This window comes from Corynebacterium flavescens (assembly GCF_008693105.1).
Taxonomy (GTDB): Bacteria; Actinomycetota; Actinomycetes; order Mycobacteriales; family Mycobacteriaceae; genus Corynebacterium; species Corynebacterium flavescens.
Window position 1 is genome coordinate 1 of sequence record NZ_VXKK01000032.1, and the last position, 115343, is coordinate 115343.

The following is a 115343-nucleotide window of genomic DNA, read 5'->3' on the forward strand; positions in this document are numbered from 1 at the left end:
ACTGCGCTACATCCGCATTCGAAACCAGGCCCGGTTTCTAGGACAAAGTCCTTGTGCGCAATACTGGGATTGAACCAGTGACCTCTTCCGTGTCAGGGAAGCGCTCTCCCACTGAGCTAATCGCGCTCACATGCCCTGACGCGAGCGTCGGAGCATGAAGATTGAGGTGGAAACGGGAATCGAACCCGTGTGCACGGTTTTGCAGACCGTTGCCTCACCACTCGGCCATTCCACCGTGGCAATACCGCCTCACACACAAATGTGCTAGAGCGGATGACGAGATTCGAACTCGCGACCCTCACCTTGGCAAGGTGATGCGCTACCAACTGCGCTACATCCGCATTCGAAACCAGGCCCGGTTTCTAGGACAAAGTCCTTGTGCGCAATACTGGGATTGAACCAGTGACCTCTTCCGTGTCAGGGAAGCGCTCTCCCACTGAGCTAATCGCGCTGGGAAATCAAGTTCCACGAGGGAACTTGGAGCGGATGACGAGATTCGAACTCGCGACCCTCACCTTGGCAAGGTGATGCGCTACCAACTGCGCTACATCCGCACTGCAAACAACTACTCAAAGCATGACACTCTAATCGTTGCGGTGCGAGTAGAAACATTATCGTGCGCAGGCGAAGTTTCCAAATCCCCCGCTCAACTAGCCTAACGCTGGCCGCGATACCTATGGCTCGGCAGGCATATCGAACTACAGCGATGTAGTTCTGGGCTTAGTCACGGCACTGTCCTGAGTCCGATAGCCCCTCGCGGCTATCAGCGCAGTAACTAGCCCCGATTAGGAGAGTGAGACTGGCACGGTGTAGATTCTTTTCTCGTTGAGGTCCTATAGCTCAGTGGGAGAGCGTTCCGTTCACACCGGAAAGGTCACTGGTTCAATCCCAGTTAGGACCACCACCTAGCACCCTCGTTAGAGTTCATGTTGTGAATTTCTGGCGAGGGTGCTTCTGCATGCCAGGGCACTTTTAAAGGCTAGGGTGGGCTCATGCTTGACATCTCCGAACTCCTTGGCCCAGACCAACCCGGCATTCGCCTCATTGAGGCCACCTCCCTAGTGGGCTCGGCCACGACTCATGGAACCTCAGGACAGCTGGGCAATGCCACCGACTCTGCGCTTTTTGCGGCAATGCGGGAATGGGCGGATGTCATCGTGGTGGCGGCGGGGACGGTTGAGGCGGAGGATTATGGCGGCGTCGCCAAGCCGAGTACTGCACGGATTGCGGCAGTGACGCGCTCGCTCTCCCTGAGCGCGGACTCGAAGTTCTTTCGTGTCACTACCCCGCCGCTGGTGCTGTGCCCTGATGTCGCTCTGGACTCACCCAAGGCCCAGGTGCTGCGGGAGGCGGGCGCCGAGCTCGTAGGCGTGGGTGACGGTGGCGTGGAAGAGATTGTGGCGGCGCTGCACGCCCGCGGGTTTCGCCGCCTCGTGGTGGAGGGTGGGCCGCACCTCTACGCCGGATTCATCGCGGCGGGGCTGGTGGACAAGTTTTACCTCACCGTGGATCCCCACCTGAGTCCGAGCGTGGAGACCCCGCTGGTCAATCCCGCCTTTCTAGACTCCGGTGCAGACTCCATAGTGCCCATGGAACTGGAGAATGTGCAGGCAGACGGCGATGGTACGGTGTTTCTGCGCTATAGACGCCGCCCCACCGCTTAGACTTATTCCCCGTGAACAACCAAGCCTTGCTCCGCGCCGCCGCTTGGCCGGCCGCCGTCATCGTGGTCTTTCAGCGCGTCTTCATCCTGGCCCTTAATGGCACGCTTACCGACGATTTCACCACGGTGCATTCCGCGATCCGCCGCTTCATCGACGGCCAAGAGGTCTACGAGCAGGCTTATACGCACGTCGACCCCCTCTATCTTTACTCGCCGGGGGCAACGCTTATCCTGAGTCCTTTGGGCCTGGGCAGTTTTGAGGCGGTACGTGCCATATTCATCGTGTGCAATGCCGCAGCCATCATCGCTGCCCTGGCGTTGTTAACTCGGCTGGTGGGACACAGCCTGCGTGGCGCACTTTTCCCCAGCGCCATTGCTCTGGCCTTCTTGAGCGAGTCGGTGACCAACACCCTCGCCTTCACCAATATCAACGGCCTCCTCTTCTTGGCCTTGGTGGGCTTTCTCTGGGGAGTTATTCGCGGGGACGAGACCAACACGAGCCTCAGCGCGCCTGCGCGGCGGCGGTGGCGTTGGGTGGCGGGTGTGTGCATCGGCCTGGCCATCCTCATCAAACCGCAGTTTGCCCCGCTGCTCTTCCTGCCGCTGGTGCGCAAGGACTGGCGCAGCATCCTTGTGGGACTGGCCATTCCCGTGCTGTCCAACCTCATAGCTTGGCCCCTGGTGGCGGATTCCTCCGCCTACTTGAGCAAGCTAGTCCCCTACCTCGGGACCACCCGAGACTTTGCCAACTCCTCCTGGGAGGGGGTGCGCGCATACTTCGATGTGGGTCCGTGGCTCTACTATCCTCTGTGGCTCGCCTTCGCAGCACTCGTGGCCGCAGCCATTGTAATGCTCTTGCGTTGGCGCGACCGCGATAACACGTTGTGGGTGATGAGCACCGCTGGGATCATCTTGCTCGGGGTATTCTTCTTGTCTTCTCTGGGCCAGCAGTACTACTCGATGTGGCTGTTCCCGCTACTGTTTACGGCGTTTCTGCCGCGCTCCATATTCCACACCTGGGGCGCCTGGCTGGCGGCATTTTTATTCCTCGCCCCCTTGGACTGGAGCTCCAACGTCGCCCCGGACCTCGGGCGCTGGGCAAACTTCTTTGCAGGCACCGTGGGATGGGGGCTTTTGATAGTGGTCAGCGCCGCGACTGTATTCGGCTGGTGGCAGCGCGATAAGCGCCAAGGCTAGACTCTGGCTCATGACCGATTTCAAGCTCATGGCCGATACCGAATGGCGCAAGCGCCTTAGCCCGGAAGAATACTATGTGCTGCGTCAGGCGGGCACCGAGCCACCGCACGTTGGGGAATACACCAACACCACTACTGAGGGCGTCTACACCTGCAAGGCCTGCGGCGCAGAACTATTCCGTTCCACGGAGAAGTTTGACTCGCACTGCGGCTGGCCCTCCTTCTTTTCCCCGCTGGCAGGTGACAAGGTAATAGAGCGCGAAGATAACTCGCTCGGCATGCCGCGCACGGAGGTCCTGTGCGCCAACTGCCACTCGCACCTGGGACACGTCTTCGCCGGCGAGGGTTATCACACCCCCACCGACTTGCGTTATTGCATCAATTCCATCTGCCTCAACCTCGAGGAAAAGCCCGTCGAGGACTCTTCACACTAAGGCAGAATCTCCATCAGTTCGCCCACGTCCGCCACGCGGCGGCCGGTGTGGAAGGGAATCTCTTCGCGCACATAGTGCCGCGCCTCGGTGTAGCGCATGAGGTACATCAAGTCCACGATGCGGTGCAGCTCAGGCGCCTCGAAGGCCAGAATCCACTCATAGTCCCCGAGCGCGAAGGCCGGGACCGTATTGGCGCGAACATCTGCAAAATCCCGAGCCTGCATTCCGTGCTCAGCAAGAATGCGGCGACGCTTTTCCTCATCCATGGTGTACCAGTCATAGGAACGCACGAAGGGATAGACGCTGATCCACTCGCCGGGCTCCTCCCCCATGACGAAGGAAGGCAGGTGGGACTTATTGAACTCAGCGGGACGGTGCAGGGCGTTGCCCACCCAGGTCACCTCGGAGACCTGGCCGAGTGTGGTCTCGCGGCGGAAAGCTGCAAAGGCCTTTTGGATCTCCGTGAACTCTGCGGCGTGCCACCAGATCATGAAATCCGCGGACTCGCGCATTCCGGAAAGATCGTAGATGCCGCGCACCGTGACAACGCCCTGCTCCGCCAGGTTGGCAAAAAAGGCCCGCGCTTGGGCGATGGCATCTGCCCGGTCCGTTCCCAATGCTCCCGGGATGACCTGAAATACCGCATGCTGCGAGTATTGCTGGATCTCGTTGAGTTCCTTGAAGTTGACCTTCGCCATGAATTTCTCTCCTTCAACTTAAGACAATGGTGTCAATCATATCCATCATAAGTTGGATACGGCACCGATGCCATTCGCTCACCCCACGGCGCGCCTCCCCCAGCAAAGCGAAGGGACTCTATAGCTTGATCGATGTGAGTAATTCCGACCTAACTCCGCGCCCCCCGGCAGGCAGCCCCTCCCAGCTGAACGCCGCAGCCGCAGATTCCTCCTCTCCCTCCTCTCCAGGACAGGATTCGACGCCGCAGATCTTTAAAGACGCCGTCGACTCCATGCACGCTGCTCGTTTGCGCCCAGAGCTAAGCCTCGGGCCCATTCGCCCTCCGCAGCGCTTAGCTCCCTTTAGCCACGCAGTGGGCCTCGAAGTTGGCTCCGCAGAGGACGCCGATATCGTGCCGACTGACACCGAGGGCGATGCCTTCGGTCGCCTCATTCTGCTCCACGATCCCGGCGCCGAGGAAGCCTGGGAGGGCGCGTTTCGCCTAGTGGCCTACATCCAGGCCGACATGGACGATGCGGTGGCTGGGGATCCCCTGCTTCCCGACGTCGCCTGGGATTGGCTCAACGAGGCCCTCGCCGAGCGCGGGGCAGAACACACCAACCTCGGCGGTACGGTCACCTCGACCGCCTCGGTGCGCTTCGGCGAAATCGGCGGCCCTCCCCGGGCCCACCAGCTAGAGATGCGGGCCTCCTGGACCGCAGCTGGGCTCGATCTCACCGCGCACGTCGAGGCCTTCGCGCAGGTGCTGGCTAATGTAGCCGGGTTGCCGCCAGAAGGCATCACGCAGCTCGGCCACTGAGACAACTAAGACAACTAAGATGAGTCACTATCTGAGCGCCCCGCGCGAGGGCATCCCGGATCTGCTTGATACCCCGGCCCAATTCGAAGAGGCCGCACGCGAGCTCGCCTCCGGTGCGGGCCCCTTTGCCATCGACACCGAGCGCGCCTCCGCTTATCGCTACGATGACCGCGCCTTCCTCATCCAGGTGCGCCGGGCCGGGGCTGGCACCTTCATCTTCGATCCCGAGGGACATCGCAGCGCACTCACCGCTGCCCTTGCCCCCGTGCTCAATGACAGCCCCTGGGTCATTCACTCCGCCCCTTCGGACCTGCCTTCCTTGGCTTGGCTCAACCTCCATCCTGGCGCGCTTTTTGACACGGAGCTGGCCTCGCGGCTCGCCGGGTTCGACCACCCCAATCTCGGCTCCATGGTCGAGGAGCTCTTAGGCGTGGAGCTGGAGAAGGGCTACGGAAATTCTGACTGGTCCACGCGCCCCTTGCCGAGCGAATGGATGGCTTATGCGGCACTAGACGTGGAGCTCCTCAACGAGTTAGCCGCGAATTTACGCGACATTCTCGCGGAGAAAGAACGCATGGACTGGGCCGAGCAAGAGTTTGCCGCCATCCTCAGAGAGCACGCGGGCGATGGAGCCGGCGCTGGGGTCGGTGATAAGGCTGGCGACGCTACTTCTCCCTCCAGTTCGTGGCAGGATCTCAAAGGCCTTTCGACCCTGCATAGTGCTGAGAAGCTCGCGGTAGCTCGCGCACTATGGACTAAACGCGACGAGCAGGCACGGCGCGATGACATAGCACCTGGGCGGATTCTATCCAACAAGCTCATCATCGACATTGCCCACCGCCTACCGGAATCACCGGGCGCGCTGGGCAAGATCAAGGGCTTTCCGCGCCGCAAACGAGGTGCGCAGAGCTATTGGTTCCAGGTCATCGAACGCACGCGCCGACTCGACCCCTCTCAGTGGCCGAGCCCCCATCCCACGGCCTCGCCCGTCCCCTCGAAGTCCCTGTGGATGCGCGAGTACCCAGAGCAGTGGGAGGCATACCAGAAGGTGCGAGATGAACTGGCGGATCACGCTGAGGATCTTGAGATCGCTCCTGAGCTTTTGTTGCGGCCTGCACTGGTGCGCGAGGTGGTCTGGGCGGCAACCGGGCCGGTGCTGAAACGTTACCCGGAATCGGTCGCCGGAGCCATCAGCTCCGCAGGAGACATAATTCCTTACCTTCGCACCACGCCTGCGCGCCAGTGGCAGATCGAGCAGGCGGCCCCGGCTCTGCAGGCCGGGCTGTTTTCCGCCCGCCGGCTATAGCTCAGGCGCGGAGAACGGGCCCTTAGAATTGGCCTTCGGTTTCTTCCTCGACGAGCATCTCGACCCACTGGTTGATCTGCTCGGCGATGGCCGTTGGCTCTAGGCCATTATCCGCGAGGACCTCGCCACGCGATGCATGCTCCGGAAAGTAGTTCGCAATGGCAATGTGGCGCACTGGTGTGTCTACCTCCGCTGCCTCAAGGGCTTCTGAGATGAGCGAGCCAATACCGCCGCGCATAATGCCATCCTCGATGACGACGACGAGATCATGATCCGCGCCCAGTGCCACGATAGACTGGGCTACTGGGCAAACCCACCGCGGATCGATGACCGTGACATTGATGCCGGACTCCTCCAATATGGTGGTCGCCCGCATCGAACGCGTTGACATCGCGCCCACTGCGACGATGAGTACGCTCGGGATCTCTTCGCCTTCTGCAGTCTCAGCAGCAGTATCAGTATCGCTGTCGACATCGACGTCACTGTAATGGAGAATATCCACGCCGTCGGCAAGCGTGTCCACAGCCTCGATGTCATCGAGGAGGTTTCCTTTGGGAAAGCGCACCACGGTGGGGCCAGTCTCGACGGCGATGGCCTCGTTGAAGAGCTCACGCAGGCGTGCCCCGTCGCGCGGGGCGGCGATGCGCATGCCCGGGACGATGCTCATCAAAGCCATGTCCCAGACGCCGTTGTGCGAGGGACCGTCGGAGCCAGTGACTCCGGCGCGATCCAAGACAATGGTCACGGGCATCTTCAGCAGTGCAATGTCCATGATGACCTGGTCAACCGCGCGGTTGAGGAAGGTGGAATAAACCGCTACGACCGGATGCATGCCGGCTAAAGCGAGGCCAGAGGCCGAGGCCATGGCGTGTTGCTCGGCGATTCCAACGTCAAAAAAGCGCTCGGGGAACTTCTCCTCGAAGGGGGCAAGACCAGTGGGACCGGCCATCGCCGCGGTGATGGCGACGATATCATCGCGCTGCGCGGCGGCCGCCAGCAATTCTTCTGAAAAGGCTGCCGTCCACCCCGGCTGCTTCTTTCCCTTGGCCACGCCCGTTACTGGGTCAATAGCCCCAGTCGAGTGCATCTGGTCCTTGGGCTCATTGACTGCCGGGGCGAAGCCGTGCCCCTTTTCGGTGACCACGTGCACGATGATCGGCCCCTCATAATCGCGCGCATAAGATAGCGCATGTAACAGGGCACCTACGTTGTGGCCGTTGATGGGGCCAACGTACTTGATCCCCAGCTCGGGGAACATCTCGGTGGGAAGGACGGTGGACTTGACCCCCTCCTTGACCGCATGGAGGGCATCGAAGGCGCGCTCGCCTACCCAGCCCATGGACTTCAGGCGCTTCTTGCCCTCCTGCATGAGCTGGTCATAGCCGTGTTGGGAGCGAATGCGCCCTAGATTCTCAGAAAGTCCCCCGATGGTCGGCGAATAGCTACGACCGTTGTCATTGACCACGATAACCGCGTTGCGGTCGTGTCCAGCAGAGATGTTATTAAGGGCCTCCCAGCACATTCCGCCGGTCAGCGCGCCATCACCCACGACGGCCACTGCGTTGCGGTGATCCTCGCCCTTGATCTTGAAGGCCTTGGACATGCCGTCGATGATCGATAGCGCAGCCGAGGCATGGGAGGACTCAGTCCAATCGTGTTCGGACTCGCCGCGGTCCGTGTAGCCGGAGAGCCCACCTTTCTGGCGCAGCGTGGCGAAGTCTTTGGAGCGACCCGTGAGCATCTTGTGCACATAGGACTGGTGCGAGGTATCGAAGACAATGGGCTCGCGCGGCGAATCAAAGACGCGGTGAAGCGCGATGGTCAGCTCTACGACGCCTAGGTTTGGCCCCAAATGCCCACCGGTCACGGAGACGGTTTCGATGAGGTGATGGCGGATCTCTACGGCGAGATCATCTAACTTGTCCACCGGCAGGGCCTTGAGGTCCTGCGGAGACTCGATGTTTTCCAATAGCGACATGAAGCGGCCTTTAACTCTCTTCCAAGCTCACGTTCTTAATTCATCCACCGTACCTTTAACGCACGGTCGAATACATTCTTTGCACCTAATTCGGCGTGGCTACACCACGGCAAACCTTAGAAAAAGGGCCCCGCGAAAGAACTAGTGTGCAGACAATAGCGCGATGGTCTCGAAATGGTGCGTTCCGGGGAAGGCGTTGAGCAGCGCCAACCGCTTGACCAGGTAACCATGCTCGGCCCAGTCAGCAACATCGCGAGAGAATGTCGCCGGATCGCAGCCGATATGAATGATGGCCCGCGGGCCAGCGGCCGCGACGGCAGAAACCACCTCAGGACCTGCCCCAGTACGAGGAGGATCGAGGACCACGGCCGAGGGCTTGGGCAGCTGTGGGGCGACCTTTTCCACTCGGGCGGATTCGACCTTGACATCGTACTGCTCTAGGTCCGGCTGCTGGGAGGCCGTCGCCGCCGGGGAATAGTCCACGGAGATAACTGGCTCTCCCGTGACCTGCGCCAGGGAGGGAACGAAAAGCCCTACCCCGCCATAAAGGTCCCAGGCCACCAGCCGGTCCTTCGCATCCGTAGATCCCGCTACGTCTGCTGTGGCAGCGGATGCTCCAGCAGCGGTGTCAGCAGTGTCAAGAGGCTCAATTGCCGGCATGAGCGCCGCACTTAACCACCTGCGTACCAGCGCGGTATAGGCCTCAGGCGCAGCGGTATGCGCCTGCCAGAAGGCGGTCGCCGGGAAGCGGAAGGTGTGCCCATCGGACACCTGGGACACTTCCCCGCTGCCCTCGATGACCTCGCGAATGGTCTCAACGCGGCGCCCACGCGGGGCCTTGCGCGTCTCCATGACGTGGCGCTCGCCAGTGCTATCGAGCACAACGACTACCTCAGCACCGGGGCTAAAGCGCCGCGCATCAGGGCCCACGATGTCTTCTACCAGGCCTGGTGCCAACTGCGTGCAGGCAACGGAAGTAACGAGATCATTTGAACCGCGCTTGCGGGTGCCCGCCCTGCCCTGGCTGTCTACGCCGAGGCGCACGCGGGTACGCCATCCGCGCTGCGGGCGAAGATCGTGGATCTCTATATCGCTCGCATTCCAGTCCTGCTTTGCCACGCGGTGAAGTTGATCAGTCAGGACGCTGGCTTTCAACTCCGCCTCACGAGCTGGATCTAGCTCCGCGAAGTCGCAACAACCTGCGCCGAGTGCTGCGGCGGGACAGTTGCCCTCAACCCGCAGTGGGCCTGGCGCCACTACCTCAACCAGCTCGGCCCTGATGAAAGCCTTCTTGACCTTGTGGGCACGCGCACGCACCTCATCCCCAGGAAATGCGCCGTGTACGAATACCACGCGGCCGTCTGGGGCAAAACCGATGCCCTCCCCGCCGTGTGCCATGCGCTCGATAGTCACATCTAAGACATCGCCCCGGGCAATGTCTGCCTGGGTGGACTCGGAGTTAGTGTTGGTGCTCATTGTTTTCCTGTTCTGTCTCCTGTGGGGAGAATTGCTCGATGGCAGCGTTGGCACGTTTTACCATCCACACGGTCAATATCAACACCAGCCCTGTCAAGGGCCAGCCCATGATAATCCGGGTTACCCCCAGAGCCGTGGTGTGGTCTGCATTGTAAATAGCGTTTTGAATAACGAAGCGGGCGAGGAAGACGACGGCCCAGCCTCCGGTGGCGATGGCAAAGGCACGCCGCGCTGCAGGCACTTGCCGCCAGGCCATGTCCTCGCCGTTGATTCCCTTCCAGATAACTCCCACGGCTGGCCAGCGGAAGAGTATCGAAGCCACTGCGAGGACGCACAGAATCAAGGACATCCAGATGCCATAGAGGAAGTAGCCCTTGGCGGAGCCGCTAAACCAGGCGATTGCCGCGCACAGCGCCACGCCCAATAGCCCTGATATTGCCGGCTGCAGTGTTTCCTTACGCAGAATGCGCCAAGCTGTGATGGCCACCGCGACGCCCACGGCGGCAATCAATGCCGGGCCGAGTCCCCAAAAACTGTTGACTGGGATGAGAACGAGGACGGGCAACGTGGCCGAAACCAGTCCGGTTAATCCGCCCATCTGCTCAAGCAGAGTTGGGTCAGTGGTAGAAGAATCCGCGTCGCGTGCAGTGAAGGATTCTTTGCCGGTTTCTCTGCTCGTTTCATTACCGGGTTGATTCACGGGTTCGCTTCCGGGCTCAGTGCCAAACTCGGCACCGGATTCGGGTGTAGTCACTACGCTAAGACCTACTTGGGCTAAAGGTATGGGGTGGGATCGATGTTGCGGGAAAGAATACTAGTTCTTCTTGTCTTCGTTCTTCTTGTCTTCGCCCTCTTCTGGATGTGGCTTTTCGTTCTCCTGCGCGGAGGAAGCGCTCCCTAGATTGCGCAGGTGCTCACGCGCCTCATCAAGGGCTTGCTGGTCTGCGTCACTCACACCGTTCTCGGGGTGTTGGGCTGAGTTTGCCGCAGCGGACTTTTCCTGTTCCTGGCGCTGCTTAATAGCCTGCTGGACCTGCTCGGCCAGTGGCTTGGGCAAGGTAACTGGGAGGGAGTTTCCGGCAAGCACCGGGTTCTCACCGCGGTAGACAAAGCTGCGGGCAACGACCTCGCGGCCCAAAGCCACGAGCTCCTCTTCCTTTCCGGCGGGCGCAGCCAGGGTCATACGCAACATCCAGCGCGGCCCCTCCACGCCAATGACGCGAATCTGACCATTGCCATTGGTGCCAACGATTTCCGTACCCCACGGCCCGATCTCTGTGGTGGTGCTCAGGCCATCATTGCTCATGCCCTCGATAATCTCCTGGGCGGCCTCGACCCACTGCCCGGCGTGGCGGGGTGCGGCGAAAGCCACGGGAGTGATGCGCCCGTGATGGGTGACGATGTGGAGCATCCGGGGACCGTTCTCCCCCATCTCGACCTGCACCTGGGACTCCTTCGGCAGCGGGATCCGGATAGAACCCAGATCCAAGATGCCCACGGAAAAGTCTGCGAAGTCGAAGTCGTTGATGTCCACGGAATCGCCGTCAAAGGGGCCGGATTCACCACCCACTGCGTCGTGGGGATAGCTGACAATGCCGGTCGCAGCGGCAGCGTCTGCTGCGGTATCCACCAGCCCTGCCGTGGTATCCCCCATCGCCGTTCCGGTTGCCGGATCGATAGCGAGGTTTTCTAACGCCTCCTTGCTAGCAGCACCTGGCACAGCGGTGGCATCGGTACCGGTATCGCCGCTGTTCTTATCGTCCTTGGAGGCGTTGTCATTCTTCGAGGCGTCGTCATCATGCTTGCGAGAAAATGGCCAGATTCCCATGTGTTTTTCCTTCCCTTACTTTGGGTAGAAGTTAATTCGAGATTGAGTCAGCTTGAGTCAGGTTGAGTCGAGACTGTATTGAGTATCGCGGAGACGTGCTCTTCTCTCCTCTTAGGAGCCGGTGGAGCCGTACCCACCCGCCCCACGCTCGGTGTCATCGAGGTCATCGACTTCGGCGAAATCAACCAACTCAACTCTTTGGATGACCAGCTGTGCAATCCGCATGCCGCGGGTTATCTCAATCGGCTGGTGGAGATCGTGGTTGATTAGGCAGACCTTGATCTCACCCCGATAGTCGGCATCGATAGTACCGGGAGTGTTGACCACCGAAAGTCCATGCTTGGCAGCTAATCCCGAACGCGGATGCACAAGGCCCACCGTACCTAGTGGCAGCGCGATTGCAATGCCGGTCCCCACAAGGGCGCGCTCGCCAGGAGCCAAGGTGAGGTCCTGTGCCGCATAAAGATCTGCACCTGCGTCACCGCGATGAGCGCGCTGCGGCAAAGGCAGACCCTTGTCGAGCCTCTTGAGCCGGATCGGGGAAAAGGAGCTGGCCGGTACAGCACCAAGGCTGGCACTGGGGCTAGAGGTGGGGCTAGTAGGGGGATTGATATCACTCACCTGCCCTAGCCTACCGTGCCAGCACTAGACGCCTATCGGCGGATGTCACAGCAGCGTGAGAAAAAGGCGCAGGGTGGTCTAAACTAGTATGCCGTGTCTAGAAATAATGCCCCCACCCCGGATCCCGCACAGCCTTCCACCGCTTCATCTTCAGGCAAGCCCGAGGTTCTCTTTCGCGAGCGCCAGTGGGTGCCCTGGTATTTCTGGGTCCTTGCCGCGGCCGTCGTAGCGATTACTACGTTTACCGTCGGTCTCAACCGCAATTTGTGGTGGCATGTCATTCCGGCGGTGTTGTTGGGCGCCATCGCCGTGTGGGTGCTGCTCTCTTGGTCAAGCACCGTCATTCGCGTGGAGCGCGATGGTGATGGCACGCGCTGGCTGATGGTCAAGGATGCACAATTGCCGCATGACGTGGTAGTTCGTTCCATCGTGGTACCCAAGACCGCCCGGCGCAGTGCGCTCGGCCCCCAATATGATCCGGCCTCTTTCCTGGTCACCCACGCTTGGCTGCCGGAGCACGCCATGATGGTGCTCGATGACCCGGAAGATCCCACGCCCTATTGGCTTCTAGCCAGCAAGTCGCCCGAGGAGTTGCTGGACGCCTTTGTCCCAGGACAGCGCCAGGAAAACTCCTAGACCCCTCGCTGCCCTTTTGCTTCTCCGCGGTTACTTCTCCTCGGTGACCTTAGTCGCGGCTAGGTGTCGAGCCTAGGCACAGTCGCGGCAAATAAGTTGCCCGTCCTCCTCGTGGGACAGGCGCTTTTTTGATTGGACCAAGAAGCACACGGAGCAGGTGAACTCGTTTTCTTGGCGCGGCACGACGGTCACGTTGAGTTCCTCGCCGGTGAGATCCACTGTCGGCGGCTCAAAGGGCTCGACGAACTCCCCGTCATCATCCATGCCGCTATTGGCGTTCTCGGAGGCCTTGAGCCCCTCCAAGGAATCGGTCTCAATCTCGTCTTCTGCGCGGCGTCGCGGTGCATCGTAATCGGTGGCCATTATGCACGCCCCTTCACTTCAAATGGTTGGAATAAGGTATTTATCGATCGCGCATACTAAAACACAAAGCCCGATCTGTCATACTCCACGCCGAGTGGGGGCTAGATTATTTCACCCCCGCTGCGGTTCCAAAGCCCCAATACTGGCCAAGAGCTGCTCAAATGCGGGCGCCAGATCCGGTGCGGCCACCCAGATAATCTCACCATCGGCGGCCCCTTTATCTAGGCCAGGGTGATGCACCACGGCGCCGGCCTCGGCAGCAATGACGGCGCCCGCAGCGAAGTCCCAAGCGTTGATGCCGTGCTCGAAATAGGCATCGACGCTGCCCTCCGCCACTCGGCAGAGGTCGAGCGCAGCGGCACCCACCCGCCGAATGTCGCGCACCTGCGGCAAGAGCTCGGCGAGCACAGCACCTTGTTGGCGTCTCCTGCGCGCGTCATAGCTAAAACCGGTGGCAACCAAGGCCAACGCAGGGTCATAGACTCGGTTGCAGCGCAGCTCGCGCGGCTCTTGACCCAGGTGGCGCACCGTGGCACCGTGGCCTGCGGCCGCCGCATAGACAATGCCTTGGGCGACGTTGACCACCGCGCCGGCGACTAGGTGGCCTGCCGAGAATGCGCCGATGGACACGGCATAGTCCCGGGCGCCATAGAGGAAGTTCACGGTGCCATCGATGGGATCGATGACCCAGGTCACCCCCGTGGTGGAAGGAAAATCCGTGCCTTCCTCGCCGAGGATTCCGTCCCCCGGGAAAGTCTCCCTGATGGCGGAGACGATGAAGGCTTCACTGGCTTGGTCTACCTCGGTTACCGGATCGACGGCGCTGGACTTGGTGGTGGTGTGCGCGCCTAAGCCATCGGCGTTTTCGATACGTGCGCGTTCCTCGCGCACGAGAGCCGCTGCTGCAGTGGCGGTAGCCACGGCAAAGTCGCGCAGGGTGTCAACTTCTCGTTGTGCTTGCATGCCAACCATTGTGCCTTCTTCTAGACTGTTAGCCATGACACTCAACTCCACTGCCCCCCGTGAGGGAACGTCTTTCGGCATCGATATCGGCGGCTCCGGCATCAAAGGCGCCATCGTGGATCTCGCTTCGGGCGAGTTCGTGGGCGACAGGCTCAAGGTAACCACCCCCCAGCCCTCCACCCCGCAGGCTGTTGCTGCCATCGTCAGCGACATCGTCAAGCAACACCACTGGGAGGGCCCGGTAGGCATCACCTTGCCTTCCGTGGTCAAGGACCAGAAGGTGCTCAGCGCGGCCAACATTGACAAAACATGGATTGGCGTCGATGCGCAGGAACTGTTTTCGGGTTTTCTTGATGTGCCCTTCAGCGTGCTTAACGACGCCGACGCCGCAGGCCTCGCCGAAGTCGCCTACGGGGACGGCCAAGCCCAGAAAGGCTCCGTCGTCTTCCTCACCCTGGGCACCGGCATCGGCTCGGCCTTCTTGCTCGACGGGCAGCTCTTCCCCAATACGGAGCTCGGCCACCTCATGGTGGGAAGCCACGAGGCGGAGCATCTGGCTTCCTCGGCGGCCAAGGATCGCAATGGCCTGAAATATAAGCAGTGGGCCAAGCACCTCAACCGAGTGCTCTACGAGTACGAGAAGCTCTTCAACCCGCAGTGCTTCATCATCGGTGGCGGAATTTCCCGTAAATTCGACAGGTGGGGGCAGCACCTGACGGTTTCTACCCCTGTCTTCCCCGCTCACCTGCGCAATCGTGCCGGAATCGTGGGCGCCTCCATGGCGGTTGTGGAAGGGATTCGGCCTTAAACTAGGCCGGGAAGGCCCACTTAGGGCAGCTAGCGGCGACCTAGTAGCCCACCAGTTGGGCAAGATGATCTATACTGGGCCGTCGATCGTAAGTTGAAAAGCTAGCGGCGCGCCTCGCCTGCGCAATTGCGAGGGGGCCTAGCATGATTTAGGTGATCGCATCACAATGCGATCTCTGCTGTTTTTCACTCAAAGAATAAGGCGAAAGGGCGTACGTGGCAGCCACCGATTCTTCAGACCAGGTACTCAGTGAGAGCGTAGAGGCCGCTGGGTCATCTACACCTGCAAAGAAGACCGCCAAGAAGACGGCGAAGAAGACCGCTCGTAAGACGGCCAAGAAGACCACCAAAAAGACTGCGAAGAAGACGGCCAAAAAGACCGTTCGCAAAACTGCGAAGAAGACGGCCAAGAAGACGGTGCGCAAGTCTGCAGCTAGCAAGCAGGAAGCACCCGAGGAGGCAACTCCAGGTGTCTCCGAAGAGCTCGATGAGGACACCCCCATCGACCACGGCGAGCACGATGAGCATGATGACGTGGACATCGAGCCAGATCACGCCGATCTCAGCGATGAAGAGGACCTCACCGATGAGGAGGGTGACGGAGCGCAGACCGAGGAGCTAGGGGAAGACGGCGAGGAAGATGATTCCGGTTCTTCCGTCTGGGACGAGGATGAATCCGCCACCCTGCGCCAGGCGCGCAAGGATGCCGAGCTCACTGCCTCGGCCGACTCGGTGCGCGCCTACCTCAAGCAAATTGGTAAGGTCGCCTTGCTCAACGCTGAGCAGGAGGTCTCCCTAGCCAAGCGCATCGAGGCCGGGCTTTTTGCCCAGCACCGTATGGATGAGATGACTGAGGCTGTCGCCCACGGGGACAAGGACGCAAAGCTCTCCCCTTCGACCAAGCGCGATCTGCGCGCCATCGCCCGCGATGGCCGTAAGGCCAAGAATCACTTGCTTGAGGCCAACCTCCGCCTGGTTGTCTCCCTGGCTAAGCGTTATACGGGTCGCGGCATGGCCTTCTTGGACCTGATCCAGGAGGGAAACCTGGGCCTTATCCGCGCCGTCGAAAAGTTCGACTACACCAAGGGCTACAAGTTCTCCACGTATGCCACCTGGTGGATCCGTCAGGCCATCACGCGCGCAATGGCGGATCAGGCTCGCACTATTCGCATTCCTGTGCACATGGTCGAGGTCATCAACAAGCTGGGCCGTATCCAGCGCGAGCTCTTGCAGGATTTGGGCCGCGAGCCCACCCCGCAGGAGCTGGCGAAGGAGATGGACATCACCGAGGAGAAGGTGCTGGAGATCCAGCAATACGCTCGTGAACCCATCTCACTGGATCAGACCATCGGTGATGAGGGCGATTCCCAGCTGGGTGACTTCATCGAAGACTCTGAGGCCGTCATCGCGGTCGATGCGGTGTCCTTCACCCTGCTCCAGGATCAGCTCCAGGACGTGCTCACCACGCTCTCCGAGCGTGAGGCCGGCGTTGTCCGCCTGCGCTTCGGCCTGACGGACGGCATGCCGCGTACTTTAGATGAGATCGGGCAGGTCTACGGCGTTACCCGCGAGCGTATCCGCCAGATTGAGTCCAAGACCATGTCGAAGCTGCGCCACCCCTCGCGCTCGCAGGTCTTGCGCGACTACCTCGACTAGTTTTCAATAAGAAAGCGCCTCCATTATCCGCCCAGGCTGATAATGGAGGCGCTTTCTTGGCTCTGGGAGGGGACATCAGTGTCAGCCAAGAGAAAACTAGGCCTTTTCAGCTCAGGCTCTTGAACTTCACTTGCACAGCGTAGCTGTTTCGGACAGCCTCTAAAGTAGCGTATCGTTATCAATCTAAAGGTTGATCTACAGAAGGAATTGCGAGTGTCTCCCAAGCACGGCATCAGCCCGTGGATCCCCAACCAACACGGCGCCTGGGCCATGCTCATCGCCCCGGCGGTGGTCGGCACGGTCACGTCAATCACGTACTTTTTCACCAGTTTTTACAGTACGGGCCTCTCGTGGCGCTCACCGCTTGCGGTATTCGCCACGTTGCTGGCGTGGTTCTTTGGCTACTTCACCTTCTTCGCCCTCACCTTGGTAGCCAAGGCGCGCACGCCCCAGCGCAGGCGCGCTTATGCTCGCCCCATCTACGCCTACGGCCCAATAGCCGCCCTCGCCGGGGTAATCGTGCTCATCGCCCACCCCGCGCTGATTGTATGGGCGCTCTTCTTCGGCCCGCTCATGTCCGTGGCCCTGTGGGAGACATTCCACGGCCGGCCGCGCTCGATGGCCTCAGGCATCTCCACCACACTGGCCTCTGCCCTGCTCATCCCCGTGCTGTGGATGGCGGCGCACCACGTGGGTTTCAGCGCTATCGGCAAGCAGGCGTGGATCTCCTACATCTTCCTAGCCCTGTACTTCTCCGGCACCGTGCCGCTGGTCAAGTCCATGGTCCGCGAGCGCAACACCCCGGGCTTCGTGCGCCTTTCCATCATGATTCACGCCGGCGCGCTCATCGTCTTCCTCGCCGCCTCCGCGATAAGCGGGGTGCACATCACCGTGCCCATAATTCTCATGGCCGTGGTGCTCGCACTCGCCCTGCTGCGCGCCTGGTGGATTCCCCACGACGCCGCACGCGGCAATACCTGGACCGCCAAGAGAGTGGGCAAGCGCGAGACCCCGCTGGTTGTCGCGGCAACGCTGGTTACCATCGCCGCGCTGTGGTGACTTTGTAGAGCGCCTATTAGCCGTGTGCCAGCATTCCTTCGACTTTGATTCTGAGGGCTTCCGCTTTCGAAACCGTTTCCAATCTTTGCTCTGTGTCTGAGGCGTTGTTGAGCATGATAATCATGGAGTCAATTTCTCGACGCTGTTGCTCGGCAAGTCCCGGCTGCAAAGTAAACTCCAGCTCCAATGGGGTCCCGATGCCTTTGGTGATCACTGCGTTCGCCCACTGTGATTCGACTCCCAGCAAATCACGGACGCAGTCCTCAACCATGGCCTCGACTTCTGCCTCGGTCAACTTGCTTTCTCGATAATCTCGGTACGACGACCATGCAGCATAGATCATTGCAATCCCTCCGAGGACTGCGACAATCATGATGAGGACGCCAAGCACCCACAATGCTGCAGCCAAAATCCACAACAGAATACCAATGAAAATGATACCTACGATCGCAACGGCGCATCCTCCGCCGCCGCTATTTCCTTTAGACACTTACTAGCTCTCCCTCATTGATGAAATCCAGTCGCCCGCGGCATTCATAATAAAATACCCAAGCGCTACTCCAGCGATTGCGATCAAGATAGCGAGGATCGTCACTACGATTGCCGTACCAATTCCAAAGCCCCTGCTATTTTTAAAGCCATCAACGCCAGCTGCCATTTTTTCCTGAAACAGACTTAGCTCCGCAGGTCGAACCACCAGTCCACGCTGAGCGCGCAGCCATTGTGCATCTTTAAGAGTAAAAGTAGGTTCTTCCTCTTCCTCTTTTACATCCACTTCTCGGGAGCTTTTAGAATCATCACTCGAATCCGCATCCTCCGCGGGGTCAAGGAAAGGGTTCTCATCATATGCCATGCGCAGGATTCTACTCGGACTAGCGGACACGACCTAGAAACCTCACTGCCCTCAATCCCCCGAGCTGCCCCTATTGCGATCAATAATAGACCCCATGACTTCTTTCTCCGACGTCCTCAACCAGTTGCGTGAAAACCAGCCGGCGGGCAAGTACGGCATCGCTTTTGAAAAGCTCATGGTGAACTATTTCCGCACGGCTCCGACTCTGCGGGATGAGTACTCGGAGGTAACGCGCTGGACGGACTGGCGCTATAACGGCGGCAAGCAAGACACAGGCATTGACCTCGTGGCCCGGCGCGCCGAGGACCAGGCGTGGGTGGCCATTCAGTGCAAGTTCTATAAGCCGGATACCTATATCCAAAAGCGCCATCTCGACTCCTTCTTTGAGGCCTCAGGGCATTCCTTTGAAACGCCGGAGGGAAAGCAGTCCTTTGCGCAGCGGCTCATTATTTCCACCTCGGACAGGTGGTCCGCCAACGCGGAGGGGATGTTAGAGAACCAGCTCATCCCGGCGAACCGGATTGGGGTGGCTTCCATCGCGGACTCCCCCATTGACTGGGACGTTACTTTCCCCGGCTCCGAGATGGAGGTCAACCTCAGCCGCCGCGAGGTCTTTGAGCCCCGCCCCCATCAAAGCGAGGCCATAAACAAGGCCATCGCCGGCTTTTCCACCCATGACCGCGGCAAGCTCATCATGGCGTGTGGCACAGGCAAGACTTTCACGGCGCTGCGCTTGGCAGAAAAGTTTGCCCAGGACAACGGCGGGCGTGCCCGCGTGCTCTTCCTCGTGCCCTCCATTTCGTTGCTTTCGCAGACGCTCAAGGAGTGGACCGCGCAATCCCAGAGCGCGCTGCCGCTGAAGTCATATGCTGTGTGCTCGGACACGAAGGTCTCTAAGAAAGCGGAGGACATTGCCTCCTATGACTTGGAGGTGCCCGTATCCACCAACGGTGAGGACATCGCCCGGCGCACCAATCTGGGAAAGCGGCGCAAGGGCCTCAACGTGGTCTTCTCCACGTATCAGTCCATCGGCGCCATCCACGATGCCCAGGCTGAGTTCGGGATGGAAGATTTCGACCTCATCATCTGCGATGAGGCCCACCGCACCACGGGGGTTACCCTCTACGGCGAGGATCCCTCAAACTTCGTGCGCGTGCACGACAATGACTACATCGGGGCGGGCAAGCGTCTTTATATGACGGCCACCCCGCGCCTTTTTGATGACACGGTGAAGGGCAAGGCTGCCGAACACTCCGCTGAGCTGGCCTCGATGGATGATGAGGCCATCTTCGGCCCGGAGTTCTACCGCCTTGGCTTCGGCGCCGCGGTGGAAAAGGGCCTGCTCACTGACTACAAGGTCCTCGTGATGACGGTGGAGGAAAACATCGCCGCTGAGGCATTAACCCACGGCCCCAGCCAAGAAATCAATCTCACGCTCGCCTCCGCCATGATTGGCGCGTGGAACGGGCTGGCTAAGCGCTCGGGCACCGAGCAGGGCAAGAAGTATGGCTTCGAGGACAACGCCTCACCCATGCGCCGCACGGTCGCCTTTGCCAAGGACATTAAGACTTCGACGCAGATTGCGGAGTCTTTCCCCGCCATCATCAACCAGTACCGCGCCTCCCTCAAGGATCACGCTGCGCTTAACGATGTCTCCTTGCTCAACATCGACCTCTCCGTCGCCGCCCAGCACGTGGACGGTTCCATGAACGCCATGGAACGCAACACACGGCTGTCGTGGCTGGAATCAACCATCCCCACTGATGAGACCCGCGTGCTCACCAACGCCCGCTGCCTCTCGGAGGGCGTGGATGTCCCCGCACTTGATGCGGTCATCTTCTTCAACCCCCGCAACTCCATGGTGGATGTGGTCCAGTCGGTCGGCCGCGTCATGCGCAAGTCTCCGGACAAGGACTACGGCTACATCATCTTGCCTGTGGCCATCCCTGCGGGGCAGTCGCCCTCGGAGGCGCTCAACGATAACAAGCGCTTCAAGGTGGTCTGGCAGATCCTCAACGCACTGCGCGCGCACGATGATCGCTTCAACGCCAAGATCAACTCGCTGAGCCTCAACGATCCCAGCGCACAGACCGAGCTGCCCATCTCCGTGCAGGAGGTGACCAACCCGCTCAAGGTGGCATCCGAGGAGGCCAAGGAGAAGCTCGGCGAGCACGAGGGCGATAAGACCACCGAGGGAAATGCAAACACTCCCTCCGGTGAAGAGCTTGCCCTCTTCTCTCTGGAGCAGTGGCAAGAGGCCATGTACACCAAGCTGGTGGACAAGGTTGGCACCCGCACCTACTGGGAGGATTGGGCCGACGATGTAGCTCATATCGCCGAGGCTCAAATACTGCGGATCAAGGCGCTGATCGCCGCCGCCGATCCGAAGATCAAGAAAGAGTTCGCAGTCTTCATCGAGGGCCTGCGCGGCAACCTCAATGATTCCATCACAGAGGATGAGGCGATTAGCATGCTCTCGCAGCACCTCATCACCGCCCCTGTGTTCAACGCCTTGTTCTCCGAGCACGACTTCGCCGCCCACAACCCAGTAGCCCGCGTCATGCAGCGCATGGTCGACGCCCTGGCAGATGCAAAGCTGGAGTCTGAGACCGATACCCTCTCCAAGTTCTATGCCTCCGTGCGCGTGCGCGCCTCCGAGGTTTCTTCCGCCTCCGGCAAGCAACAAGTGGTCAAAGACCTCTATGAGCGCTTCTTCCGCAAGGCCTTCAAGAAGCAGTCTGAGGCACTCGGCATTGTCTACACACCAATAGAAATCGTGGACTATATCCTGCGCGCCGCAGATACCCTCTCCAAGGAGCACTTTGGCAAGGGGCTTAGCGATGAAGGCGTTCACATCCTCGATCCCTTCACCGGCACCGGGACCTTCATGGTGCGCCTGCTGCAGTCTGGGCTTATAAAGCCAGAAGATCTCGCGCGCAAATACGCCAGCGAACTCCACGCCACGGAGATCATGTTGCTGGCTTATTATGTTGCCGCTGTCAATATTGAGACCACCTACAATGCTCTCGAGACCGAGCGCGCACTGCGCAATAATGAGCCCGAACCAGACTACGTCCCCTTCGATGGCATTGCCCTCGCGGATACCTTCCAGGTCCATGAGGACGGCGACACCCTTGATCTGACCGTATTCAAAGAAAACAACGCCGCCATCGAGCGCCAGAAGTCAGCGCCCATCCACGTCATCATCGGCAACCCTCCCTATTCTTCCGGGCAGAAATCAGCCAACGACAACAACGCCAACCTCAAGTATCCCACGCTAGACAAGCGCATCGAGGAAACCTTCGCCGCGAAATCCACCGCCACGAACAAGAACGCACTCTACGATTCCTACCTCCGTGCCTTCCGGTGGGCGACCGACCGCCTAGGCACCCACGGCATCATGGCCTTTGTATCCAACGGCGGCTGGCTCGATGCCAACACCGGCGATGGTGTGCGGCTGACACTGGCCGATGAATTTAGCGACATCTACGTGTTCAACCTCCGCGGCAACGCACGCACTGCTGGGGTCCTGCGCCAACAGGAAGCTGGAAACGTATTCCGTGACGGTGGCCGGACCACCATTGCGATCATCATCGCCGTCAAAAGACAAGGCCACGCCGGCGCCGACATTCACTACCGCGATATTGGCGACTACCTCAGCGCCGAAGAAAAGCTCGACATCATCGATCACTCCACCATTCGCAACACCGAATGGAAGCACATCGAGCCGAACCAATACGGCGACTGGGTCACTCAACGAGACCCAGATTTTGAGACTTGGCCGGTGCTCGGAGACAAGAAGAACTCAGTTAACACCAACTTCTTCAACACCTTTAGTTCCGGGCTCAAGACAGCACGCGACAACTGGGTTTATGGATTTTCTCGCTCCGAGGTCGAACACAAGATGCGGATTCTCATCTCCACCTATGAGGCTGCTCGAGAGGTCTTCGGAGATTGGACGTTTGCTAAAGGCATTGCCAAGCCCAAAGAGGCTGATGTCGACAGCTTCCTGCGAGCTCATCCAGAGTTCGCTGATCTCAAGCGAGTGTCCTGGAACCGCAGCCTAAAACAGCAGCTAGCGAAGAATGCTGAGCTCCGCTTCGATGCAAGCAGAATCATCAAGGGGCTCTACCGGCCCAGTTGCGAAATGTACGTTTACTTCGACCGTTCGTTGAACGACATGGTTTATCAACTCCCCTCCTTGTTCCCGACTCCACAGCACGACAATGTCGGGTTCTATGTTGTGAATCCAGGTAGCGCGAAGCCGTTTTCAGCGCTAGCAACAGACCTTATTCCGGACCTAGCAATGTGGGGTTCCAATGCAGGCCAATTCTTTCCTCGCTGGACCTGGGAACCAGTGGAGACTGGTGAGGGTGAGCTGGATGTGTTTGGGGCGGCGTCGGCAAGCGCGGGCGCTGGTGAGGGTACTGAGGGTGAAGTGCGTGATGGATACCGGCGGGTGGATAACATCACCGATGAGATCTTGGGGATATACCGCGCTGCGCTGGGCGCGGACGTGAGCAAAGATGCCATCTTCTACTTTGTCTATGGTCAGCTGCATGATCCTGCTTATCGCTCGAAGTATGCGGCGGACCTGAAGAAAATGCTGCCGCATATAAAGACGCCTTCCTCGCGGGCGCGTTTCGATGCCTTGGTTTCAGCCGGGCGCTCACTGATGGCGCTGCACGTGGGCTACGAAGATGTGGAGCCCTACCCTGTCACTGTCGCAGTCAAGCCTGGGGTCTCCGAGTCCGACCGCAATACCTGGCGGGTGGATAAGAAGATGAAGTGGGCAAAGAAGAAGGACCCGGAAACGGGTAAGAAAGTCGATGATGTGACGACGCTCATCTACAACAATGTGGTAACCATCCGCGAAATTCCTGCCGAAGCGCAAGAGTATATGCTCGGCTCGCGTTCTGCTCTGGCGTGGATAATTGACCGCTATTATGTCAAGAAAGACAAGGCCTCCGGCATTATCAATGATCCGAATGATTGGGCCGATGAGGTGGGCAATCCGCGCTATATCGTAGACCTTATTGCGAAGGTAGCGCGCGTTGCGGTGGAGACTGTGCGGATCGTGGAGGGGATCCGGGAGGAGTAGTTGTCTTTCTTGCCGAGATAGCACGTGACCATGATTCTATTTGGCCTAGCACTTCTCTTCCTAGAAAGAATTAGCGAAAGACAGCTTTCGGTGTCGGCCGTAACCCCTAAAATAAAGACTTAGTGCCTGCACCGGCATTTTCTCTTTATTTCTTTCTCCTACCGAAAGCGCCATCTTGTCTACCCCCTCACGTCACCGGAAATCAGGCATCGATCTCGTCGCAAAAGCCCAGCTTCATACGCACTTATGGGATCGCCTGGGCTCGGCAGAACAGAGTCTATTTGAGCTGGAGCAAACTCAGAATAAGAAGGAACAGTCGCTTATGTTCTTCCAGCTTGGGTTGCGGCCGGAAACTCTCGATTGGATCTCCTCAGAACTAGGCAAAGGTATCGAAGACAGACGCCGACGTGGCATCGATGCCACCAAAACGCTAGACCGCTATTCCAGGCTTACCGTTGCGGCCTTGGTCAATGCGGGCACTCAAACTACGCGTGACAACTCTTTCTGGCCCATATTTTGGGAACAACTCGGAATGTCAGAGTCTTCGGACCTCGCCGCGCATATTCGCCGTAACCTCCACACTTGGATGAAGCGTCTCCACCTCGACGTATTTGACGGGGTTAATCTGGGTTCGTCGAAGTACGTAACCCAAGTGACTCTACATGCCGGAATCCCTACCTCAGAGATGGGTCAGCTTGTAGCTGATTCCAAGTCCTTACTGGCTGTCGATGACGATCCGGCGGACGGAGATCGAGAAGGAAAGCTTTTAGTAAACAAGTACATCAGCGAGAAAAGCCCTCGTACCTTGTTCAGACTCTCCAGTCTAAAACCTGAACTCGCATCTTTCTTGTTTGCTAGAACGGTCGAGTATGTCTACTACTCGCAGATCAAAGACGATTGGTACACCGACAAGAACTTCGAAGGCACAAACGGTTTACCAGCCAAGACCTTCGCCGAGTTGCGTCAGTTCCTTGCACAGCAAGATGCCACCGTTGTTTCTAGGGCGAATCGTGCACGCACCGATGCTCAGCAACAGCCTCACCTGAAGCTGGATCCAGATGCAGGAAAGATCCTCCTGGTTTTGCCTGCAGTTCCAGACGAGGACGAAGACCTAGTTTGGTCTGTAGACGCAGGCTTTGACAATTTTCATATCGAACCGAGTATTGATCTATATACTGGCTGCTTCGCACGCAAGGAGATTTCAATCAGCTCTCCGACACCGGAGATCAGCGTTACTGATTCGCTTTCTCAAGAGACAACCACCTTGCCTCTCATGGCTGCGGATTTTCCAGTTGCGTTTTTCCAAGCAGATTTCCAATACTGCCCTAATCAACAAGAGCTCTCACGCAATTCCCTTTTCGCACTAGCTCCTGCGAACACGGAGTTTTCCGATGAGTCCGGACAACGCGATGACCTAGTCGCAGAAGAACTGCAGTTTAGCTCTTGGTATGACTGGCGGGTCTACCATCTAGTTGGACTGCGGGATTGTGGCGGACTCAAGGTCAGCGTTTCAGACGGACCCAACCGGGAGACAAGGTCAACCTCGCGTAACGTGCGGGCTTCAGGGAGCCGCGATCCAGAATGGAATCTTGATGTTTCCAAGGTGGATGAAGCTTTGGGAAGCGATATGGGCCCAGTGTATCGAGAGTCGCCCCTTCTAAAACTTCCGCACAATCAACATGCTTGTTGGGCAATGCGAATCTCGTATTGTCCGGTTGGCGGAGAGAAGTCTTTCATCGAAGAGCGAGAAGACCTAGAGGAATACGCCGGTGAAGAAATAGTAGTTTTTCACGACGAATACGAAGATGCTTGGGTAGGACGGTACTGCGTCGAGATCCTAAAGGACGGCCTCATCTGCGAGAAACAATTTTTCAACATGGCAGAGGGTCTCAGGCTCAAGATGAATTATCAACAGTCCGTCCCCTTCCGGACTCCGGATATTAATGTCGCAGCGAATCGGTACAATAAGGCCTACTACGAAGCTAGCTATACTCCTGGAAAAGTCATTAACATCCCCTTTACCGGTGTCAAGGCTGTCGGAGACACCGAAGAAACTGCTTCCTTCAAGATCTCGAGTGCAGAGGGATATGAGCTCGACCTTCAGGTTGTACCGAAGACCATGAGATTCAGCATCGACCGTACCGATGTTCCGCACACTTGGAGCACTTTCCCTTCCGCCGTACCAATGCGCAGTCTGGCTGACTCCGGACAGGTTAAAGTTCGCTTTCCCTCCCGCATTGATGGAAACGTAACACTATTTGTGGTGGACGGGCGATCCAAGAGCAAGGCCGTCAGTTTGCCAATGCAGGCTCGACGCAATCGTCGCTTGTTCACTGTTCCTGTCCATGAACTTAAGCAAGCATTCGGCACCGAAGTTTCGTCTTTTGTCTTGGCTGTAGTCTGGTATCCCCTCAGCGTTCAACAAATGTGGGACTCGGAGAAGAAGCTTTTCAGAGGAGGAAGCCGCGCAAAGAAACAAACCTCAGCCTTCTTAGAGTTTAAGGAAAAGTATGACGCCAATGCCTTGTCGGCTAATCTCAAGCGCTCTAGTCTTTTTCAAGTCAGCGATTCTCCCTATACCGGTAGAGCAGTAATCGATGGCACGACTATTGATCTCTTAGACCCAGTTTCTGGAAGAGAAACTTTGCGGGGATATGTATGGCCCCTTACACAGGCCAATGTCAAGCCCATTACTGTTTGCTTTGACTCTAAGCAAAAGGCGCGTTTACCTGAGGAATTCCAGGATGCGGGGCCACTCGTAGTGGAGATTACTAAGGAAATTTCCGCCTATCGCGTCCAGCCACCTAAAGCTCCCTCCGATTCCGCCCTCGTGGTCGCCCAAGATGGGTTTTACGCTAATGGAGAAAATGACGAGAACCTCCTCGGGCTTTCATTCAAGCTCTCGAGTTTAGGAGGAGCCACTATCGCTCAGCCAAGGGAGCAGCTCGAACTCTGGGAGCGACTTTCACCACTGTGTGACTTGAGCCTCGAATCTCCTGATGCAAGGACTATTTCCAGGCAGGTTCGTGGTCTCTGCGAGCGCAGCTTTGTTGTCGATCCGCGTTCCTCACTCGAAGCGCTTGGCCGGTCGAACGTCCGTGTCGAGCATCAGGTTGGCCTAGCGATTCAGTTTGGATTGTTTTCTTGCACCTTCGAGAATCATGCGGACACTCTAGACGAGTTTCACCCAGTTCCCTGGGTCGGAGTTCTTGGGGAGATCAATGATGTCGCCACAATAGCAAGCACGGTAGGTTTTTCCCGTAGGGAAGGCGAGTTTGCGCAGTCAGCTGACTTCATCGAATCTGCGGGTGGGCCTGCCCTTATTTCGATTCTGGGTGGAGCCTGTCACACGGACCAAGAATTCGCTTCAAAGATAGTCGAAGATGTCGCGCTCAGCATTGTCCATGAAGACTTTGCAGCCACCATTGAAGGCCTATCTGACATCAATGCGCGGCGCCTGCTGACCGATGAGGTCGCACTTCGGCACGGATGGGCAGAGCTTCTACGCAACCGCTCACGTATTGACCTCATCCCGAACCTCCGGGACCTCAAGAACCGGGCCTTGCATCTCTCCGCCAATATCGGCAGCCCAGAACTCAGTTCTTATGTCTCTAGCCTCCGTAGCTTTGCGGAAGATTACGGTGATGCACGAACTGGGCTCTGGCCTTGGGCACCGTTTATATCCGCTGTAATGGCGCATTCCGTTCGCTCATACGCTCACGGAGTGGCAGGGGCACACGAGAAGTTCACCAATCCAACACCATGGGAGCTAAGGCCTTGGGCTAGCTTGGCACGAATGTGCCCAACTCTGATTACAAACGATCTCCTCCGAGAAGAGGCTCGCCAGTTGTTAGAGAAAGTCGGTTCTTTACCGCTACCGCAGCTGCTTCCTGAAAAGCTGTCATAAACGTTTCCTCAACAACCTTCCAGTCCAAAAGGATTTCAAACCATGCATCCCATAGACCTAGACGCCCTTGATTCTTTGCCTAGCGATCTCGCCGAGCTCTCGGATCCCACTGAGCTTATCGTTCCTGCTGAATCTGCGCAGGCCACTAAGAACTCTCGGCGAAACATCGATCCCATTGCGGCAGCAGATCGAATCGACAGCGACTATCGTCGCTACCTTAAAACGCTTTTGCGGCCCAAAAATGAAAAGATCCGATCGGCACTTGTGCGGGCAGTCGATGAGGCCGACTCCTTGACCAAGGGACCAATTTTGGAGATGACCCCGCCCTATGTCCCAGGATCCTCCCCTCAACATCTAGTGGAGGAGGGAGTTTTAAGTCCCTCCATTTCAGAGCTTGGTAGATCACTACCCGCATCACGCCCCCTCTATCTGCATCAAGAGCGGGCAGTGAGAAAGCTTCATACTGGGCGAAACTTAGTTGTTTCGACGGGGACAGGCTCGGGCAAGACTGAAAGCTTCCTAATCCCGATAATCGACCACCTTCTCCGAGAACGAGACGCTGGGCAACTCGGTAGCGGCGTAAGAGCACTTCTCTTGTATCCGATGAATGCACTAGCCAATGACCAAGTAAAACGTCTCAGAGAGATGCTAGCGGCAGTCCCTGACTTAACTTTCGGTCGATACACCGGGGAAACGCCGAAAGATACAAAGGCGGCTACTGAACTCTACAAGGACATGAATGAGGGAAGCTCTCCTCTACCAAATGAATTAATCAGCCGCGAACAGATGCAGGAGACTCCCCCGAATATTCTCCTGACAAACTACGCCATGCTGGAATACCTTCTACTGCGGCCAGAAGACACCACGCTTTTCGACGGGCCAAAGGCTCAAAACTGGTCTTTCCTCGTCATGGACGAGGCTCACGTTTATGCCGGGGCACAAGGTGCCGAAGTAGCTATGCTTCTGCGCCGCCTCAAAGACCGAGTTCAGCGCCCAGACTCTCCTATCCAATGCATTGCCACCTCTGCGTCGCTGCAGGGGGAAGTGCAAGAGATCATGAACTTTGGTGAATCGATTTTCGATGCTCCTTTCGAGTTCGAGACCTCCGACGAGAACCGTCAAGATTTGGTATTAGCCGAACGCGTAAAGTTTTTGCGCGAAGCCTCTTGGAAATTCCCCGCCCACCTTTTCGACGCGGAGGACCCACTGCTGGCTTTGCAGACCCATTTGAAAGAACACGCCGATTCTCTTGGAGTCACCCAGTTTCAGACGCTCAACAAAGAGGAACATATTGTTCGGTTACGCGAACTATGTCTGGACCACTCACTTTCGATTTCGGAAATCGCCGACAGCTTATGGCCCGATGTAGAGAAACAGATTTCCAAAGAGCGAGTCCATCAGCTAGTTTCGGTCGGTGCTGCCACTACGGATACCACAGGAATACCTGCTATTTCAGCCAGGTATCACATGTTCGTCCGCGCTACAGAGGGCGCCTTCTTAGGCTTCGATGAACAGGGGCAGCCGCAGGTGACATTGAGCCGCAAAGTCAGTGACGAAACCGCTTTGGGCGAACGTCCTTATTATGAGTTTGGTACTTGCACTGTATGCGGAGCCGTTCATTTGCTTGGAAAAGTCGCTAAAAGGGCTTTCCTCCCTCCGGAGAAAGAGACTGGGGAAGCCGCCCGCAACTGGTTGGTTTTTCAAGCTCACGAAAAGAGCTCGGATCTTGATGAAGATGACGAAGTCGAATCATCCGCAGATTTTTCTGCTGCAGAGCAGGTCCCCCCGTTAATGTATCTTTGCGTGGATTGCGGAAGACTACACCGTTCATCGATTAAGGAGTGCAAGAGCTGTAGCTCAAGTTCGCTGCATGCAGTCCGTGTCCATAGTGAAAGCTCGCATTCGCGAGAATCCTGCACTGAATGTGGTTCACGCAAGGCTGACCTCATCAAGCGGTTTTTGACCGACAGTAATGCCACACCAGCAGCCCTGGCTACCTCACTCTTCCAGCTACTGCCGGCAGCGGAAAACTCTGAAAACCTCGTGGGCGAAGGACGAAAGCTGTTGATGTTTTCTGACTCGCGCCAAGCTGCTGCATTCGCTGCTCCTTACCTCGAGAGAAGATTCGAAAAGATGCTAGAGCGTCGTTTGATGCTTAAAGCTCTGGAAGGAGTTCCGCGTGAAAACCAAGCTTCCCTTGAAGACTGGATAACAAGCACCGTACTGGAGGTCAAAAATGCCCACATCGAGCATGGAAGAGAGCAGCTAAAGCCCAAAATCATTCCATGGGTGTTCAACGAGGCGACAAGTATCGAAAGAGACCTCTCTCTCTCGAAGGTCTAGGACTTGTTGGATATCACCTAGAAATGGACAGCTTCAAGAACACCACTGCCTTCGAATACGTGTCTCAAGTTTTGGGTAGCGATCTGTATGCCGAGGCCTTTGTCAATCTTTTGCTTTCTGACATGCGCCTACGCGGCGGCCTTGATATGAAAAGTGTTCCTGATGTCAACGAGCCGCGCTTCCAGCCACGGGGAGGCGGCTGGTCATTCCGCCAAAGAGGAGGCGGAGATCGTGCTCAGAAAATCTATTCTTGGATTCCTGCCCTCGGACGAAGCAACGGGCGGCTGAAGCTCACCCAAAAACTCCTACGGAAACGTGCGTTGGAGGGAGCCTTCGATGTTTCCCTAGTCGACGATCTCGCGTTGAAGATGCTGAACCGAGTGTGGGAAGGCCTCGAATCAACTCGAATTCTGATACCAAAAAGCGGTTCTACCCCAGCAGCAAGGGTCATCGACGCCTCTGCTATAAGCGTGGCCGACGGCGATAAGCTCGATTGGTATGTTTGCTCCGTATGCAGCTCTTTGTCGCTACACAATTGTCTATCTTTGTGCCCGAACCCGTCCTGCACAGGAGAACTTAAACATCTAGACCGAGAGTCCGAGACCTTTAAAAACCACCACTACCGTTGGCTCGCACGCAACCTCGATATCCGTTCTCTCAAGGCTAAAGAACATACTGCGCAGTGGACGCCCAAAGAAGCGGCAGAAGTACAACAACAATTCGTGAATGGCAAAATCAACGTCTTGTCATGCTCAACTACATTCGAGCTCGGAGTTGATGTTGGAGAACTGCAGTCTGTGATGATGCGGAACATGCCGCCTCGCACTGCAAACTATGTGCAACGAGCAGGGCGTGCCGGCCGGCGCGCAGGATCCGCTGCCTTTGTTCTAACTTTTGCGAAGCGCGCCTCCCACGACATCGCCGTATATCAGAATCCGACGGACATGATCGATGGTGTTATGCGCACGCCCTATCTGTCGATCGAGAATGCTCGCATCGCTACCCGCCATTGCTACTCCATCGCCTTCGCTGAATTCCTAAGGACGCTGGCTCCTCGAGGACTTCCTTGGTCGACGGTCGCGGGGCTCTTTCTCAACGATGATCCGGAGAAGCGCCTGTATAAATTGATGAGTGACTTCCTCCGGCCCGTTCCACATCGAGTACAAACCGCGCTCCGGCGAGTTGTACCGGAGTCGCTGCAAACTGAGGTCGGACTAACCAATGATGCGTGGACTAAAGAATATCTCGAGCTTATTCAAGAGGTCGAGAATTCACTCCTCGACGACCACAAACTCCTCAAGAACCTTCGGCAACAAGCCTTCAATGAGAAGAAAGACGGCCGCAGCAGGGCCTATCAGTTCACCATCTCTACGTTGGAAAAGACTCAGACGCTCGGTTACCTAGCCACTAAAAACTTGCTTCCCAAGTATGGATTCCCTGTAGATACCGTCGAATTGGACACGAGCTTCGGCGGCGAAGCCGGCGCCAAGGTTCGCCTCAACCGCGACCTTACCCTTGCAATCGGCGACTACGCCCCCGGTAACTCCGTGGTGGCGGGCGGCCGTCTCTGGACTTCCGCGGGAGTGCGTATCCTCCCAGGCAGAGCCCTGGACCATTACTACTTCCAGCAATGCAAGGCGTGCAATGAGATTGTTTGTCAAAAGTATGAACATCTTGAGACTGCGGTATGTCCAAACTGCAATCAAGGATTAAGTACCAGACCGATTGACATCCTCATTCCGCGTTTTGGCTTCGTTGCCGAACACAAGGCGGGACGTGTAGGAGAAAAAGCGCCTAGAGCTATGTGGAACCGAGAGTCCCACGTTCTCGGAGAAGGCGAGCCCAGTGGAAATGAACAAAGCTTTGCTGTTGGAGACTCCGCTCTAACTATTTCCGCACATCGGCGAGCGGAAATAATGGTGATAAACCGCGGTCGAGAGAACGGTTTCCGAATTTGTAGTGACGGTTGTGGTGGCTACGCCGTTGGAAACAAGAGAGAACACCGCAACCCGCGTACAGGTCAGCCTTGCTCCAATAACACAGACTGGGTTTCGCTGGGACATGTGTATCAAACGGACATTGCAACCATTAGCTTCGCAGGACTAAACGAATACTCGGTTAACGACCTCAGGTCTGCACTTTATGCGATTCTAGAGTCAGCCTCAGAAACTCTTGAGATTAACCGAGACGATCTCGACGGCACAATTTCTTGGAATGAAGGTGTCCCTCGCTTTGTCCTTTTCGACGCAGTACCGGGCGGCGCGGGCGTAACGGCGAAGATAGTCGATTCTTTCCAAGACGTCGTCACGTCCGCATTGAGACGAGTAGAAGAATGCGAATGCGACGAGAACACCTCTTGTTATGCTTGTCTGCGATCTTTCAGCAACCAACGCTTCCACGATGTACTAAGGCGAGATCGCGCGGCGAATGTTCTTCACGAGTTTGAAGTGATCGCTTAGCCACGCTGGTGGATTCTGGAAGCCACTAGGAGCCAGTTCGCCGATCCGCCACTAGATTTCTCGCAGGAGCTGGGCAACTTTCTCTTGGCGGCGGTGGTTGAACAGGGATACAGTGCGGCGGCGCGGAGCATCTGCGGCCAGGTCTAATGCTTGGTTTATAGCTGCAAGATCTGTGCCACGGTCGTCGAGGCCGCAGTAGTTGAGAGCCTCAGCTAGGGCGGTTTCGGAGTTCTGCTCGCCATCTAGATTTGTTTGCTCCGCGCGGTCGGTTGCCCGGGTAACGCTGAAGGTCCCGTCATCCGAGAATCGCAGCCAGACACGGTGTCCTTCACCGGCGCCAATCTCTGGGAGGAAGCGGCGGATGCTGCCTGTATGCGCATTCGAGCGCCCTGAGATGAGCTCTTGGGGACCATGCGCCGACTGGAAGCTGCGCCGGTCGAGGAATGGGACATCGAATAGCGTCAGCAGAGCGCGGGGTACGGGGAACCCGGAGCCGCGCAGGTGCTCGGAGGTGATAGTGACCAAAAGCTGCCACTGCCCTTCGATGAAGTAGAGATCGGCGGCCTCCTGCGGATCGGCATCGATCTGTACTTGTTCGGTATTGCGCTTGACCAGACCATTATCCAAGATGAACTCGCCGTTAGTAGCGAATGCGCGGACGCTAGAGGGGGCAATGTTGAGCTCAGGAGCCTGTGCAAGCAGACCGGCTAGCGGATAAGAGCCGGTGACATCGACACGGGAACCAATCCACTCCGCCACCGAACGGTATTCCTCCCCGCCCCAAGTCTTAAGCGCCCACGAGCCACGAGCAACTCGATGGGTGCGTTCATCGGCGGAAAGAGCATTGTCAAGAGATCGTGGATTCGCATCACCCAAGTCTGCGACAAGCTCCGGAGCAGACATGGGTGTGCCCTTGACAGACAAAATGGCTACGCCGCGATCATTGAGAGATGAGTTCCGCGTGAGGATATGCTTGCCGCGCGTCTCCCATTGGGGACGCACCTGGCCTAGCCACTCCAGCTTTTCCTCGGGTGTAGAAGGGCCGATCCCCGCGAGAGAGTCGAGCGTGAGTACACCAAATTCGTCGGGAGCAACGTCTTCCAGAGCTTCTAATGCTTGTTGGTTGTGAATCCATTCGCCTTGTCGCAGTACTTGTTCTTGCAGGTTGAGAGCCACGGCGGCAAGGTTGACCGAAGGCACAACTGTGGTAGCAAACTCAGGATGCGCTGCCAGAAAATCCGTGTAGCGCTGCGCCTGCGGAACGAGGATTGGCAGGGCGGCCCGGTGCATCTTGGTGGCGGTGAGGGCCTTTTCTTTCACGATCTTTTCTAGTTGCCGCACGCGCTCGCGGGTAATCCCCCACCTAGTGCCAATTTCTTCTAAGGACTGCGGCTGAGCGGTGGTGAGCCTGCTGGTGAAGATGTCTTCACAGCGTGCATCATCTTCCCAGATGCGACACAGTTCAGCTACCGTAGTCTCTGCAATTTCGGAGCGGATGTCCGAGGAAAGCGCCGTGAAATCCCTCAAGCTCGTGCGGACTTCTTCTGGCAGCCCCTCCTGCATCGCAACCGCAGGAGTTTCGGTGATGGCCAGCCACGTCAGCATAGGCACCACCTTTTCAAGCAAGCTGGGGCTAGGGTTTGCTGGATTTGCGGTGGACGCTGAGGAGAACGGCGATTGCTCGAGCGGTGCCACGTCATAGGGGCTGTGTTCGACGCCGAAGGAATAAGCTGCGGGGTCTTCGGCATCCAATGCCGCCAAGGCGACAGCGTGGACGGCGTCCGCGATGGATTTGGGCCCCATGCCACGGATGTCTTTGAGATCGAGAACTGAAGCCTCCAAAGGCTCGGAGAAGGCCTCGAACCAGCGCTGGACTACTCGGCGCGAGCGATCCACAGACTCAAGGGCATCACCGATCATTAGCCGGGGAGAAAGCTCGTGCAAGGGGATTTCCGCGCGTTCGCGGATCCACTCCGTGGTGAGCACGAGGACGCTCGGCGCAGAGATTTCCTCCCGCGGCCATGCCCAAGGAAAGATTGCCTCCAGAGGGTTTTCTTCCGCGCTTTGCGGTGTTTCCTCGACGTCAGCTTGCAAGTCCACGGGTTGGGGCGACAAGGTAGTGGCGCTTGTTGCGGCAGCTGATGTGGCGCCAGCCGTGGTGCCTGTTGCGGCGCCTGCGGAGCATTCATAGTTGCGCAAGAGCCAGGCCAGTTCCGCTTCGCTGAGAACGGGGATGCCATAGGCGCGGGCTTTCTTAGCCTTGCCGCTGTGGGAATGGGGATCGGCAGTCACCAGCGCAACGGTGTTCTTGGTAACTCCGCCGGTGCTCAGGCCCAAGTTGATGATTCTCTGCTCCCACTGGCCACGCGGCAAGGCCAGCTCTCCGCTCAAGGCAATCCGGCAGCCGGGGAAGATGTTGATCCGTGGGCCGACTGGTTGGGCCAGAAAACCGGAAATCTGTGCGTCATCGACTCCTAGGGCGTGGGCAGCTTCTTCGATGCGTGCGCGCTCTTCCTGCGTGAGAATTCCATCGGCCCAGGCAACAACGGCCATGCGTTGGAGCATCTCGACGTGGACTTCGTGGGCCTCTTCCTCATTAAGCCCTAGGCGTTGGGCGGCATCATACAGTTGAAGGCGCTCAACATCGGTGACGACCTCATCATCGAGGACCCGGATGAGAAGATCTTGATAGGCATCGGCCTCGCGCTGCCCTGTTGCCACCGGCCGGGGAAGCAATGTGGGGCCCTGGGGTGCAGACCGCGTGACAGTTGGCCTTGGGGACTGCACGGCGTACTGCAGGTTGGTGAAGACATAATCTGGCAAAGGCTGCGCGGAAACCACCGCGCCTCTTCTTAGCAGCTCAAGAAAGAGCTGCACAGTGGCCGCGGTATCCCCCATCGCGGAGTGCGTATGGGCGTTAATAATCCCCAGGCTATCCAGTGCTTGATTTAGCTTCCCTGGAGCACCCGGAAGCAGCCGGCGCGACCAGACCATCGTGTCGATAGCCCACTGCTGTGCGGGCGGCAGCTCCACCCCGAGCCTGCTGAACTCTTGGGAGATCATCCTGGCATCGAAGGAAGCATTATGCGCCACAAACACTCGCTCTGAAAGCAGCCGTGCTACCTGGGAAGATACCTCTGCAAATGTGGGAGCATCAGCGACCATGGTCGGGGTAATACCGTGAATGCTGGCGTTAGGAATGTCGCGGTCCGGCTGGACTAAGGACTCAAATCTCTCCACCTCTTCCCCACCCGCATCACAAGCAATGATTGCAATCTCAAGGATCCGATCGGCACGCCCGAATCCAGTGGTTTCTACGTCAACGACGACATAGGGAAAAGAAAGGGAAAGAGAGTTCATTGCCCACATTCTAGGAGTTGTCTGTACTTCGCGCTGGATTCACGGCTTAAATTAGGGACGTCAAGTGAGCGAACTATCCGCCCCTTCTACCCGACTACTGCAGTGCAATGAACTCTTTATCCCCAAATACTGCCGGGCGAACGGCTAGCACGCCCTCCGCTGCAGAATCCGCTGGGACTTCAAAGACCATATCGCCAGTTGTAGAGGCACCCTGGTAGAGAGTCGACAGGCTATCGAAACTGCTATCAAGAACGACGATATTGTCGTAGGAATTGCTAGTCACACCATCGCGGGAAACGTACTCCACGTCCACCATAGGACTCGAACCATCGCTGTCGTCAGCTTTGAGGGTTGCAGTCAGGTTGACCACGATGTACTGCTTTCCCGGATCCGCAGGAGTATTGAAGGGGTTTCCCGCTGCCACCAGGGCATCACCATCGAAGTTGACGCTGTTGATCGTCACAGCCCAGTCGTCATTTTCAACTGTAGTTCCCAAAGGCAATGGGTTTTCACGTGAGGAGCCGGCGCCGTTGTTACTAGCACCAGATCCGATGGCGCCGAGTGAAGATCCCGCGCCGCCGGCGGTGGAATCACTGGCTGAATCGGAGACAACGGTGTCACCGCCGAAAGCATCGTTCGCAGCCTGTCCAACCACAAAGAGGAATACCAGCGGAGCCAGGACGAAACCGACGATGGAGACAATGAGGGCGGCGATAGCAACGCCGCGCTTCTTGTTCTTGATTACCAAAGCCACGATGGCCAAGATGAATGCAACGGGGAGGAGTAGCCACCCCAAAATCAATGCTCCCTTGACGCAGGAAAATACAGTGCCGGCCACAGCGCACACCAAGGCGATGATGCCGACGACATTGCGTTGCACGGGCGCCATAGCAGGGGCCGATGCGGGAGCGCCGCCAAAGGCTGCAGGCGGGGCGGGAGTGAGATTGGACTGTCCGGAGTTGTGCGGCATCTCGGAGGGCGCCTGTCCGTAGGTATTAGTCATGAGAGCTCCTGAAAGCGATAGAGGAAAGGGTTGAATCGAAGGCCTTAGCCCCGCACCACCAAATACGGCAAGTGGAGCAATTAAGACGCTGTTGATTACAACAAGACCGCCGGACATGCGGCCGCATACTTTCGAACTCTCTCACTAAAAACTGCTTTGTGCCCTCACGATTGACGCCTCAACGTGTACACAAATTCGAACGGTGCTAGCTCTGCAGCTTTTCTTCAACGCATTGGTTGATGGCGTCTTGATCATCAAGGGTGACGCAGTCACTGAATACAGCGACGAAAGAACCGATGATGTAGAGGCCGACCGCCAGGGCCACTGCGGCCAGCACGAGCCCGGTCACCGTCATCCATGTGCGGCGATCCTTGGCAGCCTTCGAGCGATTGCGAATGAAGGCGATAATAGCCAGGATCACGGTGATGAACCCGAGTAGAATCCCCACCCCGAAGATCATGGTGAGCAAGGATAAAACGCCGAAGATCAACGTCACCAGCGCCATGGTGGACTTCTTACCCGCGCTTTGTGCAGGATCGCTCATGGCGCCCCCATAGCTTGCCCCCGAGTAGGCGCTGGCTTGGGGCTGTGAACCATAGGAAGGAAGCCCGGAGTCACTCGGCGTGGAGTAGTTTCCTGGGGCCGAAGAGTCCTCCGGCGCAGGATTGCTGCCGTGGTCTGCGTCCGCGGAACGGTCGCCGTCAGAGTTAAAGGGATTGCTCAAAGCGGGTGCCTCAGTTCTCAAAGTAGTGCTATTTCTGCTTAGTCTACGTGAGAAATTTACCATTTCCGCAAGTAGTCGATGCGCTTGCGCAATTGCTCAGCGTTGCACAAGGCGGTGGGCGGACCGCCGCAGGCCTTTCGCGCTTCGGTGTGGATGGCGCCGTGCGGGCGCCCGGAGCCCTGGGCCGCGATGGACACGGCGGTGTTGAGCTCTTTGCGCAAGGCGGAGATCTCGTCGACGACTCCCCCGCCGTTGGTGCTGGCGCCGTTGGTGCCGGAGCCGTTGTCGTTTGAGCTGTTGCTACCGGACCCGTAGTCGCTTGAGCTGGGACGCGGCGCGTACTCCATGCCATAGAGCTGGCGGCGGTGTTGCTCGGCTGCTTGCGCAGCCCGGCGCGCCTTCTCCTCGGCTTCCTTGCGATCGAGTTCCTCGGATTGCTTGTGGCGCAGCAGGTCCTTGACCTGTTCGGCGTCGAGAAGCCCGGGGATGCCGAGGAAGTCGGAATCGACGTCCTCCGTAACATCACCCGTGGTGAACTGCGAGCCGTTGAAAAGGAGCCCGGAGAACTCAGCCTCGGCGCCGAGTGCCTCATAGGAGGGCTCGAGCATATCGGGCTGGGTCTTCTTCTGGTTGGCCTCCGCGAGGAGATCGTCGTCCCAGCCTTCCTTGTCGGGGTTCTTCTCCCCCAGGACGTGATCGCGCTGCTTTTCCATGTCCTCGGCCAGGCCTAAGAGAACGGGCACAGAGGGCAGGAATACAGAGGCGGTCTCCCCCGGCATGCGCGAACGCACGAAACGACCGATGGCCTGAGCGAAAAACAGCGGCGTCGAGGCGGAGGTGGCGTAGACGCCGACGGCCAGGCGCGGGACGTCCACTCCCTCAGACACCATGCGCACAGCGACCATCCACTCGTCGGTGCTCTCGGAGAACTCGGCGATGCGGTCAGAGGAGCCGGGATCATCGGACAAGATGATGGAGACCGGTGTATTCGAGAGCTGCTTGAGAATGCGGGCATAGGCGCGCGCGGTCTGCGTATCGGTGGCTAGGACAAGGCCGCCGGCGTCGGGCATATTGCGCCGCATCTGCATCAGGCGCGTGTGCGCGGCCTGCAACACGGACGGAATCCACTCGCCCTTGGGGTCGAGTGCCGTCTTCCAGGCGCGGGCGGTTTGCTCCGGGTTGAGAATATCGCCCAGGCGGGCGCTGAACTCCTCGCCCGCGCTATCGCGCCAGCGGGCCTCCCCCGAGTAGGAAAGGAAGACCACCGGGCGCACCACGCCGTCGGCAAGCGCATCGCCGTAACCGTAGGTGTGGTCCGAACGTGAGACCAAGTGGCCTTCCCCGTCCTGCTCGTAGCGCACGAAAGGGATCTGCGAATCATCGGAGCGGAAGGGCGTACCCGTCAGCGATAGGCGGTGCTCGACGTCGTCATAGGCCTCGCGCACACCATCGCCCCAGCTCTTGGCATCACCGGCGTGGTGAATCTCGTCGAGGATCACCAAAGTGCGCCGCGCGGAAGCGATGGCGCGGTGCTTAAATGGGTGCATTCCCACCTGGGCGTAGGTCACCACGATGCCGTCATAGGCGGGGTTGACCGCCGAGGAATTACTAAACTTCGGATCCAAAGCCAGGCCGACGCGGGCGGCGGCTTGCGACCACTGAATCTTGAGGTGCTCGGTGGGAACGACCACGATGATGCGCTCCACGCTGCGGTCTTCTTTGAGCTCCGTGGCTATGCGCAGGGCAAAGGTGGTCTTGCCCGCGCCGGGGGTGGCCACGGCCATGAAGTCTTGAGGTTTGGTTTCGAGAAACTTGTGCAAAGCGGCTTGCTGCCAAGCGCGCAACTGCCCTTTGTTCTTACTCACTTGCGCCGCAGACCTCGGTAGATTCGCTCGCAGTCGGGGCACACCGGTGAGCCCGGCTTGGCCTGCTTGGTCACGGGAAAGGTCTCCCCGCACAGCGCAACGACGTACTTGCCGTTGACTGCGGAGTCGAGGATATTGTCTTTCTTGACGTAGTGAAAGAACTTCGGGGTGTCATTGCCACCGCGCGAGGTGTCTTCCTTGATGTCTGGGCGTTCAATAGTCTTTGTCGTGGTGCGTGTCGCGGTAGTCGTTGTAGTACTCACGGTCTCCATCTTTCCCCATCGGTGTCGAAGTTCGCGAGTTCGCAGTCTACCCTTAGGAACATGCACTCGAAGAACTCGCACGACGGCTCGGGCCCCACGTCACTGTGGGCACGGGTCTTCTCCCTGCGGTGGCTTAAGCGCCGGCGTGCGCAGTTAATCACGGATGCCCAGGAATCCCCCGGGCAAGACAGGCATCGGCGCGAGATCTGGTACGCGGTTCTGCAGTTTTTGCGCGTTCCCTCTCTCCTCATCGCCGGCTGGCTCATCTATTCCTTCCATGCTTGGGTGCCCGCCGCTTTCATCGTCGGGGTGACCTTTCCGCTGCCGTGGATGGCGGTTGTCATAGGAAATAGCCGGGGTCGGCCTAAGGACAAGCGCGAGAAGAACATCTACAAGCCGGCGCTTGCCCGGCAGATGGCGCGCGCCCAGGCCCAGCAACTGAGCCGACCGCAGGCCAAGGCGCTGGATTCCACGGTGCATGAGACCATTGAGCATTCAACGATTGAGCACGACAGCAATGACCACACTAAAGGAGGCCCCCAGACATGAATTCCTGGGAATCGGAGGACAGCCCACAAGGCTTTTTGGCCGCGACCGCCGCAGAATTGGCACAGTTCTTGGCCGGGGCTGGGTACAGCGCCGACGGCATCGCCGGTCACCTCGGACCGGAATACACCGAGGCAATGCATCGCGGTGAACCCGCTGCGGTAGAGATGGCCACTGCGGGAAACACGCAGTTAGATGTCCTCATCCGCCTCTTTCTCCTCCATGAGGCCGTGCCCGCCACCCTGCTTGGCGACGTCGTCGGTGCCCGCCTCGCCGGTCGCCTCCTCGATTCCGGCATCGCCGTCGGTGACGGGCACGGTACTGTCTCCATCGCGCTCGACATCCGACCGCATGTCATCGTGGGCCGCAATCGCCTCGTCTTTTCCGATATCGACGCTTCCTTGAGCACTATCGTCCCCGGACCTGATCACGTATTGGGCGTGGGCGCGGCTAGCCTTTCCCTCTTGCAATCCACTCCTATATCGCCCGTTGGCACCGTGCTGGATCTCGGTGCCGGCTCCGGTGTGCAGACCCTGGGGCAGCTGACGTGCGCGCAGACCGTGACTGCCACCGACGTTCACCCGCGCGCCCTGGAGCTGGCTGAGGTAACCCTGGCAGCGGCTGGAACTGAGGATGCCGAACGCGTCGAACTGCTGCAGGGTTCCTGGTTCGAGCCGGTGGCCGGGCGCACTTTCGACCGCATCGTATCCAACCCGCCCTTTGTGGTTGGTCTGCCGGAAGTCGGCCATGTCTATCGCGATTCAGGTCTTGACCTCGACGGGGCCAGCAAGCTCGTGGTTTCCCAGGCCGCCTCGCACCTCAGCCCCGGCGGCACAGCCCACCTCTTGGCCGCATGGGTGCATCACGGTGAAGAGTCTTGGCAGCAGCGCGTAGCCTCCTGGCTGCCCGATACCGGCGTGGCCGCCTGGATCATCCAGAGAGATGTGGCTGACCCAGCACTCTACGTATCGACCTGGCTCAAGGATGAATCCGTCGACGTGCGCAGTCCCCTCGGTCGCGAACGCTCCCGGCTGTGGCTGCAACACTTTAGCGATGCCGACGTCACCGGCATTGGTTTCGGATTCGTCGCCATTCAGAAGCTGGCGGACGAGAACGAGCCTTCCGATATTCTGGCCGAGTACATGCCGCAGCCTTTCGAGGATCCCCTGGGACCAGAGGTGGAAGAGTACTTCGCGCGCATCGCCTGGCTGCGCGAGCTGGTTCCCGGCGAGCTGGAGCATAAGCGCTGCGCCCTACGCCCCGGCCTAGCGCGCGAGGACATAGCGCTGGCTGATGAGGAAACCGCCATGGGCTTTAAGCGCGCTGTATTGCGCCTTACCCGCACCGAAGGCCCGCGCTGGTCCCACGAAATCGATGAGCATCTCGCCTCCATCGTCGCCGGGCTCAATCCCCGCGGTCTCAGCTTGGGTGAGACTATTGAGCTCTATGCCGCAGCCCACGGCTTCGACGAGGATGCGCTCACCGCAGCGGCCTTGCCTGCCGTGGTCGATCTCATTCGCCACGGCATTGTCATCCCCGCCGATCTACTCCTGGAGGAAAGCCTGTGAGGGCAGTCATCACCCGCGTCTCGCACGCCTCCGTCAGCGTCGAGGGAGAGGTGGTCGGCTCCATCGACGCCCCCTCGACCGGAGGCCTGCTCGTCTTACTCGGAGTCTCGCGGGAGGACCTCGAAGAGTGGGAGTCGCGTGCCGAGAAAATGGCCCGCAAGATTGCCGAGCTCCGCATCCTCGACGGCGAGACCAGCGTCAGCGAAGCTCACGCCCCCGTCCTCCTCATCAGCCAGTTCACGCTCTATGGCCGTACCGCCAAGGGCCGGCGGCCCTCCTGGTCTGATGCCGCGCCGGGAGAGGCAGCCGAGCCCATCATCAACGCCGTCATCACAGCGCTGCGTGCGCGTTCTATCACCGTGGCGGAAGGGCAGTTCGGCGCACTGATGTCGGTATCCTCGGTCAACGAGGGGCCGTTTACCGTGCTGGTGGAGACCTAGCACCGGCACACTACCCCCGAAAATGTTGTCTCCGAAAGTTGGAAGCACAGATTTCTATTTCTGGGAACTAATCCGAAATTCGTGCCGTTGTATCTTGTGTAAAAGGCGCCAACTTCAGGAGGCAAGAGATGACAACTACATCCGCCCGCACCGCCACTGATGTGCATGACATCAAGGACGAAGATGAGCAAGAAGTAGACCGCGGCTCGCGCCGCAATCAGACTAATGACAATCCATCCGCTGACTTGGTACGCGTTTACCTCAACGGAATCGGAAAAACCGCACTGCTCAGCGCCGCGGATGAAGTGGAGCTTTCCCAGGCCATCGAGGCCGGACTCTACGCCGAATACAAACTAGCCAATTCTGAGAAACTCACCCGCGCCACCAAGCGCGATCTCAAGATTTTGGTGCGCGAGGGCAAGAAGGCCCGCTCCCACCTCCTCGAGGCCAACCTGCGCCTCGTCGTTTCCCTAGCCAAGCGCTACACCGGCCGTGGGATGCCGCTTTTGGACCTTATCCAAGAGGGCAACTTAGGTCTTATCCGGGCCATGGAGAAGTTTGATTACGCCAAGGGCTATAAGTTCTCCACCTACGCCACGTGGTGGATCCGCCAGGCCATTACGCGCGGCATGGCAGATCAGTCGCGCACTATTCGCCTCCCTGTCCACTTGGTCGAGCAGGTCAATAAGCTCTCCCGGATCAAGCGTGAGATGTACCAGTCTCTCGGACGCGAAGCCACCAATGAGGAGCTCGCTGAAGAGTCCGGCATTGATGAGTCCAAGATTGAGATGCTGCTGCGCCAGTCCCGTGACCCAGTATCGCTCGACATGCCCGTGGGCACCGACGAGGAGGCTCCCCTCGGAGACTTCATCGAGGACGCTGAGGCCACGGACGCCGAAACGGCAGTCGTTGCCTCCATGCGCCACTCCGATATCCGCGAGGTCATTAGTTCCCTCGAGGAGCGTGAGCAAGACGTCATCCGCCTGCGCTATGGCCTCGATGATGGTGTTCCACGCACCCTTGACCAGATTGGACGCCGCTTCGGGCTCTCCCGCGAGCGTGTACGCCAGATTGAGCGCGAGGTCATGTCCAAGCTGCGGGACGGAAACCGCGCTGACCGTCTGCGTGAGTACGCCCTCTAAACGCTGTTCCATCGCGCTGAAGCTTCCTTAGTGCTTCCCCGCCCCGCGTGCTAATCCCGCTTCATCAGTGAGGGAATAGCGCGCGGGGCATTGGCGTTTTAAGTAGATGTCTACACATACCGCGCTGCCACCGAGGCTGGCTTTAAGTACGGTAGAGTTTAGTTTATTATTCTTGGCTTTACCTTAACTGGCGGAGCCTCCCGAAAATGTGCAGAAAGGCATGCCCACGTGAGGGACCTAGTCGATACCACTGAAATGTATCTGCGTACGATCTACGAGCTCGAGGAAGAGGGGATCACCCCGCTGCGCGCTCGCATCGCCGAGCGGCTTGAGCAGTCCGGCCCCACCGTCTCCCAGACTGTGGCCCGCATGGAGCGGGATGGTCTCCTCCACGTTCGCACCGATCGCAGCCTCGATCTCACGGCCAAGGGCCGCGAGCTTGCCACCGCGGTGATGCGCAAGCATCGCCTCGCCGAGCGCCTGCTCACCGACATCCTGGGGCTTGATATCCACCAGGTGCACGATGAGGCTTGCCGCTGGGAGCACGTGATGAGCAAGGACGTGGAAGAACGTCTCGTTGCCATTTTGGATGATCCCACCCGCTCGCCCTTTGGCAACCCCATTCCAGCACTCGACGAGCTCGGCTATAAGCACCCCGCCATCGACTTTGGCACCCGAGCTATCGACTTGCCCGATGGGGTGGAAACGGATGCCACCATTATTCAGATCAATGAGATCCTGCAGGTGGATACTGCTTCCTTCCGTGAGCTCACGGACGCTGGCGTAGCCGTAGGCGCTCCTGTCAAGGTGGTCAATAACAATGGCGCCGTGACCTTAACCACTGAAAGCGGCGCAAAGATCGAATTGCTCGATGACTTGGCCCACGCTATCCGCATCGAGGTGAAGTAGTATGAAGCTCCTCGTTACCGGCGGCGCCGGATACGTTGGAAGCGTCTGCGCTGCAGTCCTTCTTGAGCAGGGCCACGATGTCACCATCGTGGATAATTTTTCCACCGGCAACCGGGAAGCCGTACCTGAGGGCGCGCACCTGGTAGAGGGCAATGTCGCAGATGTCGCCGCAAACGTCCTTTCTGCCGGGGACTTCGAGGGAGTCCTCCACTTCGCGGCACGCTCGCTGGTGGGCGAGTCCGTGGAGATTCCTTCCGATTATTGGCACGGCAACGTTGTCACCACCTTGGCTCTACTTGATGCCATGCGGGAGAACAATGTTCCCAGCCTGGTCTTCTCCTCCACTGCTGCCACCTACGGCGAGCCGAGCAAGGTCCCCATCACGGAGGACATGCCCACCCAGCCCACCAACCCCTATGGCGCAACGAAGTTGTCGATCGATTTCATGATCACGTCCTTCGCCAAGGCCTATGGCCTCGCCGCCACGTCGCTGCGTTACTTCAACGTCGCCGGCGCTTATGGCGATATCGGAGAGAACCGGGCTATCGAGACCCACCTCATCCCCATTGTCTTGCAGGTAGCCTTGGGCCACCGCGACAAGATCTACCTCTTTGGGGATGACTGGAATACTCCGGACGGCACTCCCGTGCGTGACTACATCCACATCCGCGATCTCGCGGACGCCCACGTGCTCGCACTGCAGGCTAATAAGCCCGGTGTTCACAGCATCTATAACCTGGGCTCGGGTGAGGGCTATTCCGTCAAGCAGGTCGTGGACATGTGCCGCAAGGTCACCGGCCGCGATATTCCTGCTGAGGTAGCCCCCCGCCGCGCCGGAGATCCGGCAGTGCTCGTCGCCTCCTCAGACAAGATCAAGTCCGAGCTGGGCTGGAAGCCCACCCGCACGGACCTGGAGACCATCGCCACTGACGCGTGGAACTTCACCCGTAATCTGGGAGACAAGGCTCATTCCGCCAAGCGCTAAGCTGCGTTTTCGGAAGTTGTTTCCTCCCCCAAGGCTGCCGCACGTGCAACGCGGCAGCCTTTTTGCATGCTGGAAGCAATGATCTCGAACTTCCCGGCGCGGTACACAGCAAAGATCAGGTTTCCAAGGCTGTGGTGCGCCTCCTCCTCCCGCAGGACGTGGAGCGCAGGGCCGGCATAGACAATGCATTCAGTGGTTAGCTCCACCGCCGCATAGAGCGCCAGGGCGTTCGCGCGAATTGTGCCCTTAAAGGTATGGGCTGCGGCCAACAGGAGCTTCGATGCTGCCTGCGGCTGCTCAATAAGATCGGACACGACGAGGTCGCGGACCCAGGTGGTTGAAAGCCACAGCGCCACGGTAGCCAGCATCTCGTGGTCACGGTAGGTCTCCTCTACGGAGGCCACCTCCGCGAGCAGGCGCGGGACATCCTCGATGAGCTCTGCCGCGCTCAGCGTCGATTCGGTGCCGCGAATGCGCAGGTTATTGCGCAGCTCCAGTCCAGCGCGGCGGGCTGCCTCAGCCATGGCGGCCGCGCTTTCTGGGCTCATGCAGGGATTAGAGCGGCTAAAACGCTCCATCATGTCGCCGCGGTTGAGCTCAGGGATCACGTGGTTATCCACGCAATGCCGCATGGACTGCGATGCCGTGATAGCCGGGATCTTTCCGTGCTCCCAGTCCCGCAGAGGCCCTGCCCCGTCCGGGCTGGTCGGGCCGAAGATCAATTCATAGGATTCGCCGGCGCAGATTTCCTCTACCCACCAGGCAGCGTCCACTGTTGTTCCGCCGCTGTCACCGGGCAACTCAACGACTCCTGCGGACAAGGAATCTTCTGCGATGGCCTCAACATCTCCCAGGGCATAGAGGAGATCACTAATGTCAGCGATCTCCGCCTGCGGGCGCTGGCTGATGATGAAGGCAAAGATGCATACGCAGTGCGGGGTGTTAAGCAGATCGGAAGCGTCAGCCCAGGCGTCGAAGATGTCAGGAATATCGACCCGAATGAGCGGACCGAGGCTGATCCCGGTGTCAGTGTGGGCCCCAGAGCCGGGTTGCTCGAGGCTAATAAAGATGACGGAATCGGTGGGATAGAAACCGAGCATCCCGGGAATATTGGATAGTAGTTCCCCCGGAGAGGAGATGTGCGGGTGAGCCTTTGGCGTGTGTGTATTGTGCATGAGTTCCACTCTTGCGTCATAGGTCGCAGTTCGAAAGACTAATTCTTCTTAAGGGGTTGCCTGTGGATAGTTTTCCGCCGTGGAGTCAGTGTTGGGCGCCTGGGGCGCGAAGTTTTCCACAGGCGGCGGCCGAGCCTATGGCCAAAAGCTACGTTTTCCGGCACAATGATTGTCTTAATCCTAACTTGGTGCCGCGTGGTCTTCCCCCAATTTCATCGTGGTCTCTTTGTGATTTCTGTGTTCTCACCGTGCTTGGTTCTTAATTCTCCTTCGCACGCTAGTTCAACAAGAGGGAATAGACCGGCCGGTTCACGTGTTGGAGTAAGTAAATATCAAGGAGGTAGAAGCCATGCACGAAGAAGAACGCAGCATGTACGAATTGGAGTACCCGGCCCCTTCGATCACGGACTATTCCGCCGAGGGAACCGGCCCAACCATGATCGTGGCCATGAACGGCTACGCTGATGCCGGGATGGCCGTGGAGGCCAGCGCCAATCACCTCAAGGCAGCACTGCATAGCCGTCAGCTCGCATCCTTTAACAATGACGAGCTCATCGATTACCGCTCACGCCGCCCTGCGGTGACCATTAGCAATGACCGCACCACGGACATAGAGCCCACGGAATTAGGCATCAAGGTTTTGCGCGATAACGCAGGAAAGTCCTTCCTGCTTCTCTCCGGCCCGGAGCCGGATATGCGCTGGGAGGCTTTTAGCAAGGCGGTCGTGTCTTTGGTGGAGAAGTTCGATATTGAAAACACCATCATGCTCTACGCCGCACCTATGCCGGTGCCACACACCCGTCCCACGGTCGTCACAGCACACGGCAACTCCTCAGAGCTCATCGGCCGCATGGTCAAGGTAGATTCCACCATTATCGTCCCCGGCTCGGCCGCGCTCTTCTTGGAGAAGGCCCTCGATGACAAGGGGCGCAACGTGGCAGGCTATACGGTGCAGGTGCCTCATTACTTGGCATCTTCCTCTTATCCGCAGGCCTCTTATCAGCTGCTTAGCTCCATCGCCAACGCCGCTGGGTTGAACTTTCCTCTTGGCAGCCTCGAGGCCGATATTGAGCGCACCAACACTCAGTTGAGTGAGCAGGTCATGGACTCCGATGAGATCACGGGAGTGGTTCACCAGCTCGAGCAGCAGTATGACGAGTACATGCAGCGCTACCGCAGTGCTCACCCGCAGGCGATCATGCCCGGGGATGAAGCCCTGCCCAGTGCTGATGAATTGGGGGAAGAGTTTCAGGCTTTCCTCGCGGAGTTTGACAAGGATGGCGGCGAGAACAAAGAAGATGGACCGCGAGATTAAGGGCTAGCGTCCCTGAAGGCGGCGTCGCGATCCGCGGCCTCTACCCCCATCACCTAAGGTGGTGGGGGTGAACCTTTCTCAAATGCTGCCTGATCTCGCCGAAGTCCCCGAATCCGTCGTCGACGAAGTTATTTGGGATACATTCGTCTCGTGGACCACTCAGCGCGGAATCGTCTTATACCCCGCCCAAGAGGAAGCGGCGCTGGGAATACTGGCCGGTGATAACGTCATCCTGGCCACGCCAACCGGTTCAGGCAAGTCCATGGTGGCCAACGCCGCGCACTTTATTGCGCTCTCGCGTGGCCAGCGCAGTTTCTATACCGCACCCATCAAGGCCCTAGTGAGTGAGAAATTCTTCGCCCTGTGTGAGATCTTCGGACCAGAGAACGTGGGCATGATGACTGGGGATGCCACCGTCAACGGCAAGGCCCCCATCATCGCCGCCACCGCCGAAATCGTGGCCAATATTGCCCTGCGGGATGGCGCGGAAGCCGATATCGACCAAGTGGTCATGGATGAATTCCACTACTACTCTGATCCGGAGCGCGGCTGGGCCTGGCAGGTGCCGCTGCTCGAGCTGCCGCGCGCACAATTCCTCCTCATGTCCGCCACCTTGGGCGATACCACGTGGCTCGAAGAGGATCTCACGCGCCGTACCGGCAGGGTGACCACCTTGGTCGCTGGCACGACCCGGCCCGTCCCCTTGGACTTCTCCTATGTCTTTAGCCCCGTGCATGAGACGGTCGAGGCGATTCTGAAGGAGGGCAAGGCTCCGGTCTATGTCGTCCACTTTTCCCAGCGCGAGGCCTCCGAACGCGCCCAGGCGCTGACCTCCCTTTCCGGGATTATCACCAAAGAGGACAAGGCGGCGCTGGCCACGGCACTGGCCGGCTTCCGCTTTACGACGGCGTTTGGACGAGACCTCTCCAAGCTCCTGCGCCGTGGCATCGGCGTCCACCACGCCGGCATGCTGCCCAAGTACCGCCGTTTGGTGGAGAATCTCGCACAGAAAGGCCTGCTGAAGATTATCTGCGGCACCGATACCCTCGGCGTCGGGATCAATGTGCCCATTCGCACGGTGTTGATGACTGGCCTGGCTAAGTACGACGGAACTCGCGAGCGCATTCTCAAATCGCGCGAGTTCCACCAGATCGCCGGGCGCGCAGGACGCGCAGGCTACGACACCGAGGGCACCGTCATCGTCGAGGCCCCCGAGTATGAGATAGAGAACGCCAAAGCGCGGCGCCGCCTCGGAAATGATCCAGCACGTCTGAAGAGGCTACGCAAGAAGTCCCCCCGCGAGGGCGAGGTGTCATGGTCGGAGAAAACCTTCGCACGGCTGACCCAGGCCGAACCGGAGGAGCTCACTTCGCAGTTCCGGGTGTCTAATTCGATGTTGCTCAACGTGCTTGCCCGCCACGGCAACGGCTACGAGCACCTCAGGCACCTGCTGCGTGACAACCACGACACCCGCAGCAAACAGAACCAGGAAATTCTGCAGGCCATCTCTCTGTTCCGCGGCCTAGTCAACTCGGGCGTGGTACAGAAATCGACCAAGGGGCTCGACATCTATGGCCGGCCTTATCACCTCGTGCGTGCACTGCCGCGTGACTTCGCCCTCAATCAGCCCCTCGGGCCTTTTGCCTTGGCTGCGCTGAGCCTGCTCGACCCGGAATCGGAGTCCTATACCTTAGATGTGGTTTCGGTATTCGAGGCCATTGTTGATGATCCGCGCCAAATCCTTATCGCACAACAGAAGGCCGCCCGCGGCGAGGAGATCGCCGCGCTCAAGGCCGAGGGTGTGGACTATACGGAACGCATGGCCATCGTCGAGGAGATTACCTGGCTCAAGCCCCTCGAAGAACTGCTCGAGCAGGCCTATGACACTTTCGCGGAGACAAATGCGTGGGTCAAGGACTTCCAGCTGCGTCCCAAGGCCGTTGTCCGCGACATGTTGGAGAAGTCCATGACTTTCTCTGATCTCATCGCCACCTATGGCCTGGCGCGTTCGGAGGGCGTCGTCTTGCGCTACCTCACTGATGTCTGGCGCACGCTCAAACAATCGGTGCCGGACGAGTACAACACCCCCGAACTGGAGGATATCGTGGTGTGGCTGGGCGAGCTTATCCGCCAGGTAGACTCCTCGCTCGTCGATGAGTGGGCGCAGATGGCCGGGGAAGATTCTCCCATCTCGCAGGCAGACCTCGACCGTGAGCTGGCCTTCGGCGTGGAGGATCCGAGCGCGCTTACCGCCAACCGGCGCGCTTTTTGCATCATGGTGCGCAACTACTTCTTCCGTCTGGTTCAGCTTTTTGCTCTGGAGAAGGAGGACAGGCTGGCGCAGCTGGTTGACTACCTCGACGAGGTCCCCGATTTCGGCGCGGCCCTCGATGATTACTTCGAGGAATACGATGACGTTGATACCGGTCCTGCCGCGCGCGGCCCGGAGTACTTCCGAGTCTCAGGTCAGGATTCACGGCGCTGGTCCGTGCGGCAGATCTTTAAGGACCCGCGGGGCGACAACTCCTTCGCACTCGTCGGCACAGTTGATCTCGACGCCTCCGATGAGGAAGGCGAGGTCCGGCTCTCAGAACTCCACCTCGAGAGCTAGTTCCAGTCAGTGAAATGCTAATCCCAAAAGGGGTTAGTTTTTCTCATTGTTTGCGGCGGCCACTACTGTTTTTCCCATGAAAAGCGCTGCCGCCAGTACCAGCCTCCCCATAGTGGAGGCCGAGGCCAAACCAGAAACTGCCGCCACCACACCGCCGCGGGGCATGGGCCCGAAGACGTTCATCATGAAGGTCCTCAACGGCATCTCCGTGGCCGTCGTCGTAGCGCTCGTGCCGCAGGCCCTCTTGGGCGAAATCGCCAAGGCGCTCCTGCCCTACTGGTCTGGGGCTGCTACCATCTTGACGCTCACCGGGCTCGCTGCCTCCCTCATGCCCGTTCTCATCGGCGTGTTGGTCGCCATGGAATTCAAGCTCACCCCCATCCAGACTGCCGCCGTGGGCATCGCCGCCATTTGCGGCTCCGGTGTGGCCACGGTCGATCCGCAGGGCGGCTTCCACTTTCAGGGCACGGGCCTTGTCATCAACGCCGGGCTCACCGCAGCCATCGCCGTGCTCCTCATCTTCCTCATCGGCGAAAGGCTCAAGAGCTACACGGTCCTCTTACTCTCCACGCTGGTGACACTCATCGCCGGCGGAATCGGCTGGGTTGTGACCTACCCGGCGGTCAAAGTGCTCACCGTATGGCTGGGAAGCCTCGTCAACGGCGCCACCGGCCTCCAGCCCGTTGTCATGGGCGTCATCTTGGCCGTGCTCTTTTCCTTCCTCATTGTCTCCCCCGTATCGACCGTGGGCATTGCAACGGCCATCTTCATGGAGGGCGTCTCCTCCGGTACTGCTAACCTCGGCGTCGTAGCAGCGGGATTCGGCCTCCTCGTCGCCGGGTGGAGAGTCAATGGCTTTGCCAACTCCATCCTGCACGTACTCGGCTCCCCCAAAGTACAGATGGCGAACATGCTCTCGCGTCCAGTTACCTTCCTGCCGATTATTTCCAGCGCCGCGATCTTGGGTGGCATCGGCGGTGCCTTGGGAATCTCAGGTACCGCGATGTCGGCAGGCTTTGGCATCTCCGGTTTGATGGGTCCTCTCGCCGCGCTCAACTATGAGGGCTGGGGCTGGAGTGCCTCGAACCTCATCATCATCGCTGTAGTCTACCTCGTCATTCCCATCGCGCTGGCCTTGTTCTTCACCTTCTTGTTTGAAAAGGTCTTGCATTTGACCAAGGCCGAGTACTACCGCCTCGACTTCGAATAAGCGGGCATAGAAAAGCTCCTCCGCGCCGGCATTATCTGGCGCGGAGGAGCTTTTCTATAGAGTTACGCTGTCTTAGCGAGCGGCCTCAATCTGCACGGTTTGTGCAACGGCCTGAATCACTGCACCAATCTTGACGGCCTCCCAAATCTGTTCCTTGGTCAGGCCCTCTTCCTGCAAGGTCTTGGTGTGGGCCACCAAGCAGTGCTCACAGCCGTTAATCGCGGAAACGACAGTGTTCCACAGCTCGAAGTTAGCCTTTTCGACGCCCGGCTTGGCAATGATGTTCATGCGCAGACCGAACTTGACCTGGGCGAAGTCATCCCCCAACCAGCCCTTGGCGCGGTATGCCACGTTATTCATTGCCATGACAGTAGCTGCACCAAGTGCGGCCTCGACGGCTTCATCGGAGAGGTGGTCCTTGGCCTCGGCGATAACCTCAGCGAGGACGGTGTCATTGCGGGTGGCGGCCGCAGCAGAAAGCAGGCTGCCCCACAGCTGCTCCTCGTTGAGCTCGGTTGAGCGAGTGAGCGAACCGAGGTTGAGCTTCTGATCTTTAGCATAAGCAGGCAGAGAAGACTTAAGGTTTTCAATAGACATAACGTTTACTCCCGTGATTCTTAATAGGTGTTTTCAGTGATTACCCCAATAAAGGCCCCGCCGAAAGCGGCGGGGCCCAAGGCGCTTAATTATAGAGAGGACTGAACAACGTCAAGCTTGTTGATGTTCTTGGTGGGATCATTAGCTTCCCAGTTGCAGGCGCATACCTCTTCGGACTGCAGAGCATCAAGCACACGCAGAACCTCGTCGACGTTACGGCCAACAGCATCAGGGGTAACGGAAAGGAACTGGATAACGCCATCGGGGTCGATGATGAAGGTGGCGCGGTCAGCAACACCATCAGCGTTTTCCACGCCGAGTGCGCGGATGAGGTCGTGGCGCACGTCAGAGAACATGGGGAAAGGAACTTCCTTCAGGTCCGGGTGGGTTGCGCGCCAGTTGAAGTGAGCAAACTCATTATCGGTAGAACCGCCGAGTACCTGCGTGTCGCGGTCCTGGAACTCCTCATCCAACTTGCCAAAAGCGGCAATCTCAGTTGGGCAGACGAAGGTGAAGTCCTTCGGGAAGAAGAATACGACCTTCCACTTGCCCTCATACTTATCCAAAGACACCTGCTCGAAGTAATCCTCCGGCTGGTTTGCGTTGACGTCATGCAAGTCGCCTCCCTTGAGGGCAGTGAGGTTAAACTCTGGGAACTTTTCGCCAACAGTCATGATAGGCATTATGTACTTCCATCTCCTTGGAATACGCGGGGTCGCTATAGATTTTTTCTACGCTTGGGCAGTATCGCCGAGCCCTTTCGGCCCAACGACTCCATTATGCCTCATTGCGCCCACGCCGTCAATAGGAAAACCTATTGACATATGTTACACTTATAGGTATGCACAATAAGGAGTATCGGCCCACCCTCGCACAGCTACGCACCTTCGTTACTGTGGCAGAAAACAAGCACTTCGGCACGGCGGCGGCCAAACTCGAGATCTCCCAGCCTTCCCTCTCGCAGGCGCTCGTCGCACTCGAGCAGGGCCTCGGGGTCCAGCTCATCGAGCGCTCGACCCGCAAAGTTATTGTCACCTCTACGGGAGAAAGCCTTTTATCCTATGCCAAGGCCACGCTCGAGGCCGCGGATGCATTTCTCTCCCACGCCAAGGGGGCACACGGCACTCTAACCGGCCCGCTGACAATAGGAATCATCCCCACCATCGCGCCTTATATCCTGCCCGACCTACTCAATTCCATTAACTCGGCCTACCCAGATCTGCGGCCGCTTTTTGTGGAGGAGCAAACCAAACACTTGCTCAGTAAGCTGCGGGACGGCCATATTGATCTTGCCATCATCGCGCTTCCCGCCGAAGCGGCCGGACTCGTTGAGGTCCCTCTTTATAAGGAGAAGTTCGCAGTAGTCACTCCGTGGGACAACCCCTTAGCCGGCGTGGAGGACCTGCATTTAAGCCAGCTCAAGGAATTTGACCTGCTCTTGCTCGATGACGGGCACTGCCTGCGTGATCAGATAGTCTATCTCTGCCGCAGAGCACAGCTCAACCCCACCGAGACCACCAATTCCGTCACCAGGGCGGCCTCCCTGACCACAATCATGCAGCTTGTCATGGGGGGTCTAGGCACCACGCTGGTCCCCGAGTCCGCCATCGCAACCGAATGCCGCGACAACCGCCTCGCCATCGCCCACTTCGCTCCTGACGTCACCGCGGAGCGGGAAGTTGGAATGGTCTATCGCGCCTCAGCTGCCCGCGCTGAAGAGTTTCGCCAGTTCAGCACGCTCGTCACCGCTGCTTTCGAAAAAGCTCTCAAACGCTCCCGCCGCGTAGAGCGCTAAGCACTCTGCAGGCTAGCCGCGCACTGGCGGTAAATATAGGCCGTGGCTAGCTGGATAGCCGGCAAGATGACCAAGAAGCCTAGGAGCAGGGTGACAATGCCCAACAGGGAAAGCAGGAAGGTAAGCAGCGTCAGCAACAGAAGCTGTCCATAGTTCTTCTTGCCAGCGGCAAAGCCCATGCGGATGGAATCGCCGATGCTATTGCCGTCTGCAGCAAACCACACCATCAAGGTGTAGAGCGGCTGGATGAAAAAGCCCACCAGGGCGACGACGAAGATGACCCCCATGAGGCGGCCGAGCATAAACAGAAGATCGTCATCACTAATCTGCGTGGCATCAGCATTCAACGTGTTAAAGAACTCTGCACCTACGAAGGCCAAGACGAGTCCGCTAATGCAGATAGCAACCACAATCTGTACTACTACCATGATGGCAAAAGGCTGCAGCCACTTCACATTCTTGCCCACATGGGACCATCCGGTGGTGGGATCATCAATCTGGTAGAGGGCCAGACGCATGGCGATAAGGACCAAAATGGTGGTCACCAAGGTGGTCACAATCTCAGAAATGAAACCGCCTGGGCCGCCAGCTGAGCTGGAAGAATTAGCACCCATCGCCCCAAGAGCCGCACTGACGGCCATGGTGATGGCGCCACACAGCAGCGCCCCGAGCACCCACAGCTTGGCATTGCGGAAGGTGGCCTTAAAACCCCAGGATATTGCGGCGGTAGCGCTCGGGGCGGCGCCTAGCGGACCCGCTGCAGGCCCCGTGGGCGCCTGGTACTGATTGCCCTGAGCGCTGTAGGCGCCATAAGCAGGAAGCCCCGGCGCTGCCCCGTAGCCCGGCATGTCCTCGGGGTGGTTGGTCGGCTCATAGCGCGGCATGTTTCCTTCGCCACCGTAGCCATAACCTCCGTTGCCACTGCTGCCATTGCCAAAGCCCCCGTCGTTGCCGTTGCTACTGTTGTCCTTATTCGCCTCATCGTTGTTACCCGGCTGCGAATCAAATGGGTTGCTCATCTTTCTTTCCTTCCTGCTTTATCTCCTAGTTTTGTCGCCTAAATCCTAGCAGCGTTGTGGCCTTTTAGCGCCTCCAGGTAGGATTCCCCACAGACATGTCGAACCCTAATACTCCCTCCCAGCAAGCCGCTGCGCCGAGCCATTCAGACCTTTATTCCTCGCTCGAGTCCGTTCCCTTGGCGGATGCGCGCGCCCTGCGCCGACGCCTGAAAAAGGCGCGTTCCCCCCACGCGCTTTCCGCCATCGCGGAAGACATTGCCAAAGCCCAGAAGCGGGTAGCCGCCATCGCGGAAAATATCCCGCACATCGACTACCCGACTTCTTTGCCCGTCGTCGCGCGCAGGGAGGAAATCGCCGATGCAATCCGCGACAACCAGGTCGTCATCATCGCCGGCGAAACCGGCTCAGGCAAGACCACCCAGATCCCTAAAATCTGCCTGGACTTAGGGCGCGGGCGGCGCGGGCTCATCGGCCACACCCAGCCACGGCGTCTTGCTGCGCGCACGGTGGCGGAAAGAATCGCCCACGAGCTCGGCCAGAAGATCGGCGAGAGCGTTGGCTACGCCATTCGCTTTGATGATCGCGTCTCCCCACACACTGCGGTCAAGCTGATGACTGACGGAATCCTTCTAGCCGAAATGCAGCGAGACCGCTTCCTCAACGCCTATGACACCATCATCATCGACGAGGCCCACGAACGCTCTCTCAACATTGACTTCCTCCTCGGCTACCTCAAGCGCCTCCTGCCGCGGCGCCCCGACCTCAAAGTCATCATCACCTCCGCGACGATTGATCCGCAACGCTTTGCGCAGCACTTCGCCGATGCCAAAGGCAATCCGGCTCCGGTGGTGGAGGTTTCTGGGCGTACTTACCCCGTCGAAATCCGCTACCGTCCCCTTGAATTCGAGGCGGGCGGAAAGCTCATCGACCAAGATCCGCTCGACGGACTCTGCGAGGCCATCGAAGAGCTCATGCAGGCCGGCCCCGGCGACATCTTGTGCTTCTTTCCCGGCGAGCGTGACATCCGCGACGCCATCGAGGCCATCGAGGCCCGCAAGTGGCGCGGCGTCGAGGTCACTCCCCTTTTCGGGCGTTTGTCCAACGAGGAACAGCACCGCGTGTTTAGCTCGCACCGCGGGCGCCGAATCGTGCTCTCCACCAATATTGCGGAGACATCACTGACCGTTCCCGGCATCCGCTATGTTGTCGACACCGGCACAGCTCGCATTTCTCGCTACTCCACCCGCACGAAGGTCCAACGCCTTCCCATCGAGAAAATCTCGCAGGCCAGCGCCAATCAGCGCTCAGGGCGCTGCGGGCGCGTTGCGGACGGCATCGCCATCCGCCTCTACAGCGAAGATGATTTTGCCTCTCGCCCGGAGTTCACTGATCCCGAAATCTTGCGCACCAACTTGGCCAGCGTCATCCTCCAGATGATCTCGCTGCGGCTGGGAGATATCTCCGCCTTCCCCTTCGTCCAACCTCCTGAGCCCAAGGCTGTACGCGACGGCTTGTTGTTGCTCCACGAGCTCGGTGCCCTCGAAGACGCGCAGAAGGACGGGCTACCTGTGCTCACCCATGTCGGCCGCGAGGTGGCACGCATTCCCGTCGATCCCCGCATGGCCCGCATGCTCGTCGAGGCTAATCGCTCCGGATGCCTCGACGACGTCATTGTCATCGTCTCCGCGATGACCATCCAAGACGTTCGCGAACGCCCCTTGGAGGCGCAGGCCCAAGCCGACCAAGCCCATGCCCGCTTCAAGGACAAGAGTTCAGACTTCCTCTCGATGCTCAAGCTGTGGGACTACGTCCAGGAAAACCGCGGCGAGCTCTCCGGCAACGCCTTCCGCAAGCGCATGAAGGCCGAGTACCTGCACTACATGCGCATCCGGGAGTGGTTTGATTTGGTGCGTCAGCTGCGCGACGTCGCCAAGCAGCTGCGCTGGACCCAGCGCCACCAGGAATCCACCGAGCGCCGTGCCGATGACATCCACCTCAGCCTCCTAGCGGGGCTGCTGTCGAATATTGGCGCCCGCGACGGCGAGTCCAAGGAGTTTCAAGGCGCCCGGAATACCCGTTTCCGTATCTTCCCCGGTTCTGCCCTGGCAAAAAAGCCGCCGGAGTTCGTCATGGCCGCTGAGTTGGTGGAAACCTCGCGCCTGTGGGCCCGCGACGTCGCCGCTATCGATCCGGCCTGGGTGGAAAAGCTCGGCGCCAAGCTGCTTAAGCATCACTATTCCGAGCCGACGTGGTCGCGCAAGCGGGCGGCGGCCGTCGTGCACCAGAAATCCACGCTCTATGGAGTACCCGTCGTGGCCGATCGCGTTGTCCCCTATCACCGCGTCGATGCCCAGGCCGCGCGCGATATGTTCATTCGTGAGGCGCTAATCAAGGGAGACTGGCATACTCAGCACCGCTTCTTCCACGATAACGTGCGCAAGCTGGAGGACGCCGCGGAGTACGAGGACAAGGCGCGGCGCCGGGGAATCGTTGTTGACGAGGACGTCCTCTTCGACTTCTACGATCGCCGCCTGCCCGAGTCCGCCACCACAGGGCGTCACTTTGATGCCTGGTGGAAAAAGCAACGCCGGAACGATCGGGACTTTCTCAACTTCGACCCAGATGCCCTCGTCGGCGACAATCAGGACGTGACCGAGGAGGCATTCCCCGATCATTGGCGCAAGGGCTCCATCGACTACGAGCTTTCCTATAAGTTCGAGCCGGGCGACCCCCTCGACGGCGTGACCGTTCTCGTGCCAGTGCCGCTGTTGGCCGGGCTCGACGCGCAGGGTTTTGACTGGCTGGTTCCCGGCCTGCGGCTTGAGCTCGTCACCGAGATGATCCGATCTCTGCCCAAGGCGCTGCGCCGCACCGTGGTCCCCGCCCCCGAGTTTGCCGAGCGCGCCCTACCGCGCCTCATCCCCTACGAGGGCCCACTTTCTGTGCAGCTTGCCGACGTCCTCCGCGAGCTCGGCGGCCACGGTATCAACGCCAGTGATTTTCGTCCCGACCGGCTGCCGGATCACCTGCGGATGAACTACGCCGCTATTGACAAACGCGGCCAAGTCATCGACTGCGACCGTGATCTAGCCGCTCTGACCACACGCCAGGCCGGCCACATTAAGTCCTCGGTTTCCCGGGTGGGGCGCAAGGCGGAGTCCGCTGCAGTCGAGGAGTGGACCTCTGACAACATTGGCGCCGTGGAGGAAGAAATCACCACCACCGTTGATGGGCACGAGGTCAAAGCCTACCCCGGGCTGGTCATTTCTGAGGAGGGCGTGTCCTTAAGGGTTCACCCCACCCAGGCCGCTGCGCAAGCTTCAATGTTTAGCACGACGCTGACGCTACTGTTGCGCGAAATCACCGTCTCAGGGCCGCAAATGGTCAAGGGTCTTCCGCTCCAGCAGCGAGTCGCGGTTGATTCTTACCCGCCCGGCGGTGCAGAAGGACTAGTCAAGGACGCCCGCGTGGCAGCCGTGCGCGACCTGCTCGTTGAGGCCGGCGGTGCAGTACGCACGCCAGAAGAGTTTAAAAAGCTCTTAGCCACGATTAAACCCGCAGTCCCGGGGCGTGTCCGCCAGGTGGTTGTCTCCTTGGCCCCAGGGCTGGTGGAATATGTCTCGCTATCCCAAGAACTCAAGAAGTGGGAAGGCCCTGCCATCGATGACATGCGCAGCCAGCTTAGCTTCTTGTTGCCAGCCAATGCGATCACACTGCACGGGATCTCCCACCTGCGCCACCTGCCACGCTACCTGCAGGCAATGCGAATCCGTTTGGAGGAAATGTCCCTAGACCCCGAAAAAGATGACGATCGCCAGCGTGACGTAGACGAGGCTAAGGCCTACCTCAACAACCGGCTCAAAGCCCTTCCAGCCGGACGTGAGAAGTCCAAAGACGTCAAGGATATTCGCTGGATGATTGAGGAGCTGCGAGTTTCTCTATTTGCGCAGCGGCTAGGCACAGCCCACGCGGTCTCGTTACGCAGAATCCAAAAAGCAGCCGATAAGCTCCGCTGACCTCTCGCCGAGCCACCACCCCTGCCCTAGTCGCCGAGACTGCTGGAGCGCAGGAGGAGGAGGCGACGCGCCCTCCTCCTCCAAGGAGATAGGTCTAAAAGTCTCCGCGGTCTCTGCGCCGCATCAAGCGGATTTCGGACTCAAAGTCGTCAGCGTTCTCGAAGGACTTGTAGACAGAGGCAAAGCGCAGGTACGCGACCTCGTCGAGGTCACGCAACGGCTCCAAAATGGCGAGACCAACATCGTTAGCATTGACCTGGGAGGAGCCATGACTGCGCACGGTCTCTTCGACCTGCTGCGCAAGCTTCTTGAGCGAATCATCTGATACATCGCGCCCTTGGCACGCCCGCCTGACACCGCGAATAAGCTTGTCGCGGCTGAAAGGTTCCGCCAGACCGTTGCGTTTTAGCACCAATAGCACCGCCTTTTCCACAGTGGTGAAACGTCCTTTGCAGGCAGTGCACTCCCGGCGGCGCCGAATTGCAGAACCACCATCGACCACGCGGGAATCGATGACCTTTGACTGCTCATTATGACAAAAAGGACAGTACACGGTGCGAATCTCCTTCGAACGGTGGCGACGAGGCGCGAACAGCATTAACCGTTCCTATTCTAGTTCGCGGTAGACAGGTGAGACTAACCGGCGATACGTCTAGGAGTCCGCCTAGAGCAGTGGGCTGCCTAACGCTGCGAGGACACCCCTGTTACGTGGGGTGCTCCTGCGCCCATCCCAGGCTCTTCAGAAGCAGTAAAGCCGCCCAAGACGATGGAGATCATGAGAGCAAAGCCAAAGATGCTGCCGAGCAAATAGCTTCCTTTGTTCGAATCGTGGCCCTCGGACGGCACCTGCGCCTGCGCGCTATACCGCGCGACTTTCGCACTAGATACTGGTGGAGCGCCTGTTCTACTAATCACGCTGAGAGTGCGAACCCCTCCCGCATGTGAACATCCATTTCCCCGCCCGACAACTCGACTGCGTTCCGCCTGGGGCTCCCAGACGCTTGCCCTGCGCACTACTGGCTGGCGACGCTGTCCTGCAGCTAGATGTGCGCTATTGCGGTCTAAACGAAGTGTCATGCCATTGTCCTTTTTGTATGTAACCTATTGGCGCTTACTGTAGCGAGAGTCATTGACTGGACCCTGGCCTTAAGTCGCCATTATGTTCGAATTAGCTTCTACGTTCGATTTATAGCACGGTATCGAACACCTGTCCACACTTAGCGGATATTTCTCGAACATTCGTGCATAACGTGATATAAAAGAACGAGCACTAGTCCATAGTTCGCCCCCGGAAGGGAACCATGCCACGCACTCCAGCCAAAAGCTCGGGAAAGCCAGACATCACCAAGCTCTCAGATCGCCAACGTCGCATCCTTGACGTCATCCATGACGCGGTGATGCTGCGTGGCTATCCGCCTAGCATTCGGGAAATTGGGGATGCTGCGGGCCTGCAGTCCACCTCTTCCGTGGCCTACCAGCTCAAACAGCTGGAGGAGAAGGGGTTCTTGCGCCGTGACCCCAATAAACCACGCGCCGTCGACGTTCGCCACCTCGATACCGAACACTCCTCCCGTACAAAGAGGCACACTCCTGCGGCCTCTACGCCTCCTGCAGAAGATGCTTCTGTCGTTTCTTATGTTCCGGTGGTCGGTCGCATTGCCGCTGGTTCGCCCATTACGGCCGAGGAGAATATCGATACCTATTTCCCCCTTCCCGGAGATATCCTCGGGGGCGGAGAACTCTACATGCTCAAAGTTGTGGGTGATTCCATGCGGGATGCAGGCATCTTGAATGGAGATTGGGTCGTAGTCCGCTCTCAGTCTGTCGCGGAGGAGGGTGAGTTCGTGGCTGCTCTCCTTGACGGCGAGGAGGCTACGGTTAAGGAGTTCCACCGCGATTCCTCGGGCATCTGGCTCCTGCCTCACAATGAGGCCTACTCCCCCATCAAGGGCGATGAAGCCGACATCATGGGCAAAGTGGTTTCCGTATTCCGTCGCCTGTAGCGCACTGCAACGCAACAAAGGCCTGACTCGCATTGGGTCTTTGTTGCGTTTTCACCCCCGTTTAGTTGGTTTTCCTTCGCCGCTCAGGAAAGTGACGAGTCTCTAACAGTCCACCAAAACTCCTTGTAATGGCCATTTTCCACGCTAAGGTGCCCACGATCTCCGATTATTTTTGTTTGGTTCCGTTTACTTGTTCCCAAAGTCTGTCAGAATGGAGGAATAGCACAGGGGCCGCCCCAGTAGGCTTCGGGTCCCCCCATAGCCGCGAACCTGCAAAAGGAGACATACATGTACGCCGAGGAGCGTCGCCGGCAAATCGCTTCCCTCACGGCGGTGGAGGGAAGAGTCAACGTTACCGAGCTCGCAGAGCGCTTTGATGTCACCGCCGAAACGATTCGCCGAGATCTAGCCGTCTTGGACAAGGAGGGCGTGGTCCATCGTGTTCACGGTGGCGCCGTGGCTTCCCGCTCCTTCCAGACCGCCGAGTTCACGCTGGACACGCGGCAACGTTCCGCTTCGGGAGCCAAGGCCGCCATCGCTCGCGCAGCGCTCGACTTCATCCCGCACGGCTCCGCGAGCATCTTCCTCGACGCAGGAACTACGATAAACGCTCTTGCTGATCTGATTGGCCAAAGATACAACAATGAGCAGGTAAGTATCGTCTCCAACTCCCTACCCATTGCTCTCTCGCTCGCCAGCAACGGCGTCCCCAACGTCCAACTCCTCGGCGGGACCGTTCGCGCCATCACGCAGGCCGTCGTGGGCGATACTGCCCTGCGCACCATGGCGCTCATGCGTGCCGACGTCGCCTTCATCGGCACCAACGCACTCACGCTAGATCATGGCTTGTCGACGGCGGACCCCCAAGAGGCCGCCATTAAATCCGTCTTTGTTACCAATGCTAACAAGGTGGTTGTCCTGTGCGATTCCAGCAAACTTGGCAACGATTATCTTGTCAGCTTCGCCGCCATTGGTGATATCGATGTCGTTGTCACCGATGCTGGAATCCCGCAGTCCTTCATCGACGCACTCAGCGAGCGCGAGATCGACGTCGTCGTCGCCGACGAATAGTGCCGCTTGAGGCCAATTAGGCCAGCAGTAGCGCAAGCAAAAGAGGTGCCTCCCCTTTTAAAGGGAAGTACCTCTTTTCGCGTTCTGGAGAGTTTAGTTCTTGAACTGCTCCATGACTTTGAACACGCTCGCACGCGCTTCGGTGGGGCCTTCTGCGTCGATAGCAGCCTCCGCCATCTTCTGGCATTCTTCGAGCGTGACCTCAGCCAACTGCGCACCAACTCCTGCCACAGCCGTCGAAGCGGCCGACAGAGAGTTGACGCCAAGACCGGTGAGAACACAAGCCAGAACTGGGTCAGCTGCAGCCTCGCCGCATACCCCGACCGGAACGTTGTTGTCCCGCCCGACCACGCACGTATGCCGGATGAGGCGAAGCACCGCCGGCTGCCACGGATCCGTAAGATAAGCCAACTGCGGGGAGAGGCGGTCAGCAGCCATGGTGTACTGCGTTAGGTCATTGGTGCCGATGGAAACAAAGTCCAAGTGCGGCATGATCGTATCCGCCATGAGCGCAGCGGCGGGAACCTCGATCATGGCTCCCGGGGTCAGCCCGCGCTCGCGGCACAGGCCGGAGAACCACTTCGCCTCAGTCGAAGTCGCGACCATAGGAGCCATTACCCACGTAGGAGCGTCCTCGCCGCGCTCCGCTGCAGCCTGCGCAATAGCATCAAGCTGGCGGGTAAGCAGGGCCTCGTTATCACGAGCAACGCGCAAGCCGCGCACACCCAGGGCCGGGTTTTCCTCCGACGTCAGCGTGGCGTAGGAAATGGGCTTATCAGAGCCTGCATCGAGCGTGCGTACGACGACCTTCGAATGCGGGTAGGCATTGAAAACCTTGGCGTAGATACGCGCCTGCTCATCTACGGTGGGTTCCTCGCTGGCCGAGAGGAAAGAAAGCTCCGTGCGATAGAGACCAATGCCTTCTGCTTGGGAGTCGGAGGCGATGCGGGCGGCGTTTCCATCGGCCACATTCGCCAGCAGCTGAACGCGATACCCATCCTTGGTTTCGGCAGGACCACGCCATTGCGCCACGCGGGCGGCCTTTTCGCGATACTCCTCGACCGCCTTGCGCGACTCAGCGGGATCGACGCCGAGGCGCACGGTTCCCACTGCCCCGTCGACGAATACGAGCTCCCCGGATTCAATCTCGCGCAGGCGTGCACCCACAGCGACGATGCACGGAATGTTGAGCTGCCTAGCGATGATCGCCGTGTGGCTGGTCGGCCCGCCCAGCTCGGTCACGAGGGCCTTAATGTGGGCGGTGTCTAGAGTGGCGGTATCAGCAGGAGCGAGATCCGCAGCAAAGAGAACTGCCTCGCCCTCAACCAAGGGCAGCCCTGGCTCTTGCTCGCCACGCAGCTCTGCGATGACGCGGTCACGCACATCCTTCAAATCGGTGGTGCGCTCAGCCATAACGCCGCCCGCCGCTTCGAACATGGTGACAAACTTATCGGTGGCACACACGGTGGCGTATTCCGCGGATTTACCTGCCCGGATGCCTTTGCGCACGGCCTTGTGCCAACCACGGTCCTTGACCATGCCCGCGGTGGCTCCCAGGACTTCTGCGGCCTGGCCATCCGCGCCGGCGGCGCGCTGTTCAAGGCGGGAGGCAACGATGTCTACCGCTTCGAGGAACCGGTCATACTCGGAATCGCGACGCGACTCCTCGATCGGCTCCCCCGCAGTGGGAAGATCGGGCCGCGGCCGTACCCACACGGCCTCGGCGTAAGCGACGCCAGAGACAACTCCGGTTCCTTTGATAGTGGACGGGGATGCGTTAGTCATAACCACAATTCCTTCGAAGAGTTAGTTTTTCTTTAACCCAGAACATCACAAACCGGGCAAAAAAGCAATGAAAACCACACTTACTTGATTGACATTCGGACACAAACGGGCAACAATCGACATTAGGCGGGAGAATCCACCACACGGCAATAGCCTGCGCGTTTTCTCCCAATATACGCACAATGCCGAAGGGACGGATGCCCACCATGATCCTCACGCTGACCCCCAACCCCAGCATCGATGTCACTCTCTCACTTGATGAGACCCTCACCCGCGGAGCCGTGCACCGCGCGGCGCAGGTAACCCAAGTGGCCGGCGGAAAGGGGGTCAATGTCTCCCACGCCGCTTTCCTTGCCGGCGAAGAGACAACCGCCCTCTTCCCCGCTGCCGAAAGTGATTCTTTTCTCACTCTCATATCTGAAGCACAGATTCCAGCCCAGGCGGTTCGCATCGCCGACAAGGTCCGAATCAACACCACCGTCACAGAGCCCGACGGCACGACCACCAAGATCAACGACCCCGGCCCCGCCCTCAGCCAGGCCGAGCAGCGCTCACTCATCTCCAGCCTCGAAGGGCTCGCGGCCAAGGCCGAGTGGATCGTCATGGCCGGATCTCTGCCCCAGGGCGTGCCCGTCGACTGGTACTCCCAACTCACGGCCGCACTTCGCACTGCGGCCCCGAACGCACGCATCGCCGTCGATACTTCCGACGCCCCCATGCAAGCCTTGGGAGCCAACCTCGACGCCGCCGCCCCGCACCTCATCAAGCCCAACGGGCTCGAGCTCGGTCAGCTCACCGACACGGACGGTCTCGCCTTAGAAAAGGCTGCCGAGGAAGGGGACTTTAGCGGTGTGGTGGAGGCGGCACGCGTCGTCGTCAAGCGCGGCATCGACGAGGTTCTTGTCACCCTTGGCGGGGCTGGCGCAGTCCTCGTCACCACCCAGGGTGCGTGGAAGGCCACCCCGCCGCCTGTGACGGTGCGCTCAACCGTGGGTGCTGGGGATTCTTCCCTGGCTGGCTACATCCTCGCCCGAAAAGCGGGCAAGGACTTCACCGCCGCGCTCGCGCAATCGGTCGCCTACGGCACCGCGGCTGCGGGCCTGCCCGGAACGCAGATTCCTGCGCCGGAAACGCTTAACATTGAAGGGACCACCGTTTCGCTCTTGTCATAACAACCTCATCCAACTTGAAGGAGCTCTACTCATGACAACCGATCTCATCACCAGGGACCTGGTGGCGCTAGACGCGGACTTCGGCTACAACGTCGAATCCGTCATCACCCACCTCGCCACCTTGGTACACAACACCGGGCGTGCCAGCGACGTCGAAGGACTAGCCCAACCCGCCATCAAGCGCGAATCCCAGGCCGGAACGGGTGTTCCTGGCGGAGTCGCTATCCCCCACTGCCGCTCGGAGGTCGTCTCCGAACCTACCCTGGCTTTCGCCCGCCTCTCCCGCGGCGTTGATTTCTCCGGCCCCGACGGAGACGCCCACCTGGTATTCCTCATCGCGGCACCCGCCGGCGGTGGCAAAGAACACCTGCGAATCCTGTCCAAGCTCGCCCGCGCGCTAGTTAAGAAGGACTTCCTGGAAGCCCTGCGCACTGTCAAGACCGAAGACGAGATCGTTAAGCTCGTCCTCGACGTGGTCAATGCCAAGAAAACCAAGAAGGCCCCCGCCCCAGCAGCGGAAGAAAAGCCGGCCGGCGACTCCAAGGCAACGCGGGTCGTCGCGGTTACCGCCTGCCCCACAGGAATCGCGCACACCTACATGGCAGCCGACGCCCTGACCCAAACCGCCGACGCGCGGGACGACGTCGATTTGACCGTAGAGACCCAAGGCTCATCCAACAATGAGTCCATGTCGCAGGCCACTATCGCCGCGGCCGACGCCGTCATCTTCGCCACCGACGTCGGAGTGCGCGACCGCGAGCGCTTCGCAGGCAAGCCTGTCATCGAATCCGGCGTCAAACGCGCCATCAACGAGCCCGGCGTCATGCTCGATGAGGCTATCGCCGCCGCCCACAATCCCAACGCCCGCAAGGTCGCAGGGACGGCCGGTTCTGCGCCAGCTGAAGCCGCCGGCGAGGGCGAGAGCCTGGGGTGGGGCAAGCGCATTCAGCAGGCCATCATGACGGGTGTTTCCTACATGGTTCCCTTCGTCGCGGCCGGCGGACTGCTCCTCGCACTAGGCTTCCTCTTCGGAGGCTACGACATGGCCAACGGCTGGCAGGCCATCGCGACCAACTACTCGCTGACTAACCTGCCCGGCCACCAAGTCGAGGTCGATGGCGCACTTATGACCTTCGATCGCGCTGGATTCATGCTTTACCTTGGTGCGGTACTCTTTGCCACTGGCCAGGCGGCGATGGGCTTTATCGTCGCAGCGCTATCCGGCTACATCGCCTTTGCCTTCGCCGGACGTCCCGGCATCGCCCCCGGCTTCGTAGGCGGCGCTATCTCCGTGACCTTGGGCGCCGGGTTCATCGGCGGTCTTGTCACTGGTCTGCTCGCCGGCTTCATCGCGATGTGGATTGGCAAGTGGAAGGTTCCGCGCTGGATCGGCTCCCTCATGCCCGTCGTCATCATTCCGCTTTTGACCTCGCTCGTCGTTGGACTCTTGATGTTCCTGCTGCTCGGCGCACCGCTGGCTAACCTCATGGCGGGTCTGCAGAACTGGCTGTCGTCGATGTCTGGTTCTTCCGCTGTGCTGCTTGGAATCATTCTCGGCCTGATGATGTGCTTCGACCTGGGCGGTCCCGTCAACAAGGCTGCATACCTCTTTGCTACCGCCGGCCTTTCCACCGGAGACGAAGCGTCTATGCAAATCATGGCTGCGGTCATGGCTACCGGCATGGTTCCGCCCATCGCGCTCTCCCTTGCCACCTTCGTGCGCAAGAACCTGTTCACTCCCGCCGAGCAAGAAAACGGCAAGTCCGCGTGGCTGCTGGGTCTGTCCTTCGTGTCCGAGGGCGCAATCCCCTTCGCTGCGGCGGATCCCCTGCGCGTCATCCCTTCGATGATGGTTGGTGGCGCAGTCACCGGCGCGTTGTCCATGGCCTTCGGTGTAATTTCGCGCGCTCCGCACGGAGGCATCTTCGTGTTCTTCGCCATCGATCCTATCTGGGGCTTCCTAGTATCCCTGGCTGCAGGAATCGTAGTTTCTGCAGTCGCAGTTATCGCGATGAAGCAGCTGTGGCCCAATAAGACCATCGAAGCAGCAGCTGCAAAAGAAAGTTCCGTGGCAGCCTAACCCAAAGGCTCGTACACTGGTTAGAGATTAATTCGACTTCAACGAAAGGTTAGGATCCCATTATGGCTTCCAAGACTGTAAAAGTAGGCTCCTCCGTTGGGCTGCACGCTCGCCCAGCTTCCATCATCGCTGACGCTGCCGGAGAGTACGACGAGGACATCTTCCTCACCCTCGTCGGTGACGAGGACGAGGACGAGACCGATGCTGCGTCTTCCCTGATGATCATGGCTCTCGGCGCCGAGCAGGGTGACGAGGTCACCGTCACCTCCGAGAACCCTGAGGCCGTAGAGAAGATCGCCGGTCTTATCGAAAAGGACCTTGACGCGTCTTAATTCTCCACGCTCCGCTAACCCGCTTCCTTAAAATCAGGAGGCGGGTTTCGCGTTTTAGGGCCGAGCCCAGGGAGGTATCCACACTACCTTGCCTGCTATGCGCTCTAGCCGCCCTCGGCTCGTGAGCGCCAACGGGTCATCACTATTGACCCCGTTGTGATAGGCGCAGCAGGTAGCCAGATTCCCCGGGTTAGTCTCTCCCCCGCGACTCCAGGCTTTGAGGTGATGAGCCTGGGCGCTATCCGCGGGATGGTTGCAGCCGGGCCAGGCGCAACGGGGATTTTCCGCTGACATCATAAGGCGCTGCTTTCTGCTTGCGTGACGCGAGGCACGATAGAGATTGACCGGCCCCTCGAGCGGGTGAATCAAGGTCACGTAGCCGTGCTCGAGGAGCCGTTTGCGCGCCAGCTCGGCTCCGGTTATCGTCGCCCCGTTCGTCATCGTCACCGTAACTTCATCACCGCGACCTGACACAACCTTGTCGAGTTGATCCAGCTCAATAATGACATTCGTAGCCGCAGCCGGTGCAGAGCCTGCTCCGCCACCGAAGAAGATCTTCTGGACAGAATCCAACGGAGATTGGGGGTCTATCGCCGCGCTCAGCTGGGCCACCAAATCTGAAGGGCCGGTTATTGTCAACGTCCACGGAGCCCTCGCACGGCGAGTCAGCCGCACGCCCTGGCTCGGCGGCCGCGGGACAGCCAATTCTCGAACCAGCTCGCGTGCGCGCCTTTCCAGCTGCGCTGCCGACTCTCCCCGAGTACACAGCTCTTTGCGCAGCAGCCAGGCAGAGCGCCGAGAAGACAGGCGTTGTGCGTAGCGCTCGATCATGCGCAGCGTCGACAGAAGGTGGCGGCTCCCGCGCGCTGCAGCTTGCATCGCCGTATAGGCAGTCGGCCCGAAGTAGATGTGAGCTAGGCCCAGAATTTCGCGCGCGTCTGTATCGCTGGCACCCATCTCGAGGAGCTCGCCTTCTTGCTTGCCCCAGGCCGCGGCGAGGATATCCATGCCGGGGGCTGCGGCGACAATATAAGCTTCAAGGGCGTCCATGGCTCAAAGACTATGGCTGCTTACCATCCGCTGGCTAGATCCAAGGCGCCAACCTGTGGATAACTTGTTGCCCGCGTCACCAAACAGAAACCAAACTAGGCAATCAGTAGCGCGCGCCGCGACCTTCTCCGACCTTCTCGTAGAGCCACTTGGCAACCGGATAGACCACGATAACCCCCACTGAGCCCCAGGCAATGCCCTCCAAAGATACGGAACCAATGGATAGCGTGAGGTTTCCAATACCCGCGATAAGAGCCACTGCTGCGCAGGTCAGGTTCACCGGATTGTTGAAATTGACCTTGTTATCCATCCAGATGCGGATACCTAGCATCCCGATGAGGCCGTAGAGCACCAGTGTCGCCCCTCCCAAGACTCCGGTGGGAATAGTAAAAATTAAGGCCCCGAACTTGGGGATGAAGGCTAAACAGATGGCGAATACCGCAGCTACCCAGTAGGCCGCGGTGGAGTAAACCCGAGTAGCCGCCATCACGCCAATGTTTTCGGCGTAGGTGGTCGTGCCCGAGCCGCCGAAACCACCGGCGATGGAGGTGGCGAGGCCGTCGGCGATGAGAGCATCGCCGGCGAGATCATCGAGGTCACGCTTGGTCATCTCGGACACAGCCTTGACATGGCCGATGTTCTCGGCAATAAGGACGGCGAGGACCGGTAGCGCGACGATGATCGCAGAAAAATGGAACTCCGGGGAATGGAACTGCGGCAGCCCCACCCAGGCGGCCTCGCGGATGGTTTCCGCTGTGCCTTCGGCAAGATTGCCCGTCAGCGCTGCAAACAGCCAGCCGATAACCACTCCAATGAGGATTCCCAGGCGCGCAACCATTCCGCGCCCGCCCACGGTTGCCGCGACGATGGCCACGAGCGTAACGAGAGCCACCAGCGGCTGCGTCTGGAAGTTGGAGGTGGCAGCCGGGGCAAGATTCAGCCCGATAAGCGCCACGATTGCACCTGTGACAGCCGGCGGCATGACCGCATCAAGCACCTTGCGCCCGGCGGCCTTAACTGCGAAGCCGATGAGCACCAAGACCACACCGGTGACAAGTATCGATCCTGCCTGAGCACTTATTCCATACTGTTGGGATGCAGTCAAAGGCGCAATAAAGGCAAAGGAGGAACCAAGGTAGGATGGCAGGCGGTTGCGGGTGATGAGCAGGAAGAGGATCGTGCCCACGCCCGAAAAGAGCAGAGTGGTATTGACGGGGAAACCCGTCAGTGTCGGCACCAACAACGTGGCGCCGAACATTGCCACCACGTGCTGCATGCCGATGCCGATGGTGCGGCCCCAACTCAGTCTTTCTTCGGGGGCGACGACCGCGCCTGGTTCAATCTTGCGGCCGTCACCGTGGACGCGCCATCCAAAAAATGTACTCACGAACCCCAATTATGGCCTATCCGGCCCCAAATCAGGAAACCTTTTTCTCCACCACGAACTCGGCGAGCTCGAGCGCGAGTGGTGCGGGAAGACGTACGTCGACAAGCGTGCCTTGGGGGGTGTACTCCTCCTCGCGCACGGTTCCATGGGCGTGGACGCGCGAAACGACGTCCCCGCGGGTAAAAGGCACCAACAACCGGACGTGTTCGTCGCGAGCGTTGAGGAAGAGCTCCACCCGCGAGGTGAGCTCGTCGACGCCTTGTCCCGTGCGGGCCGAAACATAGACCACGTTATCCCGGTCGAGGACGTGGCGCAGCTCGGCGAGGACGAGTGGAGCCGCCTCATCAATCTTGTTGATGACAATAATCTCGGGCGGGGCCTTCTCGCCGGTGTCCTTGACGATGTCATAAATGACCTTGTTGACCGCCTCGATCTGCTTGAGGGGGAAGGGATCCGAGCCGTCGACGACGTGCAGCATGAGATCGGCGCCGAGGACCTCCTCCAGCGTGGACTTGAAGGCCTCGACGAGCTGCGTGGGCAGGTGGCGCACGAAGCCGACCGTATCGGTGAATACGACCTGGCGCCCGTCCCCCAGCTCTGCGCGGCGCGTGGTCGGGTCCAAGGTGGCAAAGAGCGCATCTTCCACCAAAACGCCCGCTCCGGTCATGGCGTTGATGAGACTGGATTTGCCCGCGTTGGTATAGCCGGCGATGGCAATCTGGGGCACCGAGGAAGCGCGGCGTTGCGAGCGTTTGACCTCGCGCGCGGTCTTCATCGACTTAAGTTCCTTGCGCAGCAGCGCCATCTGCGTGCGGATGCGGCGCCTGTCGGTCTCGATCTTGGTCTCACCGGGGCCGCGCAATCCGACGCCGCCATTCGAGCCAGCGCGTCCGCCTGCCTGGCGCGAGAGGTTCCCGCCCCAGCCACGCGTATGGGTATACAGGTACTCCAGCTGCGCCAGAGAGACCTGGGCCTTGCCTTCCTTAGATTTGGCATGCTGGGCAAAGATATCGAGGATGAGCATCGTGCGGTCAATGACCTTGGTGTTGAGAGCACGCTCGAGCGCTGAGAGCTGGCCTGGGGTCAACTCTCCATCACAGACTACGGTGTCGGCGCCTGTGGACTCGACTATCTCCTTGAGCTCCTTAACCTTGCCGGAGCCGACAAAGGTACCAGGATCGGGCTTGTCACGCTTTTGATAGAGCATCTCGACGACGATGGCACCGGCGGTTTCCGTCAGCGCCGACAACTCAGCCATGGTGGCCTCGACCTCGGCGACGGTGCCTTCAGTCCACACGCCGACGAGAATAACCTGCTCGAGGCGGAGCTTTCGGTACTCGACTTCGTAGCCGTCCGTGGTGTCCTCAGCGTGGATGGTGGTATCCCGCGTAACGCGCTGGAAAGACCTGCGCTCGGCCAGATCGAGCTCGCCTGTTGTGGGATCTTCTAGGGAGGAGACTAGGCATGTCTCCTGCGGAGCGTTGTCCCGAAAAGCGCGTTTGAGCAGCTCTTCGTGGGATGGCGCGGCATGCTGCCGCGATGGTTTTTGATTCTGTTCATGGGAATTGCTCATACTCGTCCTATTATCTCACGTCAGACGGGCAATTAGTCAATCGCATTTTGGGTTTGTGCACCTTATTCCCATGCTTTGCGCAGGTTCGGGAAGGCAGCGGCTTTTCACCGTTTGGCTTTGCGGGATACACTAGTCGACATGACCGCGAATGTTTCCGCCTCCGGCGCAGCCGTGAAAGACAACCTCGAAATGCAGGCCATTGGGCTGAACTTCGAGCGCTGGCAAGACGCCGTGGAGGCCGCAATCTCCACCAACCTTTTGACCGTGACCGGTGAGGTCCGGGGCGGTCAGCTCATCCAGTTCACTGACCCTTCCGGGGCAGAGATCAATATCCTCGCTGTCGAGCCCTTCGCTACTTACATTGGCTTCGAGGCTGTCACCCAGGCCTTCGCCCACGTAGACATGGTCAACGATGTCCTGGCTTACCTCGAGATTGTTGATCCTTTTGGCACTACCCTGGCAACTGCCACCGCTAACCTAGCGCAAGGCCCGCTGTTGGCTGATGTAGAGCAGCAGCAATGGCAGCAGGTCGGGATCACCGCGATGGGCCTTGATGTACGCCGCTATGCAGACGCCGATTCTTACGAGGCTTCCGAAGGGGCATACCCGGCTACTTTTAACTCCGAGGGTGCCGAAATCGTTGCCAAGGGCTCCGGTTCTCATGCCCCAACCCCAGCCTGTGAGTTCTCCGCCCGCGTCATGGAATCAGAATGGCGCCACAACCAGCTCACCGGAGAGAAGTTCATGCATCTCATCATGGACGGCGCGTTCCCCTTCGACCTTTGCCTGCCCGAGTCTTTCGGCGAACTACCCGAGAAAGGCTCCGTACTTGCAGGAACGGCGCTATTAACGGCCTCGATTGCACTTCCCACCGGCGGCGGATGCGGCGGCGGGAGCTGTGGCTGCGGCTCCGGAGGCTGCGGCGGACACTAGTTCGGCCGAGTCTCGATTAGGCAACAACTTGGCATCAACCGTCACAGTTCCCTCGGCTTGTTCGCGACAGCCTAGTAGAATCCCAAGTGTCTTTGTGCCTATGAGAGTTTGTCCAACAAGGCTTTTGTCCAACAAGGCTTTTGTTCAACAGGGCTCCAGCAAGATTCAACACAGTAAGGAGAAGGCGACGTTGATGCAGCTTCCGCTCCCCGGTAACGCCGCACACCGCTACCCGCTAAAGTTTGCGCTGGCGGTCATGCTTGCAGTATCGGCAACCGTCTTCCTCATCGCCACGTTGAAGCTTCCCGGCCTTGTCATTGCGCTCGCACTGACTGCGGCAGCTTGGCTGATGTTTAATTCGCGCCCGGCTTCCTCTGAGCAAATTGCGCTACGCAACTCCATCCGCCTGTCCGCAGAGGACCTACAGGACGTCATCATAGAGTTTCAAGACTTTGAGCTGAGTGAGGACACCGAGGCCATCGCGGATCGCACCCTGCACCGCCCTGCACTGCTCGACCTCGACTGCGCTTCCCCGGAAATTGAGGCTTTTCACTTCGACCTCGCCGGTGCACGGCGCTTCCTACGCCGGCTCAACACGCGGCTACAGTTCTCTAGCGTCACCAATGATGAGCTAGAAACCCTGCTTAAAGTCACTGACAAGCGCGCCGCAGAGCTCAAGGACAGCTGGCTTTTGGCCCGCAAGGCGGCGCTTGCCTTAGGCACAGACTACAACCGCCGCAAGAACCAAGACTAAAGGCTCGTTTGGCCCTCGGCCACTATTTTCGAAGGCCCGGTCAGCCTAGATCCGCCATCGAAAATATCGACCTGCACTTGGCCGCCTGGGACGTTGACGGTGACGCTTCCGGTTCCAAAGCCGCCGTCGGCAAGCGCGGCGCGAGCTGCAGCAACGGTGCCTGTCCCGCACGAGCGAGTCTCCCCGACCCCGCGCTCGAAGACGCGCATGTGCACCTGCCCCTCCTCCAAGGGGGTAAGAACCTCCACGTTGACGCCCGCAGGGAAGAAGTCTGCATCATAGTCGGGTTGGACAAAGCTCAGTTCTCCCAGACGGCGGGGCGTCAGGCCGGGCACGACGGCAGCCAAGTGCGGGTTGCCCATATCGACGCCCAAGCCGGCGAAGCGCTCGCCCGCCATCGACGCCGTAGAGACACCCGTGACCTTGGCTTCTCCCATTTCCACGCTGACGACGGCGTCATTAGCATCCCACGATTCCACCACGACTGGCTTGGCACCCGCGCGCGTGCCCACGGTAAACGCATCTGAGGACACCAGCCCGTGCGAGCGCAACCAATGAGCGAAGACGCGCGTGCCATTGCCACACATTTCGGCAACGGAGCCATCGGCGTTGCGATAGTCCATGAACCAGTCATCCTCAGCGATTCCGGGAGCCAGGGCGGAAACCTCGCCCGCCTGCAGGAGCGCGCCCGCGCGCACGACGCGCAAAAGCCCATCTGCACCTATGCCTGCTCGGCGGTCACACAGCAGGGCGACGCGCTCCGGCGCGAGCGGGCGCTCCGCTGCATAATCCTCAACGATAATGAAGTCATTTTCGGTTCCGTGGCCTTTTGCAAATTTCATGCGCGCAATCCTACCCCACGATTTTTAGGGCCTGCGCCGCAGTATCTCCTTGCGCGTCGAGCCAATGAACTCTTCGATCGCGGTTGAACCATGAACGCTGACGCCGCACGTAGCGCCGGGTGCCGTAGATGGTCTGTTCCAGGGCTTCTTCCCAGGTCAGCTCACCGGTGAGGAAGGAAAGAACCTGCGCGTAGCCGATGGCACGCCCGGCGGTGGACTGGGCCACCAGGCCGCGCTCTTGCAGCAAACGCGCCTCATCTTCCAGACCGCGCTCGAACATCTGCCGCGTACGCAGCTCGATACGCGGGTTGAGCCACTCCCCCGTAGTTTTTAGCCCCAGTATGCGCGTACCCCACCGCGGTTCGGCGTCCTTGGGAGGCTGGCTGGCTTGGAAAGGCCTCCCAGTAAGCTCGATGACCTCCAGAGCCCGCACAGTGCGGCGCGGATCATTGTCCTCGATGATCAGCGCGGCGGCAGGGTCTACCGCGGCTAGCTCTGCGTGTAGTTCTGCAGTACCAATCTCACGCCGCCTCTGCTCATACTTCGCCCTGACCTGTGGATCAGTCGGCGGGAACTGCCAGTCATCGATGAGGGATTGGACGTAGAGCATGGACCCGCCAACGAGCAGCGGTACCTTGCCGCGGGCCATGATGTCCTCGACGTCGCGGATGGCGGCTTCTTGGTAGCGCGCCACCGACGCCGGTTCGGTGACATCCCACACGTCGAGCTGATGGTGTGGTATCCCCTCGCGCTCGTCCGGCATCAACTTCGCGGTACCAATGTCCATCCCCCGGTAGAGCTGCATGGAATCGACGTTTACTACCTCGCCGTCGAGCGCGTGCGCCAGGGCCAATCCCAGCGCGGACTTTCCCGAGGCCGTGGGCCCGACCACGGCAATAGGTTTTATCATCTCAAAGCTCCCATCCGGCTACGTAGCGACCCACGCCGAGGGTGGCATCTGCGGCTACAAGCTCCGCACTACGCGGACCCAGCCGCGCAAGCTCCTCCCACAGTTGGGGCTCTTGCACACCCGCGGCCGCAAGCGCATCCTTGTCACAGGGCTCGACATCTCGCCCGGCGCATACCTTTTGGCACCAGTGGTGGGTGTGTACTGCGCCTTCGACAAGCGCAAGCGGCGCCCGCTGTGTCAACCCGGCACTACCGTCAACGACGACGACGGTGAGCGTATCCTCGCGCGGCACACCCAGGTTCGCGCGCGATTCCTCGACGCCCAGTCCTGGCACGAAGCTTAAAACGTAGCGCGCCAAAAGCTCCGGCAGGAAGATCCCCGCGCCCACGCTAAGCGACGCCGCCCCCCACGCCCGGAAACTCCCCTCAAGGCCCGTGCGCCAACGCTTATCCCTCGAGCCCACAATATCCACTTTCTCGATACCCGCCTTCATGGCCGAACGCGCGCACTGTACGGCAGCTTCGAGCAGGATGCGGCTGGGGGCGTCCGCAGGGGAAAGCTCGCGGACGAGGGCGGGGCTGGAGGGCATCACCATTATTCTTCTCATTGATTGACCATCTTAGCCGCGGGGAAGGAACATAATTAAAAGTTCCTCCTCCGCGAGCAAGTGGTTCGCGGTAGGGTAAAGAGTCGAATGTGACGTAATCATTGGCAGCCGTGTCGCGCGGCGTATGTGTATTTTATAAGGACGGTTCAAGATGACCCCCATCCCCAGCCCAGGTGCAATGCCCAAGAAGGGTCCGCGCCCGAGCGGCCAGTCTGCGATAGTCTCCACTCCTGCTCGCAGCAATCCAGCTGATTGGGGCCGCGTGGCCGAAGACGGAACCGTGTACGTCACGGGCCCCGAGGGAGAGCGCAAGATCGGACAGTGGCAGGCTGGCACGCCGGCCGAGGGTTTGGCGCACTATGGATCCCGCTATGACGATCTCGCCACGGAAGTCGAGCTTTTGGAGGCTCGCCTCAAAGCGCACCCTGCGGAGGCGGAATCGATCAAGGCCAGCGCCAAGGAGCTGCAACTAGGCCTCCCTGAGGCGGCAGTCATCGGTGACATTGCGGCTTTGGATACTCGCCTTTTAGACATCATCGAGCACTCCGTTAAGGCCGGAGAAGCCGCGGCACAGCAGCGCCAAGAGCGGCGCGCCGAGGCAATCGCGGCCAAGGAGAAGCTCGCCAACGAGGCGGAGGCCATTGCGGCAGAATCCACTGAATGGCGCGCGGCCGGCGATCGCATCCGCGAGATTCTTGAGGAATGGAAGCAGATCAAGGGCATCGATCGCAAGAGCGATGACGCGCTGTGGAAGCGCTACTCGCGTGCCCGTGATTCCTTCAATCGTCGGCGCGGCGCACACTTTGCCGAGCTTGATCGCAACCGGGCCACGGCGCGGAAGAAGAAGGAAGACCTCGTCGAGCGAGCACGCGCGCTCCAGGAATCCACGGATTGGGCCGAGACCGCCCGTGCATACCGCGATCTTATGACCGAATGGAAGGCAGCCGGGCGCGCCCCCCGCGAGGTCGATGACAAGCTGTGGGCCGCATTCCGGGCCGCCCAAGATCACTTCTTCGATGCCCGCAACGCCGTCAACGATGAGCGCGACAAGGAATTTGCCTCCAACGCGGCAGCCAAGGACGCGCTTATCGCTGAATATGATGCGCAAATTGATCCTGCGCATTCGATCGATGCAGCAAAAGCCAAGCTACGTGAGTTGCAGGAAAAGTGGGAAGAGATTGGTTTCGTCCCGCGCGCCCAGGTTCGCGAGTACGAGGCTAAGATCGAGGCCCTAGAAAAGCGCGTCTCCGCGGCAGAAGAGCAGCAGTGGCGCCGCACGGATCCTGAGGCGCAGGCTCGTGCCGCCCAGTTCCAGGCCAAGGTCGATGACTTCGAGGCCCAAGCGCAAGCCGCTGAGGCGAAGGGAGACTCTTCACGGGCCGCCTCCCTGCGTGCGCAGGCTGAGCAATGGCAAGAATTCGCTGACGTGGCTGCACGCGCAATTAACGACAACTAAGTGCAACTGGTGCAAATAGCGCCGCCCCCTCTAGGGGCGGCGGAGCCGGGCGATTGCATCCGCACTTTCGTATTTTGCGCGAACTTGGCAGCCCAAGAAGCATGTGGCGACGCGGCGGCATCAACCACCACCCACCGCGTGCTTCAGGGTCTGCGCGGATCGAGCGAGTATCGCGGATACTTATTCGGGGTCGTTGCCCACCCTCCCACCCTCGGGGAAGTGTCTTCTCTGGGATTCGTTTCCGTTCCCGCAGCCGCTCCTTCGCCGGAGTTGGACTGCGAAGGATTCATCAATATCTCCTTGCCGCTCAAGGAAGACACTTCCACCGCAGAGATCGAGCTTGTCTTTGCTCCTGAATATTTGCCCTTGCCCGGTGAAGAATTCGACCCAGATGCGCGCGAGCTTGCGCTGTGGATGGCGCGCACAGCCCTAGATCTCGTGCGCCGTCTTGGACGCGACATAGCCCAGGTGGGTCTTCTGCACCCGCCAGGCCTCTCATCCCAGAAGGACGCGCTAGCGGGCGTATACGCGGAGCTGGGCTTCGAACTGCGACATAGCGAGCAGCAGCTGGTCAGTGAGATTGCCTCGAACCCAGTCACCCCACTCATCACACCGGGGCTGAGCGCGCAGGTATGGCCGGACTATGATATTCCCGAGCGCTACCTCGACGATGTCACGCGCCTCCTTACCCTCGCCACCGCAGACTCTCATCACGGAAAACTGACGGTCGCGCCCCAGCCCTGGGACCGCGAACGCTTGGCTCAGGCACGCTCTCGCATCCGCGTCCGCCGCGCGCACACTCTCTTGGCCGCTGTGCTCGACTCCGATGGGCAAGTCCTAGCTTTGACCGAGCTGGCGCGCCAAGAAGATGCCGATCCCCAAGTATGCGAGTGGACGCTGACCGTGAGCGACCGCTCTTATCGCGGCCGTGGGCTGGCCATGTTGGCCAAGCTAGTCGCACTCCACAAAGTAAACGCCTATTGGCCACACGTGCGCCGCGCCTACTTCTCCCTAGCGGCCGAGGATAAGGCCATGGCAGCCATCTACGCTCACCTTGGGGCAAAAGTCATCTCCCAGGCCTCGGCGTGGGAGAAGAAGTTGCGCTAGCTAGTCTTGGTGTCGGTGGCGGGCTGCGGCTTGGCGGCGCCTATCGTCGACAAGCAGGGGATTCTCCTCGGCGGGGGCGTTAAATGCCACCTCGGACTGCAGGCGCGCTACGGAATCGAGTTCCCCAGCCGCCGCGCGAGCTCGCGCTTCCGCCTCCTGCTGAGCTGGGCTGCGACGCAGCGCGACCAGGCTATAGGCCAAGAAAGCAGCGCCGCTTGCCACCACCGCCAGCCACATGCCGATACCAGGGCCGTCACCAGTGGATCCGCGGAACCAGAAACCCCACAGCGAGATGAAGAAGGCTACCGTCACCATCATCCACGCCACTAGACCAAGGTTGGTGCGGTGAGTAAGAAGGGTGAGGGGGGTGAGGATACCCAGGCCAAGAAGCCGCAACCACGCCGCAACAACTTCCATCAGCGAGATCTTGACCCCTTCGCTGCCTACCCCAAGGAGCAATGCCTCCCAACCGTGGGCTGAGCCCGCGTAGGGAAGAACCAGCGAGAGGTAGAAGGCCACCGCCGCAACCGCCAAGGTGATCGATTGATTGCGCAAATCCATCTTCTTGGCGGCCTGACGCTCGGCCTCGTGGGCACTCTTTTCACTCATAAAGCACTACCCTACTCCGTGCAGCAACCCGCGCCGGTGGCAGCGGAATCCCGTATCGTGGGCAGGCCAAGCCCCACGCCGACGGGCGCGGTCGTGGGTGTCTTCCCCGCGGCCGACATATCTCCGGCCTTGGTGCGCCTATGCCCGGTTATTCCCGAGTCGGCGACGAGGAAGAAGGAACCCGCGTCGGTGACGCGCGTGTGCACTACGTCTCCCGGGCGAATCTCCCCCGCCATCTCCTTCCCCTCCACGGTCGCGGGTGCGAAGTGGACCAGCCTGCCATCGCGAGCGCGACCACTGAGGCGATGGGTCTCATCGTTCTTGCGGCCGCCCTCGGACTGCACAAGCAGCTCTACGTCGGTGCCGATGAGGCGGGAGTTCTCCTCCGCCTGAATACGATCCTGCAGGGCCACTAGGCGCTCGAAACGCTCTTGAACCACCGCTTTGGGTACCTGCTCTGCCATATCTGCGGCAGGCGTGCCCGGACGCAGCGAATACTGGAAAGTATAGGCGGAGGCGAAACGAGCGCGCTCAACTACATCGAGCGTAGCCTGGAAGTCTTCCTCCGTCTCGCCCGGGAATCCGACGATGATGTCCGTGGTAATGGCGGCGTGCGGCATCTTCTCCCGAACTTCCTCGAGGATCCCTAGGAACTTGCGCGAACGATAGGAACGGCGCATTTCCTTAAGAACCCTGTCGGATCCGGATTGCAGGGGCATATGCAGCTGGGGACATACCGCGGGAGTCTCGGCCATTGCCTCGATGACATCCGAGCTAAACTCTGCCGGGTGCGGGGAGGTAAAACGCAGCCGCTCCAGGCCTTCAATCTGGCCAACTGCACGCAAGAGCTTGGAGAAGGCAAACTTGTCTCGTGGCAGATCCGGATCGGCAAAGTTCACGCCATAGGCATTGACGTTTTGACCCAGCAGCGTGATTTCGGAAACCCCCTGCTCCACGAGAGCTTGCACCTCAGCCAAGATGTCGCCGGGGCGGCGGTCCTCTTCCTTGCCGCGCAGGGAAGGAACGATGCAGAAGGTGCACGTATTATTGCAGCCTACCGACACAGAGACCCATCCTGCGTAGGCCGATTCACGCTTGGCGGGCAACACCGAGGGGAAGGCTTCGAGGGAATCGACGATCTCGACTTGGGCCTCATTGTTGTGGCGGGCTCGCTCGAGAAGCGCCGGCAGCGCCCCCATGTTGTGGGTGCCGAATACGGCGTCGACCCACGGGGCGTTATCTAGAACAGTGTCCTTGTCCTTTTGCGCCAAGCAGCCGCCGACGGCGATCTGCATGCCGGGGTGATTGTCCTTGACCTTCTTTAAGGCGCCCAGGGTGCCGTAGAGCCTTTTGTCAGCATTGTCGCGGACGGCGCAGGTATTAAAGACCACGAGGTCTGGGTCCGAGTCCTTGGCCGCGCTGTAGCCGGCCTGCTCTAAGAGGCCGGAGATTCGCTCGGAGTCGTGGACATTCATCTGACAGCCAAAGGTTCGCACCTCATAGGTGCGAGGTGCTGATGGGGTATTTGACGCGCTCACGCTTGGCCATTCTAACGGCCAGATCTTTCAACTCATAACACCCTTCCTTCCGCCTCAATGCGCGTATGGTTTTGCACCAGCAAGCGTTTTATCTATAGGGTAATAGAAAGGTGCTTTGCCTCCCCGCGGCTCAATCATCGACACTTAAGGACCTTGGAGATAAATCACTGGTCAACGACCACTTTATTTATAAGGTTCGGATTGTTATTCATCCGTTACCGGAACTAGCGCCGTAGCAGCTCGAAAGTCACCTACTATCCCAATATGTTTCAGTTCACAATAGACAAGGACATGTGAAATGAATGATTCTGTGCTCAACCCCGCTGGTGACGCAGCGGTCGGCACTCCGATGATAAAGATTGAGGGCGTCAATAAGTACTTTGATGACTTCCATGCTCTCACCGACATCAACTTGGAGATCGGACACGGGGAAGTCGTCGTCGTTCTTGGTCCTTCGGGCTCCGGCAAGTCAACACTCTGCCGAACCATCAACCGCCTCGAGACCATCGAGGAAGGCACCATTTCGATCGACAGCAAGATTCTGCCCGAGGAGGGAAACCAGCTGGCGAAGCTCCGGGCGGATGTCGGAATGGTTTTCCAGCAATTCAATCTCTTTCCTCACCTGAGCATCAAAGAGAATGTCACTCTCGGCCCCATCAAGGTACGCAAGATGAAGAAGGCCGAGGCAGACAAGCTGGCTATGCAATTGCTTGATCGCGTCGGCATCGCCACCCAGGCGGAGAAGTACCCGGCGCAGCTTTCGGGCGGCCAGCAGCAGCGTGTGGCCATCGCCCGCGCGCTGGCCATGAGGCCCAAGGTCATGCTTTTCGACGAACCCACTTCGGCCCTCGACCCTGAAATGGTCAACGAGGTCCTCGACGTCATGACTGACCTGGCAAAGGAAGGCATGACGATGGTCGTGGTCACCCACGAGATGGGCTTCGCCCGCAAGGCCGCGGACCGAATCCTGTTCATGGCTGATGGCGAGATCGTCGAGGATACCGACCCCGAGTCCTTCTTCAACAATCCTCAGTCCAGCCGTGCCAAGGATTTCTTGGGCAAGATCTTGCATCACTAAGACCTCCAGTCGAATTTCCTCCCTCCAGCTCATCCAACCCACTCATCAAGGAGAAAATCTCATGTCTCGTTCTTTCACTCGCATCGCCGCCACCGTCGCCGCCCTTGCTGCTACCGGCTCAGTCCTCGTAGCCTGCGGTTCTTCCGACGACGGAGAGGGCCTGCTCTCCAAAATCGAATCCGGCTCCGTGACCATCGGTACGAAGTTTGACCAGCCCGGCCTCGGCCTGCGCGAGGGTGACGGCAAAATGACCGGCCTCGACATCGACGTCGCCACCTACGTGGTCAATCAGATCGCCAAGGACAAGGGCTGGGCAGAGCCCACCATCGAGTGGCGTGAGTCGCCCTCGGCTCAGCGCGAGACCCTCATCCAAAACGGTGAGGTCGATATCATCGCGGCTACCTATTCCATCAACGCCTCGCGTGCGGAGAAGGTCAACTTCGGTGGCCCTTACCTGCTCACCCACCAAGCGCTGCTGGTCTCCAAGGACAACACTGACATCACCGGCCTAGATGGACTCGACGGCAAGATCCTCTGTTCGGTCACCGGTTCCACCCCGGCTCAGAAGGTCAAGGAAGCACTCCCCACCGTGCAGCTGCAGGAGTATGACACCTATTCTTCCTGTGTCGAGGCACTCGGCCAGGGCAATGTCGATGCTCTGACCACAGACGCCACCATCCTCAACGGCTACTCGGCTCAGAACGAGGGCAAGTTCAAGCTCATCGAGCTGGAAAAGGACGGCGCTCCCTTCACAGATGAGTACTACGGCATTGGCCTGAAGAAGGACGATACCGAGGCCACCGACGCCATCAACAAGGCCCTCGAGGAAATGCAGACCTCGGGCGAGTTCGACGAAATCGTCTCCGCCAACCTTGGCGATGGCGGCGGAGTTGAGCCAGGCAAGGTCGGCGACCTCTCCTTCATCAAGTCCTAAAAGCGCCGGCAGGGAGAAATCCGCTGAATGCGGCTCCCTGCCTTAACCGTTTTCTACACCTCACCCGCAAAGGAAAATCATGAGTTCAATGTGGACTCAGCTGGGCCCGGCCCTCTGGCCGGCTTTCTGGCTGACTATTCAGCTCACCCTTTGGTCCGCCCTCGGCTCCATGGTGTTGGGCACCATTCTCGCGGCGATGCGTGTTTCCCCCGTCTCGGTTCTGCGCTGGTTCGCCACCACCTACATCACGATCCTGCGCAACACTCCGTTGACGCTGGTCATCCTCTTCTGCTCTTTCGGCCTCTATCAGAATCTAGGTTTGGCTCTGGCCAGCCGCGATTCAGCCACCTTCCTGGTTGATAACAACTTCCGCCTCGCTATCTTGGGCTTCATCGCCTATACCTCGGCCTTCGTGGCGGAGTCGCTACGCTCTGGTATCAACACGGTCGATTTTGGCCAGGCCGAGGCTGCGCGTTCGTTGGGGCTGACGTTTAATCAAACTTTCGGCAAAATCGTCTTCCCTCAAGCCCTTCGCGCGGCAATCGTGCCGCTGGGCAATACCCTTATTGCTTTGACCAAGAACACCACCATCGCTTCTGTCATCGGCGTCGCGGAAGCCTCGCTGCTGATGAAGTCCACCATCGAGATGCATGCCAGCCAGCTGTTTATCATCTTCTTCATCTTCGCGCTCGGCTTCATCATCTTGACCCTGCCGATGGGACTTGGCCTAGGCAAGCTATCTGAGAAACTGGCGGTGCAGAAATAATGTCTGTACGCGCAACAGTGCTCTATGACGCGCCCGGCCCCAAGGGACGGCGCAACAACCGGATCTATACCGCGATAGTTTCCCTCATTCTCTTAGCTATCTTCGGGTGGATAATAGCCACTCTTAACAGCCGCGGCCAGTTTGCTAGCGACCTGTGGACTCCCTTCCTCAAGGCTCAGACATGGACGACCTACCTGCTGCCTGGCCTGAAGGGAACGCTGTTTTCGGCCATCGCTTCAATCTTCTTGGCCATCGTCTTCGGTGTCCTCTTCGGATTGGGACGCCTGAGCGAGAACATTTTCGTTCGCAAGTTCTGTGGGGTAATAGTGGAGTTCTTCCGCGCCATCCCCGTGCTGCTTCTGATGATCTTTGCCTATCAGCTCTTCGCCATCTACAACATGGTGCCCTCTCGGCACCTGGCGTTTAGTGCGGTAGTCTTGGCCCTGACCCTCTACAACGGCTCAGTTATCGCAGAAATCCTGCGCTCGGGAATTCGTTCTCTGCCCAAGGGGCAGACCGAAGCTGCTCGGGCGCTGGGACTTACCCACCGCCAGACCATGGTTAAGATTCTCCTGCCGCAGGCCGTTGCCGCCATGTTGCCCGCTCTGATTTCACAGATGGTCATCGCGCTGAAGGATTCGGCCCTGGGCTATCAGATTGGCTACGTCGAGGTTGTTCGCTCCGGCATCCAATCTGCTTCCTTCAACCAGAACTACCTCGCCTCTTTGACCGTGGTGGCAATCATCATGATCGTCATCAACTGGGGTCTTACCGTCCTCGCAGAACGCATCGAACGCCAGCTACGAGCCGGGCGAGCGCGTAAGAACATCGTGGCCAAGGTTCCGCAGCATCCTTCCCAGGGACTCGAAACCAAGGACCAGGTCAACGCTGACTGGCACGCCCCTGGTTACAAAGAAATCCGCAACCCTAACGAGTAATCACCCTCGCCAACAACGGCCTGCGCCTCCATTCACGTGGCGCGGGCCGTTTAGTCGTCCTCGAGCTGCGATATCCGTTCCTCGAGAGCTTCCCTTGCAATACGCAGAGAGGCCACCTGTGAGTAGCCGCGCCGAGCAAGAACCCCCACCACGCGGCGCAGCTGCTTGTCGAAGTCGCCCCGATCCGCCGGCACCGCCTTAATACTGCGGGCTTTCTTGAACGCGAGAACGCGGGCCTGCTCCTCCTCGGATTCCTCAGAGACCTGGGAAAGAGCCGTGCTGCGTTCCTCAGCGCCTATCCCCTTCTGCTGTAGCTCGCGGTCGAGGACCCACCTTGACTTCCCGCGGGCTGCATGGCGTTGGCGGACCCATTCTTTGGCAAAACTCTCATCATCGACCAAACCGAGGCGAACTAGGTCCGCGGTGACCTCCGCGACTATCTCTGGGTCGAAGTCGAGAGCAAGGAGACGGGTCTTAAGCTCGTGGCGTGAACGCGCTCGGTGGTCGAGCAAAAGCAGCGCACGGTTGCGCACCTTAGCCATTGCGGCGTCTTTTTCATGATCAAAAAGCTCGCCGCCGCCCGCACCAGATTCATATTCTTCCAGGGCATGGCGCAAAGCGGCGAGCTTATCGCGTGGAGCAGTGCTCATTTAATCATCATCGAAGTCAACGTTGGGAACCAGATCCACCGCGTCATCCGTGAGCGGATCATCCGCGCCCGGGACATCCATGGCAACGGAATCATCGGCCGGAACGGCACCACCAACGCCCAGCTTCTCGAAGATCTTGCGCTCGATCTCATCCGCCAAGGCCTTGTTGTCCTTCAGGAAGTTGCGCGCCTTTTCCTTGCCTTGCCCCAACTGGTCACCCTCGTAGGTAAACCAAGAGCCGGATTTCTTAATGAAGCCGTTTTCCACACCGAGGTCGATGATGGAGGACTCACGCGAAATGCCCTCGCCATACATGATGTCGAACTCGGCGATCTTGAAAGGCGGCGATACCTTGTTCTTAACAACCTTGAGCTTGGTCCGGTTGCCTATGGCGTCTTGGCCGTCCTTGAGTGTTTGAATGCGGCGAATATCGCAGCGCACCGACGCGTAGAACTTCAGCGCCTTGCCGCCTGTGGTGGTCTCGGGAGAACCGAACATGACGCCGATCTTCTCACGCAGCTGGTTGATGAAAATCGCGGTAGTGCCAGAGTTATAGAGCGCGCCCGTCATCTTGCGCAGGGCCTGAGACATCAAACGGGCCTGCAAACCGACGTGGCTATCTCCCATCTCGCCCTCAATTTCCGCCTTTGGAGTTAGAGCAGCAACCGAGTCAATGACGATAATATCGATGGCGCCGGAACGCACCAGCATATCGGCGATCTCCAAAGCCTGCTCACCCGTGTCCGGCTGAGAGACGAGCAAGTTGTCGGTGTCTACGCCCAGCAACCGGGCGTACTCCGGATCGAGTGCGTGCTCGGCATCGATAAAAGCGGCAATGCCCCCTGCCTTCTGAGCCGAAGCAATGGCATGCAAGGCAACGGTGGTCTTACCCGAAGACTCTGGACCATAGATCTCCACGATGCGACCGCGGGGGAAGCCTCCGATGCCGAGAGCGATGTCGATAGCGGTATTTCCAGAGGAAATGACCTGGATGGGAGGGCGGTTGTCATCCCCCAAACGCATGACCGCACCCTTGCCAAAGTCCTTTTCAATCATAGACATGGCGGCATCCAAGGCCTTCTTGCGATCATCGCCCTTGGTTGCGGCCGAAACGGACTTCTTCTTTGTAGCCATGCTGTATACCTATCTTGTCTCTACCGGTACTTCTTAATTATTAACGTGAACTTTTAGACTGCGAGAGCAACCTCACGGTTCCCCCGCTCCCACCGCCAGCGCCGGGGAGCGGAAAGCCCGCCGGCCACCCGCGGTGAGGAACAATGATCATCCTAAAGTCCACCGTGACACCACCGCCCATATTACACACACCTGTTCGAATCGCGACACCCTAGCTATCCGGCCTGTCGAGCCCAAGGCGCCTCTCGGGAGGAATCTGAAAGTCCTCACACAGCCCGTCCCACACTCGACCCGGATCGATCCCACGTTCGATGAGCGCATCTGGGGTATCTCCCAGCTTGGCCAGAACGTGCGAGTGGCTAATCCACTTTCCTTTCGCGTCACCGAACTCATCAACGACGAGCTGGTGGTATTCCGTCAAACGCATGACCGTCATTCTACCTTTCCACCTCCCCACCCCCGTTCGACCTTGTTGAACACGGTTCAACACCCCTCTTTTGCAGTACTTATCACCTCCTCTGCTACTCTATGGCACATGAAAAAGAACTCGACTGCTTCCACCATCGCCTATGTCGCGGTGTTTACAGCACTCATCATTGTCTTCGCCTTTGTCTCTATCCCTAGCCCCACTGCGGGCGTCCCCATCGTCATGCAGAATGCCGTCATCGTCCTCGCCGGCCTAGTGCTTGGCGGCCGCCGAGGTCTATATGTCGGCCTGCTCTTCCTGTTGCTCGGTCTTGTCGGCCTGCCGGTTCTAGCTGGCGGCCGCAGCGCGCTTTCTGCTCTGGCTGGCCCAACCGTCGGATACATCGTCGGCTATGCCATCGCGCCCTTCGTCGCCGGTATCATCGCCTACCGCGCGCCGCGCCGCAACAAGGGCGCGCTCATCGGATTCCTTATTCTTGCCGCCCTCGCAGGACTCGCCACCCAGTACCTCTGCGGCTCTATCGGACTGGTATTCCGCAACGGAATCGATTTCGGCGCTGCACTTATGGCGCAGATTCCCTTCCTCGTCCCTGATTTCATCAAGATCGCGGTTATGGTCGCCATCGCTGCAGCCGTGCACGCTGCCTTCCCCGATCTCATGGGACGCACCAGCAAGCAACAACCCCTGCCTGCTCAGAGCGTCTAAACCGCCATGCCTAGCATAGAGTTTCGGGACCTCAGTGTCAGCTTCTATGACACTCCCGTCCTCACTGACATCAATCTTGTCCTGAGCGAACAGCGCATCGGGATCATCGGCGCCAACGGCGGCGGCAAGTCCACGCTCACAAGGCTCATTAACGGGCTGGGTGAACCTACCAAGGGCCAAGTCCTCGTGGATGGGGTCGACGTCGCCAAGCATGGCAAGGATATCCGCAAGAAGGTCGGCTTCGTCTTCTCAGACGCCGAAAATCAGATTGTCATGCCTAATGTGAAGGATGACGTGGCTTTTTCGCTGCGGCGCCTCAAATTGCCAAAGGAAGAGGTATCCACGCGCGTGGATGCAGCTCTGCAGCGTTTCGGCCTCAGCGCGCTCGCCGAGCAGTCCCCTCACACTCTCTCCGGCGGACAGAAACAGCTCCTGGCGCTCGCCGCAGTGCTCGTCATTGACCCTGTCCTCATCATCGCTGATGAGCCCACCACTCTTCTCGATCTTCGCAACCGCGATAGGATTCGGCGAGAGTTCGCGGACTTAAATCAGCAACTCATCGTGGTGACGCACGATCTCGAGTTTCTCTCCGACTTCGATCGCGTTGTGTGCATAGACCAGCATCGCATCGCTGCCGATGGTGCGCCTGACGAGGTCACTTCCTTCTACCGCGATCTCATGGCGAGTCGCCCTCTGCAAGGAAACTAATATGCCGCACTCCATCCCCTTAGGCTTTTATGTAGACGCCGATACCTTCATCCACCGCGTGCCCGCCGGTCTGAAGTTCGTGGTACTCGTAGTCTTCATCGTCTCCACCACGGCCTTCGCATCCACCATTGCCTCCGCCGCCGCCTGTGCCGCCGTAGTACTCCTTTTCTACCCCCTAGCTAAGATTCCCCCGCCCATCGCTTTGGCCCAGTTGGCGCCCCCGCTGGCTATTCTTGTCCCCCTCGCCGCATTCCAGTGGTGGCAAAGTGATGCCACTACCGCCGCGGTCATGTTCTTTAGGGTCTATGCAGCGATCATTGCCGCCGTATTGCTCACCTTGACCACGACGGTTGCCGCGATGATGGACGCATTCGAGAGGTTCTTCGCACCCCTAGGCCGCTTGGGGTTGCCCGTGGAAAACATCAGCTTGGCGATGTCCCTTACGATCCGGCTCCTGCCGCTCATGCTCGGCACTGTCACGGAAGTCCTAGAAGCTCGCAAGGCACGGGGAGCCGGCGCCTCTCTGCTGGCTTTCGGAACCCCGGTCATCATTCGCTCCATCCGCAGGGCCCGCGCCATGGGCGAGGCCCTCCAAGCCCGCGGTGTGGGCGACTAAAGCAAGCACTCTCCTAGCTCCTCGTTCTCGAGGCAGGAGAAAACCCTGGCGCTTAGCTCCTCGACTTCCCTTAATACTTTCGGGAGGTAGTGGAAGCTAAGCGCCAGGGTTTTGGGTTATGAAACGAGGCCTTAGGCCTTATTCACCACGCAGCTCGCGCAGGCGGGCCTGCACTGCGTCATCGTTGACGGCGCTAGGCTGTGCCGCCGCATCCGCTGCGGAGTCAGCAGCCTTCGCGCCTTCGATGGCTTCCTTCGCACCGGACTGGACTTCCTTCGTGCCGGAGTTCATCTCCGCACGAATCTGCTCGAGGCGAGAGTGCCCAGCCATCTGGACGCCGGCCTGCTGGATCTCGTGCATGCGGTTGGAAACGGAGTTTTCAGCCAGTTCGGCTTGGCCGAGAGCCTTGGTGTAGCGGCGCTCAATCTTGTCCCGCACCGCATCAAGCGACGGGGAGTTGCCGTTAGCCGTGAGCTCATTCATGGAGCTGAGGGACTCAGAGACCTTCTCCTGCATCTTGGCCTGCTCAAGCTGCGAAAGGAGCTTCGAGCGCTCGTTGACCTTCTCACGCAGGGCCATGCCGTTGCGCTCAACAGCCTTCTTGGCCTGTTCAGCCTGCTGCAGGGACTGATCGTGGAGCTTCTTGGTGTCTTCCACGGACTGCTCTGCGGTGACCAGCTGCGCAGCGAAGGCCTCAGCCGCGTTCTCGTACTCCACGGCCTTGTTCTCATCGCCGCCGGCGCGAGCCTTATCTGCCAACTCGAGTGCCTGGCGGGTATTGCCCTGCAGCTTCTCGATCTCGCTGAGACGACGGTTGAGCTGCATCTCTAGCTGGCGCTGATTACCGATGACGGCAGCCGCTTGCTGGGAGAGCTCCTGGTGCTGACGCTGCGCTTCCTCGATGGCTTGCTCGATTTGGATCTTGGGATCCGCGTTCTCTTCGATCTTGGAATCGAAGAGGGCCATCAAGTACTTCCACGCCTTTACAAATGGATTCGCCATGGTGGTTTAGGCCTTCCTAAGGTTGTTCTCTAAATTCTTGTTTCTACTTCTTGTTTCTACGGTGTACATACTAGCCGAGCATAGGCACTAACGCCGCACTTCCTCGGCACAAAGGCGACCAAAGCACGCCACGGCACAGGAATTAAACCCCACCGCGTTCATTGGCGTCCTTAGAACCCTTTTAAGCCTCGGAGGCGGCGGGAGCAGTCGAAGCCAGCTCCTCATCCATGGAGGGCAGAGCCATAAAACCCGCAGCCTCAATCAGGACGTCTGCGACGCTGACCTCGAGTGCGTGGCACACGGCGGCAAGGAGCTCGGAAGAGACTTCCTTGCGTCCACGTTCTAGCTCCGAGAGGTACCCCGGCGACACGCGCGCAACGGCGGCGAGCTCCCTAAGGGTGACGCCCTTGTCAGCGCGGAAAGCGCGCAAGGTAAGTCCCAAGGCCTGGCGGAGCAGGGGCTCAGGAGTACGACGGGTGGTGACGGCACCAGGCACTTGCGCCTGGCCGGCGTTTGAAGGCTTCTCAAGAAGTGCTGTTGTAGTGTTCATCGTTAGTTTAAACGCCCCGGGCTCGCTGATTGTTCCCCGCGGCCGGAACTATTTTGGGAAGACTACTTCGCTAATGCTTCAAGCAGCAGGCGCAGGCACTCTTCCACAGCCCCTTGGCGAACCTGCGCGCGGTCGCCGCTGAAGTGCTTTTCGAAGGCGTGTGCGTCGACCCGCCCAGTCCCGCGATCATAGTGAGCAAGGCCGATGAAAACAGTGCCCGCCGGCTTGCCCTCTTGCAGACCGGGGCCTGCCACTCCCGTCAAGGAGAGCGCCCAATCAGAGGAAATCTCCGTGAGTGCGGCCTGAGACATGGCCAAGGCGGTGGCCGCAGAGACAACCCCCTGCTTGTTCAATTGAGCGACAGGGACACGGAGAAAGTGCGCTTTAACCTCAGTGGCGTAGGTGACAAGGCCACCTCTCAACACGGCTGAAGCCCCAGGCACACAAGCCACCGTAGCGGCGGCAAGCCCGGCGGTCAGCGATTCACAAAAGCCGAGCGTCTCCCCTCTCGCAGACAGGGACGCAATTACCCGCTCGCTGAGCGCAACGCCCTCCTCGGCGTGCGGAGTCATCGGTTCTCTTTCCTGCCTGCGATGAGATACTGCACGCCGGTCACCACCGTGACGGCAACGGCGAGGAGCATGACAATGAGTGTGGGGATACCCATCCAGCCGGGCAGCGGGCACAGGTAGAGAGCTACGGCCAGAGCCTGCAGAACGGTCTTGAGCTTTCCGCCCTGGGAGGCTGGAACAACCTTGCCCTGACGCAGCAGCGCCATCCTCCATACGGTGATTCCAAACTCGCGGATTAAGATGACCACAGTTATCCACACCGGCAATACGTCAGTGATGTTCAGGCACACCAAGGCTGTGGTCATGAGCGCCTTATCGGCGATGGGGTCAGCGATCTTTCCAAAGTTGGTCACGAGACCGCGCGCGCGGGCAATGTCGCCGTCGAGCTTGTCTGTCACCATCAACGCTGCGAATACCCCGAAAGCCCACCAGTCATAACCGGCAAGCACCATCCACGCAAAAACGGGGATGAAAAGAATGCGCAAGCTAGTCAGGAAGTTAGGCAAGTTCCAATTGGAGACTTCCGGGTTTAGGTCCGAAGTCTGACTGCGCTTACGTTCAGATCGATTCACGCCCCATATCCTACCCTCAACCCTTGCGGGCACTGCGCGAAGCTCCAGCTGATCCTAAAATGACGAAATGAGCATCTTCGCCGTCACCTACGACTATCGGCCCAATAACCCCCTCATCGCCGAAAATGGTGCAGCCCACTTGGAGTTTCTGCGAGGACTAAGCCACGCCGGCCAGCTCATCTCGGCCGGACCTTTCAGTGATTCGCAGGGCGGGGAACTTCTGCTGCTGCGGCTGTCTAGCACGAACACTGGCGTGAGTTCCGCCATTGCGTTGCTCGATGTGGACCCCTACTTTCGGGCTGGTTGCCTAAGAGCGCGCACTTTCCGCCAGTGGGATCCTTCACCGAGCCTGTAGAAAGATCGCGCCCCTGCACCGCAGCTACACGCGACTGCCAGGGCGCGCCACGAGTGGCTTTAAGGCAGCTCGCTCTTGGGAACCTCGGTGGCAAGACCAACCAAGTCACCGTGGCGGTCACGCACGATCTTGTGACCCTCCTCGTCCCAGTCATAGTGATTGTGGTGGACGCGAATGCCGCCCTGAACCTCATCACGTTTGTTCTTGACAATGGAGGCGAGCACGGTGACCACGAGGACTCCCACGATGATAAGTAGCGAGAGCATGGTGGGAATCTCCGGGATGCCGGGAACGTTGTCGCCGCCGTTGATAAAGGGAAGGTTGTTCTCGTGCAGAGCGTGGAAGAGCAGCTTCACGCCGATGAAGCCTAGGATGATTCCCAGACCATAGGGCAGGTAGACAAGACGATCGAGCAGGCCGTCGAGCAGGAAGTACATCTGGCGCAGACCCATCAAGGAGAAGGCATTCGTGGTGAATACGAGGAATGCTTCCGAGGTGATGCCGTAGATGGCGGGGATGGAGTCGAATGCAAACATGACGTCGACAAGCCCGATGGAAACGAGCGCGATAAACAGCGGCGTGAAGCCCAGCTTGCCCTTCTTCTTGCCGGACTCCTCGCGGTGCATGAGCCTATCGCCGTGGTAGCGCGGGGTAACGTGAACCACCTTGCGAAGCCACTTGATGATCAGCATGTCGTTGGGGTCGGTCTCTGGGGCATCCCGAACCTCATCGATGATGAGCTTGATGGCGGTATAGAGAAGGAATACCGCGAAGATGTAGAAGACATCGGACCAGGCGGCGATGATCGCGGCGCCCATCAAGATGAACACGAGGCGGCAAACTAGCGCGAGGACGATGCCTATAAGCAAGACCTTTTGCTGGAACTTGCGGGGAATCTTGAACGCTCCCATGATGAGGGCGAAGACGAAGAGGTTGTCAACGGAAAGAGCCTTTTCCGTAACATAACCGGTGTAGTACTGCATGGCGTGCTCGTGGTCCCAGATGATCCAGACCCCGAGGCCGAATAGCAATGCCAAGCCCACGTAGAAGGCAGTCCAGAACCCCGATTCCTTCAGCGAAGGCTCGTGCGGCGTACGGACGTGAGAATAAAAATCAAATATGAAGAATCCGAGGATTACCACCAAGGTGACAATCCAGATCCATAAAGGCACACCCATGTTAGAGTCCCTCCGGTCGTAGTAATAACGGTGTGACCGGAGGTCTCTCCCACCCAGTAGAACTGGGCCGGCGCGACCGGGAACCTCTAAGGATTGCCGTGTTGACGATCAGCGCCGTAGAACGGGGTACTCCCCTCCAAGACTTTCCCCACTCTACACTAAGCCCCGCGCTCGCTTGTGAGGCGGCGAACTAAAACGCTCCGGCGGAAGGGTTGTACGTGGCCGCGACGTTGCGCGTCTCGGGGCTTCCTCCGTTGATAACGGTGGTTTCTTCGCCTTCCGAGCTGGAACCTTGCGTACCGAGGTCCGCCTCCGTCTGCGAGTCTTCCAAGGCCAATTCCTCTTGCATCTCCTTTGGCGCATCCGCTGGGTCTGCGCCCTTAATCATCCAAATAATTGTATCCAATTCTTCCGGCTTCACTAGGACCTCGCGAGCCTTCGAGCCCTCCGAGGGGCCCACGACGCCGCGGGACTCCATAAGATCCATCAAGCGCCCAGCCTTGGCGAAACCAATACGCAGCTTACGCTGCAGCATTGAGGTCGAGCCCAACTGCGAGGTGACGACAAGCTCGACGGCCTCGAGCAGATCGTCGAGGTCCTTTCCAATGTCATCGTCGATCTCTCGCTTGGCCTCGGACTTCTTTTCCTCGGTAACGCCCTCAGCGTAGTTGGGCTCGCCCTGCTCCTTCGCGGCGTCGACCACGGCCTGTACCTCGTCATCGGAGACGAAGGCACCCTGCATGCGTACGGGGCGTCCACCCTGCGGAATGAACAGGCCATCTCCCATGCCGATGAGTTTCTCGGCACCGCCCTGGTCGAGGATGACGCGGGAGTCTGTCAAGGAGGACGTCGCAAAGGCGAGCCGCGAGGGAACATTGGTCTTGATGAGGCCTGTGACGACGTCGACTGACGGGCGCTGCGTGGCAAGAACAAGGTGGATGCCTGCCGCACGCGCCTTCTGCGTGATGCGGACGATGGACTCCTCGATCTCTTTCGGGGCGGTCATCATGAGATCCGCAAGCTCGTCGACGACGCACACGATGAACGGATAGGGCCGCATGACACGCTCGGAACCGGCCGGCGCGGTGATCTCCCCGGAGGAGACCTTACGGTTGTAGTCCTTGATGTGGCGAACGCGCGCAGACTTCATATCCATGTAGCGCTGCTCCATCTCCTCTACCAACCACTGCAAAGCCGCTGCGGCCTTCTTCGGCTGGGTGATGATCGGCGTTATCAGGTGTGGGATTCCCTCATAGGGAGTCAGCTCGACCATCTTGGGATCGACCAGGATAAGCCGCACGTCCTCCGGGGTGGCGCGGGTGAGCAGCGAGACCAGCATGGAGTTCACAAAAGCGGACTTACCGGAACCGGTGGCACCCGCAACGAGCAGGTGGGGCATCTTCTGCACGGAGGCCGAAATGAACTCTCCCTCGATGTCTTTGCCCAGGCCAATGAGCATCGGGTCATGGTCAGCTCTCGTGGCTGGGGCTTCCAGAACCTCACGCAGGCGCACCATTTCACGGTCGGCATTGGGCACCTCAATTCCCACTGCGGACTTGCCCGGAATCGGCGTGAGCAGGCGGACATTCTCAGTGGCCACCGCATAGGCAAGGTTCGACTGCAGGTTAGTAATCTTGGAGACCTTTACGCCTGGCCCCAGCTCTATCTCATAGCGGGTGACTGTCGGGCCGCGACTAAAGCCGGTGACGTGGGCATCGACCTTAAACTCCTCGAATACCTCGGTAATAGCCTCAATGATGCGGTCATTAGCCTCTGTGCGGGCCTTAGCAGGCTTTCCCGCGGTGAGAAGATCGGTGGTGGGGACGGCATAGGAACTGCGATCGCTATCGATCAACGCCGGCACACTGGGCGCGCTCGGAGCCGGTGCCGCGTCTTCCGCAACGGTGGCGCCCGTGGCTGCGTCTTTCCCGGAACGAGCCCGGAAGAGCTCACGAGCCTGCTGATGCGCAGCCGAAACAGCATCGCTGGCGGCCTTGATAGGCGCGCTCTGCTGTGCCGCCGCTGCTGCTGCCGATCCGCCCGCGACAGCCCCGGCGATTCCCGCAGCACCGGCGACGCCGGCAGCACCAGCCGCAGCCACATCGCCGATGGCGCTAGACGCACCCGCACGGCGGGTGTCTATGACCTCAGTGTGCTCGGAAGCTTCGGGGACAGCGCAACGCCCACTGCTAACCGGTGGTGCGTCAACAACAGGGATCTCGTCCGTATCCGCTGCCATGGGATGGGCGTAACCAGGGGCTTGAGCGCTGGGATCCGGCGAGGACTTCACTACTGCATCTTCTGCGACCGGGTCGAAGCCATAAGCAGTTTCTTCCGCAGCTGCGAGAGCGGAGGCCTGCTGAGCACGGCTACGAGCCCCACGCTCACTCGACGATTCCTCAAAAGCAGTGGGACGCCGATTAGCGCGCGGAGTGGCCTGCGCCCTTGCTCGGCGTGGCTCACGCTCGCGGCCATGCGCGATGTCATCAATATCATCAGAGACAAAGCCATAAAGATCATCGTCTTGCGCAGCCAAACCGTCTTCCGCGTCTTCGGAGCCACCGCGCCCATTGCCAAGCTGTGAAAACAGACGGGAAAGCTCGGACTTGGCCACATCATAGGCCTCGCGAACCGTGTTGCCGGTGACCTGCAGGGCTCCATAAACAATGACCAGAATGAGCAAAGGCACCGCCACATAAGGGCTAAATGCTGTGGCCAAGAGCGTTCCTATGGCAAAACCAATCGCGCCGCCTGCCTCACCCGCTGAGAGAGCCCCGCGCGGATTCCATACCAATGCCGGTTGCCCCGCGAAGATATGGATAAGACCAAGCATGGCGACCACGATGATGACTGTGCCCACGACAACGCGCGGGGGAACATGCAAGGTGGTGCCTTTGCCCCCACCGCTCCACATCAGCCAGGTGGCCAAGGCAACCAATGCAACCGGCAGCACCCAAGCCGCAGCGCCGATCAGATACTTGGTGGCCAGAGTGATAAATACGCCTACCGCACCGGCGACGTTGAACCACACCGCGCACGCCAAAACGATCGCTAGGCCGATGAGCACAAGCGCCACGGTGTCAGGTTTGCCCAGCTTGATGCTGCGCGCTGGACCAGTACTCCGCTTCGCTCCAGCCCCCTCCCCCTGGGCTGCAGACATAACCTCAGTTTCGGTTTCAGTCTCGCCGCCGCGGTCCCGGGCCTTGGTGACCTTGCTTCGCTTGTTTGACACTCCGCGTTGAGAAATTTCTTCCGACTCCCTTACATTGTTCACGTCTTCTTCGAGGTCATAAAGATTATCTTCCTCTAAACCCTCGCTGCCTTCGCTGTCACCACTGGGTTTGAGGCTGGCTATCCCCTGCCCCAAGCCGCGTGCCATACCGCCGATACCGCGCGAGGTGGCACCAAAAATCGCACCGATGCCCTTGCCGACGGCGTGGAAAGCACTGCCGGTGCGCTCGCCCGAGGTTTCTGCGGCGCGATGCGGAGGGCTAAAGACCAGGGTCTCGTTGGCACGGGTCCCTGAAGTGCTGCGCCCCGAGGGACGCGAGCGGTTGGCCTTGCGGCCCGATGAGGCCTTGGCGCGAGTCGTGCGCGACTTACCTTGCCGGGAACCGCGCGACGGGGCATTTTTGACAGACATGAGTACTACTTTAACCGCTTAAGTACCTCTAGTCACACGCGCCACACGGGCCACTTGTGAAAAACTTAGGGACATGTCGGCTAAAGACCCCACAGCAACGTCAACCCTAAAGACTTGATATTTTAATCGCTGTGGCGTCTCCCTCCACTTTAATGTGCACCGGGATACGCCCATAGGCCCACAACAGCAGCTCCGGGGCCGTGCCGAATACGCGCACCACGGCCTCCCCATGCTCTGAAACGCGGTGGTGATTGGCGGCGACTACACGCGGGAAACCTGTGGGATAGAGAACTACAGGCTGGGTAGACTTTGCCAGCATGCGCGGGGCAAAAAGCCGCAGAGTCCCATAGAGCTTGTCCTGTGCCGCACGGGAGAACTCCCTCTCGGATTCCATGCCATTGGCGCGGCGCACGTCCTCAAGATGCACGAAGTGTTCCGCAGTGTTCATCTGGGAATCAAAAAGCCGGGCAGGACTGAACTTTCCTGGGCCTGCTCCCCAGTCATCAACAATCGCGTCGTAGTCCCGCTGGCGCTGTTTGCCCATGGCGCGCTCCAGGTGAGCATGCAAGGCGGGAATGAACATTCCAAGTGCTGCGGTGGGTTGATTCTCACGCACCAACAGATGGGCTGCAAGGTCACGGGTGGTCCACCCCTCACACAGAGTCGGAGCGTCCGGTCCAAGCTGATGAAATAGCGCGACGAGGCGGGCGCGCTCCACAGAAGAAAACGACATGTCCCCCAGCATAGCTAGATGCTGGGGGACACAATGCCTAGGCCGTGTGGGCCACGAGCGAATCCTAGTTACAGGGACTCGCGCGAAGCTTCCACATCATCATCATCTGTAACGATGTTGCCGGAAGCGGTAGGCACGATGGTCGGAAGGATGACCGGCTCGCGCTTGTACTTCGAATCCATGAGCTTGGATACCTTACGGCGCAGCTTCTGGACCATGCGGTAGGTGTCGTTTTCACCTTCGGCGGCGAGATCGTTCATAATGTGCTCGACGATCTCCGCGACCTCTGGGACAACTCCGCGATCATCATCAGCAAAGCCAGTGGTGGAGATGGCCGGGTGCTCCATGAGGCGCATCGTACGGTTGTCGATGACACAGGTGATGGAGACTACGCCACCTGCACCGAGGTTGGTGCGGTCAGCCAGCGTATCGGCGTCAACGTCACCCATGGACACACCATCGACATAGAGGTTGCCCACCGGGATCTGACCGACGACCTCTGCCCTGCCGTTGCGCAAATCAACGACAACGCCGTTCTGCGCCAGCACAACGCGATCCCGGCGAACACCGGTGGAAATAGCGAGCTCCTTGTTGGCACGCAGGTGGCGCCACTCGCCGTGCACAGGCATGGCGTTCTTCGGACGAGCGGCGTTGTAGAGGAACAACAGTTCTCCACCATAACCGTGACCGGAAGAGTGAACGCGTGCTTCCTTGTTGGTGATGACCTCAGCACCGATCTGGGAAAGCATGTTCATCACGCCGTAGATTGCCTCTTCATTGCCCGGAATGAGCGAGGAGGAGAATACGATGAGGTCACCATCGCGCACGGTAATCTGCCGGTGTTCGCGGCGTGCCATGCGGGAAAGAGCAGCCATAGGCTCGCCCTGGGTACCGGTGGTAATAAGGACCGTCTTATGCGGAGCCATCTTGGAAGCTTCTTCGATGGGGATGATGGTTCCGCGCGGAACCTTCAAAAAGCCCATCTTCTCGGCGATCTCCATGTTGCGCATCATCGAGCGACCATTGAAAGCAACCTTGCGGCCGTTGGCCACAGCTGCATCAACCGCAGCCTGGACGCGGTAGACGTTAGAAGCAAAGGACGCGATAATAACTCGCTGCTTCGCGCCAGCCACCAAGCGCTTGAAGGTGGCGGGAATATCAGCTTCCGAAGCCGAGACGCCGGGGATATTGGCGTTGGTCGAATCACAAAGCATGAGATCCACGCCCTCATCGCCATAGCGAGACAGCGCGGGAAGATCCGTAGGACGGTGATCCAGCGGGGTCTGATCCAGCTTGATATCGCCCGTGTGGATGATGTTGCCGGCAGGGGTGCCCAGCATGATGCCCAAAGCATCCGGAATGGAGTGGTTAACAGCCCAGAAACGAACACGGAAGGGGCCATAAGTCACATCGGACTTCTCATTGACCTCGACGAACTTCGGCTTCTGGCGGTGCTCTTTACACTTGGCAGCGATAAGTGCGATGGTAAAGCGCGAGGCCACAACGGGGATGTCCGGGCGCAGCTTGAGCAGCCACGGAATGGCGCCAATGTGATCCTCGTGCGCGTGGGTGACAACGAGGGCCTTAATCTTGTCCAGCTTCTTTTCGATGGGGCCGAAGTCAGGCAGGATGAGGTCCACGCCCGGCTCACCGGAAGACGGGAAGAGGACACCACAGTCGATGATGAGCAGATCATCGCCGTATTCGAAGACCGTCATGTTGCGGCCGATCTCCGAAATGCCGCCTAGGGCATAGATGCGCAGTGCGTCATTCGGCTGCTTAGGAGGCTCGGGCAAACGCTTAGTCAGATCCGCGCCCTGCATCGACTTCGGCACGTTGCGGCGCCCACGGTTATTTCCGTTGTTGTTACCACGATTGTTGTTGCGGTTGCTGTTTCCGCCACCCTGCTGGAAATTATGCGAGTTAGCGTTGCCGCCGCGACCGCGTCCACGGCCACCGCGCGAACGGCTCTTGCGGTTTCCACCGTGCTCCCCATCCTGGGAGGACTCGGAGGAACGGCGTTTGCTCTCGGCGCCCTCATGAGAGGAAGATTCTTGCTGGTTCTGCGGCTCCGCCGAAACGGGAGCCTGGAAAACCGGCGAAGCCGCCTCATTGGAGGCGGTCTCAGTTTCCGTGGGCGGACCAGCCTTGCGGGTCACCTTACGGGAACGGTTACGGGGTTCAGTCATTCTTGAAGGACTCCAGCCTTTTTCATATCTATGCGGAGTTCCTCGATCTGCGTGGCATCTGGTGCGACGACCGGCAGACGCGGATCTCCTACTTCGATGCCCTGCAGACGCAGGGCAGCCTTTGCGAGTGTTGCTCCGCCCAACCGTGCCTGGGCATGGATAAGCGGGGTCAAAGTATTGGCGTTGATCTCTCGAGCGCGGGCAAGGTCACCTTGCTCGAATGCATCGTAGAGATCTACGAGGGCGCGGGGTGCCGCGTGGCCAACAACGGAGATAAAGCCCGAAGCCCCAAGGCTGAGCCAAGGGAGGTTTAAGGGATCGTCTCCGGAGAACCATGCAAGTCCCGTCTCCCGGATAAGTTGTGCGGCAGCACCAAGATCGCCTTTGGCGTCCTTTACTGCCTGGATATTAGGCACTTCAGCCAGCTTGCGGATTGTATCCGAAGCGATGGCGATGCCCGAGCGGCCAGGGATGTCATAGAGGCAAATGGGTGCGTCTACCGACTGCGCGATTGCTGTGAAGTGGGCGTACACGCCCGCCTGAGATGGCTTGGAGTAGTAGGGGCTGACCAGCAACAAGCTATCGGCGCCGGCGGCCACGGAGGCCTGCGCGAGGGCGATAGAAGTCGCGGTGTTATTGGTTCCTGCGCCGGCGCAGAGCTTGGCGCGATCTCCTACTTCTTCCTTAACAGCCTTGAGCAAAGCCAGCTTCTCTTCGACGGTCGTGGTCGGGGATTCCCCGGTAGTTCCGGCAAGGATGAGAGAATCGATGCCGTTGTCGACGAGATGAGCTGCTAGGCGGCGCCCTGCTTCCACGTCGAGCGCGCCATCACGGTCAAACGGAGTGACCATGGCTACGCCGACGTGGCCGAAGGTCTCGACGCCCGTCTTCGCTGTCATACCTGTGCTCATAGCGGTTAAGATTACCAGCTTCACAGATTTTAATCCGCATCGAGGTTAGTGTTGGCGCAATTATCGCGTCCACTCCATCCCTCACAGTGCAACTGCAGGCTTATGCGTAGGGACTCGATGCCATTTCGGAACCGTCGGGCAGGGCGGTGATGTGGAAGTCGTCGAAAAGCACCGGCGATTGTTCCTGGAGCAACTTGAGGCAGGCAATGGCAAGCCCCCGCATCTCTTCGTCCGCCTGTTCCGTGGCGCGAGCACCGATGAAATGGCGCCACGCGCGGTAGTTACCGGTGACCACAATGCGGGTCTCCGTCGCATTGGGGAGCACCGCGCGCGCGGCCTGCCGAGCCTGCTTCTTGCGCAGCAGCGCGTTGGCCTCCTCCAGCCGGCCTTCCAGTGAGGAAAGGATCTCATCATAAGCGAAGCGGGATTCGTCGATGGCCTGCATGAAAAGCCGCGTCAGCTCCTCATCACGCGCGATGAGTTCCGGCACGACTACCCGCGTCTCATCTGGGTGCACATAGCGCTGAGATAGCTGCGAGAAGGAAAAATGCCGATGCCGAACCAGCTCGTGGCTGGCTGAGCGCGACAGCCCCGTGATATAAACCGTGGCCGTAGAATGCTCCAGAAGCGCGTCGTGGCCCACCTCTAAGATATGGCGCAGGTATGCCTTATTACTCGCGGTCCGCGGGTTGGGTTTGTTGAAGGACTCGTAGCAGGCCCTCCCAGCGAACTCGACCAGAGCCTCGGCATCGGAGGCCGTTTCATCCGCGGTCCAGTCAACACCGTGAGGGGGACGGAACTCTGTGGCGGCAATGAGTTGTACCGCCAGTGTCGTAGCTTGTGCCATGCGCTTAGAGGTCCAGGTAGTTCTCGAGACCAACCACGAGGCCGGGGTGTTGGGCAATCTTGCGCACGCCCTCTAAGACTCCGGGGGTAAAGGAGGAACGGTCATAAGAGTCTTGGCGGATGGTCAGGGACTGGCCTTGAGCGCCGAAGATAACCTCCTCATGCGCCACCATTCCGCGCGTTCTGACCGCGTGGACCGGAATTCCGTCGACGTCTGCTCCCCTAGCCCCCGGCAAGGATTGCTCTGTGGCATCGGGCATGGCGCCCAAACCAGCGGCTTTACGGGCCGCGGCAATTCCTTGTGCGGTGTGAATTGCGGTCCCCGACGGCGCATCAAGTTTAGCCGGGTGGTGAAACTCAACTACCTCGGCGGTTTCGAAGAACTTGGCGGCCTGGCGCGCAAATACCATGGTCAGCACCGCAGAGATGGCAAAATTGGGCGCAATGAGCACGTGTCCGGCACCAGGAGCTGCGGTCCACTTTTCCACCTGTGCTAGTTTCTCTTCATCGAAGCCGGTGGTTCCTACCACGCAGTGAATCCCGTGCTTGATACAGAACTCGAGGTTTCCCATCACCGAGGCCGGCTGGGTGAAATCCACGATGACCTGGGCCTCGTTATCTACCACAACCTGCAGATCTTCTCCCCGGCCAACCTCTGCGACTAAGTCCAGATCGGCGGCGGCGTTCACGCCCTCCACTATTGCTTGGCCTACCCGGCCGTGTGCGCCGAGGACTCCTACCTTGATGGTCATGACTTTTTACTCCTTTAACGCGTTGAGAACGATTCCATGCACTCGCTCCAGTCTAACGCGCCACTTGTTCGCCGTTGTCTAAAGTCTCAACCCCCGCCGCGGCCGTCGCAACAATCTAGCCGGTGGCTTTACAACAGCACCGTTCCTACCATCACCGCGCTCAGCACCGTGCACACCACCGTCAAGGGGGCGAATACTGCGACGAAACGCGCTCCCCAAGCCCCATAGTGCATAGCGATGAGCTGCAGGTCGACCATGGGCCCCACCACGAGAAATACTAGGAGGGCCACTGGTGAAATCATGCTAAACGACGCCGCTATGAACGCGTCCGCCTCCGAGCACACGCTCATCACGATCGCCAACGCCGCCATGAAGATGCACGCCAGCACCAGGTTGTTCTCCATCGCCTGCGTGACACTCGCGGGGATGACCACTTTGAGCAAAGCCGCAATCATGGCTCCTATCACGAGAAATCCTCCCGCCGAGGCAAACTCTCTGGTCACATGCTCACAGAACCCGCGCCAACGACCACCTGCCTCGTGCTCGTGATGATGGCAATCATCGGGCTGGTGCCCGCTGTGCGCATCTTGCAGGCCATGCTTGGCGGATTTCCCTCGGCTCGTGTGGCTCAACAACTGCCACAAGGCTCCAACCAAACATGCAGCAAATAAGCCTGCACCCAAGCGCGCCCACACCATCTGTGGTGCAGCGGGAAACGCGACCGCGGTGGCAACCAAAACCATGGGGTTGATGGTGGGACTGGCCAACATGAAAGAGAGCGCAGCAGCCGGAGGAACACCTCTATTGATCAAGGACTTCGCCACCGGCACGGTGGAGCACTCGCATCCCGGTACTAGAGCACCCGCCCCGGCAAGACCTGGAATCAAGGCAGCTCGCGGGAGCCTGCACATGCGAAGAAACGCCGTCTCCGGTACGAAGAGTGCGATCCCTGCCGAAAGGGTGACGCCTAGAACAAGAAAGGGAGCGGCTTGAAAAACAATAGCCACGGTCAACGTAGCCCAGGCTTCCACCCTTCCTTGAAGGTGGACAGGAGCACCGATGGAAAGCAACACGCCGCAGCCAAGTAGGCATACCACCATGCTCCACACCGCGATCTGCCACAGGCGAGCTCGGATCTCGGCAAAAGATTCGCGCTCGGACACTGAGAAGTGCTGGTGCTTAGTACTCATAGGGATCTCCCGGCACGTCTGCGCTCTCAATTCTGCTCACCGCAAGGACGGGATGCTCGGTGGAGACATCCTGACCGTGGCATAAACGGTGTACCATTTATCTTCTTTGAGGCCTTGGCCGATTCCCGGAGACCGCCTTGGCCGATTCCCGGAGACCAATGCGACAGGTCCAGATCCGCAAAATAGGCTACGGCATCGGCGGCACAGCATGGCATTGTAAAGCGGGCCAGGCGCCAGTTCTCACCCTCTGCAACGGCAAAACCCATCACTGCCACTTCGGCGCCGATGGTGATCTCCGGCTCTAGGCGTGAACGTGCATTTAGCTCCCGCATTCCCACCTGGTTTAGTCCCGGGCGCAAAGCCGGGAATGTACCACCAGCCGGAAGCGGGGCCAGCGACTGTTGCCTCGCCATCGAAGCTCCCAATTGCCCAGGCTCCGCGATCCAAATCAATGCCAGAGGCACGAGGAGAATAAAGGCAATCTTAGGTAGGCGCAGACGCGCGGACGAGCCTATGACCGCTGTGGCGAGAACTAGGCCCGCGAGAATGAGGAGCCAGAAGAAGCGCGGGTTGACATAGGCGCTGAACTTCCCGGTCAGGGCCAAATAGAATACCGCGATGGCGAAGAGTCCAACGACACAAGACAGTGCCCTGCGCACTGCTATCTTCATTGAGCCTCCACGATGGACGAAGCACACTATAGTCCATCCTGGCCACGATGCGCCTTCGCTAAAGAGAAGCAGCCCTTCGCACCGAAATGAAACTGGTGTGAAGGGCTGCTTCTTAGCAGTGTGAGTCCTTTTAAAGACTAGTCCTCTTCGACGGGGACGAGGGAGATCTTCCCGCGGTTGTCGATGTCTGCGATTTCGACCTGCACCTTGTCGCCGACGTTGATGACGTCTTCGACCTTTTCAATGCGCTCGTCCCCACCCAGCTTGGAGATGTGGATGAGTCCATCGCGAGACGGGGTCAGGGACACAAATGCGCCGAAAGGAACGGTCTTAACAACCGTGCCTAGGTAGCGCTCCCCGACCTTGGGCAGCTGCGGATTGGCAATGGCGTTGACCTTGTCCAGAGCCTGGTCTGCGGCGTCACCGGTGATAGCGGAGACGTAGACGGTTCCGTCATCATCGATGGAGATATCAGCACCAGTTTCATCCGTGATGGTGTTGATGGTCTTGCCCTTCGGGCCGATGAGCTCACCGATCTTGGAGATCGGAATCTTGACCGAGGTGATCTTCGGGGCGAGTGAGGACATCTCATCCGGGCCTTCGATGATCTCAGCCATGGTCTCCAGGATGGTGTTACGCGCATCGCGGGCCTGCTCGAGTGCGTCTGCCAAGACGCGGGAAGGAATACCGTCAAGCTTGGTATCGAGCTGCAGAGCGGTAATGAACTCGGACGTACCAGCGACCTTGAAGTCCATGTCACCGAAGGCATCCTCGGCGCCGAGGATATCCGTCAACGCGACAAACTTCTCCTTGCCCTCGACCTCGCCGGAGACGAGACCCATGGCGATGCCCGCTACGGGAGCCTTCAGCGGCACACCAGCGTTGTAGAGGGACAGGGTCGAGGCACAGACGGAACCCATGGAGGTAGAACCGTTAGAGCTAAGTGCCTCAGAAACCTGGCGGATGGCGTAGGGGAAGTCCTCACGGGAGGGAATGACCGGCAAGAGCGCGCGCTCAGCAAGCGCTCCGTGGCCGATTTCGCGCCGCTTCGGGGAACCGACACGGCCGGTCTCGCCCGTAGAGTACGGCGGGAAGTTGTAGTGGTGAATGTAGCGCTTGCTCAGCTCTGGGGTCAGCGAATCGATCTGCTGCTCCATCTTGAGCATGTCCAGGGTAGTAATACCCAGGATTTGGGTTTCGCCACGCTCGAAGAGCGATGAACCGTGTGCGCGCGGGACAAGATCCACCTCGACGGAAAGATCACGGATGTCGGTGACGCCACGGCCATCGATGCGGAAGCCCTCTGTGAGGATCTTATGACGGACAATGTCCTTCATGACGGCGTTATAAGCAGCACGGATCTGCTTGGAAGCATCAGCAACGTCGAAGCGGCCGATGAGCTTCTCTTCAACCTGCACCATGTGCTCATTGGTAGCCTCGTCGCGCTCCTGCTTACCAGGAATGGTCAGCAGCTTCTCGAGCTGCTTAGCAGCGGCCTTGTGCACGGCTGCGAAGACGTCCTCGCCATATGCCGGGAAGAGCGGGAACTTCTGGACATCCTTGGCGGCACGCTCAGCCAGCCCAGCCTGGGCCTCACAAAGGGTTTTGATGAAAGGCTTTGCAGCCTCAATTCCCTCCGCAACGGTGGACTCCTGCGGTGCAGGAGCGCCTTCCTTGATGCGCTCAGCAACGTGGACGCCGGCACCGGCCTCCACCATCATGATGGCAACGTCTTCCTTGCGACCCTTCTTCACCATGCGTCCGGCAACAACCATCTCGAACAAAGCGCGCTCGTGCTGCTCTTCGTTGGGGAAAGCCACCCACTGACCCTTGGGGTGCTTGTCATCAGCCAAGAGAGCCAGACGTACACCGCCTACTGCGCCGGAGACTGGAAGCCCCGAGAGCTGGGTTGCGGCAGAGGCGCCATTGATAGCGACAACGTCGTAGTACTCCTGAGGAGCCATGGAAAGCACGGTGATAATGACCTGCACCTCGTTGCGCAGACCCTTAACAAATGTGGGGCGCAACGGGCGGTCAATGAGGCGACACGCCAAAATGGCGGCGGTGGAGGGACGACCCTCACGGCGGAAGAAAGAGCCGGGGATCTTGCCTGCGGCGTACATACGCTCTTCCACGTCCACGGTCAGGGGGAAGAAGTCAAAGCCCTCGCGGGGCTGGTTGGAGGCCGTGGTGGTGGCCAGCAACATCGTGTCATCGTCGAGATAGGTGGTGACGGAACCATCCGCTTGGCGGGCAAGCTGCCCGGTTTCGAAACGAATGGTGCGGGTACCAAAGTCGCCATTATCAATGGTGGCGATTGCTTCGGTGATACCGAAGTCTTCATCTACATTGAACTCAACGGCGTTTTTAGCGCTCATTAAATGCATTTCTCCTTGAGTATGTGTGGCGATCGTCGGTGCCGCCAGATTTTGTCTATGACAATGCTGTACAATTCTAACAGGTTTCCTGCGGTTTCGATGACTCGGCTGGGAAAACAGAAAAACCTCACCTCCCAACTCCCCGGCAAGCGGCTCTTCCTCCTAAAAAGGAAAGCGCGCGTAACTGGGAAGATACGGAAAGTGAGGTTCTACCTCGCCGAGTAATACCCTCGGGTTAAGACTCGATACTGCGGCGACTAGCGGCGCAGACCCAAGCGAGCAATGAGGTCGCGGTAGCGGTCAACGTTGTTGGCTGCCAAGTACTTCAGCAGTCCACGACGGCGACCAACCATCAGCAACAGACCACGACGGGAGTGGTGATCGTGCTTGTGGGACTTCAGGTGCTCGGTCAGGGTGTTGATGCGATCCGTCAACAGTGCAACCTGTGCCTCGGGGGATCCGGTATCGGTCTCGTGCAGGCCAAATTCCTTGAGGATTTCTGCCTTGCGCTCAGTGGTCAATGCCATGAGTAAATCTCCTAATTATATTTCAGTCCACATGAAATTCCCGCGCTTTAAAGCGCCGCCGCAACTGCTGTGGACCGCAGTAGCTAAGCCGAGGGGAAATTCTACCGGAAGATGATGGGCTTTCCAAAACAGAGCTTCTCAGGCCTGGAAGTACTCTTCGAGGGTGTCAACGAAGGTTGCGACAAAGCGCGGGGCATCCACTTCAATTGCCACATGCGCGGTTTTTAGTGGGTCTGCTAAGCGCGTTTCATCGCCAATGGTGCGGCCGCGAGTTGGCCCTGTGGTATCGCATTTAAGGTTGGTATCAAAGACAGTTACTAGAGAAGGGTCCGCCGCGACGGCGACCGCCAGAGGATCATGTAATCCGCAGCCACCGAGGTGGGGCGATGTCGTGGCATAGGCACGAATGTAGTAGTCCGCCATCTCTGCATACGCACGCCCAGCGGCGGTCTCCGTCCGCCTCCACCGCGCGGTGTCATTGGCCCGCAAGAGGGTCTGCAGCGTGACGTCGAGGCCCACCATCGTGATATTGCCGCCCTGCCGGAATACGGCATCGCTCGCCTCCGGATCTTGGGAGACATTCGCCTCTGCCCAAGCACTCACGTTGCCCGGCACGGTCAGGACTCCACCCATCATGACGATTCGAGCCTGGCGCGCGAACTCCGGGCTGGAGCTCATCGCCGCAGCAATCGTCGTTGAAGGCCCCGTGGGGATCACGGTGAGATCCTCGCCATAGCGTGCAAAGGAAGAAACCAAAAAGTCTACCGCCGTTGCCTCGGCCGGCCCGCGCCGCGGTGCAGGTATCTCCACCTGCCCCAGCCCGTTGGCGCCGTGGATAAATGCGGAAATAGGCTGCACCCGAAAGCCTGGCCGCTCTGAACCTAGGAAAACGGGGACTTCGGGTGCACCAAGCAGCTCGAGCAGGGCAAGCGTATTGCGCACTCCCTGCTCCACCGTGACATTGCCATAGGTACTGGTAACGCCGATGAGCTCCAGATTGGGATGGGCCAAGGCATAGGCCAGGGCCAATGCGTCATCGATACCGGTATCGAGATCCAAGATGACTTTCATGAGGACTCAACCGGTGAGACCCGCAAGAAGTACTCGTCGAGGGCCCATCCCCGCTCCTGCGCGTCACGGGCAAGAACCTTCCGCGCGGCCGATACGTCCCGCGCCATTGCTGCCAGCAGCTCATCGACCGAGTTGAACTTGACCATGTCCCTGAGGTGATCAACGAACTTCACTGTGGCCTCATGTCCGTAGAGATCGGCCTCACGGTCGAGGACAAAGGACTCGATGGAGCGTTCCTCATCGCCAAAGGTAGGGTTGGTGCCCACCGAGATTGCCGCCGCATAGGCCCGTCCCGGCTCCATGTTTCCTTGGACCGGCGCTGCGCAGGGCTCGATAATAAACCAGCCCGCGTAGACTCCATCCGCCGGAATGGCGGTGGTATCGGGGAAGTACTGGTTGGCGGTGGGAAATCCAAGTTCGCGGCCTCCTCGACCAGCGCCACGCACCACCGGCCCGGTGACGGTAAAGTGCCTGCCCAGCGCCCAGTTGGCGCTGCGGATATCACCTGCGGCCAAGGCGGCGCGGATGTTGGTCGAACAGATGTTGACCCCGCCGTCGTTAAGCAGGGCGATAATATCCACGCTAAACCCATACTCTTTCCCGAGCTGCGCCATAACCTGCGCCGTGCCTGCCGCATCAGCGCCGAAGCTGAAGTTCTCCCCCACTACGACGTGGCGCGCATGCAAGGCGTTGACCACCATGGTCTCCACGTACTGCCGGGCATCGAGGCCGACGAGCTCCTTGGTGAAATCAATCACGAGGACCGCCTGGATGCCCATCTGCTCCGCCAATTGCAGGCGGCGCTCAAAGCTAATGACCGATACCGGAGCGCGCTCAGGCAAAAACACTGAAACCGGGTGGGGATCGAAGGTAACCATGACCGGCACGAGGTGTTCTGCCTTCGCATGCGCGACCGTGGCCTTAATCAGCTGCTGATGTCCGCGATGGAGGCCATCAAAGACGCCTATCGTCACCGCCGTCGCGCCGAGATCGGCGGGGATGTCCTCGATTCCGTACCAAATATCCACGGGCTCTATGTTAGAGCACGCGCGGGGGTGACATAGACTGCAGGGCATGACTGACGCTCTCGCCTCCTCCGGACTACTCATCGTGGACAAGCCAGCCGGGTTGACATCGCACGACGTCGTCGGGCGTGTGCGCCGCTACTTTCACACCAAGAAGGTAGGTCACGCGGGCACGCTCGACCCCATGGCAACAGGGGTCTTGGTGCTGGGGATCGAGCGCGGTACCAAATTCCTGGCGCACCTTGTCGCCTCGACAAAGTCTTATGACGCCACCATCCGGCTGGGCTTTGCCACCCATACGGACGACGCGGAGGGTGAGAAGACCTGGGGGCACAGCGCCGATGAGGTCGCAGATGCCGCGGTGGCTGCCGCAATTGCACGCCTGACCGGTGACATCATGCAACGCCCCGCAGCGGTCTCCGCCATCAAGATTGATGGACGCCGCGCCCACGAGCGTGTTCGCTCGGGCGAGGAAGTGGAGATCCCCGCGCGCCCCGTGACCGTCAGTGCTTTCGACGTGCTTGATTCGCGGCGCACGGAGGGCTTCCTCGATCTCGACGTCTCAGTGCGCTGTTCCTCGGGCACCTACATCCGCTCCCTCGCGCGCGACCTCGGTGAGAACCTCGGAGTGGGCGGGCACCTCACTGCACTTCGACGCACCACCGTCGGTCCTTTCGGCCTCGAGAACGCCCGGACATTAAAGGAACTTGAGGCCAATCCGCACCTGTCGCTTAGTCTCGACGAGGCCCTTACCTCCTGCTACCCCGTCGTCGATGTCACCGCAGAAGAAGCCGCAGCCCTGGCGATGGGCAAGTGGCTGGAGCCCCGTGGACTGAAAGGTATTCACGCCGCCGTTAGCCCGGATGGCCGCGCCGTTGCCCTGATTCAGGAGAAGGGCAAACGCCTGGCCACCGTCTTTGTAGCACGGCCCTCAACGCTCTAGTCAGGGACTTCCGGCTGGCCTTCCTGCGGTATTTCCTCAGACCACGCCTAGAGGGCTCAATTTAGCGGGCGAAGTCAGCAATGGCCGGCACCACGGTAGAGACAATCACGTAGCCATCCCGGATGGTCCAGCGCCCGTTGATGAGCGGCACCGGGGTGGGACGGGCAAGAATATAGGCGATGAGAGTTCCGTCTTCGCGCAGATCTATCTCTGCCTGGTCAAAATCAAGCCAGCGATGCGTCAATGGGAACCAGGCCTTATACGTGGCTTCCTTGGCGCAAAAGAGCAAGCGGTCAGAGCAGCTAACCCCTGCCTCTCGCAGCCGGCCCAGCTGCTCTAATTCCCCGGCACGTGCGATCATGGTCAGCACGTTTTCCGGCAGCGGCTCCGCAGGTTCGGCATCCAATCCCATCGAGCGAATCTCACGCGAGGGTGCTACCACGGCCGCGCGCAAGCCATCCGTATGAGTCATGGAACCCACGAAGCCACGTGGCCACAAGGGCATGCCGCGCTCGCCCCGCAATATCAGCTCACCGACGGAACTACCGAGCTCGTGCAGCGCCTGGTGGGCACACCACCGCGCGTCCCCGAACTCCGCCTTGCGGCTATCAACCGCCTGGGAAACTAGGGATTGCTCACGCGGATCCAGCTGCGAGAAGTTGAGGAGATCCGAATACTCCGGCTGCGTTCGCACGTAGCAATAGCGCGCAGAATCTGGGAACAAGTTCGGCTCTATCATCTAATTCGCCTCCTGCGTACTCAAGACCGGATAGGGCCAAGGTTGGATGTCTCCATGGGCCTGCCATTCCCGGGGATATCCCAGGGAGACCTCAATATGCTCCACCCCGTCCACAGTAAGCACGGAGGGCATATGGAGATGCCCATAGATCACCGCTTGGGCGTGGTAGCGCCGCGGCCAGGAGCGAGTATGGCGAGTCCCGCACCACAGCGCGATCTCAGCCCAGCGCATGCGCAGCGTCGGTTCTTGGACAAGGGGCCAGTGGTTGATAAGGATGGTCGGCCCCTCAACCCGCGAAAGGCGCTTTATCGAATAGGCCAAGCGGTCCCAGCACCACGCACGGATGTCAACAAAAGGCGCTATGGCGAACTCATCGGTCATGATGATCTGCTTGGCCTTGGCATTCTCAATGGCCTGCTCAACCGTGGTGCCCGCGGGACGGAAACTGTAGTCGTAGAGGGTAAACAGCGGCACTATTGTCACTCCAGCGAAGACCGGATAAGGATCTTCCGGGGTTATCACGCCCATTTCACGGCAGCCTTCTACCAGCTCGGTATACTTCTCGCGGCCTTGGAATCGGTCTTGGGAACGCGAGAATAGCTCGTGATTGCCCGGCACCCAGATAACCTGGGCATAGCGCCGTTGCAGCTCGTGGAGAATCCGCAGCACCAACTCCGTGCGCTCGGCCACGTCTCCGGCGACGATGAGCCAGTCGGCAGGATCGGGCGGCACTAGCTCGTCGATCCTCCCGCCGTTGATCTTTACCGCAGCGTGGAGATCTGAGACTGCCCAAAGCGTTGCCATGGCTGCCATCCTTTCTCTACTGCTTAGTTTCTACCACAGCCCATTTCATTGACTGGAAGCGGAGGACCACCGCTATCATGCGGAAGGCAATGAATGCTCCGAGCCCGCACCACACTCCCGCCAGTCCGGCATCGAGCAAATAGGCCAGCCAGACTCCGGGGAGGAATCCGCACACCACGGAGGCGATGGTTATTGTGCGCAGAAAAGCGGCGTCTCCGGCGCCAAGCAAAACCCCATCCAAGGCGAAGACCACTCCCCCGCAGGCGATCATGGCCACCATGATGAGCCAGGGAGTAGCCATGGCATCGAGCACCGAGGTATCAGTACTAAACAAACGCGGAATGGCGCCTGATCCCATAAAAATGCCTATGTCCAGCAGCAGAGAGAAAGCCGTGGAGTAGGCCACGACGCGCAGGCCTACCCCGCGCGCCTTCTTGATGGAGCCAGCCCCCAGCGCGGCTCCTGTGAGGCTTTGGGCCGCGATCGCCAAGGCGTCGAGTACGAGGCTCAAGAAGTTCCACAGCTGCATCATAATCTGGTGTGCCGCTAGGGATGAGGTTCCAAAGCGCGCGGCCACTGCCGCCGCTGACAAGAACGCCACTTGGAAGCTCGCCGAGCGCAAAATAAGGTCGCGCCCCAAGACAAGCTGCCGCTTGACGACGTCCATTCGAAAACGCCAGCTCCCCTTGTGCTCGCGGGCCAGCTCCACCAGAAAGGCCACTGCGATGATTCCCATCCCCAAGACCGTGGCCCATGCAGATCCCGCCAACCCCCACCAGTGCACGAAAAGCGGAACTGCGGCCGCACCCGGAATGAGCCCAGCAAGCGTAAAAAGCAGCGGCTTCGTAGTATTTTGTACTCCGCGCATCCAGCCATTTCCCGCCATCTCAACGAGAGTAAGGGGAATGGCGAAGGCCGCGATGCGCATCCATAGGGCGGCGCCCTCCGCGGTAGTGGGGTTGCCCGTTAACAGCTGCGCGAAGAAGCCCGCGCCAATCCAGATGATCGCGGCCAAGAGCAGACCGACGCCGAGTGCAATATAGGTGGCCTGAACTCCTTCGGCGACGGCTTCTTGCCGCCTTCCCGCTCCATAAAGGCGGGCCGAGCGCGCAGTTGTGCCATAGGAAAGAAAAGTCAGCTGGGTGGTCACAACGGAGTGTACAGTCGCTGCCGCAGCGAGGGAAGCCAAGTCCTGGGAGCCCAGTTGACGGCCAACAATAGCAGTATCAAAAAGGAGATAAAGCGGCATAGCCGCGAGGACTCCCAAGGCAGGGACTGCCAAGCGGAACACGTCCCAAGCACGAACCGTGCCAACCGCTACCTCACCTCTATCCGCGTGCACGTCATCGGAGCCCGGCTGCCGGCGCCTTATCAAGACATGACCTCAACTAGTTGCGCCACCGCCTCACTGGCCGTTCCGTGCGCGGTATAACCTGCCGCAGGAAGGTGCCCTCCACCTCCCATACGCAGGGCAATTTCTGCGCAGTTGATGGTGGAAGATCGCAAGGAAACGGCCCAGACCTGAGGCGCCATTTCCTTGAACACCACACCCATATCTGTTCCTTCGAGCGCACGGACGAAGTCGACCAAGGACTCTACAGCGGAGTCCGTGTGCCCACCGATATCATCCAGGCTTGCCACCAGAATACCTAAGCTATGTGCACCGGCCTGCTCAATGGACAGGCTTTGGAAAACGCGTCCCAGCATTTGAATATCTTCCACAGTGGTGGAATCGAGCAAGTCGACAGCAATCTGCTTGGTGTCCAGGCCGTAGCGCATCAAGCGTGCGGCCAGCGTGTGCATGCTAGGACGGCCCCAGCGGAAGCTGCCTGTATCCGTGACCAGCCCCGCATACAGGCAGTGTGCAATAGCACGATCTACCTGCAGCGACATCTTGTCCATCACGTCAATCAAGACCACTGTGGTGGACTCACAGGCTACGTCTACGAGGTTGACTGAGCCAAACCCCTCGTTGGAGGCGTGATGATCGATGCACAAGAGCCGACCCTCCTCGCGGGCGCGCTCCAGCCCCGGTGCCAGGTAGCCGGTGCGATCTAGCGCGCCGCAATCTACAGTGACATAAAGGTCGAAGCCCAGCGGCAACTCCTGCGTCAGCTCGATCTCCTCGGACTTGGGAATGCTCAAAAGGTTGCCGGAAATCTCGCGGTCCTGACCGATGAGCGCACGCACTTCCTTCCCACGCTGGCGCAAGCCCAACATGAGCGCCGTTGCCGAACCAATGGCATCGGCATCGGGGCGCACGTGCGTGACCACGCAGATGCTGCCGGCATCCACCAGCGCGTTGACCGCGCCGGCATAGTCGGTGCGCGACACCTAGCTTTCTTCCTTCGTGGAGTCCTTATAAGGATCTGCCTCCCCCGCAGGCTGGGCATTTTCCTTCAGCTTGGCCAATTCCTCGTCGCGCGCGCGGGCGCGTGCCAAGAGCTGCTCCATGTGCGCGGATGACTCCGGCACAGTGTCAAGCTCAAAGCTCAGCGTGGGAGTAAAACGAACCGAGAGCTGGTCTCCTACGATCTTGCGCAGCTGACCACGGGCACGATGTAGCGCCTCTGCGGCTTGGGCATAGTCTGGCTCCTGGCCAATCTCCTTGCCGCGGACCGTGTAATACACCGTCGCATCATGGAGGTCACCCGTTACTCGGGTATCCGTGATGGTTACTAACTCCAGGCGCCGGTCCTTGACCTCGCGCTCAATGGCTACGGCAACTATTTCCTGGATTCTCTTCGACATTCGTGCAGCACGTGCGTGGTCTGCCATGGTGTCCACCTTCCTCTGCGACTCCATACGTCGCGTGGTCTTTCCGAGCAGTCTCACTTTCACCCGGCAATCGAGCTGGGCAGATTATCGGGAAAGCGTACGCTAATTCTCTCCGCCAATCCTAGTGCAGACTTCGTGCTCGCACCTAAATAGTGCCACCTTTATCTGTCACCTTAGTGTCATCTATGTGACATCGGACGTCAAAAAAGGGTCGGCCCCTTCCCCGCACCTGAGTGTGGAAAAGGGCCCGACCCTTTGTATCCGCCGAAACTAGAGGACTCTAGTCGCGGGGAACCTCGACCTCTTCGTAGGCCTGGACGCGGTCGCCCACCTGGATATCCGGGTAGGACAAGACCATGCCGCACTCGTAGCCGGCAGACATCTCGTTGACGTCGTCCTTCTCGTGGCGCAGGGACTCGATCTTCGCGTCGTTGACAATGACATTGCCATCGCGCACGATACGGACCTTGCCGTTGCGCTTGATCTTTCCATCGGTGACCATGCAGCCTGCGATGGTTCCAATGGAAGAGGACTTGAACAGGGCACGGATCTCGGCCTCGCCGGTCTCGCGCTCCTCGTAGATTGGCTTGAGCATGCCCTTGAGAGCCTGCTCGACTTCTTCGATGGCTCGGTAGATGACGGTGTAGTAACGAATATCTACGCCCTCATTGTGCGCCTCCTCCGTAGCTTTGCCCTCTGCACGGACGTTGAACGCGATAATAACGGCGTCGGAAGCAGCGGCCAGCGAAACGTTGGTCTGGGTAACGGCACCCACACCACGGTCGATGATGTTGAGCTGCACCTCGTCGTCGATCTTGATGTCCAACAACGCGTCCTCGAGAGCCTCGACGGAGCCAGCGTTGTCGCCCTTGAGGATAAGGTTGAGCGTCGAAGTCTCCTTCAACACCGCATCCAGATCCTCGAGGGAGACGCGCTTGCGCGTCTTGGCCTGCATGGCGGAACGCTTACGGGCATCACGCTGCGCGGCAATCTGACGCGCCACGCGGTCATCCTCCACAACCAAGAGGTTGTCGCCAGCGCCGGGGACACCGTTAAGGCCCTGGACCTGCACTGGACGGGAAGGACCAGCTTCTTCGACGTCATGCCCGAACTCGTCAAGCATGCGGCGCACACGGCCGTGTGCATCGCCGACGACGATGGAGTCGCCGACGCGCAAGGTACCGCGCTGGACGATGACGGTTGCGACAGGGCCGCGTCCGCGGTCGAGGTGGGCCTCGATCGCCACGCCCTGAGCATCCATGTCTGGGTTAGCAGTCAGCTCCAGAGCGGCATCAGCCGTAAGGATAACTGCCTCGAGCAGATCATCGATGTGCGTACCGGCCTTGGCAGAAATGTCGACGAACATGGTGTCGCCGCCGTATTCCTCCGGAATGAGCCCGTACTCCGTGAGCTGGCCACGGATCTTCTCCGGCTGAGCCTCCGGCTTATCGATCTTGTTGACCGCGACGACGACAGGAATACCGGCCGCCTTGGCGTGGTTGATTGCCTCAACGGTCTGTGGCATGACGCCGTCATCGGCTGCGACAACCAAGATAGCCAAGTCCGTGGACTTAGCACCGCGGGCACGCATGGCGGTAAAGGCCTCGTGACCAGGGGTATCCAGGAAGGTAATCGTCCGCGGGCCATCCTCGAGATCGACGGTGGTCTGGTAAGCACCGATGCCCTGGGTGATGCCTCCGGCCTCACCCGCGCGCTCGTTGGTCTTACGGATGGAGTCGAGCAAGCGGGTTTTACCGTGGTCAACGTGGCCCATGACGGTAACGACAGGAGGACGCTTTTCAAGCTCCTCGTCGCCGCCCTCGTCCTCACCGAACTGCAGATCGAAGGACTCGAGCAGCTCGCGGTCCTCGTCCTCGGGGGAGACGACTTCAACCTGGTAGTTGATCTCGGCACCAAGCAACTGCAAAGTTTCCTCGGACACGGAGGCGGTAGCGGTGACCATCTCACCCAGGTTAAACAGAGCCTGCACCAATGCTGCGGGATCCGCACCGATCTTCTCAGCGAAGTCGGAGAGCGAAGCGCCGCGACGCAGACGCAC

Annotated in this window: 98 protein-coding genes and 6 tRNA genes (1 of these 104 running past the window's edge); 43 read left to right on the forward strand and 61 right to left on the reverse strand. The window is 59.4% G+C overall.

The genetic code is table 11. The annotated features are described in order from the left end of the window. Positions 1–54: 54 nt before the first annotated feature. The 5 genes from F4V60_RS06890 to F4V60_RS06910 all read right to left on the reverse strand — a co-directional run bounded on the left by F4V60_RS06890 (position 55) and on the right by F4V60_RS06910 (position 554). A tRNA-Val gene (locus F4V60_RS06890) sits at positions 55–126 on the reverse strand. A gap of 38 nt (positions 127–164) precedes the next feature. Further along, a tRNA-Cys gene (locus F4V60_RS06895) sits at positions 165–235 on the reverse strand. 33 nt (positions 236–268) lie between these two features. Next, a tRNA-Gly gene (locus F4V60_RS06900) sits at positions 269–341 on the reverse strand. Positions 342–379: 38 nt separating this feature from the next. Further along, positions 380–451, reverse strand: a tRNA-Val gene (locus F4V60_RS06905). A gap of 27 nt (positions 452–478) precedes the next feature. Continuing rightward, positions 479–554, reverse strand: a tRNA-Gly gene (locus F4V60_RS06910). Positions 555–829: 275 nt separating this feature from the next. Between F4V60_RS06910 and F4V60_RS06915 the strand changes: the two genes are divergently transcribed. The 4 genes from F4V60_RS06915 (at position 830) to msrB (ending at position 3293) form a co-directional block, all read left to right on the forward strand. Beyond that, positions 830–904 (forward strand) — tRNA-Val (locus F4V60_RS06915). A gap of 88 nt (positions 905–992) precedes the next feature. Continuing rightward, positions 993–1664, forward strand: coding sequence for a dihydrofolate reductase family protein (locus tag F4V60_RS06920; protein WP_075729924.1), 672 nt, complete (start codon positions 993–995; stop codon positions 1662–1664). A gap of 11 nt (positions 1665–1675) precedes the next feature. Next, complete coding sequence (locus F4V60_RS06925; protein ID WP_075729925.1) at positions 1676–2860, forward strand: glycosyltransferase family 87 protein; 1185 nt, start codon at positions 1676–1678, stop codon at positions 2858–2860. Between the two features lie 10 nt (positions 2861–2870). Next, positions 2871–3293 carry a peptide-methionine (R)-S-oxide reductase MsrB gene (msrB, locus tag F4V60_RS06930; RefSeq protein WP_075729926.1) on the forward strand — a complete coding sequence of 141 codons (423 nt, stop codon included), beginning with the start codon at positions 2871–2873 and terminating at the stop codon, positions 3291–3293. Here the strand turns inward: msrB and hemQ are convergent. Continuing rightward, positions 3290–3991: a hydrogen peroxide-dependent heme synthase gene (gene hemQ / locus F4V60_RS06935; RefSeq protein ID WP_075729927.1), complete on the reverse strand. Its 702-nt coding sequence runs from the start codon at positions 3989–3991 to the stop codon at positions 3290–3292. The two genes, msrB and hemQ, sit on opposite strands and share 4 nt — an antisense overlap. A gap of 134 nt (positions 3992–4125) precedes the next feature. Here hemQ and F4V60_RS06940 point away from each other — a divergent pair, with 134 nt between their 5' ends. Both F4V60_RS06940 and F4V60_RS06945 read left to right on the forward strand, forming a co-directional pair. Further along, positions 4126–4791: a DUF3000 domain-containing protein gene (locus tag F4V60_RS06940; RefSeq protein ID WP_373862508.1), complete on the forward strand. Its 666-nt coding sequence runs from the start codon at positions 4126–4128 to the stop codon at positions 4789–4791. Between the two features lie 19 nt (positions 4792–4810). Then, positions 4811–6097: an HRDC domain-containing protein gene (locus tag F4V60_RS06945; protein WP_075729928.1), complete on the forward strand. Its 1287-nt coding sequence runs from the start codon at positions 4811–4813 to the stop codon at positions 6095–6097. Between the two features lie 22 nt (positions 6098–6119). Here F4V60_RS06945 and dxs read toward each other — a convergent pair whose 3' ends face one another. The 5 genes from dxs to dut all read right to left on the reverse strand — a co-directional run bounded on the left by dxs (position 6120) and on the right by dut (position 11916). Further along, positions 6120–8075: a 1-deoxy-D-xylulose-5-phosphate synthase gene (gene dxs / locus F4V60_RS06950; RefSeq protein ID WP_075729929.1), complete on the reverse strand. Its 1956-nt coding sequence runs from the start codon at positions 8073–8075 to the stop codon at positions 6120–6122. Between the two features lie 141 nt (positions 8076–8216). Further along, the gene (locus F4V60_RS06955) at positions 8217–9551 is read right to left on the reverse strand and encodes a class I SAM-dependent RNA methyltransferase (RefSeq protein ID WP_075729930.1); all 1335 of its coding nucleotides are present in this window, start codon (positions 9549–9551) and stop codon (positions 8217–8219) included. Beyond that, the gene (locus F4V60_RS06960; protein ID WP_084559263.1) at positions 9535–10149 is read right to left on the reverse strand and encodes a DUF3159 domain-containing protein; all 615 of its coding nucleotides are present in this window, start codon (positions 10147–10149) and stop codon (positions 9535–9537) included. Before F4V60_RS06960 ends, F4V60_RS06955 begins: the two co-directional genes overlap by 17 nt. Before the next feature lie 216 nt (positions 10150–10365). Continuing rightward, positions 10366–11379 (reverse strand): DUF3710 domain-containing protein, encoded by a 1014-nt coding sequence (locus tag F4V60_RS06965; protein ID WP_141255849.1) that lies wholly within the window; start codon positions 11377–11379, stop codon positions 10366–10368. A 111-nt stretch (positions 11380–11490) separates the two neighbouring features. Next, positions 11491–11916, reverse strand: coding sequence for a dUTP diphosphatase (gene dut / locus F4V60_RS06970; RefSeq protein ID WP_232316015.1), 426 nt, complete (start codon positions 11914–11916; stop codon positions 11491–11493). Positions 11917–12093: 177 nt separating this feature from the next. Between dut and F4V60_RS06975 the strand changes: the two genes are divergently transcribed. Then, the gene (locus tag F4V60_RS06975; protein ID WP_075729931.1) at positions 12094–12636 is read left to right on the forward strand and encodes a DUF3093 domain-containing protein; all 543 of its coding nucleotides are present in this window, start codon (positions 12094–12096) and stop codon (positions 12634–12636) included. Positions 12637–12708: 72 nt separating this feature from the next. On the opposite strand, the gene F4V60_RS06980 is transcribed toward F4V60_RS06975, so the two are convergent. Together F4V60_RS06980 and F4V60_RS06985 are read right to left on the reverse strand one after the other, a co-directional pair. Beyond that, complete coding sequence (locus F4V60_RS06980) at positions 12709–12999, reverse strand: DUF4193 domain-containing protein (RefSeq protein ID WP_075729932.1); 291 nt, start codon at positions 12997–12999, stop codon at positions 12709–12711. Positions 13000–13110: 111 nt separating this feature from the next. Then, a complete protein-coding gene (locus F4V60_RS06985; protein ID WP_075729933.1) occupies positions 13111–13998 on the reverse strand; it encodes an inositol monophosphatase family protein in 888 nt (295 codons plus the stop codon). On the opposite strand from F4V60_RS06985, the gene ppgK reads away from it, so the two are divergent. The 3 genes from ppgK (at position 13997) to F4V60_RS07000 (ending at position 17484) form a co-directional block, all read left to right on the forward strand. After that, positions 13997–14770: a polyphosphate--glucose phosphotransferase gene (gene ppgK / locus F4V60_RS06990; RefSeq protein WP_075729934.1), complete on the forward strand. Its 774-nt coding sequence runs from the start codon at positions 13997–13999 to the stop codon at positions 14768–14770. The two genes, F4V60_RS06985 and ppgK, sit on opposite strands and share 2 nt — an antisense overlap. Positions 14771–14985: 215 nt before the next feature. After that, positions 14986–16425 carry an RNA polymerase sigma factor gene (locus tag F4V60_RS06995; RefSeq protein ID WP_075729935.1) on the forward strand — a complete coding sequence of 480 codons (1440 nt, stop codon included), beginning with the start codon at positions 14986–14988 and terminating at the stop codon, positions 16423–16425. A gap of 213 nt (positions 16426–16638) precedes the next feature. Then, entirely contained in the window at positions 16639–17484 is an 846-nt protein-coding gene (locus tag F4V60_RS07000) for a YwiC-like family protein (RefSeq protein WP_232315901.1), read from the forward strand. 16 nt (positions 17485–17500) lie between these two features. Here F4V60_RS07000 and F4V60_RS07005 read toward each other — a convergent pair whose 3' ends face one another. Next, complete coding sequence (locus tag F4V60_RS07005; RefSeq protein WP_075729937.1) at positions 17501–17974, reverse strand: hypothetical protein; 474 nt, start codon at positions 17972–17974, stop codon at positions 17501–17503. 3 nt (positions 17975–17977) lie between these two features. Beyond that, the gene (locus F4V60_RS07010) at positions 17978–18337 is read right to left on the reverse strand and encodes a hypothetical protein (protein ID WP_075729938.1); all 360 of its coding nucleotides are present in this window, start codon (positions 18335–18337) and stop codon (positions 17978–17980) included. A 94-nt stretch (positions 18338–18431) separates the two neighbouring features. Between F4V60_RS07010 and F4V60_RS07015 the strand changes: the two genes are divergently transcribed. From F4V60_RS07015 to F4V60_RS07030, 4 genes are all read left to right on the forward strand, one after another. Further along, positions 18432–23438 carry a DEAD/DEAH box helicase gene (locus tag F4V60_RS07015; protein ID WP_075729939.1) on the forward strand — a complete coding sequence of 1669 codons (5007 nt, stop codon included), beginning with the start codon at positions 18432–18434 and terminating at the stop codon, positions 23436–23438. A 175-nt stretch (positions 23439–23613) separates the two neighbouring features. After that, on the forward strand, positions 23614–27345 hold the full coding sequence (locus F4V60_RS07020) for a hypothetical protein (RefSeq protein WP_141255851.1): 3732 nt from the start codon (positions 23614–23616) through the stop codon (positions 27343–27345). A gap of 42 nt (positions 27346–27387) precedes the next feature. Further along, positions 27388–29688, forward strand: a complete 2301-nt coding sequence (locus F4V60_RS07025; RefSeq protein WP_084559158.1) for a DEAD/DEAH box helicase — start codon at positions 27388–27390, stop codon at positions 29686–29688. Between the two features lie 23 nt (positions 29689–29711). Beyond that, on the forward strand, positions 29712–32147 hold the full coding sequence (locus tag F4V60_RS07030; protein ID WP_170216806.1) for a Zn-binding domain-containing protein: 2436 nt from the start codon (positions 29712–29714) through the stop codon (positions 32145–32147). Positions 32148–32198: 51 nt separating this feature from the next. On the opposite strand, the gene F4V60_RS07035 is transcribed toward F4V60_RS07030, so the two are convergent. The 5 genes from F4V60_RS07035 to F4V60_RS07055 form a co-directional block, all read right to left on the reverse strand. Continuing rightward, positions 32199–35507 carry an exonuclease domain-containing protein gene (locus F4V60_RS07035; protein WP_075729941.1) on the reverse strand — a complete coding sequence of 1103 codons (3309 nt, stop codon included), beginning with the start codon at positions 35505–35507 and terminating at the stop codon, positions 32199–32201. 94 nt (positions 35508–35601) lie between these two features. Next, positions 35602–36510: a DUF4352 domain-containing protein gene (locus F4V60_RS07040; RefSeq protein WP_170216808.1), complete on the reverse strand. Its 909-nt coding sequence runs from the start codon at positions 36508–36510 to the stop codon at positions 35602–35604. Between the two features lie 205 nt (positions 36511–36715). Continuing rightward, positions 36716–37234 (reverse strand): hypothetical protein, encoded by a 519-nt coding sequence (locus F4V60_RS07045; protein ID WP_075729942.1) that lies wholly within the window; start codon positions 37232–37234, stop codon positions 36716–36718. A gap of 56 nt (positions 37235–37290) precedes the next feature. Then, positions 37291–39099, reverse strand: coding sequence for a DEAD/DEAH box helicase (locus F4V60_RS07050; RefSeq protein WP_075729943.1), 1809 nt, complete (start codon positions 39097–39099; stop codon positions 37291–37293). Next, on the reverse strand, positions 39096–39362 hold the full coding sequence (locus F4V60_RS07055) for a DUF3039 domain-containing protein (protein WP_232315902.1): 267 nt from the start codon (positions 39360–39362) through the stop codon (positions 39096–39098). The genes F4V60_RS07050 and F4V60_RS07055 overlap by 4 nt, the downstream gene beginning before the upstream one ends. A gap of 60 nt (positions 39363–39422) precedes the next feature. Between F4V60_RS07055 and F4V60_RS07060 the strand changes: the two genes are divergently transcribed. The 6 genes from F4V60_RS07060 to galE all read left to right on the forward strand — a co-directional run bounded on the left by F4V60_RS07060 (position 39423) and on the right by galE (position 44952). Further along, a complete protein-coding gene (locus F4V60_RS07060) occupies positions 39423–39911 on the forward strand; it encodes a DUF3099 domain-containing protein (RefSeq protein WP_084559162.1) in 489 nt (162 codons plus the stop codon). Next, positions 39908–41476 carry a DUF7782 domain-containing protein gene (locus F4V60_RS07065; protein WP_075729945.1) on the forward strand — a complete coding sequence of 523 codons (1569 nt, stop codon included), beginning with the start codon at positions 39908–39910 and terminating at the stop codon, positions 41474–41476. Before F4V60_RS07060 ends, F4V60_RS07065 begins: the two co-directional genes overlap by 4 nt. Then, positions 41473–41916 carry a D-aminoacyl-tRNA deacylase gene (gene dtd, locus F4V60_RS07070; protein ID WP_075729946.1) on the forward strand — a complete coding sequence of 148 codons (444 nt, stop codon included), beginning with the start codon at positions 41473–41475 and terminating at the stop codon, positions 41914–41916. The genes F4V60_RS07065 and dtd overlap by 4 nt, the downstream gene beginning before the upstream one ends. Before the next feature lie 128 nt (positions 41917–42044). Beyond that, positions 42045–43058, forward strand: a complete 1014-nt coding sequence (locus F4V60_RS07075) for a sigma-70 family RNA polymerase sigma factor (protein WP_075729947.1) — start codon at positions 42045–42047, stop codon at positions 43056–43058. 228 nt (positions 43059–43286) lie between these two features. Then, entirely contained in the window at positions 43287–43967 is a 681-nt protein-coding gene (locus F4V60_RS07080; protein WP_075729948.1) for a metal-dependent transcriptional regulator, read from the forward strand. A gap of 1 nt (position 43968) precedes the next feature. Beyond that, positions 43969–44952 (forward strand): UDP-glucose 4-epimerase GalE, encoded by a 984-nt coding sequence (galE, locus tag F4V60_RS07085; protein ID WP_075729949.1) that lies wholly within the window; start codon positions 43969–43971, stop codon positions 44950–44952. Here galE and F4V60_RS07090 read toward each other — a convergent pair. Next, positions 44949–46127: a DUF4192 domain-containing protein gene (locus tag F4V60_RS07090; protein WP_075731162.1), complete on the reverse strand. Its 1179-nt coding sequence runs from the start codon at positions 46125–46127 to the stop codon at positions 44949–44951. The genes galE and F4V60_RS07090 overlap by 4 nt on opposite strands. A gap of 349 nt (positions 46128–46476) precedes the next feature. Between F4V60_RS07090 and F4V60_RS07095 the strand changes: the two genes are divergently transcribed. From F4V60_RS07095 to F4V60_RS07105, 3 genes are all read left to right on the forward strand, one after another. After that, positions 46477–47442 (forward strand): PAC2 family protein, encoded by a 966-nt coding sequence (locus F4V60_RS07095; RefSeq protein ID WP_075729950.1) that lies wholly within the window; start codon positions 46477–46479, stop codon positions 47440–47442. A 67-nt stretch (positions 47443–47509) separates the two neighbouring features. Then, complete coding sequence (locus tag F4V60_RS07100) at positions 47510–50053, forward strand: DEAD/DEAH box helicase (RefSeq protein ID WP_075729951.1); 2544 nt, start codon at positions 47510–47512, stop codon at positions 50051–50053. Positions 50054–50216: 163 nt separating this feature from the next. Continuing rightward, a complete protein-coding gene (locus F4V60_RS07105; RefSeq protein ID WP_232316017.1) occupies positions 50217–51263 on the forward strand; it encodes a PTS sugar transporter subunit IIC in 1047 nt (348 codons plus the stop codon). A 72-nt stretch (positions 51264–51335) separates the two neighbouring features. Here the strand turns inward: F4V60_RS07105 and ahpD are convergent, their stop codons facing one another. Both ahpD and F4V60_RS07115 read right to left on the reverse strand, forming a co-directional pair. Beyond that, on the reverse strand, positions 51336–51860 hold the full coding sequence (ahpD, locus tag F4V60_RS07110; RefSeq protein WP_075729952.1) for an alkylhydroperoxidase, AhpD family: 525 nt from the start codon (positions 51858–51860) through the stop codon (positions 51336–51338). 89 nt (positions 51861–51949) lie between these two features. After that, a complete protein-coding gene (locus tag F4V60_RS07115) occupies positions 51950–52543 on the reverse strand; it encodes a peroxiredoxin (protein WP_075729953.1) in 594 nt (197 codons plus the stop codon). Between the two features lie 158 nt (positions 52544–52701). Here F4V60_RS07115 and F4V60_RS07120 point away from each other — a divergent pair, with 158 nt between their 5' ends. Continuing rightward, positions 52702–53655, forward strand: coding sequence for a LysR substrate-binding domain-containing protein (locus F4V60_RS07120; RefSeq protein WP_075729954.1), 954 nt, complete (start codon positions 52702–52704; stop codon positions 53653–53655). On the opposite strand, the gene F4V60_RS07125 is transcribed toward F4V60_RS07120, so the two are convergent. After that, a complete protein-coding gene (locus F4V60_RS07125) occupies positions 53652–54674 on the reverse strand; it encodes a hypothetical protein (protein ID WP_084559165.1) in 1023 nt (340 codons plus the stop codon). The genes F4V60_RS07120 and F4V60_RS07125 overlap by 4 nt on opposite strands. Positions 54675–54769: 95 nt before the next feature. Here F4V60_RS07125 and hrpA point away from each other — a divergent pair, with 95 nt between their 5' ends. After that, a complete protein-coding gene (hrpA, locus tag F4V60_RS07130; RefSeq protein WP_075729955.1) occupies positions 54770–58690 on the forward strand; it encodes an ATP-dependent RNA helicase HrpA in 3921 nt (1306 codons plus the stop codon). Positions 58691–58784: 94 nt separating this feature from the next. Here hrpA and nrdR read toward each other — a convergent pair whose 3' ends face one another. Continuing rightward, positions 58785–59243, reverse strand: a complete 459-nt coding sequence (gene nrdR / locus F4V60_RS07135; RefSeq protein ID WP_075731167.1) for a transcriptional regulator NrdR — start codon at positions 59241–59243, stop codon at positions 58785–58787. Between the two features lie 128 nt (positions 59244–59371). Beyond that, a complete protein-coding gene (locus tag F4V60_RS12870) occupies positions 59372–59497 on the reverse strand; it encodes a hypothetical protein (protein ID WP_255312466.1) in 126 nt (41 codons plus the stop codon). Between the two features lie 494 nt (positions 59498–59991). Between F4V60_RS12870 and lexA the strand changes: the two genes are divergently transcribed. Beyond that, a complete protein-coding gene (gene lexA, locus F4V60_RS07140) occupies positions 59992–60693 on the forward strand; it encodes a transcriptional repressor LexA (protein ID WP_075729956.1) in 702 nt (233 codons plus the stop codon). A gap of 288 nt (positions 60694–60981) precedes the next feature. Beyond that, positions 60982–61764, forward strand: coding sequence for a DeoR/GlpR family DNA-binding transcription regulator (locus F4V60_RS07145; RefSeq protein ID WP_075729957.1), 783 nt, complete (start codon positions 60982–60984; stop codon positions 61762–61764). 93 nt (positions 61765–61857) lie between these two features. Here the strand turns inward: F4V60_RS07145 and ptsP are convergent, their stop codons facing one another. Then, complete coding sequence (gene ptsP / locus F4V60_RS07150; RefSeq protein WP_075729958.1) at positions 61858–63549, reverse strand: phosphoenolpyruvate--protein phosphotransferase; 1692 nt, start codon at positions 63547–63549, stop codon at positions 61858–61860. 206 nt (positions 63550–63755) lie between these two features. On the opposite strand from ptsP, the gene F4V60_RS07155 reads away from it, so the two are divergent. The 3 genes from F4V60_RS07155 (at position 63756) to F4V60_RS07165 (ending at position 67133) form a co-directional block, all read left to right on the forward strand. Beyond that, a complete protein-coding gene (locus tag F4V60_RS07155) occupies positions 63756–64721 on the forward strand; it encodes a 1-phosphofructokinase family hexose kinase (RefSeq protein WP_075731169.1) in 966 nt (321 codons plus the stop codon). Positions 64722–64752: 31 nt separating this feature from the next. After that, on the forward strand, positions 64753–66801 hold the full coding sequence (locus tag F4V60_RS07160; protein WP_075729959.1) for a PTS fructose transporter subunit IIABC: 2049 nt from the start codon (positions 64753–64755) through the stop codon (positions 66799–66801). Positions 66802–66863: 62 nt separating this feature from the next. Next, complete coding sequence (locus tag F4V60_RS07165) at positions 66864–67133, forward strand: HPr family phosphocarrier protein (RefSeq protein WP_075729960.1); 270 nt, start codon at positions 66864–66866, stop codon at positions 67131–67133. Positions 67134–67187: 54 nt separating this feature from the next. Here F4V60_RS07165 and F4V60_RS07170 read toward each other — a convergent pair whose 3' ends face one another. The 3 genes from F4V60_RS07170 to hflX form a co-directional block, all read right to left on the reverse strand. Next, complete coding sequence (locus F4V60_RS07170; protein WP_075729961.1) at positions 67188–68183, reverse strand: HNH endonuclease signature motif containing protein; 996 nt, start codon at positions 68181–68183, stop codon at positions 67188–67190. 103 nt (positions 68184–68286) lie between these two features. Beyond that, positions 68287–69570, reverse strand: coding sequence for a uracil-xanthine permease family protein (locus F4V60_RS07175; RefSeq protein WP_075729962.1), 1284 nt, complete (start codon positions 69568–69570; stop codon positions 68287–68289). A 31-nt stretch (positions 69571–69601) separates the two neighbouring features. Continuing rightward, positions 69602–71143, reverse strand: a complete 1542-nt coding sequence (gene hflX, locus F4V60_RS07180; RefSeq protein ID WP_075729963.1) for a GTPase HflX — start codon at positions 71141–71143, stop codon at positions 69602–69604. 138 nt (positions 71144–71281) lie between these two features. Between hflX and F4V60_RS07185 the strand changes: the two genes are divergently transcribed. Both F4V60_RS07185 and F4V60_RS07190 read left to right on the forward strand, forming a co-directional pair. Next, positions 71282–72076, forward strand: a complete 795-nt coding sequence (locus F4V60_RS07185) for a hypothetical protein (RefSeq protein ID WP_075729964.1) — start codon at positions 71282–71284, stop codon at positions 72074–72076. A gap of 193 nt (positions 72077–72269) precedes the next feature. Next, on the forward strand, positions 72270–72830 hold the full coding sequence (locus F4V60_RS07190) for a hypothetical protein (RefSeq protein ID WP_075729965.1): 561 nt from the start codon (positions 72270–72272) through the stop codon (positions 72828–72830). Here the strand turns inward: F4V60_RS07190 and dapF are convergent. Genes dapF through F4V60_RS07205 form a run of 3 tightly spaced genes read right to left on the reverse strand, consistent with a single transcriptional unit; the run spans position 72827 to position 75171 of the window. Beyond that, positions 72827–73672, reverse strand: coding sequence for a diaminopimelate epimerase (gene dapF, locus F4V60_RS07195; protein ID WP_075729966.1), 846 nt, complete (start codon positions 73670–73672; stop codon positions 72827–72829). The genes F4V60_RS07190 and dapF overlap by 4 nt on opposite strands. Before the next feature lie 10 nt (positions 73673–73682). Continuing rightward, positions 73683–74582 carry a tRNA (adenosine(37)-N6)-dimethylallyltransferase MiaA gene (gene miaA, locus F4V60_RS07200; protein WP_075729967.1) on the reverse strand — a complete coding sequence of 300 codons (900 nt, stop codon included), beginning with the start codon at positions 74580–74582 and terminating at the stop codon, positions 73683–73685. A 1-nt stretch (position 74583) separates the two neighbouring features. Continuing rightward, positions 74584–75171: a hypothetical protein gene (locus F4V60_RS07205; protein ID WP_307722791.1), complete on the reverse strand. Its 588-nt coding sequence runs from the start codon at positions 75169–75171 to the stop codon at positions 74584–74586. 169 nt (positions 75172–75340) lie between these two features. Between F4V60_RS07205 and F4V60_RS07210 the strand changes: the two genes are divergently transcribed. Both F4V60_RS07210 and F4V60_RS07215 read left to right on the forward strand, forming a co-directional pair. After that, positions 75341–76645, forward strand: a complete 1305-nt coding sequence (locus tag F4V60_RS07210; RefSeq protein ID WP_075729969.1) for a DUF349 domain-containing protein — start codon at positions 75341–75343, stop codon at positions 76643–76645. Between the two features lie 84 nt (positions 76646–76729). Continuing rightward, positions 76730–77752 (forward strand): GNAT family N-acetyltransferase, encoded by a 1023-nt coding sequence (locus F4V60_RS07215; protein ID WP_232315903.1) that lies wholly within the window; start codon positions 76730–76732, stop codon positions 77750–77752. Here the strand turns inward: F4V60_RS07215 and F4V60_RS07220 are convergent, their stop codons facing one another. Continuing rightward, on the reverse strand, positions 77753–78361 hold the full coding sequence (locus tag F4V60_RS07220) for an Rv2732c family membrane protein (RefSeq protein ID WP_075729971.1): 609 nt from the start codon (positions 78359–78361) through the stop codon (positions 77753–77755). 11 nt (positions 78362–78372) lie between these two features. Beyond that, complete coding sequence (gene miaB, locus F4V60_RS07225) at positions 78373–79857, reverse strand: tRNA (N6-isopentenyl adenosine(37)-C2)-methylthiotransferase MiaB (RefSeq protein ID WP_307722793.1); 1485 nt, start codon at positions 79855–79857, stop codon at positions 78373–78375. Positions 79858–80248: 391 nt separating this feature from the next. Between miaB and gluA the strand changes: the two genes are divergently transcribed. The 4 genes from gluA (at position 80249) to F4V60_RS07245 (ending at position 83615) form a co-directional block, all read left to right on the forward strand. Beyond that, entirely contained in the window at positions 80249–80977 is a 729-nt protein-coding gene (gluA, locus tag F4V60_RS07230) for a glutamate ABC transporter ATP-binding protein GluA (protein ID WP_075731171.1), read from the forward strand. A gap of 61 nt (positions 80978–81038) precedes the next feature. After that, positions 81039–81911 (forward strand): glutamate ABC transporter substrate-binding protein, encoded by an 873-nt coding sequence (locus tag F4V60_RS07235; RefSeq protein WP_075729973.1) that lies wholly within the window; start codon positions 81039–81041, stop codon positions 81909–81911. Positions 81912–81990: 79 nt separating this feature from the next. After that, the gene (locus F4V60_RS07240; protein ID WP_075729974.1) at positions 81991–82677 is read left to right on the forward strand and encodes an amino acid ABC transporter permease; all 687 of its coding nucleotides are present in this window, start codon (positions 81991–81993) and stop codon (positions 82675–82677) included. Beyond that, the gene (locus tag F4V60_RS07245) at positions 82677–83615 is read left to right on the forward strand and encodes an amino acid ABC transporter permease (protein ID WP_075729975.1); all 939 of its coding nucleotides are present in this window, start codon (positions 82677–82679) and stop codon (positions 83613–83615) included. The genes F4V60_RS07240 and F4V60_RS07245 overlap by 1 nt, the downstream gene beginning before the upstream one ends. Positions 83616–83665: 50 nt before the next feature. Here the strand turns inward: F4V60_RS07245 and recX are convergent, their stop codons facing one another. The 3 genes from recX to F4V60_RS07260 form a co-directional block, all read right to left on the reverse strand. Continuing rightward, positions 83666–84265, reverse strand: a complete 600-nt coding sequence (recX, locus tag F4V60_RS07250; protein ID WP_075729976.1) for a recombination regulator RecX — start codon at positions 84263–84265, stop codon at positions 83666–83668. Further along, a complete protein-coding gene (recA, locus tag F4V60_RS07255; RefSeq protein ID WP_075729977.1) occupies positions 84266–85399 on the reverse strand; it encodes a recombinase RecA in 1134 nt (377 codons plus the stop codon). 211 nt (positions 85400–85610) lie between these two features. Continuing rightward, entirely contained in the window at positions 85611–85826 is a 216-nt protein-coding gene (locus F4V60_RS07260; protein WP_075731173.1) for a DUF3046 domain-containing protein, read from the reverse strand. A gap of 108 nt (positions 85827–85934) precedes the next feature. Between F4V60_RS07260 and F4V60_RS07265 the strand changes: the two genes are divergently transcribed. The 3 genes from F4V60_RS07265 to F4V60_RS07275 are packed head-to-tail and all read left to right on the forward strand — an operon-like array spanning position 85935 to position 87855. Further along, positions 85935–86531: a biotin transporter BioY gene (locus F4V60_RS07265; RefSeq protein ID WP_075729978.1), complete on the forward strand. Its 597-nt coding sequence runs from the start codon at positions 85935–85937 to the stop codon at positions 86529–86531. Between the two features lie 6 nt (positions 86532–86537). Further along, positions 86538–87239 (forward strand): energy-coupling factor ABC transporter ATP-binding protein, encoded by a 702-nt coding sequence (locus tag F4V60_RS07270; protein ID WP_075729979.1) that lies wholly within the window; start codon positions 86538–86540, stop codon positions 87237–87239. A 1-nt stretch (position 87240) separates the two neighbouring features. Continuing rightward, entirely contained in the window at positions 87241–87855 is a 615-nt protein-coding gene (locus F4V60_RS07275; protein WP_075729980.1) for an energy-coupling factor transporter transmembrane component T family protein, read from the forward strand. A gap of 138 nt (positions 87856–87993) precedes the next feature. On the opposite strand, the gene F4V60_RS07280 is transcribed toward F4V60_RS07275, so the two are convergent. The 4 genes from F4V60_RS07280 to pgsA all read right to left on the reverse strand — a co-directional run bounded on the left by F4V60_RS07280 (position 87994) and on the right by pgsA (position 90551). After that, positions 87994–88857, reverse strand: a complete 864-nt coding sequence (locus F4V60_RS07280) for a PspA/IM30 family protein (protein WP_075729981.1) — start codon at positions 88855–88857, stop codon at positions 87994–87996. Between the two features lie 181 nt (positions 88858–89038). Then, the gene (locus F4V60_RS07285) at positions 89039–89407 is read right to left on the reverse strand and encodes a helix-turn-helix domain-containing protein (RefSeq protein ID WP_075729982.1); all 369 of its coding nucleotides are present in this window, start codon (positions 89405–89407) and stop codon (positions 89039–89041) included. A gap of 62 nt (positions 89408–89469) precedes the next feature. After that, entirely contained in the window at positions 89470–89979 is a 510-nt protein-coding gene (locus F4V60_RS07290; protein ID WP_075729983.1) for a CinA family protein, read from the reverse strand. Next, entirely contained in the window at positions 89976–90551 is a 576-nt protein-coding gene (pgsA, locus tag F4V60_RS07295; protein WP_075729984.1) for a CDP-diacylglycerol--glycerol-3-phosphate 3-phosphatidyltransferase, read from the reverse strand. Before pgsA ends, F4V60_RS07290 begins: the two co-directional genes overlap by 4 nt. 67 nt (positions 90552–90618) lie before the next feature. Here pgsA and F4V60_RS07300 point away from each other — a divergent pair, with 67 nt between their 5' ends. Beyond that, on the forward strand, positions 90619–90906 hold the full coding sequence (locus F4V60_RS07300) for a YciI family protein (RefSeq protein WP_075729985.1): 288 nt from the start codon (positions 90619–90621) through the stop codon (positions 90904–90906). A gap of 59 nt (positions 90907–90965) precedes the next feature. Here the strand turns inward: F4V60_RS07300 and F4V60_RS07305 are convergent, their stop codons facing one another. From F4V60_RS07305 to F4V60_RS07365, 13 genes are all read right to left on the reverse strand, one after another. Beyond that, complete coding sequence (locus F4V60_RS07305) at positions 90966–92084, reverse strand: TerC family protein (RefSeq protein ID WP_075729986.1); 1119 nt, start codon at positions 92082–92084, stop codon at positions 90966–90968. 190 nt (positions 92085–92274) lie between these two features. Beyond that, positions 92275–95727 (reverse strand): FtsK/SpoIIIE family DNA translocase, encoded by a 3453-nt coding sequence (locus F4V60_RS07310; protein ID WP_084559166.1) that lies wholly within the window; start codon positions 95725–95727, stop codon positions 92275–92277. 106 nt (positions 95728–95833) lie between these two features. Continuing rightward, positions 95834–96460, reverse strand: coding sequence for a TIGR03085 family metal-binding protein (locus F4V60_RS07315; protein ID WP_307722792.1), 627 nt, complete (start codon positions 96458–96460; stop codon positions 95834–95836). 68 nt (positions 96461–96528) lie between these two features. After that, positions 96529–98649: a ribonuclease J gene (locus F4V60_RS07320; RefSeq protein ID WP_084559167.1), complete on the reverse strand. Its 2121-nt coding sequence runs from the start codon at positions 98647–98649 to the stop codon at positions 96529–96531. Continuing rightward, complete coding sequence (gene dapA, locus F4V60_RS07325; RefSeq protein WP_075729988.1) at positions 98646–99560, reverse strand: 4-hydroxy-tetrahydrodipicolinate synthase; 915 nt, start codon at positions 99558–99560, stop codon at positions 98646–98648. Before dapA ends, F4V60_RS07320 begins: the two co-directional genes overlap by 4 nt. A gap of 100 nt (positions 99561–99660) precedes the next feature. Continuing rightward, positions 99661–100407 (reverse strand): FAD-dependent thymidylate synthase, encoded by a 747-nt coding sequence (gene thyX, locus F4V60_RS07330; protein WP_075729989.1) that lies wholly within the window; start codon positions 100405–100407, stop codon positions 99661–99663. 4 nt (positions 100408–100411) lie between these two features. Further along, on the reverse strand, positions 100412–101158 hold the full coding sequence (gene dapB, locus F4V60_RS07335) for a 4-hydroxy-tetrahydrodipicolinate reductase (RefSeq protein ID WP_075729990.1): 747 nt from the start codon (positions 101156–101158) through the stop codon (positions 100412–100414). A gap of 128 nt (positions 101159–101286) precedes the next feature. Further along, positions 101287–102348 (reverse strand): permease, encoded by a 1062-nt coding sequence (locus F4V60_RS07340; protein ID WP_232315904.1) that lies wholly within the window; start codon positions 102346–102348, stop codon positions 101287–101289. A gap of 26 nt (positions 102349–102374) precedes the next feature. Further along, the gene (locus F4V60_RS07345; RefSeq protein WP_075729991.1) at positions 102375–103019 is read right to left on the reverse strand and encodes a DUF1980 domain-containing protein; all 645 of its coding nucleotides are present in this window, start codon (positions 103017–103019) and stop codon (positions 102375–102377) included. A 137-nt stretch (positions 103020–103156) separates the two neighbouring features. Beyond that, positions 103157–105397: a polyribonucleotide nucleotidyltransferase gene (locus F4V60_RS07350; protein WP_075729992.1), complete on the reverse strand. Its 2241-nt coding sequence runs from the start codon at positions 105395–105397 to the stop codon at positions 103157–103159. A gap of 257 nt (positions 105398–105654) precedes the next feature. Then, entirely contained in the window at positions 105655–105924 is a 270-nt protein-coding gene (gene rpsO, locus F4V60_RS07355; RefSeq protein ID WP_075729993.1) for a 30S ribosomal protein S15, read from the reverse strand. A 138-nt stretch (positions 105925–106062) separates the two neighbouring features. Further along, on the reverse strand, positions 106063–106995 hold the full coding sequence (locus tag F4V60_RS07360; protein ID WP_075729994.1) for a nucleoside hydrolase: 933 nt from the start codon (positions 106993–106995) through the stop codon (positions 106063–106065). Beyond that, positions 106992–108071 (reverse strand): bifunctional riboflavin kinase/FAD synthetase, encoded by a 1080-nt coding sequence (locus F4V60_RS07365; protein ID WP_075729995.1) that lies wholly within the window; start codon positions 108069–108071, stop codon positions 106992–106994. The genes F4V60_RS07360 and F4V60_RS07365 overlap by 4 nt, the downstream gene beginning before the upstream one ends. Between F4V60_RS07365 and truB the strand changes: the two genes are divergently transcribed. Further along, entirely contained in the window at positions 108070–108963 is an 894-nt protein-coding gene (gene truB, locus F4V60_RS07370) for a tRNA pseudouridine(55) synthase TruB (RefSeq protein WP_075729996.1), read from the forward strand. The genes F4V60_RS07365 and truB overlap by 2 nt on opposite strands. Positions 108964–109024: 61 nt before the next feature. On the opposite strand, the gene F4V60_RS07375 is transcribed toward truB, so the two are convergent. From F4V60_RS07375 to infB, 6 genes are all read right to left on the reverse strand, one after another. Next, positions 109025–109702 (reverse strand): 4'-phosphopantetheinyl transferase family protein, encoded by a 678-nt coding sequence (locus tag F4V60_RS07375; RefSeq protein WP_075729997.1) that lies wholly within the window; start codon positions 109700–109702, stop codon positions 109025–109027. Beyond that, positions 109703–110506, reverse strand: a complete 804-nt coding sequence (locus tag F4V60_RS07380; protein ID WP_075729998.1) for a metallophosphoesterase family protein — start codon at positions 110504–110506, stop codon at positions 109703–109705. It lies immediately after the preceding gene. A 16-nt stretch (positions 110507–110522) separates the two neighbouring features. Continuing rightward, complete coding sequence (locus tag F4V60_RS07385; protein WP_075729999.1) at positions 110523–111848, reverse strand: MATE family efflux transporter; 1326 nt, start codon at positions 111846–111848, stop codon at positions 110523–110525. A gap of 29 nt (positions 111849–111877) precedes the next feature. Continuing rightward, positions 111878–112840: a DHH family phosphoesterase gene (locus tag F4V60_RS07390; protein ID WP_075730000.1), complete on the reverse strand. Its 963-nt coding sequence runs from the start codon at positions 112838–112840 to the stop codon at positions 111878–111880. Further along, on the reverse strand, positions 112841–113284 hold the full coding sequence (rbfA, locus tag F4V60_RS07395; RefSeq protein ID WP_075731181.1) for a 30S ribosome-binding factor RbfA: 444 nt from the start codon (positions 113282–113284) through the stop codon (positions 112841–112843). It lies immediately after the preceding gene. A 280-nt stretch (positions 113285–113564) separates the two neighbouring features. Further along, positions 113565–115343, reverse strand: the 3' portion of a protein-coding gene (gene infB, locus F4V60_RS07400; RefSeq protein ID WP_075730001.1) for a translation initiation factor IF-2. The gene runs 1110 nt beyond the window's last position; 1779 of the gene's 2889 nt are visible here — the last part of the coding sequence; the start codon falls outside the window, past its right edge; the stop codon is at positions 113565–113567.

Coding starts and splice junctions, on each gene's coding strand:
- F4V60_RS06920 (WP_075729924.1), top strand. CDS start 993: ATGCTTGACATCTCCGAACTCCTTGGCCCAGACCAACCCGGCATTCGC.
- msrB (WP_075729926.1), top strand. CDS start 2,871: ATGACCGATTTCAAGCTCATGGCCGATACCGAATGGCGCAAGCGCCTT.
- hemQ (WP_075729927.1), bottom strand. CDS start 3,991: ATGGCGAAGGTCAACTTCAAGGAACTCAACGAGATCCAGCAATACTCG.
- F4V60_RS06945 (WP_075729928.1), top strand. CDS start 4,811: ATGAGTCACTATCTGAGCGCCCCGCGCGAGGGCATCCCGGATCTGCTT.
- dxs (WP_075729929.1), bottom strand. CDS start 8,075: ATGTCGCTATTGGAAAACATCGAGTCTCCGCAGGACCTCAAGGCCCTG.
- F4V60_RS06955 (WP_075729930.1), bottom strand. CDS start 9,551: ATGAGCACCAACACTAACTCCGAGTCCACCCAGGCAGACATTGCCCGG.
- F4V60_RS06960 (WP_084559263.1), bottom strand. CDS start 10,149: ATGGGCGGATTAACCGGACTGGTTTCGGCCACGTTGCCCGTCCTCGTT.
- F4V60_RS06965 (WP_141255849.1), bottom strand. CDS start 11,379: ATGGGAATCTGGCCATTTTCTCGCAAGCATGATGACGACGCCTCGAAG.
- F4V60_RS06980 (WP_075729932.1), bottom strand. CDS start 12,999: ATGGCCACCGATTACGATGCACCGCGACGCCGCGCAGAAGACGAGATT.
- ppgK (WP_075729934.1), top strand. CDS start 13,997: ATGACACTCAACTCCACTGCCCCCCGTGAGGGAACGTCTTTCGGCATC.
- F4V60_RS06985 (WP_075729933.1), bottom strand. CDS start 13,998: ATGGCTAACAGTCTAGAAGAAGGCACAATGGTTGGCATGCAAGCACAA.
- F4V60_RS07010 (WP_075729938.1), bottom strand. CDS start 18,337: ATGGCATATGATGAGAACCCTTTCCTTGACCCCGCGGAGGATGCGGAT.
- F4V60_RS07015 (WP_075729939.1), top strand. CDS start 18,432: ATGACTTCTTTCTCCGACGTCCTCAACCAGTTGCGTGAAAACCAGCCG.
- F4V60_RS07025 (WP_084559158.1), top strand. CDS start 27,388: ATGCATCCCATAGACCTAGACGCCCTTGATTCTTTGCCTAGCGATCTC.
- F4V60_RS07030 (WP_170216806.1), top strand. CDS start 29,712: ATGGACAGCTTCAAGAACACCACTGCCTTCGAATACGTGTCTCAAGTT.
- F4V60_RS07035 (WP_075729941.1), bottom strand. CDS start 35,507: ATGAACTCTCTTTCCCTTTCTTTTCCCTATGTCGTCGTTGACGTAGAA.
- F4V60_RS07040 (WP_170216808.1), bottom strand. CDS start 36,510: ATGACTAATACCTACGGACAGGCGCCCTCCGAGATGCCGCACAACTCC.
- F4V60_RS07060 (WP_084559162.1), top strand. CDS start 39,423: ATGCACTCGAAGAACTCGCACGACGGCTCGGGCCCCACGTCACTGTGG.
- F4V60_RS07065 (WP_075729945.1), top strand. CDS start 39,908: ATGAATTCCTGGGAATCGGAGGACAGCCCACAAGGCTTTTTGGCCGCG.
- F4V60_RS07075 (WP_075729947.1), top strand. CDS start 42,045: ATGACAACTACATCCGCCCGCACCGCCACTGATGTGCATGACATCAAG.
- galE (WP_075729949.1), top strand. CDS start 43,969: ATGAAGCTCCTCGTTACCGGCGGCGCCGGATACGTTGGAAGCGTCTGC.
- F4V60_RS07090 (WP_075731162.1), bottom strand. CDS start 46,127: ATGCACAATACACACACGCCAAAGGCTCACCCGCACATCTCCTCTCCG.
- F4V60_RS07095 (WP_075729950.1), top strand. CDS start 46,477: ATGCACGAAGAAGAACGCAGCATGTACGAATTGGAGTACCCGGCCCCT.
- F4V60_RS07105 (WP_232316017.1), top strand. CDS start 50,217: ATGGGCCCGAAGACGTTCATCATGAAGGTCCTCAACGGCATCTCCGTG.
- ahpD (WP_075729952.1), bottom strand. CDS start 51,860: ATGTCTATTGAAAACCTTAAGTCTTCTCTGCCTGCTTATGCTAAAGAT.
- F4V60_RS07115 (WP_075729953.1), bottom strand. CDS start 52,543: ATGCCTATCATGACTGTTGGCGAAAAGTTCCCAGAGTTTAACCTCACT.
- F4V60_RS07120 (WP_075729954.1), top strand. CDS start 52,702: ATGCACAATAAGGAGTATCGGCCCACCCTCGCACAGCTACGCACCTTC.
- F4V60_RS07125 (WP_084559165.1), bottom strand. CDS start 54,674: ATGAGCAACCCATTTGATTCGCAGCCGGGTAACAACGATGAGGCGAAT.
- hrpA (WP_075729955.1), top strand. CDS start 54,770: ATGTCGAACCCTAATACTCCCTCCCAGCAAGCCGCTGCGCCGAGCCAT.
- lexA (WP_075729956.1), top strand. CDS start 59,992: ATGCCACGCACTCCAGCCAAAAGCTCGGGAAAGCCAGACATCACCAAG.
- F4V60_RS07145 (WP_075729957.1), top strand. CDS start 60,982: ATGTACGCCGAGGAGCGTCGCCGGCAAATCGCTTCCCTCACGGCGGTG.
- ptsP (WP_075729958.1), bottom strand. CDS start 63,549: ATGACTAACGCATCCCCGTCCACTATCAAAGGAACCGGAGTTGTCTCT.
- F4V60_RS07155 (WP_075731169.1), top strand. CDS start 63,756: ATGATCCTCACGCTGACCCCCAACCCCAGCATCGATGTCACTCTCTCA.
- F4V60_RS07160 (WP_075729959.1), top strand. CDS start 64,753: ATGACAACCGATCTCATCACCAGGGACCTGGTGGCGCTAGACGCGGAC.
- F4V60_RS07165 (WP_075729960.1), top strand. CDS start 66,864: ATGGCTTCCAAGACTGTAAAAGTAGGCTCCTCCGTTGGGCTGCACGCT.
- F4V60_RS07170 (WP_075729961.1), bottom strand. CDS start 68,183: ATGGACGCCCTTGAAGCTTATATTGTCGCCGCAGCCCCCGGCATGGAT.
- hflX (WP_075729963.1), bottom strand. CDS start 71,143: ATGAGCAATTCCCATGAACAGAATCAAAAACCATCGCGGCAGCATGCC.
- F4V60_RS07185 (WP_075729964.1), top strand. CDS start 71,282: ATGACCGCGAATGTTTCCGCCTCCGGCGCAGCCGTGAAAGACAACCTC.
- F4V60_RS07190 (WP_075729965.1), top strand. CDS start 72,270: ATGCAGCTTCCGCTCCCCGGTAACGCCGCACACCGCTACCCGCTAAAG.
- dapF (WP_075729966.1), bottom strand. CDS start 73,672: ATGAAATTTGCAAAAGGCCACGGAACCGAAAATGACTTCATTATCGTT.
- miaA (WP_075729967.1), bottom strand. CDS start 74,582: ATGATAAAACCTATTGCCGTGGTCGGGCCCACGGCCTCGGGAAAGTCC.
- F4V60_RS07205 (WP_307722791.1), bottom strand. CDS start 75,171: ATGCCCTCCAGCCCCGCCCTCGTCCGCGAGCTTTCCCCTGCGGACGCC.
- F4V60_RS07210 (WP_075729969.1), top strand. CDS start 75,341: ATGACCCCCATCCCCAGCCCAGGTGCAATGCCCAAGAAGGGTCCGCGC.
- F4V60_RS07220 (WP_075729971.1), bottom strand. CDS start 78,361: ATGAGTGAAAAGAGTGCCCACGAGGCCGAGCGTCAGGCCGCCAAGAAG.
- gluA (WP_075731171.1), top strand. CDS start 80,249: ATGATAAAGATTGAGGGCGTCAATAAGTACTTTGATGACTTCCATGCT.
- F4V60_RS07235 (WP_075729973.1), top strand. CDS start 81,039: ATGTCTCGTTCTTTCACTCGCATCGCCGCCACCGTCGCCGCCCTTGCT.
- F4V60_RS07240 (WP_075729974.1), top strand. CDS start 81,991: ATGAGTTCAATGTGGACTCAGCTGGGCCCGGCCCTCTGGCCGGCTTTC.
- F4V60_RS07245 (WP_075729975.1), top strand. CDS start 82,677: ATGTCTGTACGCGCAACAGTGCTCTATGACGCGCCCGGCCCCAAGGGA.
- recX (WP_075729976.1), bottom strand. CDS start 84,265: ATGAGCACTGCTCCACGCGATAAGCTCGCCGCTTTGCGCCATGCCCTG.
- recA (WP_075729977.1), bottom strand. CDS start 85,399: ATGGCTACAAAGAAGAAGTCCGTTTCGGCCGCAACCAAGGGCGATGAT.
- F4V60_RS07260 (WP_075731173.1), bottom strand. CDS start 85,826: ATGCGTTTGACGGAATACCACCAGCTCGTCGTTGATGAGTTCGGTGAC.
- F4V60_RS07265 (WP_075729978.1), top strand. CDS start 85,935: ATGAAAAAGAACTCGACTGCTTCCACCATCGCCTATGTCGCGGTGTTT.
- F4V60_RS07270 (WP_075729979.1), top strand. CDS start 86,538: ATGCCTAGCATAGAGTTTCGGGACCTCAGTGTCAGCTTCTATGACACT.
- F4V60_RS07275 (WP_075729980.1), top strand. CDS start 87,241: ATGCCGCACTCCATCCCCTTAGGCTTTTATGTAGACGCCGATACCTTC.
- F4V60_RS07280 (WP_075729981.1), bottom strand. CDS start 88,857: ATGGCGAATCCATTTGTAAAGGCGTGGAAGTACTTGATGGCCCTCTTC.
- F4V60_RS07285 (WP_075729982.1), bottom strand. CDS start 89,407: ATGAACACTACAACAGCACTTCTTGAGAAGCCTTCAAACGCCGGCCAG.
- F4V60_RS07290 (WP_075729983.1), bottom strand. CDS start 89,979: ATGACTCCGCACGCCGAGGAGGGCGTTGCGCTCAGCGAGCGGGTAATT.
- F4V60_RS07300 (WP_075729985.1), top strand. CDS start 90,619: ATGAGCATCTTCGCCGTCACCTACGACTATCGGCCCAATAACCCCCTC.
- F4V60_RS07305 (WP_075729986.1), bottom strand. CDS start 92,084: ATGGGTGTGCCTTTATGGATCTGGATTGTCACCTTGGTGGTAATCCTC.
- F4V60_RS07310 (WP_084559166.1), bottom strand. CDS start 95,727: ATGTCTGTCAAAAATGCCCCGTCGCGCGGTTCCCGGCAAGGTAAGTCG.
- F4V60_RS07315 (WP_307722792.1), bottom strand. CDS start 96,460: ATGTCGTTTTCTTCTGTGGAGCGCGCCCGCCTCGTCGCGCTATTTCAT.
- F4V60_RS07320 (WP_084559167.1), bottom strand. CDS start 98,649: ATGACTGAACCCCGTAACCGTTCCCGTAAGGTGACCCGCAAGGCTGGT.
- dapA (WP_075729988.1), bottom strand. CDS start 99,560: ATGAGCACAGGTATGACAGCGAAGACGGGCGTCGAGACCTTCGGCCAC.
- thyX (WP_075729989.1), bottom strand. CDS start 100,407: ATGGCACAAGCTACGACACTGGCGGTACAACTCATTGCCGCCACAGAG.
- dapB (WP_075729990.1), bottom strand. CDS start 101,158: ATGACCATCAAGGTAGGAGTCCTCGGCGCACACGGCCGGGTAGGCCAA.
- F4V60_RS07340 (WP_232315904.1), bottom strand. CDS start 102,348: ATGAGTACTAAGCACCAGCACTTCTCAGTGTCCGAGCGCGAATCTTTT.
- F4V60_RS07345 (WP_075729991.1), bottom strand. CDS start 103,019: ATGAAGATAGCAGTGCGCAGGGCACTGTCTTGTGTCGTTGGACTCTTC.
- F4V60_RS07350 (WP_075729992.1), bottom strand. CDS start 105,397: ATGAGCGCTAAAAACGCCGTTGAGTTCAATGTAGATGAAGACTTCGGT.
- rpsO (WP_075729993.1), bottom strand. CDS start 105,924: ATGGCATTGACCACTGAGCGCAAGGCAGAAATCCTCAAGGAATTTGGC.
- F4V60_RS07360 (WP_075729994.1), bottom strand. CDS start 106,995: ATGAAAGTCATCTTGGATCTCGATACCGGTATCGATGACGCATTGGCC.
- truB (WP_075729996.1), top strand. CDS start 108,070: ATGACTGACGCTCTCGCCTCCTCCGGACTACTCATCGTGGACAAGCCA.
- F4V60_RS07365 (WP_075729995.1), bottom strand. CDS start 108,071: ATGCCCTGCAGTCTATGTCACCCCCGCGCGTGCTCTAACATAGAGCCC.
- F4V60_RS07375 (WP_075729997.1), bottom strand. CDS start 109,702: ATGATAGAGCCGAACTTGTTCCCAGATTCTGCGCGCTATTGCTACGTG.
- F4V60_RS07380 (WP_075729998.1), bottom strand. CDS start 110,506: ATGGCAACGCTTTGGGCAGTCTCAGATCTCCACGCTGCGGTAAAGATC.
- rbfA (WP_075731181.1), bottom strand. CDS start 113,284: ATGGCAGACCACGCACGTGCTGCACGAATGTCGAAGAGAATCCAGGAA.